122 protein-coding genes (2 of these 122 running past the window's edge) are annotated in these 107,004 nt (G+C 66.7%); 68 read left to right on the forward strand and 54 right to left on the reverse strand.

All coding sequences use genetic code 11. The features are described 5' to 3' along the window. The 12 genes from AC1RP5_RS03765 to AC1RP5_RS03820 all read left to right on the forward strand — a co-directional run. Window positions 1-757, forward strand: partial view of an argininosuccinate synthase gene (locus tag AC1RP5_RS03765; RefSeq protein WP_493109240.1) — the 3' portion only. It extends 500 nt beyond the left edge of the window; only the last 757 of its 1,257 coding nucleotides appear in the window; the start codon falls outside the window, past its left edge; the stop codon is at window positions 755-757. A gap of 41 nt (window positions 758-798) precedes the next feature. Beyond that, entirely contained in the window at window positions 799-1,461 is a 663-nt protein-coding gene (locus AC1RP5_RS03770) for a rhomboid family intramembrane serine protease (RefSeq protein ID WP_493109241.1), read from the forward strand. Window positions 1,462-1,478: 17 nt separating this feature from the next. Further along, window positions 1,479-2,873 (forward strand): ATP-binding protein, encoded by a 1,395-nt coding sequence (locus tag AC1RP5_RS03775; RefSeq protein WP_493109242.1) that lies wholly within the window; start codon window positions 1,479-1,481, stop codon window positions 2,871-2,873. A 109-nt stretch (window positions 2,874-2,982) separates the two neighbouring features. Beyond that, entirely contained in the window at window positions 2,983-3,201 is a 219-nt protein-coding gene (locus tag AC1RP5_RS03780) for a hypothetical protein (RefSeq protein ID WP_493109243.1), read from the forward strand. A gap of 92 nt (window positions 3,202-3,293) precedes the next feature. Beyond that, the gene (locus AC1RP5_RS03785; protein WP_493109244.1) at window positions 3,294-3,566 is read left to right on the forward strand and encodes a hypothetical protein; all 273 of its coding nucleotides are present in this window, start codon (window positions 3,294-3,296) and stop codon (window positions 3,564-3,566) included. A 26-nt stretch (window positions 3,567-3,592) separates the two neighbouring features. Continuing rightward, window positions 3,593-4,315, forward strand: a complete 723-nt coding sequence (locus AC1RP5_RS03790) for a response regulator (protein ID WP_493109245.1) — start codon at window positions 3,593-3,595, stop codon at window positions 4,313-4,315. A gap of 81 nt (window positions 4,316-4,396) precedes the next feature. Next, entirely contained in the window at window positions 4,397-4,723 is a 327-nt protein-coding gene (locus AC1RP5_RS03795; RefSeq protein WP_493109246.1) for a hypothetical protein, read from the forward strand. A gap of 113 nt (window positions 4,724-4,836) precedes the next feature. Further along, window positions 4,837-5,655: a phosphonate ABC transporter ATP-binding protein gene (gene phnC, locus AC1RP5_RS03800; protein ID WP_493109247.1), complete on the forward strand. Its 819-nt coding sequence runs from the start codon at window positions 4,837-4,839 to the stop codon at window positions 5,653-5,655. Window positions 5,656-5,692: 37 nt separating this feature from the next. Beyond that, window positions 5,693-6,607: a phosphonate ABC transporter substrate-binding protein gene (gene phnD / locus AC1RP5_RS03805; protein ID WP_493109248.1), complete on the forward strand. Its 915-nt coding sequence runs from the start codon at window positions 5,693-5,695 to the stop codon at window positions 6,605-6,607. Between the two features lie 37 nt (window positions 6,608-6,644). Beyond that, on the forward strand, window positions 6,645-7,529 hold the full coding sequence (gene phnE / locus AC1RP5_RS03810) for a phosphonate ABC transporter, permease protein PhnE (RefSeq protein ID WP_493109249.1): 885 nt from the start codon (window positions 6,645-6,647) through the stop codon (window positions 7,527-7,529). Next, entirely contained in the window at window positions 7,529-8,365 is an 837-nt protein-coding gene (phnE, locus tag AC1RP5_RS03815) for a phosphonate ABC transporter, permease protein PhnE (protein ID WP_493109250.1), read from the forward strand. The genes phnE (AC1RP5_RS03810) and phnE (AC1RP5_RS03815) overlap by 1 nt, the downstream gene beginning before the upstream one ends. Next, complete coding sequence (locus tag AC1RP5_RS03820) at window positions 8,362-9,111, forward strand: DUF1045 domain-containing protein (RefSeq protein ID WP_493109251.1); 750 nt, start codon at window positions 8,362-8,364, stop codon at window positions 9,109-9,111. The genes phnE (AC1RP5_RS03815) and AC1RP5_RS03820 overlap by 4 nt, the downstream gene beginning before the upstream one ends. Here the strand turns inward: AC1RP5_RS03820 and phnN are convergent. Genes phnN through phnG form a run of 8 tightly spaced genes read right to left on the reverse strand, consistent with a single transcriptional unit; the run spans window position 9,059 to window position 15,303 of the window. Beyond that, window positions 9,059-9,634 carry a phosphonate metabolism protein/1,5-bisphosphokinase (PRPP-forming) PhnN gene (gene phnN / locus AC1RP5_RS03825; protein WP_493109252.1) on the reverse strand — a complete coding sequence of 192 codons (576 nt, stop codon included), beginning with the start codon at window positions 9,632-9,634 and terminating at the stop codon, window positions 9,059-9,061. The two genes, AC1RP5_RS03820 and phnN, sit on opposite strands and share 53 nt — an antisense overlap. Window positions 9,635-9,648: 14 nt before the next feature. Then, complete coding sequence (locus AC1RP5_RS03830; protein ID WP_493109253.1) at window positions 9,649-10,794, reverse strand: alpha-D-ribose 1-methylphosphonate 5-triphosphate diphosphatase; 1,146 nt, start codon at window positions 10,792-10,794, stop codon at window positions 9,649-9,651. Continuing rightward, complete coding sequence (gene phnL / locus AC1RP5_RS03835) at window positions 10,791-11,510, reverse strand: phosphonate C-P lyase system protein PhnL (protein ID WP_493109254.1); 720 nt, start codon at window positions 11,508-11,510, stop codon at window positions 10,791-10,793. The genes AC1RP5_RS03830 and phnL overlap by 4 nt, the downstream gene beginning before the upstream one ends. Window positions 11,511-11,514: 4 nt before the next feature. Then, window positions 11,515-12,288, reverse strand: a complete 774-nt coding sequence (gene phnK / locus AC1RP5_RS03840; protein WP_493109255.1) for a phosphonate C-P lyase system protein PhnK — start codon at window positions 12,286-12,288, stop codon at window positions 11,515-11,517. Beyond that, window positions 12,285-13,127, reverse strand: coding sequence for an alpha-D-ribose 1-methylphosphonate 5-phosphate C-P-lyase PhnJ (locus AC1RP5_RS03845; RefSeq protein ID WP_493109256.1), 843 nt, complete (start codon window positions 13,125-13,127; stop codon window positions 12,285-12,287). Before AC1RP5_RS03845 ends, phnK begins: the two co-directional genes overlap by 4 nt. 3 nt (window positions 13,128-13,130) lie before the next feature. Beyond that, window positions 13,131-14,234, reverse strand: a complete 1,104-nt coding sequence (locus tag AC1RP5_RS03850) for a carbon-phosphorus lyase complex subunit (RefSeq protein ID WP_493109257.1) — start codon at window positions 14,232-14,234, stop codon at window positions 13,131-13,133. A gap of 2 nt (window positions 14,235-14,236) precedes the next feature. Further along, window positions 14,237-14,848 carry a phosphonate C-P lyase system protein PhnH gene (gene phnH, locus AC1RP5_RS03855; protein ID WP_493109258.1) on the reverse strand — a complete coding sequence of 204 codons (612 nt, stop codon included), beginning with the start codon at window positions 14,846-14,848 and terminating at the stop codon, window positions 14,237-14,239. Then, on the reverse strand, window positions 14,845-15,303 hold the full coding sequence (gene phnG / locus AC1RP5_RS03860) for a phosphonate C-P lyase system protein PhnG (RefSeq protein ID WP_493109259.1): 459 nt from the start codon (window positions 15,301-15,303) through the stop codon (window positions 14,845-14,847). The genes phnH and phnG overlap by 4 nt, the downstream gene beginning before the upstream one ends. A 257-nt stretch (window positions 15,304-15,560) precedes the next feature. Here phnG and pstS point away from each other — a divergent pair, with 257 nt between their 5' ends. From pstS to phoB, 6 genes are read left to right on the forward strand one after another with little or no spacing between them, the layout of a single operon-like run. Then, on the forward strand, window positions 15,561-16,604 hold the full coding sequence (pstS, locus tag AC1RP5_RS03865) for a phosphate ABC transporter substrate-binding protein PstS (protein ID WP_493109260.1): 1,044 nt from the start codon (window positions 15,561-15,563) through the stop codon (window positions 16,602-16,604). 50 nt (window positions 16,605-16,654) lie between these two features. Then, on the forward strand, window positions 16,655-17,668 hold the full coding sequence (gene pstC / locus AC1RP5_RS03870; protein WP_493109261.1) for a phosphate ABC transporter permease subunit PstC: 1,014 nt from the start codon (window positions 16,655-16,657) through the stop codon (window positions 17,666-17,668). 4 nt (window positions 17,669-17,672) lie between these two features. Beyond that, window positions 17,673-18,557, forward strand: a complete 885-nt coding sequence (gene pstA, locus AC1RP5_RS03875) for a phosphate ABC transporter permease PstA (RefSeq protein ID WP_493109262.1) — start codon at window positions 17,673-17,675, stop codon at window positions 18,555-18,557. Continuing rightward, window positions 18,557-19,387: a phosphate ABC transporter ATP-binding protein PstB gene (gene pstB, locus AC1RP5_RS03880; RefSeq protein WP_493109263.1), complete on the forward strand. Its 831-nt coding sequence runs from the start codon at window positions 18,557-18,559 to the stop codon at window positions 19,385-19,387. Before pstA ends, pstB begins: the two co-directional genes overlap by 1 nt. A gap of 32 nt (window positions 19,388-19,419) precedes the next feature. Next, the gene (phoU, locus tag AC1RP5_RS03885) at window positions 19,420-20,145 is read left to right on the forward strand and encodes a phosphate signaling complex protein PhoU (protein ID WP_493109264.1); all 726 of its coding nucleotides are present in this window, start codon (window positions 19,420-19,422) and stop codon (window positions 20,143-20,145) included. Between the two features lie 47 nt (window positions 20,146-20,192). Beyond that, window positions 20,193-20,885 carry a phosphate regulon transcriptional regulator PhoB gene (phoB, locus tag AC1RP5_RS03890; RefSeq protein ID WP_493113291.1) on the forward strand — a complete coding sequence of 231 codons (693 nt, stop codon included), beginning with the start codon at window positions 20,193-20,195 and terminating at the stop codon, window positions 20,883-20,885. Between the two features lie 192 nt (window positions 20,886-21,077). On the opposite strand, the gene AC1RP5_RS03895 is transcribed toward phoB, so the two are convergent. The 4 genes from AC1RP5_RS03895 to AC1RP5_RS03910 are packed head-to-tail and all read right to left on the reverse strand — an operon-like array spanning window position 21,078 to window position 24,634. Next, entirely contained in the window at window positions 21,078-22,469 is a 1,392-nt protein-coding gene (locus AC1RP5_RS03895; protein ID WP_493109265.1) for an AmpG family muropeptide MFS transporter, read from the reverse strand. Next, window positions 22,466-23,443, reverse strand: coding sequence for an adenosine kinase (locus tag AC1RP5_RS03900; RefSeq protein ID WP_493109266.1), 978 nt, complete (start codon window positions 23,441-23,443; stop codon window positions 22,466-22,468). The genes AC1RP5_RS03895 and AC1RP5_RS03900 overlap by 4 nt, the downstream gene beginning before the upstream one ends. Window positions 23,444-23,459: 16 nt before the next feature. After that, window positions 23,460-23,849, reverse strand: coding sequence for a DsrE family protein (locus AC1RP5_RS03905; RefSeq protein ID WP_493109267.1), 390 nt, complete (start codon window positions 23,847-23,849; stop codon window positions 23,460-23,462). Beyond that, a complete protein-coding gene (locus AC1RP5_RS03910) occupies window positions 23,846-24,634 on the reverse strand; it encodes a HesA/MoeB/ThiF family protein (protein ID WP_493109268.1) in 789 nt (262 codons plus the stop codon). The genes AC1RP5_RS03905 and AC1RP5_RS03910 overlap by 4 nt, the downstream gene beginning before the upstream one ends. Window positions 24,635-24,665: 31 nt before the next feature. Here AC1RP5_RS03910 and AC1RP5_RS03915 point away from each other — a divergent pair, with 31 nt between their 5' ends. Further along, window positions 24,666-25,898, forward strand: a complete 1,233-nt coding sequence (locus AC1RP5_RS03915) for a Bcr/CflA family multidrug efflux MFS transporter (RefSeq protein ID WP_493109269.1) — start codon at window positions 24,666-24,668, stop codon at window positions 25,896-25,898. Between the two features lies 1 nt (window position 25,899). On the opposite strand, the gene AC1RP5_RS03920 is transcribed toward AC1RP5_RS03915, so the two are convergent. From AC1RP5_RS03920 to AC1RP5_RS03935, 4 genes are all read right to left on the reverse strand, one after another. Then, window positions 25,900-26,943 carry a WD40 repeat domain-containing protein gene (locus AC1RP5_RS03920; RefSeq protein ID WP_493109270.1) on the reverse strand — a complete coding sequence of 348 codons (1,044 nt, stop codon included), beginning with the start codon at window positions 26,941-26,943 and terminating at the stop codon, window positions 25,900-25,902. Window positions 26,944-26,947: 4 nt separating this feature from the next. Then, window positions 26,948-27,913 (reverse strand): CobW family GTP-binding protein, encoded by a 966-nt coding sequence (locus AC1RP5_RS03925; protein ID WP_493109271.1) that lies wholly within the window; start codon window positions 27,911-27,913, stop codon window positions 26,948-26,950. Window positions 27,914-28,481: 568 nt separating this feature from the next. Beyond that, window positions 28,482-29,756 (reverse strand): UbiH/UbiF/VisC/COQ6 family ubiquinone biosynthesis hydroxylase, encoded by a 1,275-nt coding sequence (locus AC1RP5_RS03930; RefSeq protein ID WP_493109272.1) that lies wholly within the window; start codon window positions 29,754-29,756, stop codon window positions 28,482-28,484. A gap of 62 nt (window positions 29,757-29,818) precedes the next feature. Beyond that, window positions 29,819-30,664: a TorF family putative porin gene (locus tag AC1RP5_RS03935; protein WP_493109273.1), complete on the reverse strand. Its 846-nt coding sequence runs from the start codon at window positions 30,662-30,664 to the stop codon at window positions 29,819-29,821. A 212-nt stretch (window positions 30,665-30,876) separates the two neighbouring features. Here AC1RP5_RS03935 and AC1RP5_RS03940 point away from each other — a divergent pair, with 212 nt between their 5' ends. The 9 genes from AC1RP5_RS03940 to AC1RP5_RS03980 all read left to right on the forward strand — a co-directional run bounded on the left by AC1RP5_RS03940 (window position 30,877) and on the right by AC1RP5_RS03980 (window position 42,519). Next, entirely contained in the window at window positions 30,877-31,215 is a 339-nt protein-coding gene (locus tag AC1RP5_RS03940) for a P-II family nitrogen regulator (protein ID WP_493109274.1), read from the forward strand. Window positions 31,216-31,255: 40 nt separating this feature from the next. Next, entirely contained in the window at window positions 31,256-32,605 is a 1,350-nt protein-coding gene (locus AC1RP5_RS03945; protein ID WP_493109275.1) for an ammonium transporter, read from the forward strand. A gap of 186 nt (window positions 32,606-32,791) precedes the next feature. Next, window positions 32,792-33,130 (forward strand): P-II family nitrogen regulator, encoded by a 339-nt coding sequence (locus tag AC1RP5_RS03950; RefSeq protein WP_493109276.1) that lies wholly within the window; start codon window positions 32,792-32,794, stop codon window positions 33,128-33,130. Window positions 33,131-33,242: 112 nt separating this feature from the next. Continuing rightward, complete coding sequence (locus tag AC1RP5_RS03955) at window positions 33,243-34,514, forward strand: ammonium transporter (protein ID WP_493113292.1); 1,272 nt, start codon at window positions 33,243-33,245, stop codon at window positions 34,512-34,514. Between the two features lie 193 nt (window positions 34,515-34,707). Then, window positions 34,708-35,913 carry an aminotransferase class I/II-fold pyridoxal phosphate-dependent enzyme gene (locus AC1RP5_RS03960; protein ID WP_493109277.1) on the forward strand — a complete coding sequence of 402 codons (1,206 nt, stop codon included), beginning with the start codon at window positions 34,708-34,710 and terminating at the stop codon, window positions 35,911-35,913. A gap of 15 nt (window positions 35,914-35,928) precedes the next feature. Next, complete coding sequence (locus AC1RP5_RS03965) at window positions 35,929-38,799, forward strand: DNA translocase FtsK (protein ID WP_493109278.1); 2,871 nt, start codon at window positions 35,929-35,931, stop codon at window positions 38,797-38,799. 30 nt (window positions 38,800-38,829) lie between these two features. Further along, window positions 38,830-40,551, forward strand: coding sequence for a PqiB family protein (locus AC1RP5_RS03970; RefSeq protein ID WP_493109279.1), 1,722 nt, complete (start codon window positions 38,830-38,832; stop codon window positions 40,549-40,551). Then, window positions 40,548-41,147: a PqiC family protein gene (locus tag AC1RP5_RS03975; protein WP_493109280.1), complete on the forward strand. Its 600-nt coding sequence runs from the start codon at window positions 40,548-40,550 to the stop codon at window positions 41,145-41,147. Before AC1RP5_RS03970 ends, AC1RP5_RS03975 begins: the two co-directional genes overlap by 4 nt. Before the next feature lie 4 nt (window positions 41,148-41,151). Then, window positions 41,152-42,519, forward strand: a complete 1,368-nt coding sequence (locus tag AC1RP5_RS03980) for a paraquat-inducible protein A (protein WP_493109281.1) — start codon at window positions 41,152-41,154, stop codon at window positions 42,517-42,519. Here AC1RP5_RS03980 and AC1RP5_RS03985 read toward each other — a convergent pair. Next, a complete protein-coding gene (locus tag AC1RP5_RS03985; protein ID WP_493109282.1) occupies window positions 42,506-43,216 on the reverse strand; it encodes a DUF2490 domain-containing protein in 711 nt (236 codons plus the stop codon). The genes AC1RP5_RS03980 and AC1RP5_RS03985 overlap by 14 nt on opposite strands. A 93-nt stretch (window positions 43,217-43,309) precedes the next feature. On the opposite strand from AC1RP5_RS03985, the gene AC1RP5_RS03990 reads away from it, so the two are divergent. From AC1RP5_RS03990 to leuD (AC1RP5_RS04040), 11 genes are all read left to right on the forward strand, one after another. Further along, window positions 43,310-44,191, forward strand: a complete 882-nt coding sequence (locus tag AC1RP5_RS03990) for a polysaccharide deacetylase family protein (RefSeq protein WP_493109283.1) — start codon at window positions 43,310-43,312, stop codon at window positions 44,189-44,191. A 2-nt stretch (window positions 44,192-44,193) separates the two neighbouring features. After that, the gene (locus AC1RP5_RS03995) at window positions 44,194-44,517 is read left to right on the forward strand and encodes a hypothetical protein (protein ID WP_493109284.1); all 324 of its coding nucleotides are present in this window, start codon (window positions 44,194-44,196) and stop codon (window positions 44,515-44,517) included. Beyond that, complete coding sequence (locus tag AC1RP5_RS04000) at window positions 44,510-45,505, forward strand: CobW family GTP-binding protein (RefSeq protein WP_493109285.1); 996 nt, start codon at window positions 44,510-44,512, stop codon at window positions 45,503-45,505. Before AC1RP5_RS03995 ends, AC1RP5_RS04000 begins: the two co-directional genes overlap by 8 nt. 108 nt (window positions 45,506-45,613) lie before the next feature. Continuing rightward, a complete protein-coding gene (locus tag AC1RP5_RS04005) occupies window positions 45,614-46,600 on the forward strand; it encodes an ABC transporter substrate-binding protein (protein WP_493109286.1) in 987 nt (328 codons plus the stop codon). Further along, the gene (locus AC1RP5_RS04010; RefSeq protein WP_493109287.1) at window positions 46,600-47,448 is read left to right on the forward strand and encodes an ABC transporter ATP-binding protein; all 849 of its coding nucleotides are present in this window, start codon (window positions 46,600-46,602) and stop codon (window positions 47,446-47,448) included. The genes AC1RP5_RS04005 and AC1RP5_RS04010 overlap by 1 nt, the downstream gene beginning before the upstream one ends. Next, complete coding sequence (locus AC1RP5_RS04015) at window positions 47,445-48,194, forward strand: ABC transporter permease (RefSeq protein ID WP_493109288.1); 750 nt, start codon at window positions 47,445-47,447, stop codon at window positions 48,192-48,194. The genes AC1RP5_RS04010 and AC1RP5_RS04015 overlap by 4 nt, the downstream gene beginning before the upstream one ends. Beyond that, on the forward strand, window positions 48,191-48,970 hold the full coding sequence (locus AC1RP5_RS04020; RefSeq protein ID WP_493109289.1) for an ABC transporter permease: 780 nt from the start codon (window positions 48,191-48,193) through the stop codon (window positions 48,968-48,970). The genes AC1RP5_RS04015 and AC1RP5_RS04020 overlap by 4 nt, the downstream gene beginning before the upstream one ends. After that, window positions 48,967-49,755 carry a GntR family transcriptional regulator gene (locus AC1RP5_RS04025; protein WP_493109290.1) on the forward strand — a complete coding sequence of 263 codons (789 nt, stop codon included), beginning with the start codon at window positions 48,967-48,969 and terminating at the stop codon, window positions 49,753-49,755. The genes AC1RP5_RS04020 and AC1RP5_RS04025 overlap by 4 nt, the downstream gene beginning before the upstream one ends. A 14-nt stretch (window positions 49,756-49,769) precedes the next feature. After that, entirely contained in the window at window positions 49,770-50,639 is an 870-nt protein-coding gene (locus AC1RP5_RS04030) for an isocitrate lyase/PEP mutase family protein (protein ID WP_493109291.1), read from the forward strand. An 84-nt stretch (window positions 50,640-50,723) separates the two neighbouring features. Further along, window positions 50,724-52,124: a 3-isopropylmalate dehydratase large subunit gene (leuC, locus tag AC1RP5_RS04035; RefSeq protein WP_493109292.1), complete on the forward strand. Its 1,401-nt coding sequence runs from the start codon at window positions 50,724-50,726 to the stop codon at window positions 52,122-52,124. A gap of 13 nt (window positions 52,125-52,137) precedes the next feature. Further along, window positions 52,138-52,740 (forward strand): 3-isopropylmalate dehydratase small subunit, encoded by a 603-nt coding sequence (leuD, locus tag AC1RP5_RS04040; RefSeq protein WP_493109293.1) that lies wholly within the window; start codon window positions 52,138-52,140, stop codon window positions 52,738-52,740. On the opposite strand, the gene AC1RP5_RS04045 is transcribed toward leuD (AC1RP5_RS04040), so the two are convergent. From AC1RP5_RS04045 to AC1RP5_RS04070, 6 genes are all read right to left on the reverse strand, one after another. Next, the gene (locus AC1RP5_RS04045; protein ID WP_493109294.1) at window positions 52,741-53,565 is read right to left on the reverse strand and encodes a bestrophin-like domain; all 825 of its coding nucleotides are present in this window, start codon (window positions 53,563-53,565) and stop codon (window positions 52,741-52,743) included. A gap of 67 nt (window positions 53,566-53,632) precedes the next feature. Continuing rightward, window positions 53,633-54,043 carry a four-helix bundle copper-binding protein gene (locus AC1RP5_RS04050; RefSeq protein ID WP_493109295.1) on the reverse strand — a complete coding sequence of 137 codons (411 nt, stop codon included), beginning with the start codon at window positions 54,041-54,043 and terminating at the stop codon, window positions 53,633-53,635. A 59-nt stretch (window positions 54,044-54,102) separates the two neighbouring features. Continuing rightward, window positions 54,103-54,744, reverse strand: coding sequence for an imidazole glycerol phosphate synthase subunit HisH (hisH, locus tag AC1RP5_RS04055; RefSeq protein WP_493109296.1), 642 nt, complete (start codon window positions 54,742-54,744; stop codon window positions 54,103-54,105). A gap of 10 nt (window positions 54,745-54,754) precedes the next feature. Continuing rightward, window positions 54,755-55,384, reverse strand: a complete 630-nt coding sequence (hisB, locus tag AC1RP5_RS04060) for an imidazoleglycerol-phosphate dehydratase HisB (protein WP_493109297.1) — start codon at window positions 55,382-55,384, stop codon at window positions 54,755-54,757. Window positions 55,385-55,392: 8 nt separating this feature from the next. Then, window positions 55,393-56,301: a DMT family transporter gene (locus AC1RP5_RS04065; RefSeq protein ID WP_493109298.1), complete on the reverse strand. Its 909-nt coding sequence runs from the start codon at window positions 56,299-56,301 to the stop codon at window positions 55,393-55,395. Window positions 56,302-56,520: 219 nt separating this feature from the next. After that, the gene (locus AC1RP5_RS04070; protein WP_493109299.1) at window positions 56,521-57,792 is read right to left on the reverse strand and encodes an acyl-CoA dehydrogenase family protein; all 1,272 of its coding nucleotides are present in this window, start codon (window positions 57,790-57,792) and stop codon (window positions 56,521-56,523) included. Between the two features lie 375 nt (window positions 57,793-58,167). Here AC1RP5_RS04070 and AC1RP5_RS04075 point away from each other — a divergent pair, with 375 nt between their 5' ends. The 3 genes from AC1RP5_RS04075 to AC1RP5_RS04085 are packed head-to-tail and all read left to right on the forward strand — an operon-like array spanning window position 58,168 to window position 59,653. Next, window positions 58,168-58,605 (forward strand): hypothetical protein, encoded by a 438-nt coding sequence (locus tag AC1RP5_RS04075; RefSeq protein WP_493109300.1) that lies wholly within the window; start codon window positions 58,168-58,170, stop codon window positions 58,603-58,605. Further along, window positions 58,596-59,024: a hypothetical protein gene (locus tag AC1RP5_RS04080; RefSeq protein WP_493109301.1), complete on the forward strand. Its 429-nt coding sequence runs from the start codon at window positions 58,596-58,598 to the stop codon at window positions 59,022-59,024. The genes AC1RP5_RS04075 and AC1RP5_RS04080 overlap by 10 nt, the downstream gene beginning before the upstream one ends. Continuing rightward, on the forward strand, window positions 59,021-59,653 hold the full coding sequence (locus AC1RP5_RS04085) for a hypothetical protein (RefSeq protein ID WP_493109302.1): 633 nt from the start codon (window positions 59,021-59,023) through the stop codon (window positions 59,651-59,653). The genes AC1RP5_RS04080 and AC1RP5_RS04085 overlap by 4 nt, the downstream gene beginning before the upstream one ends. 209 nt (window positions 59,654-59,862) lie before the next feature. On the opposite strand, the gene AC1RP5_RS04090 is transcribed toward AC1RP5_RS04085, so the two are convergent. The 3 genes from AC1RP5_RS04090 to AC1RP5_RS04100 are packed head-to-tail and all read right to left on the reverse strand — an operon-like array spanning window position 59,863 to window position 62,337. After that, window positions 59,863-61,131: a sensor histidine kinase gene (locus tag AC1RP5_RS04090; RefSeq protein WP_493109303.1), complete on the reverse strand. Its 1,269-nt coding sequence runs from the start codon at window positions 61,129-61,131 to the stop codon at window positions 59,863-59,865. A 3-nt stretch (window positions 61,132-61,134) separates the two neighbouring features. Continuing rightward, a complete protein-coding gene (locus AC1RP5_RS04095) occupies window positions 61,135-61,827 on the reverse strand; it encodes a response regulator (protein ID WP_493109304.1) in 693 nt (230 codons plus the stop codon). Window positions 61,828-61,869: 42 nt separating this feature from the next. After that, window positions 61,870-62,337, reverse strand: coding sequence for a Spy/CpxP family protein refolding chaperone (locus AC1RP5_RS04100; protein WP_493109305.1), 468 nt, complete (start codon window positions 62,335-62,337; stop codon window positions 61,870-61,872). A 105-nt stretch (window positions 62,338-62,442) separates the two neighbouring features. On the opposite strand from AC1RP5_RS04100, the gene AC1RP5_RS04105 reads away from it, so the two are divergent. Then, window positions 62,443-62,991 (forward strand): GNAT family N-acetyltransferase, encoded by a 549-nt coding sequence (locus AC1RP5_RS04105; protein WP_493109306.1) that lies wholly within the window; start codon window positions 62,443-62,445, stop codon window positions 62,989-62,991. Here the strand turns inward: AC1RP5_RS04105 and hisN are convergent. Together hisN and AC1RP5_RS04115 are read right to left on the reverse strand one after the other, a co-directional pair. Then, the gene (gene hisN, locus AC1RP5_RS04110) at window positions 62,958-63,704 is read right to left on the reverse strand and encodes a histidinol-phosphatase (RefSeq protein WP_493109307.1); all 747 of its coding nucleotides are present in this window, start codon (window positions 63,702-63,704) and stop codon (window positions 62,958-62,960) included. The two genes, AC1RP5_RS04105 and hisN, sit on opposite strands and share 34 nt — an antisense overlap. 24 nt (window positions 63,705-63,728) lie before the next feature. Then, window positions 63,729-64,259, reverse strand: a complete 531-nt coding sequence (locus AC1RP5_RS04115) for a c-type cytochrome (RefSeq protein WP_493109308.1) — start codon at window positions 64,257-64,259, stop codon at window positions 63,729-63,731. Window positions 64,260-64,434: 175 nt separating this feature from the next. On the opposite strand from AC1RP5_RS04115, the gene AC1RP5_RS04120 reads away from it, so the two are divergent. From AC1RP5_RS04120 to AC1RP5_RS04130, 3 genes are read left to right on the forward strand one after another with little or no spacing between them, the layout of a single operon-like run. Then, window positions 64,435-65,331, forward strand: coding sequence for a prephenate dehydratase (locus AC1RP5_RS04120; RefSeq protein WP_493109309.1), 897 nt, complete (start codon window positions 64,435-64,437; stop codon window positions 65,329-65,331). A gap of 20 nt (window positions 65,332-65,351) precedes the next feature. Next, a complete protein-coding gene (gene rpe, locus AC1RP5_RS04125) occupies window positions 65,352-66,014 on the forward strand; it encodes a ribulose-phosphate 3-epimerase (protein ID WP_493109310.1) in 663 nt (220 codons plus the stop codon). Further along, entirely contained in the window at window positions 66,011-66,934 is a 924-nt protein-coding gene (locus tag AC1RP5_RS04130; RefSeq protein WP_493109311.1) for a glutathione S-transferase family protein, read from the forward strand. Before rpe ends, AC1RP5_RS04130 begins: the two co-directional genes overlap by 4 nt. A gap of 101 nt (window positions 66,935-67,035) precedes the next feature. On the opposite strand, the gene AC1RP5_RS04135 is transcribed toward AC1RP5_RS04130, so the two are convergent. Then, window positions 67,036-67,932, reverse strand: a complete 897-nt coding sequence (locus AC1RP5_RS04135; protein WP_493109312.1) for a sugar phosphate isomerase/epimerase family protein — start codon at window positions 67,930-67,932, stop codon at window positions 67,036-67,038. A gap of 63 nt (window positions 67,933-67,995) precedes the next feature. Between AC1RP5_RS04135 and AC1RP5_RS04140 the strand changes: the two genes are divergently transcribed. Continuing rightward, complete coding sequence (locus AC1RP5_RS04140; RefSeq protein WP_493109313.1) at window positions 67,996-69,687, forward strand: helicase HerA-like domain-containing protein; 1,692 nt, start codon at window positions 67,996-67,998, stop codon at window positions 69,685-69,687. Between the two features lie 145 nt (window positions 69,688-69,832). Here AC1RP5_RS04140 and AC1RP5_RS04145 read toward each other — a convergent pair whose 3' ends face one another. Together AC1RP5_RS04145 and AC1RP5_RS04150 are read right to left on the reverse strand one after the other, a co-directional pair. Next, the gene (locus tag AC1RP5_RS04145; protein ID WP_493109314.1) at window positions 69,833-70,177 is read right to left on the reverse strand and encodes a cupredoxin domain-containing protein; all 345 of its coding nucleotides are present in this window, start codon (window positions 70,175-70,177) and stop codon (window positions 69,833-69,835) included. A gap of 4 nt (window positions 70,178-70,181) precedes the next feature. After that, window positions 70,182-71,054 carry a metallophosphoesterase family protein gene (locus AC1RP5_RS04150; protein WP_493109315.1) on the reverse strand — a complete coding sequence of 291 codons (873 nt, stop codon included), beginning with the start codon at window positions 71,052-71,054 and terminating at the stop codon, window positions 70,182-70,184. Between the two features lie 126 nt (window positions 71,055-71,180). Here AC1RP5_RS04150 and AC1RP5_RS04155 point away from each other — a divergent pair, with 126 nt between their 5' ends. Together AC1RP5_RS04155 and AC1RP5_RS04160 are read left to right on the forward strand one after the other, a co-directional pair. Next, on the forward strand, window positions 71,181-71,732 hold the full coding sequence (locus tag AC1RP5_RS04155; RefSeq protein WP_493109316.1) for a sigma-70 family RNA polymerase sigma factor: 552 nt from the start codon (window positions 71,181-71,183) through the stop codon (window positions 71,730-71,732). After that, window positions 71,713-72,480 carry an anti-sigma factor family protein gene (locus AC1RP5_RS04160; protein WP_493109317.1) on the forward strand — a complete coding sequence of 256 codons (768 nt, stop codon included), beginning with the start codon at window positions 71,713-71,715 and terminating at the stop codon, window positions 72,478-72,480. The genes AC1RP5_RS04155 and AC1RP5_RS04160 overlap by 20 nt, the downstream gene beginning before the upstream one ends. A gap of 19 nt (window positions 72,481-72,499) precedes the next feature. Here AC1RP5_RS04160 and leuB read toward each other — a convergent pair whose 3' ends face one another. From leuB to ffh, 9 genes are all read right to left on the reverse strand, one after another. Continuing rightward, the gene (gene leuB / locus AC1RP5_RS04165; protein WP_493109318.1) at window positions 72,500-73,618 is read right to left on the reverse strand and encodes a 3-isopropylmalate dehydrogenase; all 1,119 of its coding nucleotides are present in this window, start codon (window positions 73,616-73,618) and stop codon (window positions 72,500-72,502) included. 34 nt (window positions 73,619-73,652) lie between these two features. Further along, window positions 73,653-74,267, reverse strand: a complete 615-nt coding sequence (gene leuD, locus AC1RP5_RS04170) for a 3-isopropylmalate dehydratase small subunit (protein ID WP_493109319.1) — start codon at window positions 74,265-74,267, stop codon at window positions 73,653-73,655. A 59-nt stretch (window positions 74,268-74,326) separates the two neighbouring features. Further along, a complete protein-coding gene (locus AC1RP5_RS04175; protein ID WP_493109320.1) occupies window positions 74,327-74,824 on the reverse strand; it encodes an RDD family protein in 498 nt (165 codons plus the stop codon). 122 nt (window positions 74,825-74,946) lie between these two features. After that, on the reverse strand, window positions 74,947-76,392 hold the full coding sequence (gene leuC / locus AC1RP5_RS04180) for a 3-isopropylmalate dehydratase large subunit (RefSeq protein WP_493109321.1): 1,446 nt from the start codon (window positions 76,390-76,392) through the stop codon (window positions 74,947-74,949). A 7-nt stretch (window positions 76,393-76,399) separates the two neighbouring features. After that, complete coding sequence (gene rplS, locus AC1RP5_RS04185) at window positions 76,400-76,885, reverse strand: 50S ribosomal protein L19 (RefSeq protein WP_493109322.1); 486 nt, start codon at window positions 76,883-76,885, stop codon at window positions 76,400-76,402. A 16-nt stretch (window positions 76,886-76,901) separates the two neighbouring features. After that, window positions 76,902-77,621: a tRNA (guanosine(37)-N1)-methyltransferase TrmD gene (trmD, locus tag AC1RP5_RS04190; RefSeq protein WP_493109323.1), complete on the reverse strand. Its 720-nt coding sequence runs from the start codon at window positions 77,619-77,621 to the stop codon at window positions 76,902-76,904. A gap of 6 nt (window positions 77,622-77,627) precedes the next feature. After that, the gene (rimM, locus tag AC1RP5_RS04195; RefSeq protein WP_493109324.1) at window positions 77,628-78,161 is read right to left on the reverse strand and encodes a ribosome maturation factor RimM; all 534 of its coding nucleotides are present in this window, start codon (window positions 78,159-78,161) and stop codon (window positions 77,628-77,630) included. 16 nt (window positions 78,162-78,177) lie between these two features. Then, window positions 78,178-78,552: a 30S ribosomal protein S16 gene (gene rpsP, locus AC1RP5_RS04200; RefSeq protein WP_493109325.1), complete on the reverse strand. Its 375-nt coding sequence runs from the start codon at window positions 78,550-78,552 to the stop codon at window positions 78,178-78,180. Window positions 78,553-78,617: 65 nt separating this feature from the next. Continuing rightward, window positions 78,618-80,021: a signal recognition particle protein gene (gene ffh / locus AC1RP5_RS04205; RefSeq protein WP_493109326.1), complete on the reverse strand. Its 1,404-nt coding sequence runs from the start codon at window positions 80,019-80,021 to the stop codon at window positions 78,618-78,620. 146 nt (window positions 80,022-80,167) lie between these two features. On the opposite strand from ffh, the gene AC1RP5_RS04210 reads away from it, so the two are divergent. Next, window positions 80,168-80,827 (forward strand): CPBP family intramembrane glutamic endopeptidase, encoded by a 660-nt coding sequence (locus AC1RP5_RS04210; protein WP_493109327.1) that lies wholly within the window; start codon window positions 80,168-80,170, stop codon window positions 80,825-80,827. A 19-nt stretch (window positions 80,828-80,846) separates the two neighbouring features. Here the strand turns inward: AC1RP5_RS04210 and AC1RP5_RS04215 are convergent, their stop codons facing one another. After that, window positions 80,847-81,449 (reverse strand): 2-hydroxychromene-2-carboxylate isomerase, encoded by a 603-nt coding sequence (locus AC1RP5_RS04215; protein ID WP_493109328.1) that lies wholly within the window; start codon window positions 81,447-81,449, stop codon window positions 80,847-80,849. Between the two features lie 37 nt (window positions 81,450-81,486). Between AC1RP5_RS04215 and AC1RP5_RS04220 the strand changes: the two genes are divergently transcribed. The 4 genes from AC1RP5_RS04220 to AC1RP5_RS04235 are packed head-to-tail and all read left to right on the forward strand — an operon-like array spanning window position 81,487 to window position 85,055. Next, window positions 81,487-82,428: a hypothetical protein gene (locus AC1RP5_RS04220; RefSeq protein ID WP_493109329.1), complete on the forward strand. Its 942-nt coding sequence runs from the start codon at window positions 81,487-81,489 to the stop codon at window positions 82,426-82,428. Window positions 82,429-82,434: 6 nt separating this feature from the next. Then, window positions 82,435-83,283, forward strand: coding sequence for a diaminopimelate epimerase (dapF, locus tag AC1RP5_RS04225; RefSeq protein WP_493109330.1), 849 nt, complete (start codon window positions 82,435-82,437; stop codon window positions 83,281-83,283). Between the two features lie 9 nt (window positions 83,284-83,292). After that, window positions 83,293-84,462 carry a signal recognition particle-docking protein FtsY gene (gene ftsY / locus AC1RP5_RS04230; RefSeq protein ID WP_493109331.1) on the forward strand — a complete coding sequence of 390 codons (1,170 nt, stop codon included), beginning with the start codon at window positions 83,293-83,295 and terminating at the stop codon, window positions 84,460-84,462. Further along, window positions 84,459-85,055 (forward strand): septation protein A, encoded by a 597-nt coding sequence (locus tag AC1RP5_RS04235; RefSeq protein WP_493109332.1) that lies wholly within the window; start codon window positions 84,459-84,461, stop codon window positions 85,053-85,055. The genes ftsY and AC1RP5_RS04235 overlap by 4 nt, the downstream gene beginning before the upstream one ends. Before the next feature lie 3 nt (window positions 85,056-85,058). Here AC1RP5_RS04235 and AC1RP5_RS04240 read toward each other — a convergent pair whose 3' ends face one another. Genes AC1RP5_RS04240 through AC1RP5_RS04255 form a run of 4 tightly spaced genes read right to left on the reverse strand, consistent with a single transcriptional unit; the run spans window position 85,059 to window position 87,956 of the window. Continuing rightward, complete coding sequence (locus AC1RP5_RS04240) at window positions 85,059-85,658, reverse strand: NUDIX hydrolase (RefSeq protein WP_493109333.1); 600 nt, start codon at window positions 85,656-85,658, stop codon at window positions 85,059-85,061. A 10-nt stretch (window positions 85,659-85,668) separates the two neighbouring features. Beyond that, a complete protein-coding gene (locus AC1RP5_RS04245; RefSeq protein WP_493109334.1) occupies window positions 85,669-86,874 on the reverse strand; it encodes a phosphoglycerate kinase in 1,206 nt (401 codons plus the stop codon). 45 nt (window positions 86,875-86,919) lie between these two features. Next, entirely contained in the window at window positions 86,920-87,147 is a 228-nt protein-coding gene (locus tag AC1RP5_RS04250) for a sulfurtransferase TusA family protein (protein ID WP_493109335.1), read from the reverse strand. After that, window positions 87,144-87,956 (reverse strand): M48 family metallopeptidase, encoded by an 813-nt coding sequence (locus tag AC1RP5_RS04255; protein ID WP_493109336.1) that lies wholly within the window; start codon window positions 87,954-87,956, stop codon window positions 87,144-87,146. The genes AC1RP5_RS04250 and AC1RP5_RS04255 overlap by 4 nt, the downstream gene beginning before the upstream one ends. 89 nt (window positions 87,957-88,045) lie before the next feature. On the opposite strand from AC1RP5_RS04255, the gene AC1RP5_RS04260 reads away from it, so the two are divergent. After that, on the forward strand, window positions 88,046-89,542 hold the full coding sequence (locus AC1RP5_RS04260; RefSeq protein WP_493109337.1) for a methyltransferase domain-containing protein: 1,497 nt from the start codon (window positions 88,046-88,048) through the stop codon (window positions 89,540-89,542). A gap of 192 nt (window positions 89,543-89,734) precedes the next feature. On the opposite strand, the gene hemC is transcribed toward AC1RP5_RS04260, so the two are convergent. After that, a complete protein-coding gene (gene hemC / locus AC1RP5_RS04265; protein ID WP_493109338.1) occupies window positions 89,735-90,661 on the reverse strand; it encodes a hydroxymethylbilane synthase in 927 nt (308 codons plus the stop codon). 119 nt (window positions 90,662-90,780) lie between these two features. On the opposite strand from hemC, the gene AC1RP5_RS04270 reads away from it, so the two are divergent. The 6 genes from AC1RP5_RS04270 to AC1RP5_RS04295 are packed head-to-tail and all read left to right on the forward strand — an operon-like array spanning window position 90,781 to window position 95,431. Beyond that, complete coding sequence (locus AC1RP5_RS04270; RefSeq protein WP_493109339.1) at window positions 90,781-91,431, forward strand: TIGR02466 family protein; 651 nt, start codon at window positions 90,781-90,783, stop codon at window positions 91,429-91,431. Between the two features lie 9 nt (window positions 91,432-91,440). Beyond that, window positions 91,441-92,478 (forward strand): tRNA (adenosine(37)-N6)-threonylcarbamoyltransferase complex transferase subunit TsaD, encoded by a 1,038-nt coding sequence (tsaD, locus tag AC1RP5_RS04275; protein ID WP_493109340.1) that lies wholly within the window; start codon window positions 91,441-91,443, stop codon window positions 92,476-92,478. A gap of 9 nt (window positions 92,479-92,487) precedes the next feature. Continuing rightward, window positions 92,488-93,123, forward strand: coding sequence for a TIGR02466 family protein (locus AC1RP5_RS04280; RefSeq protein WP_493109341.1), 636 nt, complete (start codon window positions 92,488-92,490; stop codon window positions 93,121-93,123). Next, window positions 93,120-94,109 carry an NAD(P)H-dependent glycerol-3-phosphate dehydrogenase gene (locus tag AC1RP5_RS04285; protein WP_493109342.1) on the forward strand — a complete coding sequence of 330 codons (990 nt, stop codon included), beginning with the start codon at window positions 93,120-93,122 and terminating at the stop codon, window positions 94,107-94,109. Before AC1RP5_RS04280 ends, AC1RP5_RS04285 begins: the two co-directional genes overlap by 4 nt. A gap of 14 nt (window positions 94,110-94,123) precedes the next feature. Then, window positions 94,124-94,528: an EVE domain-containing protein gene (locus AC1RP5_RS04290; protein WP_493109343.1), complete on the forward strand. Its 405-nt coding sequence runs from the start codon at window positions 94,124-94,126 to the stop codon at window positions 94,526-94,528. 42 nt (window positions 94,529-94,570) lie between these two features. Continuing rightward, complete coding sequence (locus tag AC1RP5_RS04295; RefSeq protein ID WP_493109344.1) at window positions 94,571-95,431, forward strand: DMT family transporter; 861 nt, start codon at window positions 94,571-94,573, stop codon at window positions 95,429-95,431. Window positions 95,432-95,444: 13 nt separating this feature from the next. On the opposite strand, the gene AC1RP5_RS04300 is transcribed toward AC1RP5_RS04295, so the two are convergent. From AC1RP5_RS04300 to AC1RP5_RS04310, 3 genes are all read right to left on the reverse strand, one after another. After that, window positions 95,445-96,188: a creatininase family protein gene (locus AC1RP5_RS04300; protein WP_493109345.1), complete on the reverse strand. Its 744-nt coding sequence runs from the start codon at window positions 96,186-96,188 to the stop codon at window positions 95,445-95,447. A 70-nt stretch (window positions 96,189-96,258) separates the two neighbouring features. Further along, the gene (locus tag AC1RP5_RS04305; RefSeq protein ID WP_493109346.1) at window positions 96,259-96,879 is read right to left on the reverse strand and encodes a hypothetical protein; all 621 of its coding nucleotides are present in this window, start codon (window positions 96,877-96,879) and stop codon (window positions 96,259-96,261) included. A 91-nt stretch (window positions 96,880-96,970) separates the two neighbouring features. Further along, window positions 96,971-97,762, reverse strand: coding sequence for a citrate/2-methylcitrate synthase (locus AC1RP5_RS04310; RefSeq protein WP_493109347.1), 792 nt, complete (start codon window positions 97,760-97,762; stop codon window positions 96,971-96,973). 76 nt (window positions 97,763-97,838) lie between these two features. Here AC1RP5_RS04310 and AC1RP5_RS04315 point away from each other — a divergent pair, with 76 nt between their 5' ends. Both AC1RP5_RS04315 and AC1RP5_RS04320 read left to right on the forward strand, forming a co-directional pair. Then, on the forward strand, window positions 97,839-98,612 hold the full coding sequence (locus AC1RP5_RS04315; protein ID WP_493109348.1) for an IclR family transcriptional regulator: 774 nt from the start codon (window positions 97,839-97,841) through the stop codon (window positions 98,610-98,612). Further along, on the forward strand, window positions 98,609-99,586 hold the full coding sequence (locus AC1RP5_RS04320) for a Bug family tripartite tricarboxylate transporter substrate binding protein (protein ID WP_493109349.1): 978 nt from the start codon (window positions 98,609-98,611) through the stop codon (window positions 99,584-99,586). The genes AC1RP5_RS04315 and AC1RP5_RS04320 overlap by 4 nt, the downstream gene beginning before the upstream one ends. Before the next feature lie 7 nt (window positions 99,587-99,593). Here AC1RP5_RS04320 and AC1RP5_RS04325 read toward each other — a convergent pair whose 3' ends face one another. Further along, entirely contained in the window at window positions 99,594-100,757 is a 1,164-nt protein-coding gene (locus AC1RP5_RS04325; RefSeq protein ID WP_493109350.1) for a diaminopropionate ammonia-lyase, read from the reverse strand. 43 nt (window positions 100,758-100,800) lie between these two features. Here AC1RP5_RS04325 and AC1RP5_RS04330 point away from each other — a divergent pair, with 43 nt between their 5' ends. Then, window positions 100,801-101,067, forward strand: a complete 267-nt coding sequence (locus tag AC1RP5_RS04330) for a DUF6489 family protein (RefSeq protein WP_493109351.1) — start codon at window positions 100,801-100,803, stop codon at window positions 101,065-101,067. A 9-nt stretch (window positions 101,068-101,076) separates the two neighbouring features. Further along, the gene (locus AC1RP5_RS04335; RefSeq protein ID WP_493109352.1) at window positions 101,077-101,424 is read left to right on the forward strand and encodes a (2Fe-2S) ferredoxin domain-containing protein; all 348 of its coding nucleotides are present in this window, start codon (window positions 101,077-101,079) and stop codon (window positions 101,422-101,424) included. A 176-nt stretch (window positions 101,425-101,600) separates the two neighbouring features. On the opposite strand, the gene AC1RP5_RS04340 is transcribed toward AC1RP5_RS04335, so the two are convergent. Together AC1RP5_RS04340 and AC1RP5_RS04345 are read right to left on the reverse strand one after the other, a co-directional pair. Then, window positions 101,601-101,903, reverse strand: coding sequence for a hypothetical protein (locus tag AC1RP5_RS04340; protein ID WP_493109354.1), 303 nt, complete (start codon window positions 101,901-101,903; stop codon window positions 101,601-101,603). 8 nt (window positions 101,904-101,911) lie between these two features. After that, complete coding sequence (locus AC1RP5_RS04345) at window positions 101,912-102,802, reverse strand: class I SAM-dependent methyltransferase (RefSeq protein ID WP_493109355.1); 891 nt, start codon at window positions 102,800-102,802, stop codon at window positions 101,912-101,914. 194 nt (window positions 102,803-102,996) lie between these two features. Here AC1RP5_RS04345 and AC1RP5_RS04350 point away from each other — a divergent pair, with 194 nt between their 5' ends. Then, entirely contained in the window at window positions 102,997-103,806 is an 810-nt protein-coding gene (locus AC1RP5_RS04350) for an aspartyl/asparaginyl beta-hydroxylase domain-containing protein (protein WP_493109356.1), read from the forward strand. 15 nt (window positions 103,807-103,821) lie between these two features. Here the strand turns inward: AC1RP5_RS04350 and AC1RP5_RS04355 are convergent, their stop codons facing one another. Together AC1RP5_RS04355 and AC1RP5_RS04360 are read right to left on the reverse strand one after the other, a co-directional pair. Further along, window positions 103,822-104,544 carry an HAD family hydrolase gene (locus AC1RP5_RS04355; RefSeq protein ID WP_493109357.1) on the reverse strand — a complete coding sequence of 241 codons (723 nt, stop codon included), beginning with the start codon at window positions 104,542-104,544 and terminating at the stop codon, window positions 103,822-103,824. A 1-nt stretch (window position 104,545) separates the two neighbouring features. Beyond that, window positions 104,546-105,721: a penicillin-binding protein activator gene (locus tag AC1RP5_RS04360; RefSeq protein WP_493109358.1), complete on the reverse strand. Its 1,176-nt coding sequence runs from the start codon at window positions 105,719-105,721 to the stop codon at window positions 104,546-104,548. A 29-nt stretch (window positions 105,722-105,750) separates the two neighbouring features. Between AC1RP5_RS04360 and rsmI the strand changes: the two genes are divergently transcribed. Both rsmI and AC1RP5_RS04370 read left to right on the forward strand, forming a co-directional pair. Beyond that, entirely contained in the window at window positions 105,751-106,647 is an 897-nt protein-coding gene (gene rsmI / locus AC1RP5_RS04365) for a 16S rRNA (cytidine(1402)-2'-O)-methyltransferase (protein ID WP_493109359.1), read from the forward strand. After that, window positions 106,644-107,004, forward strand: partial view of a YraN family protein gene (locus AC1RP5_RS04370; protein ID WP_493109360.1) — the 5' portion only. The gene runs 5 nt beyond the window's last position; only the first 361 of its 366 coding nucleotides appear in the window; the start codon lies at window positions 106,644-106,646; the stop codon falls past the right edge of the window. The genes rsmI and AC1RP5_RS04370 overlap by 4 nt, the downstream gene beginning before the upstream one ends.

The raw sequence follows: 107,004 nt of genomic DNA on the forward strand, positions 1-107,004 counted from the left end.
CAAGCTGCTCGAGTTCGCCGAGACACATCAGATTCCGATCGCCAAGGACAAGCGTGGCGAAGCGCCGTTCTCGGTCGACGCCAACCTCCTGCACTCCTCCAGCGAGGGCAAGATCCTCGAAGATCCGTGGGAAGAGGCCGATGAGTCGGTGTACCAACGCACCATCTCGCCGGAGAGCGCGCCGGACAAGGCGACGTACATCGAGATCGAATTCGAGCGTGGCGACGCGATCGCCATCGACGGTGTGAAGATGTCGCCCGCGACCCTGCTCACCAAGCTGAACGAGCTGGGCAAGGCCAACGGCATCGGCCGCCTCGACCTGGTCGAGAACCGCTTCGTCGGCATGAAGAGCCGCGGCATCTACGAGACGCCCGGCGGCACGATCCTCTACGCCGCCCATCGCGGCATCGAATCGATCACGCTCGACCGCGGCGCCGGCCATCTCAAGGACGAGGTGATGCCGAAGTACGCCGAGCTGATCTACTACGGCTTCTGGTACTCGCCCGAGCGCGAGATGCTGCAGGCGCTGATCGACAAGAGCCAGGAGAACGTCTCCGGCACGGTGCGGCTCAAGCTCTACAAGGGCAACACGACCGTCGTCGGCCGCAAGTCGCCCAAGTCGCTCTACTCGATGCAGCACGTCACCTTCGAGGACGACCAGGGCACCTATAACCAGCGCGACGCCGAGGGCTTCATCAAGCTGAACGCGCTCAGGCTGCGCCTGCGGGCTCTGGGGCAAGGCGGCCCCAAGAGCTGAACCAGGAGCCCGTCGGGCACCTGAGCTGACCGGAGAGGCGCATGCCTTTTGACGACGACGACCAGCGCCGCCTCCCCGGCGGGCGCGGAACGGGCGAGCGGGCCATCAACCTGCCGCCCGCCGTGCTGTGGCTGATCGGGATCAACGTCGCCGTCCATCTCCTGCGCCAGCTTCTGGGCGAACAGACCGACCAGGACATCATCCTGCAGTTCGGCCTGGTGCCCGCCGCCTACACGACCGACAGCGGGCGCGATCTTTTTTCGCTGCTGGTGGCGCCTGTCACCTATCAGTTCCTTCATGGCGGCTGGATGCATCTCGGCGTCAACATGCTGACCCTGGCGGCGTTCGGTGCACCGGTCGAACGGCTGCTGGGCGTGCGCCGGTTCGTGCTGTTCTATCTGCTGTGTGGCGTCGTTGCGGGCCTCGTCCATATTCTGGTCTATCCCGATTCGATCGATCCGGTGGTCGGCGCCTCGGGCGCGATCAGCGGCATCTTCGGCGCGGTGCTGATGCTGATGCGCTATGTCGGCAGCCTGAACTCGCTGCTGCCGGTCGCCGGCATCTGGATCGCGCTCAATGTCTTCTTCGGCCTCTTCGGCGGCATGCCGGGCGCGGGCGGCGAATCAGTCGCGTGGGTGGCGCATATCGCGGGCTTCCTGTTCGGCCTCGCCACCATTCGCTTCTTCGCACCGCGACCAAGTTAAGCCGCTATAGTCGGCCGATGGCCGATAACGGAATCCCGCTTCGTCGCACGCTCGTCGCCAACGCCGTTGCGCTGGCGCCGTCGTGGGGCGCGCTGGCCATCCTCTACGGTCTGCACGAACTGTCGGGCCGGACCACGCTGATCGCCATGGGCGGCATCGCGGTGGTCACGGTGTTCCTGGTCCAGCGCTATCTCAGCTCCCTGGCGAGCTTCGCCCGGTTCGTGGGCGAGCTTTCCGACGAGCGCGAGCCGGTGATGCCGCGCCTCTCCTTCGCGCCCGCCACCGAGGAACTGGCGACGGCGGCGGCGACGCTGTCGACGGGCTGGCGGCGCCAGCGCGCGTCGATCGACAATCTGGCGGCATCCGCGCAGGCCATCGTCGACGGCCTGCCCGATGCCCTGCTCGCGGTCGATCGCCAGCGCCGAATCGTGCGTACCAACCTGGCCGCGGCTTTGCTGCTGGGCAGTTCCGGCGGCACCGAGCGCGACATCTCGACGGTGCTGCGCCAACCCCAGCTCCTGGCGGCCATCGACGCGCTGCTCGAGACCGGCCCGGACGGGAATTTCGCGCGGCCCGACCAGAGCGTCGTCGAGCTGGTGCTGGCGGGACCGCCGGAACTCGACGTCGTGGCGCATCTGCGTCGCCTGCCGCGCGCGGCCGCCGACGGCTCGCTGGCGCTGATCGTCCTGCACGACACCACGGCGTTGCGCCGCGCCGAGCGCATGCGGGCCGATTTCGTGGCCAATGCCAGTCACGAACTGAAGACGCCCATCGCAGGGCTGGCGGGCTTCATCGAGACCCTGCGTGGTCCGGCCCGCGAGGACACCGCCGCGCGCGAGCGTTTCCTCGGCATCATGGCCGAGCAGGCCGACCGCATGCGCCGCCTGGTCGACGATCTCCTGATGCTGTCCCGCATCGAGCAGCACGAGCATGCTCGGCCGGCCGCCGCGGTCGATCTTGGACGCGTCCTGCGCTCGGTGCTCGACCTGCTGCAGCTCAAGGCCTCGTCGCGCAAAGTCAAAATCGAGATCGATCTTGCGCCGGACCTGCCGCGCGCGGTGGGAGATCACGACGAGCTGATCATCGTGTTCCAGAACCTGATCGACAACGCGGTGAAGTACGCGCGGCCGGCCACCGTCGTGCGCGTCGAGGCGCGGCCTCTGGGCAAGGACCGCGTCGTGATCGTGGTCAGGGACGAGGGCGACGGCATCCCGGCCTCGCACCTGCCACGGCTCACCGAGCGCTTCTACCGGGTCGACAATGCGCGCTCGCGGCAGCTCGGCGGCACCGGCCTCGGGCTCGCCATCGTGAAGCATGTGGTCAACCGCCATCGTGGCCGGCTCGACATTCAGAGCACCCAGGGCAAGGGCTCGACCTTCTCGGTGACCTTGCCGGCCTCCACCGGGCCCTGAGAACTCGCACACGCCCTGCCGATACGAGCCGGCAGGCCTAGTCCCCCGAAAGCGCGTTGTAAGTTTGTTACGGCATATTCTGCGGAGACAGCGCGTGGGTATGTGCCGCATGACAATTAAGGCTAGCGAACCGAGCGAAATCGTCGTGACGCCCCGAATGATCCGGGCCGGCCTCGACGTGGTGAAATCATGGCCCTCGCTCGCCGACGGCGAAGCGCTGGCGACGGCCTATCGGGCCATGGCGGCGGCGGCGCCGCCCGACAGCCTGTCGACCGGTACGCCGACGCCGACGATGCTGCAGGCGCTTCGAATGCTGGGTCACAAGTAGCGGCCTGTAAGGCCAGCGAAATCCGGTCGCCGCAATCGAGCCTCCGTCCGGGCGCCCACTGGCGCCGCTCTTCGAGAGCTCTGGAGGATCAAATGACGAAGATGACGTTGCTCTCTACCGCGATCGTGGCGGCCATGCTGTTGCCGGTCGTCGCCTCGGCCCAGTCGGCCGATGCGAGCTATTGCGGGCCGCTGGTCGAGAAGTACGAGCGGTATCTCGACATGAGTTCGAAGCGCGGCCAGCAGCCGCAGAATCTGGATACCCGCGCCGCCGTCGAGAAATGCAAGGCGGGCGACGCAAGCGGCATTCCCACGATCGAGAAGGCGCTCAGGAACGCCAAGATCGACCTGCCGCCCCACGGATAGGCTTTTCGGCCAAGGGAGATCCTGTCATGCGCGTACTCATCATCGAGGACAGTCCGGAGCTGGCGCGGCTGATCGGCGGCGCCCTCAAGCGCGCAGGCATGGATGTGGACATCGTGGGTCTGGTGGACGACGCCAGACTCGCCCTGCAGGCGGTGCAGTATTCCGCCATCATCCTCGATCTCGGCCTGCCCGATGACGACGGGCTGGCCGTGCTCGATCAGTTGCGAAAGAAGCACGATCAGACGCCGGTCCTGATCCTGTCGGCCCGCAGTGCGCTCGACGACCGGCTGACCGGCCTGGGCCGCGGCGCGAGCGATTACATGGTGAAGCCCTTCGCCATGGCCGAGCTCGTGGCCCGCCTCCGTACGCTCATGCAGCGGCAGCCGCCGCTTCAGCCCCACGTCCTCACGATGGGCAATGTATCGCTCGATGCCGACAGCCGCCGGGCTGTCGTCGAAGGCAAGACGGTGGCGGTTCCGGCGCGCGAAGCCGAGCTGCTCGAGGTCTTCCTGAAGCGCGGCGAGCGCGTCCTCGTTCATGAAGTGCTCGATGCGCTGGTGTTCGGCGGTGCGCACGACAAGTCGTCCAATGCCGTCGAAGTCTATGTGCATCGCCTGCGACGCCTGCTCGTCGATGCCGGTTCCGACGTCGAAATCCACACGATCCGCGGCGTCGGTTACCTGATGAAGCCTAGGGTAGCGGCAGGTGTGCCCGCGGCGATGGCTACAAGGGCCGCCGCGGCGATGTGATCCCGCGCGCCGCGGGGGAACAACCTGCAAAGCCTGTGCGTTTCACAGGTGATGAGCATTATCGATGCCTTGGGGTGGGCGATGGCCACCCAGTTCCAGCCACACCGGCCGGGTTATCTCTATCGACAGGACCGCAAGGGGCGCCCGATCCTCGTGACGGCGGCCGAACGCGATGGTTTCGTACGGGCTTTCGGCCGGAAGTTCCTGGCGCACGTCGCCGGCTTCATGATCGCGGTGATCGCGGCCGCCATGTTCACCGCGCGCTTCTACCCCAGGGGTGACGAGGCCGGGGGCTTCGTCCTGATGGGCGGCCTGCTGCTCGCCATCGCCGTCGGCCTCTATATGTCGGTGACATGGGCGATGCATGCACCCAGCCGGGCGCTGGCTGACCGCCCGACCTTCGCCTGACGCCGACCGCCGCGCCGGGCGCTTCTCCACCGCTGTCTTTAGTCTGTAACCCAAGTGTCGCGTAGGCGAAGCCTACGGCCGGTACCGAGCCTCCGGTGGGAACCGGAGGCCGGATGCTTCGACTGGAAGGCGTTACCAAGAGCTTTGGCGGCAAGCATGCCGTCAGCAGCGTCTCGCTCGTCGTGCCCGCCGGCCAGCTCGTCGGCGTGATCGGCCGGTCCGGCGCCGGTAAATCGACCCTTCTGCGCATGATCAACCGCCTGGGTGACCCGACCTCGGGCCGCATCCTGTTCGGCGATACCGACGTGACGGCGCTGCGCGGCCGTCCGCTGCGCGCCTGGCGCGCGCGCTGCGCCATGATCTTCCAGCAGTTCAACCTCGCCGGCCGCCTCGACGTGCTGACCAACGTCATGATGGGCCGCGCCTTTCACACGCCGCCGACGCGGGCGCTCCTGAAGATGTGGAGCGACGACGAGAAGGCGCAGGCTTTGTCCGCGCTCGAAAGCCTCGACATGGCCCGCATGGCCGGCCAGCGCGCCGAGACCCTGTCCGGGGGTCAGCAGCAGAGGGTCGCCATCGCCCGCGCGCTTGTCCAGGAACCCGACATCGTGCTGGCCGACGAACCGATCGCCTCGCTCGATCCGCGCAACACCAAGGTGGTGATGGACGCGCTGCAGCACATCAATCGCCATCTCGGCATCACCGTGATGTGCAATCTCCACAGTCTCGATCTCGCACGCACCTATTGCGACCGGCTGGTCGGCATGGCCGGCGGTCGCGTCGTGTTCGACGACGTGCCGGCCGCTCTCACCGAGGCGACGGCGCGCGAACTCTACGGACTCGAAGCCGGCGACGTCATGGGCCACGGCGCCCCGTCGCCCGCGACCCTGCCGGTTGGCCTGCAGCCGGGCTTCGCCGCTGCCGGCTCCTGATTTTCCGATAATCGACCCTCATCCAAGGAGAACAACCATGCTCACCCGTCGTCTCGCGCTGGGCGCCGCCCTCGCTGCCTCGTCCGTCGCTCTTGCCGGCGCCGCCCATGCCCAGTCGTGGAAGAGCGCCTATCCGGAACTCGTCTTCGCCGTCATCCCGGCCGAGAATGCGTCCGGCGTCACCGAGCGCTACGGCCCGTTCATGGAGTATCTCTCCCAGCAGCTCGGCACCAAGGTGACCCTGCGCGTCGCCAACGACTATGCCGCGGTTATCGAGGGCCAGCGCAACGGCAGCATCCACATCGCGGGCTACGGCCCGGCTTCCTACGCCCGCGCCGTCGTCACCGGCGTGAAGGTCGAGCCGTTCGCCACCACCGTGAACAACGACGGCACGATCGGCTACTACTCGGTCTTCTACGTGCGCGCCGACAGCCCTTACAAGACGATCGACGATCTCAAGGGCAAGAACCTCGGCCTCGTCGATCCGAACTCGACCTCGGGCAACAACGTCCCGCGCTTCGCGCTGAACAAGCTGAAGCTCAATCCCGAGACTTTCTTCGCCCGCGTGACCTATACCGGCAGCCATGAGAACGCGGTGATCGCGCTGCAGCAGAAGACGGTCGACGTCGCCGCCAACTGGTGGAACGCCGAGAACGACTCGAACCTGACGCGCATGGCCTCGAAGGGCCTGGCCAAGACCGAGGACTTCCGCATCATCTATAAGTCGGACCTGATCCCGAACTCGCCGTTCGCCTATCTCGCCAGCCTGCCGCCCGACCTCAAGGCCGCCATCTGGAAGGCCTTCGACGAGGCCCCGACCAAGGCCAAGGTCGCGTTCGACAAGCTCTCCGACGGCAAGGATCGTTCCTTCACCAAGGTCGATGCCGCTGCCTACGAGCCGGTCGTCGAACTGATCAAGTTCATCGACGCGCTGCGCAAGCAGAAGAGCTGATCGGACGCCCTGGGCCTCCTATAAAGGTCCGCGTGTCTTGAGTACACACGTCGTCCGGCTGCCCGAGGCGCAGTTGAGGCCGCTCATGGCGGCCTACGACGCCTCGGTGCGGTCGCGCCGCTGGAACACGCTGCTGATGGCAGCGTGTGTCGCGGCGGCGATGCTTCTCGCTTCGATCTCGGCCGAGGTGTCGCCGGTCAAGCTGCTCGAGAACATCCATCGTTTTCCGAGCTACATCATCCGCCTGTTCCATCTCGAGAACGGCCAGCCTGTCTGGACCGATTTCGGCGAATGGTTCTGGGGCCTCGGCCGCTGGCTGCGGCTGCTCGGCGAGACCCTGCTGATGGCCTATGTCGGCACGGTGCTGGGCGCCGCCGCGGCCTTCGGCCTCGCTTTCCTTGCGGCGGCCAACGTGGCGCCGGGACGCTGGGTGCGCATCGTCGTGCGCCGCTTCTGCGAACTCTGCCGCACCGTGCCTGAGCTGGTCTTCGCGCTGCTGTTCGTGATCGCCTTCGGGCTCGGTCCCATGGCGGGCGTTCTCGCAGTGGTCATCCATACGCTGGGGGCGCTCGGCAAGCTGTTCGCCGAGGTCGTCGAGAATATCGACATGAAGCCGGTCGAGGGTGTGTCGTCGACCGGTGCGCCCTGGCATGTCGCGATGCGCTTCGGGGCGATGCCGCAGGTCCTGTCGAACTTCACGAGCTACGCGCTGCTGCGCTTCGAGATCAATGTTCGTGGCGCGGCAGTCATGGGCTTCGTCGGCGCCGGTGGCATTGGCCAGGACCTGATCGAGGCGATCCGCAAGTTCTACTACTCCGATGTCTCGGCGATCCTGGTGCTGATCCTGCTCACCGTGGCGATCATCGACAGCCTGACCTCGTTGGTGCGGCATCGGCTGATCGGCGCCGAAGGGAAGAACTGATGGACGCCGTGCGCGAGCGCTATCCCGAGCATTTCCGGCGCTGGAGCCAACAGCGGTTCGTGATGATCGGCGTCGGATGTACGATGTTCGCGCTGCTCCTGTTCGGCATGGGCGAGCTGGGCTTCCTCGACGGCACCCTGCTGTCGGGCATGGGCCGGCTGTTCGAGATCGCCGGCCTGATGCTGCCGCCCGATCCTGGATCGTGGGCGCATGCGCGGGCCTATGGCATGGCGCTGATCGAGACGGTGGCCATTGCATTGCTCGGGACCATGGCAGCGGCGGTCCTCGCGTTGCCGGTCGGCCTGCTGGCAGCACGCAACGTCACGGCGCAACGCATCGTGCGCTTCTTCGCGCGGCGCTCGCTCGACACGATCCGCAGCGTCGACATCCTCGTCTGGGCGCTGATCTGGATCAACGTCGTGGGGCTTGGGCCCTTCGCCGGCGCACTCGCCATCATGACCTCCGACATCGGCAGCTTCGGCAAGCTCTTCTCCGAGGCGATCGAAGCGGCCGATCGCAAGCCGGTCGAGGGCATCACGTCGACCGGCGGCAGCCACTTCATGGGCATTCGCTTCGGCATCCTGCCCGAGGTCTTCCCGGTGCTGGTGAGTCAGATCCTCTACTACTTCGAATCCAACACCCGCTCGGCCACCATCATCGGCATCGTCGGTGCCGGCGGCATCGGCTTGCATCTCGCTGAAGCAATCCGCACCCTCGAACTGCAACAGACTTCGTTCATCATCCTGATGATCCTGATCACCGTGGCGGCGATCGACCTCGTGTCCAGTCGGCTCCGCTTCGCCATGATCGGCCGTCGTGCAGGAGTGAGTGCTTGAGCGTTTCGCCCCCGGAGCTACCCCGTTACGCCCTTTACTACGCACCTCGCGCCGAGGAGCCGCTGGCGCTGGCCGCCAGCCGCTGGCTTGGCCGCAACGCCGATACCGGTGAAACGCGCGACATCCTCCCGGTCGCCGGTGTTTCCTATGAGCGGCTGTCCGAGATCGTGGCCGATCCGCGGCTCTATGGCTTTCACGGCACGCTGAAGCCGCCGATCGTCCTGATCGACGGCGCCACCGAACGCGATTTCCTGGCGGCGGTCGGCACGCTCGCCGCGGCGGAACGCCAGATCGACGTCCCGTCGCTCCTGCTGACGGAGCTGCAGGATTTCCTGGCTCTCGTGCCGTCGGACCGCTGCACGGCGCTTCAGGATCTGTCCGATCGCTGCGTCGTCGAATTTGACGAGTTTCGCCGGCCGGCCGATGAGATGGAGCTGGCGCGCCGCCGTGCGCCGGGCCTGACGCAGCGGCAGGACGACCTGCTGGTGCGCTGGGGCTATCCCTATGTGCTGGAGCATGGGCGCTTCCACCTGACCCTGACCGGGCGCGTGAAGAGCCAGGCGGAACGCGACGTCATCCTGCAAGAGCTGCGGCGTCGATTCTCGCGGTTCATCGAGCAGCCGCTGGCGGTCCGTGACCTTTGCGTCTTCCGTCAGCCGGCCCCGGGCCGGCCCTTCACGGTCCTGGCGCGGTTCAGGCTCGGCGGAGGGCGGCGTCTGTCCACTCAAGTCTGGAGAGCAGCCTGACGAAGGCACCGGCGGCCTCGTCGAGGGCGCCATCGTTGACGATCGTCACCAGGCGCGGATCGTCGATCTCGTAGGCTTCGGCCCGTTGCAGGCGCTTGGCCGCTTCGGTGGAATTCTCGCGGCCGCGCCTGGCGAGACGCTGTTGAAGGCGATCGGCCGGCGCGGTGATCAGCACGGGCCGAGCCTGTGAATCGAGGCCGCCGGTCCGCAGGAAATGATCGCGCGAGCCGCTCACCACCACGGTCAGGCCGGCGGCCCGCCAGTCGTGGATCTCGCGGCCGACGCCATAGTCGTTGCCGTGGGCGCCCCAGTGATAGGCGAACAGCCCGTGGGCGCGGCGCATGGCGAACTCCGCGCGCGTCACCGCCACATGGTTCTCGCCACCGCTGTCGGCCGGCCGGGTGATGTAGCGATGCGCGAACACGACGGGCGCGTCGGGCGCGAGCAGCGCGCGCGCGCGGCCGAGGACGGAATCCTTGCCGGCGCCCGAGGGGCCCATGACGTAGATCAGTGCACCCTCCATCGTCGCCGCCCGCCTCAGACGACGCGTTCGCCTTCGCGCCACACGGCGCGGACGATGGCGGCGCCATCGACGGTGCGTACTCTCACCAGGTCGGCACGGCGCTCGGGCGCGATCTCGCCGCGATCGTCCATGCCGACGGCGCGCGCCGGATTGAGCGAGGCAAGCCTGACCGCCTGCGGCAGGGAGACGCCGATGCCGGACGAGGGCAGCTTGAACACGCTCTCCATCAGGCTGGCCGGCACATAGTCCGACGACAGGATGTCGACATGGCCGGCGCGCAGCAGGTCGATGGCGGCGATGTTGCCGGAGTGCGAGCCGCCCAGCACGAGATTGGGCGCGCCCATCAGGATGGCGAGGCCGGCGTCGCGCGAAGCCTTGGCCGCTTCGTGCGTGGTCGGAAACTCGGCGATGGTCATGCCGTTCGCGACGGCTTCCTGGACGTGGTCGTGCGTTGCGTCGTCGTGGCTGGCGATCGGCAGGGCGCGGGCCTGGGCGCGGCCGACGATCTCGCTGCGATGCTTGTTGGCGTTGCGATGATGGAGCTCGGTGACGCGGATCGAGAATTCCTCGAACTGCGCATCGGTCATCGCGTACTTGCCCTTGTAATACTGCTTCAGCTTCTCAGGGTCGAGGAACTGGCGCTGGCCGGGCGTGTGGTCGTTGATCGACACCAGGCCGACCAGCGGCAGGTCGATCCACTTGTCGACCGCCTCGACCGCGTCGTCGGCCGTGATCTCGCAACGCAGGTGGATGCGATGCTCGGCGCGCGTCATGCGCCGGTCGGTGGCGGCGCATACCGCCTCGATCATGCGCTCGCGGTTCTGCACGCGGTCCGACTTGCCGTGGACGTCGCCCAGCGCCAGCGAGTCGAACACCGTGGTGATGCCGGCGGCGCTGATCTGCGTGTCGTGCGCCATGACGGCCGACACGCTGGGCCATTTCACGCCGGGACGCGGCGCGAAGTGCTTTTCCATGTTGTCGGTATGCAACTCGACCAGGCCGGGCACGAGATAGTCGCCCTCGAGGTCGATGGCACCCGGGGTGCAGGACCGCTCCGATGCGATCTCGGCGATGCGGCCATTCCGGACCACGACGGTCCCGTCGAACTCGGCATCGGCGGTGACGACGCGGGTGTTGGTGAGGACGATCTCGAGGCTCATGACGAAACTCCGGCCGGCTGGGCAGGGGGAAGGACCTCATGGACGCGGGTCGCCACGGCGTCGCGCACGTCGGTGTCGTGGAAGATGCCGACGATGGCGGCGCCGGCGTCGCGGCGCTGGCTGATGAGCTCGACCACGCCGTCGCGATTGGCGATGTCGAGCGAGGCCGTCGGCTCGTCGAGAAGGAGGATCGGATAGTCGACGATCAGCGATCGGGCGATGTTGACCCGCTGCTGCTCGCCGCCGGAGAAGGTCGCGGGCGGTAGCGTCCACAGGCGGGCGGGAATGCCCAGCATGCCCAGCAGGAACTCGGCGCGCTGCCGTGCCTCGGCCGGATCGATGCCACGCTTTCTCAAGGGCTCGGCCACGACATCGACGGCGGAGACGCGGGGGATGACGCGCAGGAACTGGCTGACGAAGCCCATGGTGCGGTGACGCACGTCGAGCACGGTGCGCGGCTCGGCGCCGACCAACTCGGTCCAGGTCTCGTCCTGGCGCACCCGGATCGAGCCGCTGTCGGCGCGGTAGTTGCCGTAGAGCGAGCGCAGCAAGGTGCTCTTGCCGGCGCCCGAGGGGCCGACCAGCGCCAGGCATTCGCCGGGCGACACGCAAAGCGCTACGTCGCGCAGCACGGGCAGCGCCAGGTCGCCCTGGGCATGGACGACGAAGGACTTGGTGAGGCCGGAGACGCGAAGGGCGGGCTGGGAGGAGGTCATGCGCTCACACCGGCAGGATCGAGGCGACGAGCATTTGCGTGTAGGCGTGCTGCGGATCGTCGAGCACCTGGTCGGTGAGACCGTGTTCCACGACCGTGCCGCCCTGCATGACCATCAGCCGGTGCGTCAGCAGACGCGCGACGCCGAGATCGTGGGTCACCAGCACCGCCGACAGATGCAGCCCTTCGACGAGGCCGCGCAGCAGGTCGAGGATGCGCGCCTGCACCGAGACGTCGAGGCCGCCGGTCGGCTCGTCCATGAAGACCAGCCGAGGCTTGCTCACGAGATTGCGCGCAATCTGCAGGCGCTGGCGCATGCCGCCGGAATAGGTGCCCGGCCGGTCGTCGAGCCGCGCGGCATCGATCTCGACCCGTGCCATCCACTCGGTGGCCTCGCGACGGATCTCGCCATAGTGGCGGGCGCCCACGGCCATCAGCCGCTCGCCGATGTTGGCGCCGGCGCTGACGCCCATGCGCAGGCCCTCGCGCGCGTCCTGGTTCACGAAGCCCCATTCGGTGCGCGCCAACAGACGGCGTCGCGCCTCCGAGAGGCGATGCACGTCGACGCTGCCGGCGGACTGCGCTTCGTAGGTGACGGCGCCGCCGTCGGGCACGAGGCGGCCGGCCAGGCAATTGAGCAGGGTCGTCTTGCCCGAGCCCGATTCGCCCACGATGCCCAGCACCTCGCCGGGCCACAGATCGAAGCTCACGTCGCGACAGGCGATGCGGCCGCCGAAGTGCTTGGTGACGCCGCTGGCGGAGAGGAGCGGTCCGCTCATCGCCGGCTCTCGCAATAGTCGGTGTCGGAGCAGACGAACAGGCGCTTGCCCGCATCGTCGACGATCATCTCGTCGAGGAAGCTTTCCTTCGAGCCGCACAGTGCGCAGCACTCGCTCCAGGTCTCGATCTCGAATGGATGGTCGTCGAAGTCGAGGCTCTTCACCGGTGTGTGCGGCGGCACGGCATAGATGCGCTTCTCGCGGCCGGCGCCATAGAGCTGCAGCGCGGGGCTGCGGTCGAGCTTGGGATTGTCGAACTTCGGGATCGGCGAGGGGCTCATGATGTAGCGCCCGTTCACCATCACCGGATAGTTGTAGGTCTTGGCGATGCGGCCATGGCGGGCGATGCTTTCGTACAGGCTCACCTGCATCACGCCGTATTCCGACAGCGCATGCAGCGTCCTTGTCTCGGTCTCGCGCGGTTCGAGCATGCGCAGCGGCTCGGGAATCGGCACCTGGAAGACCAGGATCTGGCCGTCCTCGAGCGGCGTCTCCGGCACGCGATGCCGAGTCTGGATGATGGTGGCTTCCTCGGTGTGCGTCGTCGTGGCGACGTCGGCCACCTTGGCGAAGAAGCGGCGGATCGAGACGGCGTTGGTCGTGTCGTCGGCGCCCTGGTCGATCACCTTCAGCGTGTCGTCTCGGCCGATGATGGCGGCCGTCACCTGGATGCCGCCGGTACCCCAGCCATAAGGCAACGGCATCTCGCGGCCGCCGAACGGCACCTGATAGCCGGGTACCGCCACCGCCTTCAGAATGGCGCGGCGGATCATCCGCTTCGTCTGTTCGTCGAGGTAGGCGTAGTTGTAAGAGCCGTCGTGGATCGTCGTGTCGGGCATGGCTCACTCCGCCGCCTGGCTAAGGACGGACTGCTCGCGGCGCTTCTCGACCTCGGCGCGCAGCGTGCGCACCACCACCAGTTCGGACTGGAAATCGACGTAGTGCGGCAGCTTGAGGTGCTGCACGAAGCCCGAGCCCTCGACATTGTCGCTGTGCGCCAGCACGAATTCCTCGTCCTGCGCCGGCGACGTCGCGGCCTCGCCCAACTCATCGGCGCGCAGGGCGCGGTCAACCAGGGCCATGGCCATCGCCTTGCGCTCGGCGTGGCCGAACGTGAGACCGTAGCCGCGCGTGAACTGCGGCGGCACGTCGTGCGAGCCGGCGAACTGGTTGACCATGTCGCACTCGGTCACTTCGATCTCGCCGATCTCTATGGCGAAGCCGAGCTCCTCCGGCACGAACGAGACCGGCACGTGGCCGTAGCGGATCTCGCCGACGAAGGGATGGTTGTTGCCGTAGCCGCGCTGCGTCGAATAGCCGAGTGCCAGCAGGAAGCCCTCGTCGCCGCGCGCCAGGTTCTGCAGACGCAGCGGACGATTGGCCGGCAGCACCAGCGGCTGGCGCGTCAGGTCGTCGGCTTCAGCTTCCTTCTGTGCCGGCGGCGGCTCGAGCAGGCCGTCGCGCTGCAGGATGTCGCCGACCCTCGGCAGGTCGTTGGTCGTGTCCGCTGGCGCCGTGGCGGCGTCCGGGCGCTTGCCCGAGGCGGCCAGCGAGAAGTCGAGCAGGCGGTGCGTATAGTCGTAGGTCGGACCCAGCACCTGGCCGCCCGGCACGTCCTTGAAGGTCGAGGAGATGCGGCGCTCCGCCACCATGCGGCTGGTGTCGAGCGGCTCCGACGCACCGAAGCGCGGCAGGGTCGTGCGATAGGCGCGCAGCAGGAAGATCGCTTCGATCAGATCGCCGCGCGCCTGCTTGATGGCGAGCGCCGCGAGGCCGCGGTCGTAGCATGAGCCCTCGGTCATCACGCGATCGACGGCGAGGCCGAGCTGCTGGTCGATCTGTGTCAGCGAAAGTTCGGTGATGTCGCGATCGCCGCGGCGCTTGTCGGCAACGAGGTCCAGCGAATGGGCGATGGCGGTCTCGCCACCCTTGACCGCTACATACATGGTCAGGCCTCCACGGCGATGCTGCGCGGCAGCGCGAGAAGTCGGGTGCCCGCGGTGAAGACGAGGTCGACGCCGCAGGGGAACAGCGCGTGGTTGGCGGCCCAGGCCGACCAGAAGTCGGCGCCGAGTCCTGCGATCGAGAGGCGCGCCTCGCCGTCGATGCCGGGGCCACGGCACAGATGGGTGGGGCCCGCGTCGAGCGACGGCACTTCGACGATCAGCGTCGCGGCGCGATCGGGATAGGTATCGGTGCCGATCGGGAAGCCCGCGAAAGGATCGGCGTCGCTGGTCGCGATGACGGCAAAGGCGGCGGCTTCGCGCTCGTCGACGATCGGCACGCCGGCGTGGAAGCGCAGGAAATCGCGCACGGCCTGGGTGTCGAACTCGGCGTCGAGCCAGAGCGGCGTCTCGCGATCGGCCAGGGTCAGCAGGAAGGCGGTGGCCGCCTGGCTCAGCGTGCCAGGTCCCTCGGGGGCATCGCGCAATTCGACGATGCGGCCGGGATGGGAGAAGGCGTCGAGCACATCGCGGAACAGGCGCTGCGCGTCATGCGAAGGATCGGCGAGACCCGGGGCAAGCAGGATGGGCGTGTTGATGTCGGAGGTGATGCTCATGATCCGGCCTCGCGGGCCACGGTGAAGAAATCGACCTTGGTGGCGGCGGCGCGTGCGGCGATCAGGCGATGACGCGCCTCGGCTTCGTCGGCGAGCGGCGTCACGATTTCAGTGTCGAGCCTCTCGACCCACTCGGCGCGCTGGCCCAGCGCATCGATCGCGGCGGCGGTCTCGGCATGGCGGGCGTCACGGCCGCCGACATAGCCGAAGCCCATCTCGCCGCTGTCGAGGCGGACCGCGGCGCGCGTGACCGTCATCTCGCCGGCACAGAAAGGTGCGCCGGTACCCGAGATGCGGCCCTGCACCATGACCAGCCCGATCTCGGGCCGGCGCAGGACGATGTAGGTGGGAGTGGGGCCGAGGGCCTGCCAAAGCGCCTGCAGGCGCGCGCTGGGCGCTTTCGCGAGGACGGAAAGCCACCGGCGACGGCGCTCGATCGACGGGTTCGGAGACATGGGGCGCTCTTGAAAGAGGCGCACCATCTATTCGCTGCGTTACCGTTCGAAGGGCGCGGCGTTAAGTTCGTGTGACAGTGGGTAGTCTTATCCTCGGATATCTAACCCATTGATCAGAAAAGATAATTTTTTACATACGGAGTGACATTCACTGCGACAGGTCGTCTTTGTAACCGGATTGTCACATATTCGTCATAGGAGAGAGACGTACGGCTCCTAGATGACGGGCGCTTCGAAATTCAACGAAGGAGAACCCCGTGAACCTTACCAAGATCGTCCTCGCGGCAGCCCTGGCGATGTCGCCGGCTGCGGCCTACGCCATCGACATTTCCGGCGCCGGCGCGACCTTCCCGTATCCGATCTATGCCAAGTGGGCCGACAGCTACAAGAAGGAGACCGGCAACGGTCTCAACTACCAGTCGATCGGCTCGGGCGGCGGCATCAAGCAGATCAAGGCCAAGACCGTGACCTTCGGCGCCACCGACGCGCCGCTGACCGGCAAGGAGCTCGACGAGTCGGGCCTCGCGCAGTTCCCGATGGTGATGGGCGCGATCGTCCCCGTCGTGAACCTCGACGGCATCAAGCCGGGCGAGCTGACCCTCGACGGCCCGACCGTCGCCAAGATCTACCTCGGCGAGATCAAGAGCTGGGATGATGCCGCGATCGCCAAGCTGAACCCCAACGCCAAGCTGCCGAAGCAGGCGATCGTGCCGGTCCGTCGTTCGGACGGTTCGGGCACGACCTACAACTTCGCCTACTACCTGGCCGACGTGAGCCCGGACTGGAAGTCGAAGGTCGGCGTGAGCACTGCTCTGCAGTGGCCGGTGGGCATCGGCGCCAAGGGTAACGAAGGCGTTGCCGGCAACGTCGCACAGACCAAGGGCTCGATCGGTTACGTCGAGTACGCCTACGCCAAGCAGAACAAGCTGATCCACACCAAGATGGTGAACAAGGCCGGCAAGACGGTCGAGCCGACCTCGGCCACCTTCCAGGCTGCCGCCGCAAACGCCGACTGGAAGTCCCAGCCCGGCTACGGCGTGATCCTCGCCAACCAGCCCGGCGACCAGTCCTGGCCGATGACGGCCGCGACCTGGATCCTGCTCTACAAGAAGCCGGAGAAGCCCGCCGAGACCGCCGAAGCGCTGAAGTTCTTCGCCTGGTCCTACGCCAAGGGTGGCAAGGCTGCTGAAGAGCTCGACTACGTGCCGATGCCGGCCAACGTGATCGGCGACATCCAGAAGATGTGGCAGGCCGAGATCAAGAGCGCCGACGGCAAGCCGCTCTACTCGCCGACCAACTAAATGACGACAGGGCGGGTGGCGACACCCGCCCTTCATTCTTGGGGAGGCCAATGGCTTCGGGGGAACGGGACGTGAGTGAAGTTGCATTGAAGGGCGCAAGCGCGCCGGCGGCGGTGTCGGCCTCACGGGCCGCCGTATTGAGAAAACTGAGGCTGACCGATTCGATCTTCCATGGGCTGACGCGCGGCGCATCGCTGGCCGTGCTCGCCCTGCTGAGCGGCGTCATCATCGCCCTCATCGTCGGCGCCGCGCCGGCGCTCGGCACCTTCGGCTTCGGCTTCCTGTTCGACGAATCTTGGAACCCGGTCACCGAGCGGTTCGGTGCGCTGGCGCCGATCTTCGGCACGCTGGTCACCTCGTTCATCGCCATGCTGATCGCGGTGCCGGTCGGCCTGATGGTGGCGTTCTTCCTGACCGAACTCTGCCCGAAGATGCTGCGCCGCCCGATCGGTATCGCCATCGAGCTGCTGGCCGGCATTCCAAGCATCATCTACGGCATCTGGGGCCTGTTCGTGTTCGCGCCCTTCCTGCAGCAGTACGTGCAGCCGCTGTTCATCGACACGTTCCAGAACGTGCCGGTGCTCTCCACGCTGTTCGCGGGCCCGCCGTACGGCATCGGCATGTTCACCGCCGGTCTCATCCTGGCGATCATGGTGCTGCCCTTCGTGACCTCGATCTCGCGCGACGTGTTCGACGCGGTGCCGCCGGTCCTCAAGGAAGCCGCCTACGGCGTCGGCTGCACTACCTGGGAAGTGTTCCGCAACGTCGTCCTGCCGTTCACGCGCGTGGGCGTCATCGGCGGCTTCATGCTGGGCCTCGGCCGCGCGCTCGGCGAGACGATGGCCGTCACCTTCGTGATCGGTAACGCCCATCACGTGTCGGCCTCGCTGTTCGCACCGGGCACCACGATCTCGGCCTCGATCGCCAACGAATTCACCGAGGCGGTCGGCGATCTCTACACCTCGTCGCTGATCGCGCTCGGCCTCATCCTCTTCTTCATCACCTTCATCGTGCTGGCCATTGCCCGCTACATGCTGCTGCGCCTGCAGCAGCAGGGGAAGTAACGTCATGGCCACCACTGCAAATCCGACCGCCGGCAAATCGGCCGCGATGAACAGCCCGCTCTATGCCGGCCGCCGTCGCCGCAATGCGATCGCCAAGGGTCTGGCGTGGGCCGCCACGGCCTTCGGCCTGGGCTGGCTGGTCCTCATTCTCGGCGTGCTGCTCTACCAGGGCATCGGCGGGCTTTCGCTGGCCGTGTTCACCGAGAATACGCCGCCGCCGGGCGCCGCGGGCGGCCTGCTCAACGCGATCGTCGGCAGCATCGTGATGACGGTGCTGGCGGTGATCATCGGCACGCCGATCGGCATCCTGGCCGGCACCTACCTCGCCGAGTACGGCCGTCACGACAAGCTCTCGAGCGTCGTGCGCTTCATCAACGACATCCTGCTCAGCGCCCCGTCGATCGTGATCGGCCTGTTCGTCTACGAGATCCTGGTGGCGCCGATGGGCCACTTCTCGGGATGGGCCGGCGCTGTCGCCCTGGCCGTCATCGTGATCCCCGTCGTCGTGCGTACGACCGAGGACATGTTGACCCTGGTGCCGGACACGCTGCGCGAGGCGGCCGCCTCGATCGGATTGCCGCGCGCCCACATGATCGTCCGCATCGCCTATCGCGCGGCGCAGGCGGGCATCGTCACCGGTATCCTGCTGGCCATCGCCCGCATCAGCGGCGAGACCGCGCCGCTTCTGTTCACCGCGCTGAACAACCAGTTCTTCAGCATGAACATGGGCGCGCCGATGCCCAGCCTGCCGGTGGTCATCTTCCAGTTCGCCCTTTCACCCTATGCCGAATGGCAGAAGCTCGCCTGGACCGGCGCGCTCCTGATCACCGTCACTGTGCTGGGACTCAGCATCCTGGCCCGTTCGCTCACCTCCGCGAGGAAGTCCTAATGTCTATGCAATCCACGGACGGGCCCAACGTCGCCGTTCCTGTCGCCAGCCACGCCAAGCTCGACGTCTCGAAGCTCACCGCCAAGATCTCGCTGAAGAACCTCGAGTTCTTCTATGGCGACAGCCGGGCGCTCAAGGGCATCAACATGTCGCTCTACGCCAACAAGGCGACGGCCTTCATCGGACCGTCGGGCTGTGGCAAGTCGACCCTGCTGCGCATCCTGAACCGGATGTACGACCTCTATCCGGGCCAGAAGGCCACGGGCGAGGTTATGTTCGATGGCGACAACCTCTTGCGCGACGGCCAGGACATCAACCTGCTGCGCGCGCGCATCGGCATGGTGTTCCAGAAGCCGACGCCGTTTCCGATGTCGATCTACGAGAACATCGCCTTCGGCATTCGTCTCTACGAAAACCTCCCGAAGTCGGAAATCGACGGCCGGGTCGAGCACGCGCTGCGTCGCGGCGCCCTGTGGGACGAGGTCAAGGACAAGCTCAACGCCAGCGGCCTCAGCCTGTCGGGCGGCCAGCAGCAGCGCCTCTGCATCGCGCGCACTGTGGCGGTGAAGCCGGAAGTCATCCTGTTCGACGAGCCGTGCTCGGCGCTCGATCCGATCTCGACGGCCAAGATCGAGGAACTGATCGACGAGCTGAAGCAGGACTACACGATCGTCATCGTGACCCACAACATGCAGCAGGCCGCCCGCGTCTCCGACTTCACCGCCTTCATGTACCTGGGCGAGCTGGTCGAGTTCGGCCCGACGGCCACGCTGTTCACCACCCCGACCGACAAGCGGACGCAGGCCTACATCACCGGCCGCTTCGGCTGATCCGGCACGACAAAGAGAAGAAGGGACAGACCATGCCCGAACATACATTGAAGCGGTTCGACGAAGAGCTGGAGCGGCTGAGCGCCACGATCAGCGAGATGGGCGGCCTGGCCGAAAGCCAGCTCGCCCAGTCACTGGTGGCGCTTCGCGAGCGCGACACGGAAGTCGCCGAGAAGGTGATCGCCGAGGATCCCCGCGTCGACGCGCTCGACGAGGCGGTGCAGGAACAGACCGTGCGGTTGCTGGCGCTCCGCCAACCGATGGCGGTTGACCTGCGCGTCATCCTGTCGTCGATCAAGATCGCCGCGGCGCTCGAGCGCATCGCCGACTACGCCAAGAACACCGCCAAGCGCAGCATCGTGCTGAGCCATTCGACGCCTCCGGTCTCGGCGATCAACGGCATCGACCGGCTGGGCCGGCTGGTGCGCACCGCCCTCAAGGACGTGCTCGACGCCTTCGCCCATGGCGACGTGGTCAAGGCCCACGATGTGTGGGAGCGCGACGAGGAGATCGACCAGGTCTACACCGCCCTGTTCCGCGAGCTGCTGACCTACATGATGGAGGATCCGCGCACGATCACCGCGTGCACGCACCTCATGTTCATGGCCAAGAACATCGAGCGCGCCGGCGATCACGTCACCAACATCGCCGAACTGGTGAGCTTCCGCTCGACCGGCCATGGCTTCGACGAGGCCCGGCGCAAGGGCAGCGCGGCGATCTACGCGCCGACCAACAGCAACACGGGCGCCACGCCGTGAGCATGGCAGCCACCAGCCCCACGCGTCGCGACGCGCAAACCTCGTCGATGAAGCCGCACGTGCTCATCGTCGAGGACGAGACGGCGTTGGTCGAGCTGCTGCGCTACAATCTCGAACAGTCGGGCTTCAAGGTCGCCGTCGCCTATGACGGCGAGGAGGCTCTGCGCTCCGTCCAGGAAGACGTGCCCGACCTCATCCTGCTCGACTGGATGCTGCCGCTGATGTCGGGCATCGAGGTCTGCCGCCAGCTTCGCCGGCAGACGTCGACCGCCAACGTGCCGATCATCATGCTGACGGCGCGCGGCGAGGAGGGCGATCGCGTGCGCGGCCTCGACGCCGGCGCCGACGACTACGTCCCCAAGCCTTTCTCGCCGACCGAGCTGGTGGCGCGTATCCGCGCCGTGCTGCGGCGCATCCGTCCGGCATTGGCCGACGAGGCGCTGTCCTACGCCGACATCGTGATGGACCTGGTGGCGCATCGCGTGACCCGCGGCGGCAAGCCGCTGCATCTCGGTCCCACCGAATTCCGTCTGCTGCGCCATTTCATGGAGCATCCCGGTCGCGTCTTCTCGCGCGAGCAGCTCCTCGACTCGGTGTGGGGCAAGGACGTCTACGTCGAGGCTCGCACCGTCGACGTTCATATCCGCCGCCTGCGCATCGCGCTGAACGGCGAGAGCCATGTCGACGTGATCCGCACCGTCCGCGCCGCCGGCTACGCCCTGGACTCGACGCCCGGCTGATTTGGACCGCGGGCCCGGAGGCCCGCGGTCCAGAAAAGGGTTTTCCACACGGTCAGTAACGGTTTTGTAGCGTCCCCCGCCTAGACAGGGCGTGCCCGTTCCTCGCAGGCATCCCACGCCCCGCTCCCGGAACGGGCCGGTTCCCCCGGCTCGGACACGACACCGCAGCCGAATTACTGACCCCTCCTTCCCTCAGGAAGGAGGGGTTTCTTTTTCGAAATGACGCCGGACGATCACCGCCAGCACCAGTGCCGGCAGGCCGAGCAGGGCTGTGTAGACGAAGAATATCGCGTAGCCGCCGAACTTGTGGGTGGCGGAGAACTCTTCCTGCAGCCTGTCGACGACCCATCCCGAGGAGCCGCCGAGCAGCTTGCCGGGCAGGGTCATGATCGAGGTGAACAGCGCGTACTGCGTCGCCGTGTAGGCCGTGTTGGTGAGGCCCGACAGGAAGGCGATGAAGATCGAGCCCGACATGCCGCCGACCAGATTGTCGACGCTGATGGCGATGGTGAGGATCATCAGGTCGGGCTGGCCGACCCAGGCGAGCCACGAGAAGGTGAGATTGCTCGCCGCGATCAGGAACACCGCCGGCGCCAGGAGGCGCGCCGCGCCCATGCGGAACACCATCGCACCGCCCAGCAGCGCGCCCAGGATCGTCATGACGAAGCCGAAGATCTTGGAGACGTCGGCGATCTGGTCCTTGCTGAAACCCATGTCGATGTAGAACGGGTTTGCCATCACGCCCATGGCAATGTCCGACAGCCTGAACAGGCCGATGAACAGCAGCAGCAGGACGGCCATCCAGCCGTAGCGCGCGAAGAAGTCGACGAACGGGCAGACGATGGCGCCATAGACGAAGATCAACGCCTTGCGTGCCCAGTCCGGCATCGATCCGAGACTCGCGGCGAAAGTGGCGACCTTGCCTTCGAGTTCGGTCGTGCCGGTCGACGCGCGCCGTTCAGGTTCCGAGATCAGGAGCGTCGTGGCGATGCCCACGAGGCCCAGCGCCGCCATCGTCTGATAGGCCGCCGTCCAGGAGACGAACTGCGCCACGTAGAGCGCGCCCGCGCCGGCCGCGAGGACGGCGATGCGATAGCCGAGCTGGTAAGTCGCGGCCGTCGCGCCCTGCAGGCTCGCATCCGTCGCCTCGATGCGCAGGGCGTCGAGGGCGATGTCCTGCGTGGCCGACGAGAAGGCGACGACCAGCGCGAACACGACCATCCACCAGAGGTCGGTGCGCGGATCGCAGAACGCCATCGCGAGCAGGCCACCGGCGATGCCGCTCTGCGCCAGTAGCATCCAGGAGCGGCGACGTCCCAGCCAGCGCGTCAGCAGGGGAAGCCGCACTCGGTCGACGACCGGCGACCACACGAACTTGAAGGAGTAGGTGATGCCGATCCAGCTGATGAAGCCGATCGCGGTACGGCTGATGCCGTATTCGCGCAGCCAGGCCGAGAGGGTCGAGAAGACCAGCAGGAACGGCAGCCCGGCCGAGAAGCCGAGGAACAGGAACTGGACGACGCGCGGGTGGCGGTAAGTCGCAAGCGACTCCCGCCAGCCCCGCGCCTGTGCGTCAGCGCTCAAATCAGGCCCTTGAGCGGCTGCTCGGGCCGCGCGCCGACATGGGAGATCACTTCGGCCGCGGCGATGCCGCCCAGCCGCGCGCATTCGGCCAGCGGCTTGCCGTGGGTGAAGCCGAACAGGAAGCCCGCGGCATAGAGATCGCCGGCGCCGGTCGTGTCGACGACCTTGGCGACGGGGGCCGCCGGGACCTCATAGGTCTCGCTGCCCTTGATCACGACCGAGCCCTTCGAGCTGCGCGTGAGGGCGGCGATCTTGGCCTCCTTGCGGGCGGCCTCGAGGGCCTGCTCGAAGGTCTCGACCTCGTAGAGCGCTTTGATCTCGTCCTCGTTGCCGAACAGGATGTCGACCTTGTCGCGGATCAGGTTGCGGAACTCCTCGCGATAGCGATGGACGCAGAAGGAATCCGACAGGGTGATCGAGACCTTGCGGCCGGCGGCGCGCGCGGCGTCGAAGGCCTTGAGCACGGCCTGCTTGGCGGCCGGCGCATCCCACAGATAGCCCTCGACATAGGTGACCTGGGCCGAGGCAACGCGCTTGGCGTCGATGTCGGCCGGTCCGAGGCCGGTGCAGGCGCCGAGATAGGTGTTCATGGTCCGCTGCGCGTCGGGCGTCACCAGGATCAGGCAGCGCGCCGTCGCCGGACCCTCGGTCGCGGCCGGTGTCTCGAAGGACACGCCGGTCGCCTTGAGGTCGTGGCCGAACACCTTGCCGAGCTGGTCGTTGCGCACCTTGCCGATATAGGCGCCCTTGCCGCCGAACGAGGCGATGCCGGCCATGGTGTTGCCGCACGACCCGCCGGACACTTCGACACCGGGACCCATGCCGTCGTAGAGCTGCTCGGCGCGGGCCTCGTCGATCAGCATCATGCTGCCCTTCACCAGGCCGTGCTTGCCGAGGAAGGCTTCATCGGAACGCGAGATGACGTCGACGATGGCGTTGCCGATTCCCAGCACGTCGAAGGTAGCGGATGTCATGAGGTCTCCCACAGCGTCACAGTGATACCAGGTGCATGCCCGGCTTGGTCTCTTCCAGCAAGGTCACGATGCCGGCGACCGAGAAGGGTACGTCGGCCCGCAGGCTCGCGCGATCGATGTCGAGGGACCGCAGGCCCATTTCGCATACGATCAGGCGTCCGCCAAGTTCGATGCAAGCCTGCAGCAGCGTCTCGAAGTCGCCGACGCCGCGGGCGCGATTGCGGGCGTCGCTTTCCCAGTCGCGCAGCGCCGGGGGCGAGCCCTGCAGGGCGCGGATGCCGCCCATGGTAAAGAACAGCACGGCCGGCTTGTTCACGGCCAGCGCCGCCGCGGCGAGCGCAAGCCCGTAGTGGACGCTCTCGTAATCGTCGGAGCGCAGGATGACCGAGAGACCGCCTTCACTCATGACGTCGCTCCCGCAGGACTGCCGCAGGTCGGGCAATCCGGCCGCTTGGTGACCGCCAGCGTCTCGAAGGAGGCGTTGAGCGCGTCGTACATCAGCAGCGAGCCGGAGAGCGAGCGCCCGACGCCCAGGATCTCCTTCACAACCTCGGTGGCCTGCAGCGTTCCCAGGGTGCCGGCCAGCGCGCCCAGCACGCCGGCCTGCGCGCAGCTCGGCACGGCATCCTCCGAAGGCGCCGCGGGGAAGAGGCATCGCAGGCAGGGATGCCCCGCGCCCTGCCAGGCCTTGTAGGTCGAGATCTGGCCGTCGAAGCGCAGGATCGCCGCCGAGACCAGCGTCTTGCGCAGCCTGTAGCAGACGTCGTTCAGCAGATAGCGCGTGGCGAAGTTGTCGCTGCCGTCCGCCACGATGTCGTAGCCGGCGACGATGCGCTCGGCATTGTCCTCGGTGAGGCGCTCGTCATGCGCCTGCACGCGCACTTCAGGATTGATCTCTTCCAGCGCGCGGCGTGCGCTTTCGACCTTGGAGACACCCACGTCCGACGTACGGTGAATCACCTGCCGCTGCAGGTTCGAGAGGTCGACCGTGTCATGGTCGATCACGCCGAGCGTGCCGATGCCGGCCGCGGCGAGATACTGCAGGAGGGGTGCGCCGAGCCCGCCGGCGCCGACGACCAGGACTTTGGTCGCAATCAGCTTCGACTGGCCGATGCCGCCGATCTCCGCCAGCACAATATGTCGCGCGTAGCGGCGGATCTGCGTTTCCGACAGGGCAGGTAGCGACGTCATGGTCCGCTTATAGCATGGGACCCGTCATCCAATGGCTGTATCAGCGAGCCCGATGACCTCGACCTCAACACGTCCGTCCCTCACGCCAGCGCTTCTCTTCCTGCTCGCCCTGCTTTCGGCCTTCACGCCGCTGTCGATCGACATGTACCTGCCGGCGCTGCCGGTGATCGCCGTCGACCTGCACGGCAGCGCCGGCGACATCCAGCTCACGCTGTCGTCGTTCATGATCGCCTTCGGTGTCGGCCAGATCTTCTACGGGCCGGCGGGCGACCGCTTTGGCCGCAGGCCGGTCATCCTGGGCGGTCTCGCCATCTATGTCGTGACCAGCGTCGGCTGCGCCTTCGCCATGGAAGCGGGCCATCTCGTGGGCCTGCGCTTCCTGCAGGGGCTGGCGGCGTGCGGCGGCGTGGTGCTGGCGCGCACGATGGTGCGCGACCTCGCCGAGAAGGACCAGGCCGCGCGCGCGATGTCGCTGATGATGGCCTGCACCTCGATCGCGCCGATGCTGGCGCCGCTGATCGGCGGGCAGATCCTGTGGTTCCTGGGCTGGAGGGCGATCTTCTGGGTGCTGGCCTGCATCGGCTTCATCGCACTGACCCTGGCCTATATCCGCCTGCCCGAGACCTTGCGGCCGGAGTATCGCCAGCCGCTGGTGCTGTCGGCGATCATCAAGCGCTTCGGTGAGCTGATCCGGCATCGCGCGTTCATGGGTTACGCCTTCACCAGCTCGTTCATGTTCTCGGCACTGCTCTCGTTCATCTCGGGCTCGCCATTCGTGTTCATCGAACGCTACGGCGTGGCGCCGCGCAGCTACGGGCTGATCTTCGGCAGCATGATCATCTTCATGACGGTCGGCAGCCTGCTGAACGCCAAATTCGCGCCGGTTTTCGGAGCGGACAAAATCCTGCGCTACGCCGTCATCGTGCCGGGCGTCACCGGCCCGATCGCGCTGGTGCTTGGCTGGATCGAGGCGCGCTACGGCACGATCGGCATGTGGCCGTTCTTCCTGTGCTTCGGGCCGCAGATCGCGACCATCAGCCTGATTGGCCCCAACTCGATGGCGATGGCCTTGCAGCGCTATCCGCACATGGCGGGTACGGCATCGTCGTTGATGGGCGTCATGCAGTTCGGCCTGGGCGCGGTGTTCGGCGCCGTCGTCGGCCAGACCTTCGACGGCACCATCGCGCCCATGACGACCGCGATGGGCATCGCGGGCGCCCTCTGCCTGATCTCGCACCGCGCGCTGGTGCGGCGCGGCTACTAGGTCAGCGGCGCAGGTCGATCGTCAGCAGATCGCCGCGGTCGTTGCCGACCGCCAGCCTGAAGCCGTCGGATGACCAGGCGAGGCAGGTGATGGCCGAGCCGTCGGCCATCTTCAGGACGACCGAGCGCTTGGTCTTGATGTCGCCGAGCTGCAGCTCGCCGGAGTCGTAGCCGCCCGCCACGAACTCGGCGGCGGGATGGGCCGCGACAACGGTCATCAGGCCCGCGCCCTCGTCGCCGAACTGCAGCGGTGGCTTGCCTTCGGGACCCTTGCCCGCGAAGGGCCAGGCGGTGAAGACCGGCTGCGAGGAGGTGTAGAGGAAGCGCGCGTCGGCGGTCCAAGACAGCGACTTCACCTTGGCGGGATAGCCCTGCATGCGCATGTCGGTGGCCTGCGCCACGCGCCAGACATGGATGTCGTTTTCCTGCGTGCCGGTGGCGATGAACTTGCCGTCGGTGCTCCAGCGCAACGCGACGTGGCTGCCCTGCCAGGCGAAGCGGCGCGGCGGCAGAACGACTTCCTTGCTGAGACTCCATACGGTGATGCCGCCGTAATGCGCGCAGGCGACCCGGCTGCCGTCCTTGCTGAAGTCGAGGCCCGCCACCGTGCTGGGATGCGGACCGAACTCGCGGACCTCGCCATCGCGGATCAGGAACATGCTCCTGCCAGCCGAGGCGGCGACCGCACCCGTCTTGTGGGCGACGAGATGCTCGATCCACTTGCCCTTCTGCGCCAGCAGTTCCGTCGCCGTGCCGTCGGCTGCGACGCGCAGCACGCGACCGTCGTCGCCGCCGCTCACGAAGCCGTCGCCCGTTGGGTCGCCGGCGAGCGACAGCACGACCCCAGCGTGCAGCGGCGTTGCCGCGTCGGGCACCGGGGCCTTGATGTCGGCGGGCAGGATCCGCACGCAGCCATCGCCCAGGGCGAAAGCCACGAGCGTGCCGTCGCGGTTGAAGGCACAGGCCGCGGCGGGAGCGTCGGTCGCGAGGGAGCGGGCCGGGGGCAGCGTCTGCTGCCAGGCCGGATTGGCGAGATCGATCTTCACGGGATTACTTCAGGCACTCTTCGAAGCCGCGCTGGAGATTGTCGCCGTCGAGGTTGCGGCCGATGAAGACCAGCTTGCTCGAGCGCTTGTCGCCGTCCTTCCAGAGCGTACCCCAGGCGCTGTCCATCATCATATGGACGCCCTGGTAGACGTAGCGGCGCGGCGCGCCGTCGATCGACAGGATGCCTTTGCTGCGGAAGATGTCGCCGCCCTTGATCTGCAGCAGCGCGCCCATCCACTTCTGGAACTTGTCGGGATCGACCGGCCGGTCGGCGGTGATCGACAGGCTCCGGACCTCGTCCTCGTGATGATGGTCGTGGCCGTTGTGCAGGAAGTCAGGTTCGAACTCGAGGATGCGGGCGAGGTCGAACGCGCCCTTGTCGAGGATGGCGTCGAGCTCGATCTGGCTCTTCTGGGTGTGGAAGATGCGGGCGTAGCGGTTGATGCCGCGGATCTTGTCCTCGACCTTCTTGAGCTCGTCGGCGCTCACCAGGTCGGTCTTGTTGAGCAGGATCACGTCGGCGAAAGCGACCTGCTGCTCGGCCTCGGTGCCCTGGTCGAGCTGGCCGAAGAAGTGCTTGGCGTCGATGACGGTGACGATGGCGTCGAGCCGCGTCTTTGCCTTCACATCGTCGTCGGTGAAGAAGGTCTGCGCGACGGGGCCGGGATCGGCCAGGCCGGTCGTCTCGACCAGGATACCGTCGAACTTGTCCTTGCGCTTCATCAGCCCTTCGATGATGCGGATCAGGTCGCCGCGCACGGTGCAGCAGATGCAGCCGTTGTTCATCTCGAACACTTCCTCGTCGGCGTTCACCACGAGGTCGTTGTCGACGCCCAGCTCGCCGAATTCGTTCACGATGACGGCGTATTTCTTGCCGTGCTGCTCGCTCAGGATGCGGTTGAGAAGGGTGGTCTTGCCGGCACCGAGATAGCCGGTGAGCACGGTGACGGGCACTTGCGCTTGAGCCATTGAAGAACCTCGAAAAATGGCCCTTGAGATAGGGTGTTCAGCGGGGCTGCGCAACTGCGGCTCCGGCGCTAGCATGCACCTGTTCACGGAGGTTGTCGGCTTGCCGGGCAGGGGTCCTTACAGCGGCCTTCCCAACTATGATCCTGACTACTGCCGCGCGGTCGTACGGCGGACGGCGGACGGCTGTCGGTTGCCTTGCCGTGCTCGTTGTCGAGGTCCTGGTTCTCCTGTTCGTCGATCCGAGTACCAGCCGCTGCCCGGGATGGATCGTGCCGTCTCAGGGCTCGGCGGATTCGCTGTGGGCGATGGTGGGGCTAATCACAGGGCTGCCCACCGCATGGATATGCTACGTGGCGTTCCGCTGGGATCAGAAATTCTCCGCGCAGATCTACGATCGCATTCTCCGTCCGCGACCCTCGATGTTTGGTTTCGGCAATGTGGTAGAGCCGCGACTAATCGATTTCGACCATCTGTTTCTGATGGTTTGTATTTCCTGGTGTCTTACGTCAGCCGTACCGTTGGGCATGATGCTTTTCGGGTGTACGAGCCTGCCAAGGTATCTTGGATACTAAGGCCGCTCGCCCCGGATCAGCTTGGGCAGGTCGCCGACCAGGCCCATCGCGTGGCGGACGAAGAACTTACGCAGCGCCGGCACCCGGTTCACCGCGGCGAGGCCCGCGTCGCGCACCAGCCGGAGCGGCTTGATGTCGTTGGAGAACAGCCGGTTCAGCAGATCGGTGGCCGCGACCATGGTGAGATTGTCCGCCCGGCGCCATTGCGCGTAGCGCTCCAGCGTGTCGGCGCCGCCGACATCGAGGCCCAGCCGCTTGGCGTCGACCATCACTTCGACGAGCGCCGCGATGTCCCGCACGCCGAGATTGTAGCCCTGGCCCGCGATCGGATGGATGCCGTGTGCGGCATCGCCCACCAGTACCAGCCGCGTGTCGATGTAACGCTCGGCATGGACGAGACGCAGCGGATAGGACCAGCGCGGCCCCGCCGATGCGACCGGCCCGAGATGGTCGCCGAACCGCCGCGCGAACTCCGCCTGGAAGGCCGGTGCATCGAGTTCGAGCAAACGGCGCGCGAGATCGGCACGTTCGGTCCAGACGATCGACGAGCGATGTTCGCCTGCCGGACCGTCGGTCATCGGCAGGATGGCGAAGGGGCCGCCGGGCAGGAATTTTTCCTGGGCGACGCCGCGATGCGGCTCGCTGTGGTGAGCGACGAGGACGATCGCGATCTGGTCGTAGGACCAGCTCCGCGCGCCGATGCCGGCATCCTCGCGCATCGAGCCGAAGCGGCCCTCGGCCGAGGCGATCAGGCGTGCCGCGATGCGCCGTCCGCTCTTCAGCCCGAGGCTGGCGCGATCGGGCCCGCGCTCGCTGTCGACGACTTCGTCGGGCGAGACCAGTTCGACCTTGGCGCAGGCGCCGAGCCGGCGCAGCAGCGCCGCGCGCAGGAAGCGGTTCTCGACGATCCAGCCCATCGGCGCGGCCGTGTCCGGATCCTCGGCGGCTTCACGATGGTCGAAATGCAGGAAGAGCGGACTGGCGCGGCCGTCATGGCCGGCGTCGGAAATCCGGATGTCGCGGATCGGTTCGGCGACGGCTGCCAACTCGTCCCAGATGCCGAGCGCCGCGAACAGTCGCTGGCTGGTGTAGGCGATGGCGGTGGTGCGGCCGTCGAAGCCTGCTTCGGTGAGCGAGGCGAGCGGTACGCGGTCGATGAGGGCGGTCGAGAGCCCCGATTCGCCGGCAGCGAGGGCCAGAAGGCTGCCGTTGAGGCCTGCGCCTACGACGGCGAGGTCGAAAGAGGCGAGGTCGAGAGGACGACTATCCATGGACCATAGATGGCAGCCGCCCCGCGGGGCGGCAACCCTCTACGGTCGCATGGATCGGTCGATCAGAACGCCTTCGAGATGCCGAGGATGACGCGGCTGGCGCAGTTCTGGGTGCCGAGGCAGTCCTGAACGCTGAGGTTCGTTCCGGTGTAGGCGGCGGAGATGTCGAAGCCGTAGACGGAGACGACGACGCCGGCCTGCCAGTCCCAATAATTGTCGTTGGGAATACCGTAGTTGATGTTCCGCTCGACATACTGGTTGCCGATGGTGCCGAACACCTTGAAGGCGACGTTCTCGTTCACATACAGGAACGGCAGCGGCACGGTGAGCGAGGCCCACTTGTACCAGGCGTTGCCCGAGTTGGCGAAGAAGTTGGGGCTGTAGCGGATCGCGGCGCTGAGCTGGGCGACGCCGAAATCGTATCCGGCGACGAGGCCGAATTCGCTGAAGTCGTAGAACAGGTTCGAGGGCGCGCTGAGGTAGTTGTAGCGGATGTAGCCCAGGTCGAAGGTGAGCTTGTCATCCATCAGCTTCAGCCGGAGACCGGTGAGCAGGTCGATCTCGGCGGTGGTGCCCGTGCCGGGGAAGTTCACGTTGGAGCCCCAGGCGCCGACATAGGCGGTCAGCGGGATCTTCTCGCTGACGGGCGCGGTCTCGTAGCCGAAGGCGGCCTGGACGGCGACCTGGCGCTGGGTCTGCGAGATACCGCGATAGGAGTAATCGTTGAGGACGGCGAAGCCGGCGGTGAAGGTGCCGCCGAACGGAGCCTTCCAGGTCTCCTTCTCGGGCGCGGCCGGAGCGGCCGGATCCGGCGTGCCCTGGGCCACTTGCTGCGGCGCGGGCTGAGCAGCCGGCGTCACCTCGACGGTCTGCGGGTCTGGCGTTCCCTGTGCATAGGCAGCGCTCATTGCACACATTGTGATCAGCGCGGATGCCAGAACTGCGGATTTTTTAAGCAACACAACCACCCCCAAAGACTTATGACTTGTTTCCGCCCCAATCCCTGCAAGCCGTGTGCCAACCCGTCAAAGGGAAATTTCACAGCGCGTTGGCACGGCCCTTGCTCTCGACAAGTTGAACTTTGGGGGCGGGCGTGCCGCCCGTTGGAGGATAGGCGCAAATGAAAATGATCGTGGCAATCTTCAAGCCCTTCAAGCTGGACGAAGTCAGGGATGCACTGACATCGCTCGGCATCCAGGGACTGACTGTAAGTGAAGTGAAGGGATTCGGTCGCCAGAAGGGCCAGACCGAAATCTACCGCGGCGCCGAGTACGCCGTGAGTTTCCTGCCGAAGGTGAAGATCGAAGTCGTGATCGACGACACCATGGTCGAGCGCGCGGTCGAGACCATCCGCAAGGCGGCCGGCACCGGCAAGATCGGCGACGGCAAGGTCTTCGTCATGCCGGTCGAGCAGGCGATCCGCATCCGCACCGGCGAGTCCGGCGTCGAAGCGCTCTGATCCAACACCACGCAATCAACTCAAGAACCAGGGGACAACGATGAAGTTCAAGACCAATTCGGTGCTTGCGGGTGCGGGGGCCGCCGCGGTGCTGCTCCTGCCGGCGCTTGCGCTGGCCCAGGCCGCTGCGCCGGCCGCCGCTCCGGCGGCCGCGGCCGCCGCCGCCGCGCCCAAGCTCGATACCGGCGACACGGCGTGGATGCTGACCTCGACCGCGCTCGTGCTGATGATGACCATCCCGGGCCTCGCGCTGTTCTATGGCGGCATGGTCCGCAAGAAGAACGTGCTGTCGACGGTGATGCAGAGCTTCGCCATCACCTGCATGATCTCGGTGCTCTGGCTGATCGTGGGCTACAGCCTGGCCTTCACGCCCGGCAGCTCGGTCCTGGGTGGCCTCAGCCGCATCTTCATGGCGGGCCTGACGCTCGACGGCGTCCATGACCTCGCCAAGACGATCCCCGAGACCGTCTTCATGACCTTCCAGATGACCTTCGCCATCATCACGCCGGCCCTGATCGCCGGCGCCTTCGCCGAGCGCATGAAGTTCTCGGCCATGATGTGGTTCATGGCGCTGTGGTCGCTGATCGTCTACGCGCCGATCGCCCACTGGGTGTGGGGCGGCGGCTTCCTCGGCGACTGGGGCGTCCTCGACTACGCGGGCGGCACGGTCGTTCACATCAACGCCGGCGTCGCGGGCCTCGTCTGCGCGCTCGTGCTCGGCAAGCGCAAGGGCTTCGGCACCGAGAACATGGCGCCGTTCAACCTGGTCTACTCGGTGATCGGCGCTGCCCTCCTGTGGGTCGGCTGGTTCGGCTTCAACGCCGGCTCCGCGGTCGGTGCCAGCCCCAACGCCGGCATGGCGATGGCGGTGACGCAGTTCGCCACGGCCGCGGCGGCTCTGGCCTGGATGTTCGCGGAGTGGGTGACGCGCGGCAAGCCGTCGGTCCTCGGCATCATCTCGGGTGCGGTCGCCGGCCTCGTCGCGATCACCCCGGCCTCCGGCTTCGTCAACCCGATGGGCGCTCTGGCCATCGGAATCGTCGCCGGCCTGATCTGCTTCTGGGGCGCTACCGGCCTCAAGAAGGCGATGGGCTACGACGACTCGCTCGACGCGTTCGGCGTGCACGGCATCGGCGGCTTCGTCGGCGCCATCCTGACCGGCGTGTTCGCCATCGAAGTGATCGGCGGCGAGGGCAAGAAGGGTCTGATCGACGGCAACGCCGGCCAGGTCCTGACGCAGCTCTGGGGTTCGCTGGTCTGCATCGCCTGGTGCGCGGTCGCCACGTTCATCATCCTCAAGGTCGTCGATGCCCTGATCGGGCTGCGCGTGACCACTGAGGAAGAGATCGAGGGTCTCGACATCAACCTGCACGGCGAGACGATCCACTAGGACCGTCTCTCCCTCGAGATCGGGAACCCCTCTCCTCCTGGTTCCCTCTCATCCGCCGCACCGTGTCGCGGCGGACCCTCGGGCCCGGCGAGTTCCTCGCCGGGCCCTTTTTCTGCCTGTAATTTGACGCCGCGAACCTGAGACGCCAGTCTGTATGCGAACGCCGAAAGGCAGAGGGGAAATCAGATGAAGCTCGTGTCCGCCATCATCAAGCCGTTCAAGCTCGACGAGGTGCGCGATGCACTGACTGGCGTCGGCGTGTCGGGTCTGACGGTGAGCGAGGTCAAGGGTTTCGGCCGCCAGAAGGGCCAGACCGAGATCTATCGCGGCGCCGAATATCTCGTGAGCTTCCTGCCCAAGGTGAAGATCGAGATCGTGGTCGACGACACCCAGGTCGAGCGCGCCGTCGAGGCCATCCAGAAGGCCGCCCACACCGGCAAGATCGGCGACGGCAAGATCTTCGTCACGCCGGTCGAGCAGGCCGTGCGCATCCGCACCGGCGAATCCGGTTCCAACGCGCTCTAGGACAAACCGCGCTTCAGAACGACAAGACCAAGACAGCAAACGAATAAGACAAGGCACGGGAGAGAAAATGAACAAGACGGCCCTGCGCTTCGGCGCGCTTTTGGCGTGCCCGATGGCGTTCGTCCCGGCGGCGTGGGCCGCGGACAAGCCGCAGATCGATACCGGCGACACCGCGTGGCTGCTGATGGCCACGGTGCTGGTGTTGATGATGAACATCCCGGGCCTGGCGCTCTTCTACGCCGGCATGGTGCGCAAGAAGAACGTGCTGGCGACCTCGGTGCAGGCCTTCGCGGTGGCCGCGCTGGTGACCGTTCTCTGGTTCGCGATCGGCTATTCGCTGGCCTTCACCGACGGCGGCGCGCTGAACGGGGCGATCGGCTCGCTGTCCCGCGCGTTCGGCAAGGGGCTGCTGGGCAGTACGCATGAACTCGCCAAGACGGTGCCCGAGAACGTCTTCCTGATGTACCAGGCGACCTTCGCAATCATCACGCCCGCCATCATCGCCGGCGCTTTTGCCGAGCGCATGAAGTTCTCGGCGATGATGTGGTTCATGGGGCTGTGGCTGCTGTTCGTCTATGTCCCGGTGGCGCACTGGGTATGGGGCGGCGGCTTCCTGGCGGCGGCCGGCGTGCTCGATTTCGCCGGCGGCCTCGTCGTCCATCTCAATGCCGGCGTCGCCGCGCTCGTCTGCTGCGTGGTGATCGGCAAGCGGCACGGCTACGGCCAGGAATACATGGCGCCGCACAATCTAGTGCTCACCCTGATCGGTACGTCGCTGCTCTGGGTCGGCTGGTTCGGCTTCAATGCCGGCTCGGCGCTGGCGTCGGGCGAACTGGCGGGCAGCGCGATGCTGAACACGCACATCGCGGCTTCCGTCGCGGCCCTGGTCTGGATGCTCATAGAATGGGCAACTCGCGGCAAGCCGTCGGTCCTCGGCATCCTGACCGGCGCCGTCGCGGGCCTAGGCATGATCACACCTGCTGCGGGCTACGTGGAGCCGTGGGCAGCGATGGTGATCGGCGTCATCGCCGGCGCGGTCTGCTACTGGGCCTCGATCGTGCTGAAGAACAAGCTGGGCTACGACGATTCGCTCGATGCGTTCGGCGTCCATGGCGTCGGCGGCATCGTGGGCTCGATCCTGGTCGGCGTCTTCGCCACCCGCGCGATCAATGACGTGGCCAAGGGCCAGCCGGTCGGCCTGGTCGACGGTCATGGCGGCCAGATCCTGACCCAGCTCTACGGCGTGCTGGTCATCGGCGCGTTCTGCGCCGTGGTCACCTGGATCATCCTCAAGATCCTCGATGCGGCGATCGGGCTCAGGGTCACCCAGGATGAGGAAGTCGAGGGCTTGGACACCGCCCTCCACGGCGAACGCGTCCAATAACGCACCCGGGCGGGCCGACTAGCGCTTGTGGCTCGGCAGGGAAGGGGTCCCAACCCCTTCTGTTGTGTGAAGAAACAAGCCTATTCCCTTGTTGTGATTGGCTAATTTGTTCCATAGAATATGGCGATAGGCTGGCCATCTTGGGTCGGCACCGTTGCTTTATTTGGGCCGGTTTGGCTCATTGGATACGAGAATGTTCAATCCGCGCCTGACCGAGACGCTGACCGACTTCCCATTCGCGCGGCTGAACTCCCTGATCGCTCCGATCACGCCGCCGGCGCACCTGTCGATGATCAACATGTCGGTGGGCGAGCCGCAGGGCGCGATGCCCGCCTTCGCGCGCCAGATCGTGATCGACGAGGTCGATGGCTGGAACCGCTATCCGCCGAATCAGGGCCTGCCCGATCTCAATCTCGCGATCTGCGAATGGCTGACGCGGCGCTACAAGTTGCCCAAGGGCCTGCTCGATCCGAACGTGCACGTCCATCCGACGGCCGGCAGCAAGGAAGGCGTCTACATCATCTCGACGGTGGCGACACCGCAGGAGAAGGGCGGCGCCAAGCCGATCGTCGCTCTGCCCAACCCGTTCTATCAAGCCTATCTCGGTGGCGCGGTCCTGTCGGGCGGCGAGCCGCTGCTGGTCAACGCCGAGGCCTCCAACGGCTTCCTGCCGGACTATGAGAGCCTCGACGAAGCGACCTGGAAGCGCATGTCGGTCGTCTATCTCTGCTCGCCGGCCAATCCGCAGGGCGCGATCGCCAGCAAGGAGTATCTGCAGAAGCTGCTGAAGCTCTGCCGCAAGTACGACACCGTGCTGGCGGTCGACGAGTGCTACGCCGAGATCTACACCGGCGCCGCTCCTCCGGGCGCGCTCGAAGCGGCGCTCGAGATCGACGAGACCGGATTGAAGGATCCGTTCCGCAATCTCGTGGTCTTTCACTCGCTGTCGAAGCGTTCGAACGCGGCCGGCCTGCGCTCGGGCTTCATGGCAGGCGATCCCAAGGTCGTGGCGATGGTGTTGCGCTGGCGCACTTACGGTGGCCCGCAGATCCCGTTCGCCGTCCAGAAGGCGTCGGCCGCGCTGTGGCGCGAGGAGACTCATCCGATCCAGACGCGCGAATGGTACGCGAAGAATTTCCGCGTCGCCGAACAGATCCTGCACAATCGCTTCGCCTACTACACGCCGGGCGGCGGCTTCTTCCTGTGGCTCGACGTCGGCGACGGCGAGGAAGCCACCCGCAAGCTGTGGGGCGAGGCGCACGTGAAGGTGCTGCCGGGCGCCTATGCCTGCCGCGAGACCAACGGGATCAACACTTCCCACCGCTACATCCGCGTGGCGCTGGTGCACGACGAGAAGACCACACGCGAGGGGCTCCAGCGCCTCGCGGCCGTTCTGTAGGGAGCGCAACCGCGCATGGCCATGCTGAGCGTCTCTTCAGCGTTGCAACCCAAGACCTCCATCCTGCCGGAGGGCGGGCGCGATTTCCTGCGCCGCCGCATGATGGAGATCGTGGGCGTCGCGACGGCAGGCTTCGGCCTGATGCTGATGATGGCGCTGTTCACCTACAGCCCCGGCGATCCCTCGCTCAATCACGCGACGGCACGCGCGCCCAACAACCTGCTCGGCCTGCCCGGCGCCTATATCTCCGACCTGCTGCTGCAGACCTTCGGCCTCGCCATCATCCTGGCGCCCGTCGCCTTCATCACCTGGGGCGTCCGCATGGTGCGCACGCACCATCTCGGCTTCTTCGGGCTCAGGCTCTCGTTGCTGCTGCTCGCGCTGCTGATGATGAGCGTGGCCTGCGTCGGTCTCGGCGATGTCGGTGGCGCTGCCACCCATGCCGGTCCGGGCGGGCTGGTCGGCCTCGCTCTGGTCGGTCGCTTCCGTGAGCTGGTGCTGACCCATTCGAGTGGCGGCGCGCTCACCCTGATCGAACCGGTCTCCGCGGCGCTGGCCTTCATTGCGATGGCCCCGGCGCTCGGCATGAACCGTACGGACCTGCCGCTGATCTTCCGCATCCTGCGCGCGCCCTTCCTCTGGATGATGTGGGGCTTCCGCGCGGCCGTCGGCCTGTGGCGCGGCAAGCCGCAGACGCTGGACGAGGAGAGCGAGCCGCCGGCGCCGCACATCGGTTATGCCGAGATCCCCGGCGAGATCGACGCCAGCCAGTACGATCCGACCCACTTCCAGAATCGCTACGAGCAGATCCCCGAGGACGGCACGGCGATGCCGGCGCGCGACTCCCTGATGGTCGACGCGCCCTATGCACCGATCGAGCGCGAAGCCGACGATATCCCGGCGGCTCCCGGCGGCCTGCATCTGCATGCGCCGGTGCTCGACGAGGCTGCACCCTCGGCGGTCAAGGAGCGGACATTCCTCAGCCGGCTGTCCGGCGGCCTGCGCATCGAGCCCTTCATGCGCCGTTCGGCGCCGGCCTCCGCGCCCGCGTCGGCACGCATCGAGCCCGGGTTCGAATCCGCGCCGCCCGCGCATCGGGCCGCCGTTGCCGAAGACGAGTTCGAGGCGCCACAGGCGGTCGTCGAGCGGCCGATGCCCGAGCCGGTGGCGCCCGAGTTCGAAGCCGACGCCCCGGCCGACGATGAGGTCGATGAAAATCCGTTCACGCCCGACAATGCGCTGGACGTGGAGCAGCCCGTGGTCGCGGCGGCCCAGCCGGCGGTGAAGATCGTGCCGCGCAAGTCGGCCGCGGCACAGGGCAAGCGCGCCGCCAAGGCGGGCCAGCGCGAACTCGACCTCGCCATCAACGAATATAAGCTACCGCCGCTCGACATCCTGTCGCTGCCGTCTCGCGTCAACGCCCAGCCGAAGATCGACGAGGAAGCGCTGGAGCAGAACGCCCGCCTGCTCGAGACGGTGCTCGACGATTTCGGCGTCAAGGGACAGATCGTGAAGGTGCGGCCGGGTCCGGTCGTCACGCTCTACGAACTCGAGCCGGCGCCGGGCACCAAGTCGAGCCGGGTCATCGGCCTCGCCGACGACATCGCCCGCTCGATGAGCGCGGTGTCGGCGCGCGTCGCCACCGTGCCCGGCCGCAACGTCATCGGCATCGAGCTTCCCAACGCCAAGCGCGAGACGGTGTTCCTGCGCGAGCTGCTGTCGACCCGTCACTATGAGGACACTCGCCTCGGCCTGCCGCTGGCGCTGGGCAAGGATATCGGCGGCGATCCCGTCATCGCCGATCTGGCGCGCATGCCGCATCTGCTGATCGGCGGCACCACCGGCTCGGGCAAGTCGGTGGCGGTCAACACGATGATCCTGTCGCTGCTCTACCGGCTGACGCCGCAGCAGTGCCGTTTCATCATGATCGATCCGAAGATGCTGGAACTCAGCGTCTATCAGGACATCCCGCACCTGCTGACGCCCGTCGTCACCGAGCCGCGCAAGGCGATCGTGGCCCTGAAGTGGGTCGTGCGCGAGATGGAAGACCGCTATCGCGCGATGAGCGCGGTCTCCGTGCGCAACATCGCAGGCTACAACGAGAAGCTCGCCGAAACGGCGCGCAAAGGCGGCGTGCTGACGCGCAAGGTGCAGACCGGCATCGATCCCGACACGCGCAAGCCGACCTTCGAAGACGAGGAGATGGACCTCACGCCGCTGCCGTTCATCGTCGTCATCATCGACGAGATGGCCGACCTGATGCTGGTCGCGGGCAAGGAGATCGAGGCCACCGTGCAGCGCCTCGCCCAGATGGCGCGCGCCGCCGGCATCCACGTCGTGATGGCGACGCAGCGGCCGTCAGTCGACGTCATCACCGGCACCATCAAGGCCAACTTCCCGACCCGCATCTCCTTCCAGGTGACGTCCAAGATCGACAGCCGCACCATCCTGGGCGAGCAGGGCGGCGAGCAGCTGCTGGGCCAGGGCGACATGCTGTACATGGCCGGCGGCGGCAAGATCGCCCGCGTGCACGGCCCGTTCGTGAGCGACGGCGAGGTCGAGGAGGTGGTCCGCCACCTGCGCGCCCAAGGCGCTCCGGCCTATATCGAATCGGTCACCGACGATCCCGACGGCGAGGGCCAGGGCGCGGGGATGCCGGGCGAGGGCGAGGAGGTCGAGAGCGACCAGCTCTACGACCAGGCCATCGCCCTGGTCGCCCGCGAGCGCAAGTGCAGCACTTCTTTCATCCAGCGCTACCTGCAGATCGGCTATAACAGGGCCGCCCGCATCGTCGAGCGCATGGAGCGCGAGGGCGTGGTCAGCTCGGCCAACCATGTCGGCAAGCGCGAGGTCCTGGCCCGCGACATCGACGACCGCGAGCGCTGAGGCCCCGTTTTCCGGGGCGAACGAGGAACGATGAGCGAGCAAGCCCCGCCTGGATCTGCTTCGAGGCCGCCGGCCGCGGGGAATCCTGTCGCTTCGGCGTCGGTGCGGCACCGCCGCCGCATTCCGCTGATCTGGATCGTGCCCATCCTGACGGCCCTGATCGCCGGCTGGCTGGCCTGGGATACGTTCTCCAAGCGCGGCCCCACCATCACCGTCGCTTTCGACACGGCCGCGGGCCTCACGGCGGGCCAGTCGCAGCTCAAGTATCGCAACGTCGTCATGGGCACGGTGAAGACCATCACCATCCCGCCCGACCTGTCCAAGGTGCTGGTGACGATCGAGACGGTGAAGGAGGCCGAGCCGCTTCTCACCGACAAGACGATCTTCTGGGTGGTGAAGCCGCAGCTCTTCGCCGGCAACATCTCCGGCCTCGAGACCATCCTGTCCGGCTCCTACATCGGCATGCGCCCGTCGACCGACAAGGGCGTGGCGACCCGCAGCTTCGTGGGCCAGGAGGATCCGCCGATCCTGCAGGCCTCGGTCAAGGGCACCGTCTTCCGGCTCGACACCAACCGGCTGGGTTCGATCAGCCTCGGCGCACCGGTCTTCTTCCGCGACATCGAGGTCGGCACGGTGCTGGGCTGGGACCTGCACGATCTCGCCAGCCGCGTCGCCATCCATGCCTTCGTACGTGCGCCGTTCGATCGCTATGTGCGCGACGACACGAATTTCTGGAACGCGTCGGGCCTGTCGGTCTCGCTGGGCGCCAACGGCATCAACATCCAGATGGAGTCGCTGCGCGCCATCCTGCTGGGAGGTATCGCCTTCGACACGGCGCACGATTCGACGGCCCCGATCAGCCAGGCCGATCATCGCTTCAAGCTCTACGCCAATATCGAGGAAGCCAAGTCGGCGGGCTTCGGCCAGCAGATCAAGCTGATCTCCTATTTCCCCGGTTCAGTGGCGGGCGTCACCGAGGGCGCAGAGGTCACGTTCCATGGCCTCAAGATCGGCGAGGTCACCCGCGTCGGCCTGGTCTACGATCCCAAGGAAGATCGCGTCGTCGCGCCCATCCACTATCGCGTCGAGGCGGGCCGCATCAGCAACCTTGCGAAGGCGCAGGGCATGGAGCCGATCAACATCGCCGAGGAGATGATCAAGCGCGGCCTGCGCGCGACGCTGCAGGCACCGAGCCTGATCAGCAACTCGAAGGTCATCTCGCTGCAGGTCGTGCCCGATGCCAAGATGGCGGAGCTGGAGAAGATCGGCGATCACTATGTCATTCCCGCTGCCGAGATCGGCGGCTTCGACAGCATCACCGCTTCGGCCAGCGAGCTTTTGAGCAAGATCAACCGCATCGACTTCGACAAGATCGGCAACAGTCTGGTCAATGCCGCCACCGGCATCGACCAGACGATCAACGGTCCGCAGATCAAGGCGACCCTGGCGGCGCTCGAAAAGGCGATGATCGACGTGCAGGATATCGCCAAGAAGCTCGACACCGACGCCACGCCGGCGCTGAAGCGCTTGCCCGAGATCGCCGCGCAGCTTCAGGATGCCGTCGCCAAGGCCAACCGGCTGATCGGCTCCGTCGACAAGGGCTATGGCGATTCGTCGAAGTTCCATCGCGACATCGACCGTCTGCTGCCGCAGATCACCGATGCCGCGCGCTCGATCCGGGCGCTGGCCGATCTGCTGTCGCGTCACCCCGAGGCCCTGATCAAGGGTCGCACCAACACGGGCAAGGAATGACCTCCACTCGCTTTGGCACTCGCCTCGGCCGCCGCCAGTTCGGCCTCCTAGCTCTCCCGGTTCTCGCGGCGCCGGTGCTGCAGGCTTGCGGCGCCTCGCCCGAACCCGTCCTCTACACGCTGGCGGTACGTCCCGGCCCGGTGCTGGCGCGCGGACCGCGCATCGTGCAGGTCCGCGACATCGGCCTGTCGGGCTATCTCGATCGCAAGGAGATTGTCCGCTCGACGGAGGATCTCAAGCTCGACGTCCGTTCCAACGCCTGGTGGGGCGAGCCGGTCGGAGGAATGATCGGGCGGACCATCGTGCTCGAACTCTCGCAGCGCCTGCCCAACAGTCAGGTCTATAGCGAAGCCGGCTCGATCACGATGGACCCCAACGCCGCCGTCGGCATCGACATCCAGCGCTTCGACGCCGACAGAGCGGGCGTCGTCCTGCTGGCGCAGGTCGCCATCCAGTTCAACCGGCCGACCCGGTCGGCGGCGCGAAACTTCTCGATCACGAAGCCCGTGGCGACGCCGGATACGCCGGGCCATGTCGCCGCGATGAGCGACGCGCTCGGCGAGCTGTCGGACGGCATCGCCGCGCTGCTGCAGTAGCGCCATGTTGCGGGCCTTCGCCGCGCGGCGCGATCCGGGTCCGATGGTGACGCCGCCGCAGCTTCGCGAATGCCATGGCTGCGGCCTGTTCCAGGTCGTGCCGGCGATGGCCGCCAACATGCGGTCCGATTGCCAGCGCTGCGGCACGCCGCTGCGCGCCACGCGCGCCGACCCGACCGGCCATTGCCTGGCGCTCACCTTCGCCTCGCTGGTGCTGTTCGCCGTGCTCTGGCTCTCCATGCTGATGAAGGTGTCGACGGCCGGCATCGTGCACGAGACGACGATCCTCTCGGGCCCCGCGGAGCTGGTGCGCCACGGCCTGTGGCCGCTCGCCATCGCCGTCTCCTTCACCACGGCCCTGGCACCGCTCATCAAGTTCGCCGGGACGATCTACGTGCTGGTCGGCCTGCGCATGAAAACCCTGCCGCCGAACCTGCGCGGCATCTTCCTGATCTCCCGCTGGGTGGGCACCTGGGCAATGCTCGAGGTGCTGCTGCTGGGCGTGTTCGTCGCCTACACCAAGCTCGGCGACCTGGTGACGATCGAGCTGGGGCCGGCCGTCTATGCGCTGGGCCTCCTCACGGTGGTGATCGTGTGGGCTGAACTGGCGCTCGACCCGCAGGCGGTGTGGGAGGAGATCGAGCGGCGTGGGCAGACCCATGCGCCGATGCCGCCGGTCGCGCCGCTGGAGTACCGGCCGGGTGCCGCCGGCTGCGAGGGATGCAGACTCGTCTGCGTACCGGCGGAGCATGACGGGCGGTGCCCGCGCTGCGGCGCGCGCGTGCATGAACGCAAGCCCGACGCCATCGGCCGGACGTTGGCGCTCGCGCTCGCCGGCGCCGTTCTCTACATCCCGGCCAACATCTATCCGGTGCTGACGGTGATCCAGCTCGGCTCGGGCGCACCCAGCACCATCATGGGCGGCGTCGAGGAGCTGGTTTCGTCCAAGATGTATCCGCTGGCGCTGCTGGTCTTCTTTGCCAGCGTGCTGGTGCCCTTGTTCAAGCTGATCGGTCTCATCGGCATGATCTCGGTGACCTCGCTGCCAGGCACGGCCGAGACTGCCGGCGTGTTCCTGAGGAAGCGGACGCAGCTCTATTTCATCGTCGCCTGGATCGGCCGCTGGTCGATGGTCGACATCTTCATGGAATCGCTGCTGGGCGCCCTCGTCCAGTTCGGACGCGCCGTGACCATCGATCCCGGCATCGGGGCGCTCGCCTTCTGCGCCGTGGTCATCGTCACCATCTTCGCGGCCGAAGCCTTCGATCCGCGCCTGATGTGGGACGCCGCCGCACGCAATCCGCATCGCCGGGGGCTGCCTTTCGCCGCCGAGCGCGGTGACGGCCGGATGGCGGCGGTCAGTTCAGGCTGAAGGCGAGGTTCAGCTTGATGTTGTGCTCGTTGCGGAAGTCGTTGGTGTTACGGAACGTGACGAGCTCGTAGCCCAGCGAGCCCTTGGCAAAGGACGTGAGCTGGCGGCCGATGCCCGCGAAGGCGCGGTTCTGGGCGAAGCCTGAGGTTCTGCTCGGCCGGTCGGTGCTGAGGTTGATGAAGACCTCGTCGGACAAGGCCAGTTCCCACGGCGATTGCCAGAGCGGGATACGCACGCCGGCCAGGGCGCGCGTGCGCACCAGCAGCCTGTTGTCGTCGAAGAACAGCTCCTCCCAGCGCAGCCGGCCGGCAACCGGAAGTCCCTCGATGCGCGTGCGGTAGAGGATGTCCTGGAAGGGACCGCGCGACTGCCGCGAGCCCGGAAGATAGCGGGTGAACTGCACATAACCCGCTGCGAGCGCCCAGTTGGGCGACAGGGCATATTCGAAACCGGGCCGCACCTGCAGGGTACGCAGGCGGCTCATCCCCTGGTCGAAGCCGAGCTGGGCGTCGAGATGAAACGACCATGTCTTGTCGATCCGGTATTCCAGTCCGACGGCGGGTGTCTCCCACAGGTCGCCGTTCTGTGCTTGCGTTGCCTGTGCAGCCTGCCGAGTGCGCTGCTGCGCGTGTGCAGAGTTCGCCACGAGACAGAAGGCTGCGAACAGGATTGCGATGCGAATGACGGGTTTCGACACCTGACCGACGATATCGGCGGTGAGAGGGAGCGGCAATCGAGGCGCGCTTTTTGCTGAGATCTGGGCGTTCGAGAAAAACAGGAGGATCCGACCATGGCCAAGGAAATTCTGTGTGGTTTCGGCATCGACGTGGATGCGGTGGCGGGCTGGCTGGGCAGCTACGGCGGTGAGGATTCACCCGACGACATCTCGCGCGGCCTGTTCGCGGGCGAGGTCGGCAGCCCGCGCCTGCTCAGGATGTTCGAACGGCTGGGCATAAAGACGACCTGGTTCATCCCCGGCCATTCGATCGAGACCTTCCCGAAGGAGATGAAGGCGGTGGCCGATGCCGGTCACGAGATCGGCATCCATGGCTACAGCCACGAGAACCCGATCGCCATGACGCGCGAGCAGGAGACCGAGATCCTCGACAAGTGCATCGAACTGGTGACGCAGCTCTCGGGCAAGCGGCCGACCGGCTATGTCGCGCCGTGGTGGGAGTTCTCGCCCGTCACCAACGAGCTCCTGCTGGAGCGCGGCATCAAGTACGACCATTCGCTGATGCATCACGACCACCAGCCCTATTATGTGCGCGTGGGCGATGCCTGGACCAAGATCGACTATTCGAAGAAGCCGCGCGAATGGATGGTGCCCCTGCAGCGCGGCCAGGAGACCGACTTGATCGAGATTCCCGCGAGCTGGTATCTCGACGACCTGCCTCCGATGATGTTCATCAAGAAGTCACCCAACAGCCATGGCTTCGTGAACCCGCGCGACATCGAGCAGATGTGGCGCGACCAGTTCGACTGGGTCTATCGCGAATATGAATATGCGGTGTTCCCCATGACCATCCATCCCGACGTCTCGGGCCGGCCGCACGTGCTGATGATGCTGGAGCGGCTCTATCATTACATGGCCAGCCATCCCGGCGTGAAGTTCGTCACCATGAACGAGATGGCTGACGACTTCGCCAAGCGTTCACCGCGCAAGAAGTAACGATGTGCGCGCTCTGCGGCGTGCTGGACGGCGACGGTCACTGGACCGATGCCGCCCCGCGCCTCGGCGTGTTCACGCGCAACACCGATAGTCTCGCGCGGCGGCGCGAGCGAATGGCCAGGGTCGCGGCAGCAAACCGCATCCTCAAGTTATACGGCCTATCGCTGTCCGACTGGCAGGGCGCGTCGTTCCTGCTGTCGACGGCAACCGGCAAGACCGAACTGGTCGACAACCTGACCCACCTTTGGGCCGCGGCCGAGAAGCTTACGGGCCGGCCCTGCGATCCGCTCGATCCCGCAGTGATCGCGCGTATCGGCCGTGGCTGAAACTCCCGCCTTCACGCCGGTCAACCTGATCACGGGCTTCCTGGGATCGGGCAAGACGACCTTGCTGCAACGCTTGCTGACCGACGCCGCGCTCGCTGACACCGCCGTGCTGATCAACGAATTCGGCGAGGTCGGTCTCGACCATCATCTGCTCGACCGGATCGACGACACCATGGTGCTGCTGCCATCAGGGTGTCTGTGCTGCACGATCCGCGGCGAGCTGTCGGCGGCGATCCGCGATTTGCACGGACGGCGCGAACGCGGCGAAGTGCCGGCCTTCCGGCGGCTGGCGGTCGAGAGCACCGGCTTGGCCGATCCGTTCCCCATCCTGTCGACGGTGCAGGCCGATCCGGTGCTGCGTCACCATTTCCGCTTGGGCAACGTGGTCACTACGGTCGATGCGGTGAACGGTGCATCGCAGCTCGACCGCCGGACCGAGAGCGTCAAGCAGGTCGCCGTGGCGGACCGGCTCGTTTTCACCAAGACCGATCTCGTGGATGTCGAAACGGCCACCGCCCTCGTGGCTCGTCTGCGGGAGATCAATCCTTCGGCGCCCTTGGTGCGCGCAGCGGAGGAGGCGATCGATGCCGATGCCTTGCTGGCACACGACATTTTCGCCACCGCGACACGCGGCGAGGCGGCGCGACGCTGGTTCGCCGTCGAGCCGGGTGCGGAAGCGCATGGCGCGGGTGTCCATGCCTTTGCGTTCACACTCGACGATGCTGTCGACTGGACCCGCTTCGGCCTGTGGCTGACCATGCTGCTCAACCGGCACGGCGACAAAGTATTGCGGGTGAAGGGCATGCTGAAGGTCGAGGGCAGCGAGACGCCGGTGGCGATCCACGGCGTGCAGCATCTCGTGCATCCGCCCGTTCATATGGCCGCCTGGCCCAATGAGGAGCGCCACTCGCGACTGGTTTTCATCGTCGACGGTCTCGATCGCGTCGCCGTCGAAACCTCGCTGCGGGTGTTTTTGCGCAGCGAATAGAACCGGCCATGCCGGATTGACTCGCTCCGGTTCGAATGTCCTAATGTCATAACAATAGAAGAGCCTGCGCCATAAGGCGCCGGCCGCCATAGTCCCCGGGAGGGAATGATGAAGGCTTTCAAGGCCGCCGTTCGTGCGTTCGCGTTTGCCAGTCTGGGCCTGCTGTCCGTCACGGCAGCGCGCGCCGAGGACATCGTCGTCACCCATTACGGTTCGCTGCTCTATGGCGTGCCCTACGCCATTGCGATGGAGAAGGGCTACTTCAAGGAAGCCGGCGTCGACGTCACCGGCATCCTGACCTCCAAGGGCGGTGGCACTTCGGTGCGCAACATGATGGCGGGCGACACGCTGTTCGCCGAAGTGGCCCTGCCGGCGGCGCTGAGCGCCATCAAGGAAGGCTTCAACATCAAGATCATCAGCGGCGGCACCAACGGCCGCAGCTCCTTCTGGGTCACGCGAGTGGGCGAGGCGATCGACAAGCCGGCCGACCTCAAGGGCAAGCGCTTCGTCTATTCGCGGCCGAAGTCGGTCAGCGAGGCGATCACGCTGTCCGCCCTGAAGTCCTGGGATGTCAACGCGGCTGACGTGAAGATGATCGCCATCGGCGATTTCGGCGCCGGTCTCACGGCGCTCGAACACAACAAGGTCGACGTCGCCATCATTCCCGAGCCGATCTACTCCCAGAAAGAGAAGGCCGGCACCAAGTACAAGACCCTGGGCTGGCTCGACGAGAAGCTGCCGGCCTATGCCCAGACGGTCGGCATCGCGACCGACGAGACGATCGCCAAGCACGGCGCGAAGCTGAAGGCGGTGATCGAGGCGCGGCGCAAGGGGGTCGAGTTCCTCCAGGCCAACCCGAAGGAAGCCGCGCAGATCGTCGCCAAGGCCTACAACCTGCCGCTCGACGTCGTGACCAACGCCATGAACAACATCGTGAAGATGAACCCGACCTGGTGGAGCCAAGGCGAACTCGCGATGCCGCTGATGCAGTCGATGGCCGATGCGCTGGGCTCGGTCGGCGCGCTGCAGCTCCCCGTGGACTGGAAGGCCGCAACGGATTCGCAGTTCGCGCCGACCGCGGCGAAGACCCAGTGATGGCCGGCGCGCCGCGTCTGGCGGCGGTCGAGGACGCGGCCGCCCACAAGATCCATGCGCGTCTCGAAGGCGTGACGCGTGTCTACCCGCCGCGCGCAGGCCATGGCGAAGTGCATGCGCTGGGTCCCATCTCCTTCGACCTCAGGGCCGGTGAGTTCTTCAGCGTCGTAGGACCGTCCGGTTGCGGCAAGTCGACCCTGCTGGACGTCCTCGCAGGTCTTGCCGTGCCGTCGGCCGGCACAGTCGAGTTCGAGGGCAAGCCGGTGCGCGGCGAGGTGCCCGACGGCGTCGGCGTCGTGTTCCAGGAGGATGCCAGCTTCCCGTGGCTGACGGTCGAGGACAACGTCTCCTTCGGCCTGCGGCGGGCCGGCGTCGATGCGGCGGAAAGCAAGCGGCGCGTCGACTTCGCGATCGGCTTCATGGGCCTGCGCGACTTCCGCCGCGCCTATCCCAGCCAGCTTTCCGGCGGCATGCGCCAGCGCGTCTGCATCGCGCGCACCCTGGTGATGCAGCCGCGCCTGATCCTGCTCGACGAGCCGTTCGGCGCGCTCGACCAGCAGACGCGCCTGCTGATGGGCGACGAATTGCTGCGCCTGTGGCGCGAAACCTCGGCCACCGTACTGCTGATCACCCACGCGCTCGACGAAGCCAATCTTTTGTCCGACCGCATCGGCGTGATGTCCGCCCGGCCCGGACGCTTCATCGACATCGTCGAGACCGGCTGGCCGCGCGAGCGCGATTCGCGGCTGGCCGAACGTCCCGATTTCGGCGCGGTCACGGCGCGCCTCTGGTCCTATCTGCGCGGTGAATCGCTGCGGGCGATGGGGCAGGGGACGGCGGCGCGATGAGCAAGGCGGGCTGGATCCGTACCCTTGTGCTGGTTGGCGCCGTCGGTGCGCTCGAACTGGCCTGCCGGACCGGCGCGATCGCGCCCACCATGGTGATCGCGCCGTCGCAGATGGTGATGGCGCTGATCAAGACGCTGCAGTCCGACGAGATCGGCATGCACCTGCAGCACACGCTGTCGGCTGTGGCGATCGCCATGAGCATCGCCATCGTCGGCGGCTTCGTGATCGGCTTCATCCTGAACTGGGTGCCGTTCCTGCGCCGCGCCTTCAGCCCGTTCCTCGCGGCCTATTACGCGATCCCGCACTTCGCCTTCTATCCGCTGCTGATCGTCATCTTTGGCCTCGGCCCGGTGCCACTGATCGTACTGGCGACCCTGTTCGCCATGGTCGCGATGATCCTCGCCACCATGGCGGGCCTCGACAGGGTGCCGCGCGTGTTGCTGAAGACGGCGCGCATCCATCGCCTGTCGCTGATCGAGGAGATCTGGCGGGTTCGCCTGCCGGCGGCGGCGCCGCACATCCTGTCCGGCCTCAAGCTCGCCGTGGCCTATTCCTTCATCGGCGTGATCGCGGGCGAATTCATCCTGTCGACCAGCGGCATCGGCCACGAGATCGCCTTCGCCTACGACAATTTCGACAATCCGCGCATGTACGCGCTGATCCTGTTCGTGCTGGGCATCGTCACCCTGTTCAACATGGCGGTCTTCGCCTGGGAGCGTCGCATGCTGCGCCGGCGCGGCGCATGAGTGGCGGCCTCCTGAATCTGCGCGCCTGGCGCGATCCCATCCTCGTCGCGATCTCGCTGGTGGCACTGTGGCAGGTTCTGCACGAGATCGCGGGCGATTCGGCGGTCACGGCGCCGGCGCCGACCCTCGCCCATCTCTGGGAGATGATCGGACAGGCGCGCTTCCTGCCACACCTGCGCGAGACTGGGCTGGCGTTCCTGCAGGCATTGGCGATTGCCTGCGGCGGCGGCGTGCTGATCGGCCTCGTGCTGGGCGGGCACAAGCTCACCGGAGAGGTCGCCGAGCCGATCCTCGTCGCGCTCTATTCGGTGCCGAAGATCACGCTCTACCCGGTGATTCTGCTGCTGTTCGGCCTCGGCATGCCGGCCAAGGTCGCCTTCGGCGCCCTGCACGGGATCATTCCCGTCGTGCTGTTCACCATGAACGCGGTGCGCAACGTCAACCGCACCTATCTCAGGGCCGGCCGCGCCCTGCGCCTCACCCCGATGCAGACCGGCTGGTTCGTGCTGGTGCCCGCGACCCTGCCGGAAATCTTCTCCGGTCTGCGCATCGGCTTTTCGCTCACTCTGCTTGGCACGATGCTGGGTGAACTTTTCGCCTCGCAGCGTGGCCTGGGCTTCCTGCTGATGACGGCGATCGACCTGCACGACGTGAAGACGATCCTGGCGATCGCGGTGCTGATCTCGATCTTTGCCATCGCTTCCAATGCGGCCTTGCTGGCCATCGATAAACACCTGCATCGCGGCGCGGCGCCGGAGGCGCACGAGAAATCATGAACAGGATCGCCGTTGCCCGCGAGATGGGCTCGCCGCTGCATCACCAGATTTATCTGGTGCTGGCCGACGGAATTTCGACCGGCCGCTACGCCGAGGGCGAGGCGCTGCCGACCGAGGAGCAACTTACGCGGATGTTCAGCGTCTCGCGGATCACGGTCCGGCGCGCCATGACCAGCCTGCACGATGCCGGCCTGGTCGAGCGCGGCGCCGGACGACGCACCGTCGTGCGGCCGCAGATCGGCCGGCCGATGCAGCTGGCGATGAACTCCGTGATCGAGAACATCGTGGCCTACGGCACCGAGACCGACGCTAAGGTCATCGAGTTCGGCTACGTCGAGGCGCGCGGCGTCGTGCGCGAACAATTGTGGCAGGCCACGGAAAAACTGGTGCAGCGGGCGGTGCGCGTGCGCTCGCACGAAGGCGTGCCGATCATGCACCTCACCAGCTATGTGCCGGAGGTGCTGGGCGAGACCTTTACCGCCGATGATCTCGGCCGCGTCTCGCTGTTCCAGTTGCTGGCGCGGGCCGATGCTCACCTGGCGCGTGGCGAGCAGGTCGTCTCGGCGACCCTGGCCGATCCTACAGTCGCATCGCGCCTTGGCATCAAGGTCGGTGCGGCACTGATCGACATGCGCCGCCTGATGTTCGACCAGAAGGGCCGCGCCGTCGAATATCTCGAGATGCTGGCCATCCCCGACCGCATGACCATGCGCATGGAGCTCGGCTCCCGGCAGCTCGCCCCTGCAAGGACCAAACGGAAACCGTTACCGAACAACCGCAAGTGAGAGAGGAAACTCCGATGTCCAATGCTGCCAACTTCCGCAAGCTGCTGTCGTCCAAGACGATGATCGTCGCCCCGGGCGCGATCGACTGCATCACCGGCCGCGCCATCGCGCAGGCGGGTTTCTCCGCCGTCTACATGACCGGCGCCGGCACCTCGGCGACGCTCGGCTATCCCGATTATGGCCTGATCACCATGAGCGAGATGGTGGGCAATGCCGGCCGCATCGTGAACTCGATCGACATCCCGCTGATCAGCGATAGCGACACGGGCTTCGGCAACGAGCTGAATGTCTATCGCACGGTGCAGGAGTTCGAGCGCGCTGGCGTTGCCGCGATCCACATCGAGGATCAGGTGTTCCCCAAGAAGTGCGGCCATCTCGACAACAAGGAACTGGTGAGCCGCGAGGACTTCATCGCCAAGATCCGCGCCGCCGCCGCGGCCCGCAAGTCGAAGGACTTCTGCATCATCGCCCGCACAGACTCGCGCGCCGTCATCGGTCTCGAAGAGGCGATCGAGCGTGCCAATGCAGCGCTCGCCAACGGCGCCGACGTGGCCTTCGTCGAAGCGCCGCAGACCATGGCCGAGATCGAATCCGTGCCGAAGAGGGTCAACGGTCCCTGCTTGCTGAACATCGTGCGCGGCGGCAAGACGCCGGAGATCGAGCTCGATGTCGCCGAACGCATGGGATACGCCATCTCGATCGTCCCCGGCCTGCTGCTGGGCGGCATCATCCAGACCTGCGACCGCCTGCTGGGCGACCTGAAGCAGGGCAAGTTCCCGCCGGTCAGCGGCTCCCCGGGCAAGACCTTCGCCCGCTTCGGCGCCGCCGAATGGGACGAGCGCCGCACCGCCTTCCGCGACCAGGTCAAGGCCGCCGCGGAGTAGTCAAACCGGACCGCGGGCCTCCAGGCCCGCCTCATGAAGAAGAGCGGGCCGGGAGGCCCGCGGTCCCATCAAAGGAGGAAGTGCATGGCCGCCGCACGCACGATGTTCGAGAAGATCTGGCAGCGTCACGTCGTCGTCGATCGCGACGATGGCTACACGCTGCTCTATATCGACCGCCACCTGATGCATGACGGTTCGGCCGCGGGCTTCGCCAAGCTCCGCGAGCGCGGCATGAAGCTGCGCCGGCCCGATCGCGGCTTCGCGACACCCGACCACTATGTGCGCAGTGACAGCCGCCAGGTGTCCGACATCGTCGATCCGCACCACCGCAAGCTGGTCGAGCAGATCCGCACCAACACCGCCGAGAGCGGCGTCACCCTGTTCGACTTGGGTGACGAGCGGCAGGGCATCGCCCATGTCGTCGGCCCGGAGCAGGGCGTCACCCAGCCCGGCCTCACTCTGGTTTGCGGCGATTCGCACACCTCCACACACGGTGCGCTGGGCGCGCTCGCCTTCGGCATCGGCTCCTCTGAAGTGGCGCATGTCATGGCCACGCAATGCCTGTGGCAGCGCAAACCCAAAGCCATGCGGGTCAGCGTCGACGGCACGCTGGGCGAGGGCATCACCGGCAAGGACGTGATCCTGGCCATCATCGCCCGGATCGGCACTGCCGGCGCGGTCGGCCATGTCATCGAATATGCCGGCAGCGCGATCCGCGGCCTGTCGATCGAGGGTCGCCTCACCGTCTGCAACATGTCCATCGAGGCCGGCGGCAAGGCCGGCATGGTGGCGCCTGACGATACGACCATTGCCTATCTGAAGGGCCGGCCCTTCTCGCCGAAGGAGTCCGAGTGGGACAAGGCGGTCGCCTTCTGGCGCACCGTGCCGAGCGACGAGGGCGCCGTCTTCGATCGCGACGTCAGCCTCGACGCGGCCTCGATCACGCCGATGGTCACCTGGGGCACCAGCCCCGAGGACGCGCTGTCGATCACCGGCCGCATCCCCGAGCCTTCGACGGCGCCGGATACAGCCAAGAAGGACAGCATGAAGCGGGCGCTCGACTATATGGGCCTCGTCCCGGGCACGCCGCTCGAGCAGGTGCCGGTCGATCGCGTCTTTATCGGCTCCTGCACCAACAGCCGCATCGAGGACCTGCGCGCCGCCGCCAAGGTCGCCAAGGGCCGCAAGGTCGTGATCCCCTCTTGGGTTGTCGCGGGATCGGGCCTGGTGAAGAAGCAAGCCGAGGCCGAAGGGCTCGACAAGATCTTCGTCGAGGCCGGCTTCGAATGGCGCGAGCCCGGCTGCTCGATGTGTGTCGGCATGAACGGCGACACCGGCAAGCCGCAGCAGCGCATCGCCTCCACCTCGAACCGCAACTTCATCGGCCGCCAGGGTCCGGGCGTGCGTACGCATCTTCTGAGCCCGGCGATGGCGGTGGCTGCCGCCGTCTCCGGCCATTTCGCCGACGTCCGCAAGCTGGCCTAAGGGAGGCATCGCCATGGAAGCTTTCACCACGCTCGACGCGGTCGCGATCCCGATCGACCAGCCGAACCTCGACACCGACCAGATCATCCCGGCGCGGTTCCTCGGCAAGCCGCGCGATACCCAGGTCAGCGCGCTGTTCCACGACCTGCGCTACACGCCCGACAAGGTGCCGCGGCCGGAGTTCGTCACCAACATGTCGGCCTATGCCGGCGCGAAGATCGTGGTGGCGGAACGCAACTTCGCCTGCGGCTCCTCGCGCGAGAATGCCGTCACGGTGATGGTCGACAACGGCCTGCGCGCCTTCATCGCGCCGAGCTTCGGCGACATCTTCTTCAACAACTGCTTCCAGAACGGTGCCCTGCCGATCCGCATCGATGCAGCGCGGGCGGCGGAGCTGCGGGGAATGCTGCGGACCTCACCGGGTGCGAAGATCAGCATCGACCTTGCGGCGCAGACCGTGACCGGCCCGGACGGCAAGACCGACCGGTTCGACATCGATTCCTTCCGCAAGGATTGCCTGCTGAAGGGCGCCGACGAGGTCACGCTCACGCTGGGCTACGACAAGGACATCAAGGCTTTCGAGGCCAAGCAGCGCCAGGAGATGAGCTGGCTCTAGCTATTTGGCCGGCCCGAATCCCTGCAATGTCCAGACGAGCGGGTCCGCGCCGACGCGGACCTGGCCGCTCTGGGGCCGGTCGATGTCGATGATCAGAACGATGGCCAGCGTCCAGGCGCCGAGCAGCAGGATGGACAGGCCGGGCTGCCGGCTGCCGACCAGGCCGAACCCGTAGCCCACCGCGCCGACCGCGAAGATCGACACGGTCAGCAGCAGTCGCAGGATGTAGGGCGGCACGTGGCTGGCGAAGTTGCGGCGGTTGGTCAGCGACAGGTCGATCATGTCGTTCAGCGACGAGATCAGCAGGCCCGAAATCGGTGTCGGCGAGCGCTCGGCGATGCCGCGCGCGATGGCCCAGATTTCGTTTTGCAGGGTGTTGGTGCGCTGGTTCAGGCGCTCGGTCTCCGCCGGATCGGAGCTGCCGACCACCACCGCGATGCGCGTTTCGGTGTACTGGCGCAACAGCCGCTGCATCGCCTCGCCCTCGGCGCCGGTCGCCACGTTCGCGCGCAGCCAGACCGTGCCGATGGCATTGGCCTCGGCGAGGACCGAGTCGCGGCGCTGCTGATAGCGGTCCGAGGCCATGGACAGCGAGACGCCCAGCAGGAAGGCCAGCAGGCCCATCATGCCCGCCGTGGCGAAGTTGACCGAGGATTTCTCGCCCTCAGTGGGCGTGCGTCGCCGGCTGACGAACTTGCCGAGCTGGACGCCGATTTCCAGCGCCAGCAGCAGGAGCAGCAGGACGAAGAGGCCGGCGAGGTGGAGGTTCCCGTTGGTCAGACCATGCAGGAAGGCGAACAACGTATCGAAAGGGCCGAGAGACATGCAGCCCGAACATCGACGATCCGCCCGCGCAGGACAAGCCTAGGGGCCAATCTCTAGAGGCTAGTCCCTAGGGCCCCGTCGCGCCCAGCGACATCGCCGCTTCCCGGCACGCGTTCTCGCAGGCCCGGCAGGCCTCGGCGCACAGGCGGCAATGCTCGTGCTCGATGGCGTGACGGTCGCATTCGGCGGCGCACGCCTGGCACAGCTCCGCGCAGGTTTCGGCCATCTGCCTCAGCAGGGCTGTATTGGCCACCGTGTGTCGTGCCAGCGCCGGGCCGGTGGTCGAGCAGGCTTCCGCGCAATCGAGTGCCAGCCTGATGCAGCGGGCGAGACTGACCGCGGCATCGTCGAGGCTGACGTCTGCACAGGTGATGCAGGCCTCGGCGCAGGCATGGCAGGCCTCGATGGCACGCTGGAGGGGCGCGTCGAGGGCGCTGCGGCCCGACGGGACGCGGGACGGCGTTGGGTGCGCGTGCATGGCGTTTCCTCTGTTCATGAACAGCGGAGCAACGCGCCCGTCGATCGTTGGTTACGGCCTCAGGGCTTCCAGCGCAGGAAGTTGGCGATCAGCCGCAGGCCCGTGGCCTGGCTCTTCTCGGGATGGAACTGCGTGCCGGCGAGATTGTCGCGGCCGACGATCGCGGTGACCGGGCCGCCATAGTCGGTCCGCCCCAGCACCGTCTCCGGCTTGCTGGCCGCAAGCTGGAAGGAATGCACGAAGTAGGCATGGTCGCGCGGCGCGATGCCGTCGAGCAGCGCGTGCGGCCGCAGATCGGTCAGCTCGTTCCAGCCCATGTGCGGGATCTTGAGATGATCCTTGCCGGGTTCGATGCGCACCACGTCGCCCGCGATCCAGTCGAGGCCGGCATGGATGCCGTATTCGACGCCGCGCGTGGCCATGAGCTGCATGCCGACGCAGATGCCGAGGAACGGCTTGCCGCGCTCGATCACCTCGCGCTGCAGGGTGTCGACCATGCCCGGTACGCCGTAGAGGCCGGCGCGGCAGTCGGCGAAAGCGCCGACGCCCGGCAGCACGATGCGGTCGGCCGCCGCGACTTCGGCCGGCTGCGAGGTCACCAGCACGCGCTCGTCCGTGCCCGCCTCGCGCGCGGCGCGCTCGAAGGCCTTGGCGGCGGACCGCAGGTTGCCCGAGCCGTAATCGACAATGGCGACGGTCATGATGGGATGCCTAGAGCACGCCCTTGGTGCTGGGCACCGCCGTCGTCTGCCGCGGGTCGATCTCGACCGCGACGCGCAGCGCCCGGGCAATGCCCTTGAAGCAGCTCTCGACGATGTGGTGGTTGTTCTCGCCGTAGTGGTTCCACACATGCAGCGTCAGGCCGCCGAGCTGGGCAAAGGCCTGGAACCATTCCTTGAACAGTTCGGTGTCCATGGTGCCGAGCTTGGGCTTGGTGAACTCGACCTTCCAGATCAGGTACGGCCGGTTCGACGCATCGAGTGCCACCTCGGTCAGCGTCTCGTCCATCGGGATGGTCGCGCTACCATAACGGCGGATGCCCTTGCGGTCGCCCAGCGCCTTGGTCAGGCATTCGCCCAGCACGATGCCGGCATCTTCGGTCGTGTGATGGTAGTCGATGTGCAGGTCGCCCTCGGCGCGCAGCGTGATGTCGATCAGGCTGTGGCGGGAGAGCTGTTCCAGCATGTGGTCCAGGAAGCCGATGCCGGTCTTGATGTCGTAGACACCGGTACCGTCCAGATTGATGGCGGCGGAGATGCTGGTTTCCTTGGTCGCCCGCTGCACGGACGCGCGTCGTCCGCCGGTGCCGGGCGTGGTCAGGAGGGGCTGGGTCGTGGCCATGGGGAGGTTCATACAGGAACGCGGGCGGCACGGTCGAGCGCCACACGCGTCAGAATGACGCCGGCCAGCACGATCAGCCCGCCCAGCACGCGGGCTGCAGTCAGCGGGTCGCCGAAGAAGGCGGCCGACAGGCCCACCCCGGCCACTGGGATCAGGTACATGTAGACCATGACCCGGCTGACCCCGAGCCGCTCCAGCCCGGCGGTCAGGCCGAGGAAGGCGACGCCCACGGGGAAGATGGCGGTGTAGAGCCAGAAGCCCAGCAGCCGGTCGTCGAGCTTCGAGAATTCCCCCAGCGAATCGAAGGCGAGCGAGATCGGCACCAGCACCAGCGAGCCGAACAGCGTCGTCCAGGCCATGACCCGGAGCGCCCCCAGTCGCTGGTTATAGGGCGCGCAGCGCTCGACATAGAGCGCCCAGGCGAAGGCCGAGAGCATCCAGAGCAGCGTGCCGTCGAGGCTGCCGAACGACAGGGTGACGGCGCTGAGGCTGTTGTTCACCACCAGCACGACGCCCGCGAAAGCGAGCACGATGCCGCCCCAGCCCAGCGCCGGCAGCCGCCTTCCGCCGAACCAGGCAAGGATCGCGGAGAAGGCGGTGGTGGTGGTCATCACGATCGAGCCGAGGCTCGGCGCCGTGCGCGTCATGGCGAGGCCCCAGCAGGCCTGGAAGAGCGTGACGCCAACCAGCGAGAGCAGGAACAGCGGCAGCCAGTCGCGCCTGGGAAGGCCGAGCGGCCGGCGCATCAACGCCATGACACCGAACAGGAAGGCGCTGGCGACCAGGTAGCGCGAGCCGCTGTAGAGCAGCGGGCTCATGACCTGCAGCACGTCCTTGGCGAAGGGATAGCTCGATCCCATCAGCATGGCCGTGCCGAACATGATGAGGTCGCCGGTGTAGCGGCGAGGCGACGACACCGAACTCACGTCCTGCCTCTAACGTCCTCTCCACCCGCAAAGCGGGGGGAGAGGAAGGGGACCCGCGCAAAGCGCGGGGGAGGTGAGGTGGGTCTTCGTCTTTCCAGCACGCACATCTCGTTCGCATTGAACACCACCTCACCTGCCCATTGCTGCGCAATGGGTCCCTTCCTGTCCCCCACTTCGTGGCGGAGAGGACGCTTGAGGTGGCGTCTCAACCTACGACTTCGGCGCCGTGGACGCCTTCTGTGCACCCCAGAAGCCGAACAGCGTGCCGGCGACACGGCGGATCTGGATCTCCTCCGAGCCTTCGGTGATGCGGTAGCGGCGGTGATGGCGATAGATGTGCTCGAACGGCGTGTGGCGCGAATAGCCGATGCCGCCATGGACCTGCATCGCACGGTCGGCGGCGTCGCAGACCAGCCGGTTGGCGCGGTAGTTCGACATCGCCACCCATTCGCTCACCTGCATGTGGTGCTGATGGTCGAGATGCCAGGCAGTCTTGCGCACCAGGCCGCGCGTCATCTCGGCCTCGGTGTGCAGCTCGGCCAGCGGGAACTGGATGGCCTGGTTGGTCGCCAGCGCCTTGCCGAACACCTTGCGGTTCTTGGCATAGGCCACCGACATGTCGATGCAGTACTGCGCGGCGCCGAGGCTCGAGGCGGCCTGGCGGATGCGGTTCTCGTGCACGAAGGTCTGCGCCACGTCGAGGCCGCGGCCTTCCTCGCCCAGCATGGTCGAGCCCGGCACGGTGACGTTGGTCAGCGAGACCTCGGCATGGTCGGACGGCATGTTGAACGTCCACCACATGTATTCGATCTTGAAGCCCGGGGTCTTCACCGGCACCAGGAACGCGGAGATGCCGCGCGCGTCTCCCACCTTGCCCGAGGTGCGGGCGAAGACGAGATCGGCGGTGGCGGTGTGCATGCCGGTGTTGAACCGCTTCATGCCGTTGATCACCCAGTCCGAGCCCTGCTTGACCGCGGTGGTCTCCATGAAGGTCGCGTCGGAGCCGTGCAGCGGCTCGGTGAGTCCGAAGCCGATGCGCTCGGTGCCGCGGAACATGCCCTCTATGTAGCGGTCCTTCTGCTCCTGCGTGCCGAAGCGATGCAGCAGCAGCGCGACCGGGAAGTTGCCGACGATCGAGCTCTCGTTCTGCAGGTCGTTGTGCAGGCCGAGCCCCTTGTGTGCGAGATGCTCGCGGATCAGCGCCATGGCGAGGTTGGAGCCGTCCTTGCCGCCCAGTGCCTTGGGCAGGCCGAAGCGCAGATGGCCCGCCTTGTCGGCGCGGCGCTTCATCTCCGCCAGCAGCTCTTCCCATTCGTGTCGCGGCTGGCCGTCATTGTCCCAATCCGTGCGGGCATGCTCACGGCGATGGTCGAAGAAGCGGATATTGTCGTTCTCGCGCTCCAGCGGCCGGATCTCGCGCTCGATGAAGGCGTCGAGCTCAGCGATATAGGCTGCGATTTCCGCGGGAATGTTGAAATCCATGCCGCATTTCCTCTTATAAACGGTCGTTCACCGCACTTTAGACTCCCCTCGGGCCGGCGGCCATCGCGAGACATTGGCTGTCGCCGGTTTGCGAAAGAGGGGGCCGACAAGGTCTCAGGGTTGGGCGAGAGGTCAAATTCGCATGAATCATGCGCGTGTATTTGACTACCGTGCACAATCAAAACATAGTGCAACCATCGATACTTGAGCTTCGGGGGAGGCTTCATGTCGGCAAGCACGATCATGCGATTTCGGTCGCCTACCTTTTTGGGCCCTCAGGTTTCCTGAGTGCGGTCCAGTCGGCATCCGGAAGAACCGAAGAATGGGAGCCTTGTTATCTGGCCTGCTCTCGCCCGAACGATCCTCATCGGAACTATGCTGATGGTGTCGGCATGTTCGATCAACGGGATGGGTTTCGCCTCGGCGGAAGTGATCGAAGCGAAGGGTGCTCGCGTCATTCGTACGGAAACCTACGGCGTCGCGCTGCGTGGTGAGGGCGATGCCGGCGTCACGATCGGATATTCCTGGACGCTGGCATTGGTTCCTGACTGTGCCGCCGCACCGTCCGTTGGAAAGTATCGCTTCGGTGTGTCCATGACAGGCCTTCGCCCCATCGCCGTCGTGCGCAGGACGGGCGGCCTTACACTGGACCTCAATCGCCGTGCGATCGGCGTCATGCTTGGCTTTTCCGAGGACGCTCTTCTCAGCGAAATCTCCAGAAACGAATCCATCAACCGGCGTCTCGTTCTGACGCCGGACGAACCGTCCCAAATCGAATTCAGCCAAACCCCGGAGCCGAGCCCATGCGGCTGACGTTTTGCACGGTCGTTCTGTCAGCGGGTGCCATTACGGCGCTCACGGGATGCGAGCCGAACCAGCTCTACATGGGAAGCCGTACCGTCGTCGGTATCAATGCCGCGGTAAATCCTGAGCAGACCAGTGGATCACTGGTCATAGGTTACGATCGCAATTTCGCGACTGTTATCCCTCGCAGCGTCCCTGATGGTCAGAAGCATGATGCGATGACCGCTATCGCTTGCTCGAGTGTCGCGGTGAGCGGAGTGACAATCAAACACTACAAAGAATCGATCGCTACCGGCGAGGCAGCGGAGCTGTTCGCGAAGGCGCTGGCGAACGATCCAAAGCCGGTGAAGGACTTCTTTAGTTGCTTCAAGGAGAAGGGTGGAAATCCCACCAATAGCCGCGCGGCTAATCAGGGTGACGGCCAATGATCGAGCATGGCTCAAGACTCTACCGGATGCCAGTTCTTTTCGCAGCATTCGTGGCGGCGGCTTCTGTCGCCGGATGCGGAAAGACCCTCGTGTTCGCCGAACGCGACGGGGTCAATCTTGCGATTCGCTCCAATGCTTCCTCCACGCCGCCGCTTGAGGTGAACTTTGGCCTCAACCGAACGATCGTGACCGTCGTTCCGCCGGCTGGTGAGGCCAACGGGAAGGCCGATGGTGAAGCCGTCAATATGTTTGCCGGCTTCCAGATCGACAACACTCTGGACGTGACCAAGCCGCTCAACGCCGATCTTCAGATCGACACTCAATTCGCCTCCGGTAAAGCCGCCAAGGCCGTGGCCAGCCAGCCGCAGGTCGTTGCGCAAATAGTCAATGCACGCACCTTGACGTTCTCCACTTCGGAGAGCGCCAAGCGGCTCACTGCCTGGCTGGCGCCCGATGGCAAGCGGTCTCCGACTCGTTATGCCAGCCTTCGAGCGTGGCTCGTTAAGCGCTTCCCCGGGAAGGATATCCTGCCTGGTCATATCATCGGCGACGAGGAAGGTGCCAACTACGAGGCGGTCCGGAAGGCGGCTCTCGATGATTCAGTTCTGATGGCTACGCCAGCAAAATAGTGAGAACCGAAGAATGGCCATATTACCAGCGCCACCGCCAGACATCGTGAACAAAGTGCCCAACGAGGAGGTTGGCACAACAGTTTCGATTTGGATGGCCGAGAATCCAACGAAGATCGTTATCGTTCCAGATGGGAAAGACACCTACAAGATAACGATACAGCGCCCTCCGCCGGCACCGTAGATACGGCCTAAGCGCTGCTTCGTGCCTACATGGCCGCCGGCAGATCCACCCTGAACCGGCTGCCCCCACCTTCCGCTTCTAGACACACCGCGTCGCCGCCGTGGCGGCGGGCGATGTCGAGGACCAGGGCGAGGCCGAGACCGCTTCCGCGGCCGCTCTCTGCGGCGCCGGCCATTCGGTAGAAAGGTTCGAAGATGCGCTGGCGTTCGGCTTCGGGGACGCCGGGGCCCTTGTCGGTGACTTCGAGCACGGCGCAGTTGGCCTCGCGCGTGACCGACACGGCGACCGACTCGTCACCGTCCTTGGCCGCGCCGTAACGCTGAGCGTTCTCGACGAGGTTGCGCACCAGGCGGCGCAGCAGGGTGCGGTCGCCGTTGACGGTGACCGATTCGCCGCTCACCTCGACGTCGTAGTGCGAGGCTTCCTCGGCGGCGAGCGCCAGCAGGTCGACGGGCTCGCGCTGTTCCAGGGTGGGCAGCGCTTCCAGTCGGCTCGCCAATAGAATCTGCTCGATGAGCTGGTCGAGTTCGGCCACGTCGCGCTTCAGCGATTCGCGCGTCCGGGCGTCGGCGGCATCGCCGAGGAGCGAGGCGGCGACGGAGATGCGGGTGAGCGGCGTGCGCAGCTCGTGGCTGGCATTGGCCAGCAACAGACGATGGGCGGCCACCAGCTCCTCGATGCGCTGGGCCGAGCGGTTGAAGCTGGCGGCAAGGGCTGCCAGCTCGTCGCGACCCTCGACTTTCACGCGGGCGCCGAGGTCGCCGTGGCCCAGCCGGTCGACGCCGGCCTTGAGGCGTTCCAGCCGTCGGCCGAGGCCGCGCACGACGGGGAAGGAGCCGACCGCGACGGCGACGGCGACGAGGCACAAAGCGGCGGCGATCCAGTAGATCGGATTGGGCCGCTCGCGCACCTGGCGCGCCACCAGCCAGCGGCCGTCGGGTAGCTGCAGGACGAAGTTCGGTCCGCCCGGTCCGCGCCGCCAGCCGGTGCGCGCGCGGTTGGGCTCGAAGCGCGGGGGCGGCTTGCCGGCCATGGCGATCATGTCGCCATCGGGCTCGTAGAGCGCGATGTCGAAGCGCAGCTTGCGCTGCAGCCCCTCGATCGCGCGCTGTTGGTCTGGCCGCGGCGCATTGGCTTCCGGCAGGAGCGCGCCGGTGAGCTCGGCGGCGACGTCGAGATATTGCGGCGTGCGATTGTCGTCGTCGGCCACGCGCCACAGCAGCACCGCCGCGCCGACGAACACCGCCAGCACGATCAGGATCGTGACGTAGAATTGCAGGTAGAGGCGCTGCATGCGCTAGCGGTCCTGGTCCTTGGCGAAGACGTAGCCGGTGCCGCGCAACGTCAGGATGCGGCGCGGCTTCTTCGGATCGTCCTCGATGGCGGCGCGGATGCGGCTGATATGGACGTCGACCGACCGGTCGAAGGCTTCGAGCTTCTCGCCCTTCAGCACATCCATCAGCGCGTCGCGCGAGAGCACGCGGCCGGCGCGTTCGGCGAGCGCCAGCAGCAGCGCGAACTGATAGGAGGTGATGGCACGTTCCTCGCCGTCGACCCGCACGACGCGCGCGCCCTTGTCGATTTCGAGGCGGCCGAAGCGCAGCACGTCGGCCTGGGGCGCCGTGGCGCCCTTGCGACGCAGGATGGCGCGCAGGCGGGCCTGCAATTCGCGCGGCTCGAAAGGCTTGGAGAGATAGTCGTCGGCGCCCAGTTCGAGGCCGACCACACGGTCCATCGGCTCGCCGCGTGCCGTCAGCATCAGGATCGGCACGTCGCTGGTGCCGCGCAGGCGGCGGCACAGGTCGAGCCCGTCGGCGTCGGGCAGCATGAGGTCTAGGATGACCGCGTCGAAGGTCTCGCGCTTGAGGTGGGCCTCGCCGTCGCGGCCGGTGCCGGCGACAGTCACGCGAAAGCCCGCCCCGCCGAGATAGTCTGAAACCATCCCGGCGAGGCGGTCGTCGTCGTCGATCATCAGGATGCGCTCGGCCATCTGGTCAGTATCGGACCGGTGCGACCCCGATGTCATCCGCCGTTAGCCCTTCTTGGGGCCGTGGTGGCGTTCGCTCCAGGTCTTGAAGAAGGCCTGGCGCTGGTTGGCGTTCAGCACGTTGCCGGCGTCGGTCAGCGCCTTGGTGAAGCGCTTGGAGCTCGCATCCGCGATCTTCATCTGGTCGACGCGGATCTGCTCGATCTTCGCCGGGTCGATGGTCGGGGCTTCGAGCGCCGCGCGCATCGCCTTGCGGTTCTCGACGCGCTGGGCGTGCAGCGGCTTCAGGTCGGTGAACGCGGCCTGCAGGATGCCGACGATCTGCTTCTTCTGGTCCTGCGACGCGTCGGTGCCGTTCAGGGCCTTGTCCACGCGCTTCTCGATGCGCTGCTGGAACTTGGCCGGATCGACCGACCCGCCGTCCGCCTTGGCAAAGGCCGGCATGCCGGCCGTCGCCGCGAGGCTGCCCGCGAGGAGGGCGGCCATTACCGTCTTGATGCTGAGGTTCGTCATGTCTGTCTCCATCTGTTTCGGGTTGCTGTCCCCGTGAAGCCAAGATGGAGGGTCCCGGTTTCGCGCCCATCTCGCGGCGGTAAAGTTGTGTAAAGTGCCCCGACAATGACGATCGTGACGACCGAGCGCCTGTCGCTCCGACCCTTGCTGCCCGCCGATGCCGAAGATTACGCAGCCATGCGCTTCCACCCCGAGGTGGCGAAGTGGCTGCCACCGGCGCCGGGCAAGGTGCAGGAAGGCGATTTCGTGGCATTGGCCCATGCCGCCATCGAGCGCTTCGCCGTTTCCTGGCAGGAACGCCGCTACGCGCCCTGGGGCGTCTTCCTCGACGGCAGGCTGATCGGCCATGCCGGACTGAATTTCATAGAACAGTTCGACGGCGTCGAAGTCCTGTGGTCACTGCATCCGGAGGCCCAGGGCAAGGGCTATGCGACGGAAGTGGCGCGAGCCGCGCTCGCCTACGGCTTCGACACGCTGGACCTCGACATGATCTTCGCGATCACGCTGGAGGAGAACCGCGCCTCGCGCGCGGTGATGGAGCGGATCGGCCTCACCTACCGCAAGCGGGTCGATTACAAGGGCTTCACCGATATCGTCTGGTACGACATCGATCGCGCGGGCTACGCCGAGAGGACGTCCAGCGCGGCGCGGTGAACGGCCGGATCGCCGGCCGCGACGACAGCACCTTCGGAATGCATGTCGAGCGCGCGGCCCTTCCAGTCGGTGATCAGGCCGCCGGCGCCCGTGATGACGGGAATGAGCGCGGCATAGTCGTAGAGCTTGAGGTCGGCCTCGACGACCAGGTCGACATGACCCGAGGCCAGCAGGCCATAGGCGTAGCAGTCACCGCCCCAGCGGAAGAGCTTCACCTTCTCGGTGAGCGTCTGGTGCGGTTTGACGTAGCTGCCGGCAAACATGCCGGGCGCGGTCGAATACATGTAGGCGTTAGCGAGGCTCGCGCAGGCGCGGACTGTGATCGGCTTGTCGTTCAGCGTCGAGCGCTGGCCTTCGACGCCCAGCCAGCGTTCGCGCAGGATCGGCTGGTCGATGATGCCCAGCACCGGCTTGCCGCGATGGAACAGGCCGATCAGCGTGCCGAACAGCGGTAGACCGGTAATGAAGGCCTTGGTGCCGTCGATCGGATCTAGCACCCAGACATACTCGGCGTCGGTCCGGACCGCGCCATGCTCCTCGCCGAACACGCCGTGCTCGGGCACGTGGCGCGTCAGCAACTCGCGCATCGCCGTTTCGGCTTCGCGATCGGCGATGGTGACAGGGCTCTGGTCGGACTTGTCGTCGACCGTGACGCCAGTGCGGAAGTAGCGGGCCGCGATCGGCCGTGCGGCGTCGGCCAGCTGGTGGGCCAACGCGACGAGATCGGACGGAACCACCTAGGGGAGCGGCGCGGGCGTGTCGGCCATCGTGCGCAGGTAGGCGATCACGTCGGCGCGATCCTGCTCCTTGGGGAGGCCGGCAAACGCCATCTTCGTGCCGCGGATGTAAGCGGTCGGCTTGAAGATCATGTGGTCGATGTCTTCGTAGCTCCAGTCGCCGCCCTTGGCCGTCATCGCCGAGGAATAGCCGAAGCCCGCATGGCTGCCCTTCGGACGGTTGACCACGCCCCACAGGTTCGGTCCGACCTTGTTGGCGCCGCCCTTGTCGATCGTGTGGCAGGTGAAGCACTGCTTCTGGAACATCGCTTTGCCGGCCTCGACATTGGCGCCGGCCAGCTTGGGGCCGATCGGCGGAATCTCGATGGCGGCGGGCGCAGCGGCGGTCGCCGCGGGCGCGTCGTCGGTGACGGCGAGCGCCGGCTTGTCCAGCTTGTGCGGATGCACGACGGCATTGGATACCTTGCCGACCACCATCGCGAAGAGGGCGGAAGCCAAAACGCAGCCTGCGATCGTGTTGAAACTGGCCATAGTCAGATCCCGGAACGGCAAATTCTACGGACGCTGCTGTAGCATGCCCGCACGGCCGCCAGTAGTATTCCATCGCGTCTGGCGGATCGCGCGGCGGAACGTCGCAAGTGCCGGATATTACGAGGTTTTTCGCCTATCGGTGGGCGTCAAAAAGCGACGCGGGGAGTCAGGTAAAATGGCCAAGGGACGGGGCGGCAAAGCCGCCGCCAGCAACATCATCGCCTTCCAGGGCGAGCCCGGTGCCAATTCCGACATGGCCTGCCGCGCGGCCTTTCCCTACATGACGACCCTGCCGTGCCCGACCTTCGACGCCGCCATGGGCGCGGTCCAGGCCGGCAAGGCGGAACTGGCGATCATCCCGGTCGAGAACTCGATCGCCGGCCGGGTCGCCGACCTGCACAGCCTGCTGCCGCACACCCGTCTCAAGATCGTGGCCGAGCACTTCCAGCGGGTCGAGCACTGCCTGGTGGCTCTGCCGGGAGCGTCGCTGAAGTCCATTCGCACGGTGAAGAGCCACGTCCAGGCACTGGCCCAGTGCCGCAACTTTTTGAAGAAGAACCGGCTGCAGCCGGTGGTCCACGCCGACACGGCCGGCGCGGCGCGCGAAATCGCGGAGATTGGCGACGCCAGCGTCGGCGCCATCGCCTCGTCGCTGGCCGCCCGCATCTACGAGCTGAAGGTCCTGGCCAAGAACATCGAGGACGCCGACCACAACACTACCCGCATGCTGGTCTTCTCGCGCGAGGAAGCTCATCCGGACTGGCGTACCGTGCAGTGCATGACCGCCTTCCTGTTCCGGGTCAGGAGCCGGCCGGCCGCGCTCTACAAGGCGCTGGGCGGCTTCGCGACCAATGGCGTCAACATCGTGAAGCTGGAGAGCTACCTCTCCGGCGCGCGCTTCGAGCAAGCGCTGTTCTACGCCGAGGTCGAAGGCCATCCCGAGCAGCCCAACGTCATGCTGGCGCTGGAAGAGCTGGGCTTCTTCTCCGACGAACTGAAGCTGCTGGGATCGTTCCCGGCCAATCCCTTCCGGCGCAAAGGCTGGGAAGCCCCGACCCGTCCCGGCACCTGAGCCCCCCTTAAAGGTAATTCATGCCGCAACAGCCCGTCCGCATCGCACCGTCCATCCTGGCGGCGGACTTCGCCGCCCTCGGCCAGGAGATCGAGGCGGTCACCAAAGCCGGCGCCGACTGGATCCATGTCGATGTGATGGACGGGCATTTCGTGCCCAACCTCACGATCGGCCCGATGGTGGTGAAGGCGCTGCGCAAGCACAGCAAGCAGACCTTCGACGTCCATCTCATGATCTCGCCGGTCGATCCGCTGGTGCCGGCCTATGTCGATGCCGGCGCCGACGTGATCTCGTTCCATCCCGAGGCCGGCCCGCACGTCCATCGCACGATCCAGCTCATCAAGAGCCTCGGCCGCAAGGCGGGCATCGTGCTCAATCCCGCGACGCCGCTCTCCACCATCGAGCATGTGCTGGGCGATCTCGACTTGGTGCTGGTGATGAGCGTCAATCCAGGCTTCGGCGGCCAGGCCTTCATCGAAAGCCAGCTCCCCAAGATCGCGGCGCTGCGCAAGGCGATCGACGCACTGGGCAAGCCGATCGACCTCGAGGTCGATGGCGGCGTCAACGTCGAGACCGCGAAGCGCTGCATCAAGGCCGGCGCCGACGTCCTCGTCGCCGGTACTGCCGTGTTCACCGGCGGACCCGAACGCTATGCGGCCAACATAGAGGCACTGCGCTCATGACCGACATGATCTTGCACCACTATCCGAACTCGCCCTTCTCCGAGAAGGTGCGGATCGCCTTTGGCGTCAAGAAGGCCGCGTGGAAGTCGGTCGTGATCCCGAACATGCTGCCCAAGCCCGACCTGATGCCGCTGACCGGCGGCTATCGCAAGACGCCGGTGATGCAGGTCGGCGCCGACATCTACTGCGACACGCAGCTCATCATGCTGGAGATCGAGAAGCGCGCGTCGGCGATGCCGCTCCTGCCGAAAGGCAAGGAAGGCGAGGCGCGGGCGCTCGCGATGTGGATCGACCGCAACATCTTCTGGGCGGCGGTCGGCGTCGTCATGGGCGCGCTGGGCGACAAGCTGCCGGAAGCCTTCCTGAAGGATCGCGCCGCTTTCTCCGGTCGCTCCTTCGATCCGGCCGCGCTGAAGGCCGCCGCGCCGATGGCGCTGCAGCAGACTCATGCGCAGCTCGTGATGGCCGAGCAGATGCTGGCGGACGGGCGAGCCTATCTGCTGGGCGCGGAACCGTGCCTGGCCGACTGCGCGCTCTACAATCCGGTGTGGTTCATCAAGGAGCGGCTGGGCGGCGGAAAGACGGTGCCGCCGTTCGACCGGTTGCCGCTCCTCACGGCCTGGTCCGAGCGCATGAAGGCGGCCGGCAGCGGCAGCCCGACCGAGATCAGCGCCGCCGACGCGATCGCCATCGCGAAGGCCGCGACGCCCGAAGCGACCACTGTCGATGCCGGCGATCCCAGCGGCCTGAAGGCCGGTCAGACGATCAGCGTCACACCCGACGATACCGGCAAGGTGCCGGTGAGCGGTGTGCTGGTCGGATTGACCAGCGACCGGGTCTCGATCAAGCGCCATGACGAACAGGTCGGCGACGTGGTGGTCCACTTCCCCCGCGCCGGCTTCATCGTCACGCCGGCTTAGCTAATTGTCGTCCTGAGCGAAGCGAAGGACCTGGCGGAGCGACCAGACGATTCTGTAGCTGGCGTGAGATCCTTCGCTGCGCTCAGGATGACACCGTCTATTTAGACGACCGCGACGCCGATCTCGTTCGCGATCCGGCGCAGGGCGGCGACGGAGCGGGCGGTCGCGTTGCGGCCGTCCTGCGGGCAATGCGTCTCGATGCTGGCGAGGATTTCCCGGACCGGGTGCGCAGCCCTGGTGGTCTCGGTGAGCAGGCGCGTGAGTTCGGCGGCCCACGGGATGTCGCCGTCGCCGAGCGGCACGGTGCGCCGGGCCGTCGTGTCGCGATCCTTGAGATGGATGAGGTCCACCAGCGGCGCCAGTTGGGCGATCTCCGCATCGGTCGGCAGCTTGCCCATGGACCAGGCGTTGCCGATATCGACCAGCGGTCGTAGCCGGTCGGCGGCCGCTGGGTTGGCCTCGGTGACATCCGACAGGGCGGTGAAGAACTCGGCCAGCTCGGTGATGGAGCCGATGTTGCAGACCGGCTCGTTCTCGATCTCGACGGTCACCGAGTAGGTGAGGCCGAGATCGGCCAGCCGCTCGAACCGGCCGAGCAGGTCGGTCGGCTTGTAGCCGGGATAGCGGAGATGGCTGAACACACGGATCCGCTCGGCGCCCAGCACGGTCGCCATGTCGAAGGCATGGACCAGCGGATCGTCGGCCGGGCAGTCGGACGGATCGAAGGCGAAGTCGACCTTGCCGCCCGCGGTTCCCTTGTCGGGCGCGGCCCATTTCAGCAGCGGTGACACGAGCGTCGGCACGCTGAGCCCGGCCGCCTCGATCCTGCGGGCAATCGCGCCGGCCTCGTCGAGCGACATGCCGAGCAGGTTCCTGCCCTCCACCGTGCGCATGTCGAGGCGGCGCACCTCGTGCTCGTGGCAGAACGAGATCATGTCGTCGAGGGAGGGGCCGATTTCGTCGCCGATGACGGCGAGGGCGAGACGGGGAAGCGACATGCCGCTAACCTACTATGGACGGGTCCTTTTGGCTAAAGTCGGGGCCGGCGCAGAGGAGACGGCATGAGCGACGACGCGATCTTCGTGGGAGCGAGCACCGCCGACCAGTATCTGCTCCTGAAATATGCCAATCGCCATGGCTTGGTCGCCGGCGCGACGGGTACGGGCAAGACGGTCACCTTGCAGACGATAGCCGAGGGCTTCTCCGCCTACGGCGTGCCGGTGTTCATGGCCGACGTGAAGGGTGACCTGTCCGGCGTGAGCCAAGCCGGCGGCAACAATCCGCGGGCGCTGGAGCGCGCCAAGCAGCTCGGCATCGAGGGCTATGCCGGCCGTGCTTTCCCGACGATCTTCTGGGACCTGTTCGGCGAGAAGGGCCACCCGATCCGCACGACGGTCAGCGAGGTCGGGCCGGTGCTGCTGGCCCGCCTGCTGCAGCTCAACGAGACGCAGGAAGGCGTGCTCAACATCGTCTTCAAGATCGCCGACCAGCAAGGCCTGCTGCTGCTCGACTTCAAGGACCTGCAGGCGCTGCTGCAATGGGTCGCCGAGAATGCCGGCACGCTGACGACCGAGTTCGGCAATGTCAGCAAGCAATCCGTCGGCACGATCCAGCGCCAGCTCCTGACGCTCAGCCAGCAGGGCGGCGAGCGGTTCTTCGGCGAGCCGGCGCTGGCGCTCGGCGACATGATCCGCTGCGATCCCTCGGGCCTCGGCGCCATCAACATCCTGGCGGCCGACCGGCTGATGCAGAGCCCGCGCCTCTACGCGACTTTCCTGTTGTGGCTGCTGTCGGAACTGTTCGAAACGCTGCCCGAGGTGGGCGATCTCGAGAAGCCGAAGTTCGTCTTCTTCTTCGACGAGGCGCATCTCCTGTTCGACGATGCGCCCAAGGCACTGCTGTCGCGCATCGAGCAGGTCGTGCGGCTGATCCGCTCCAAGGGCGTCGGCATCTACTTCATCACCCAGAACCCGCTCGACGTGCCGGAGTCGGTGCTGGGCCAGCTCGGCAATCGCGTGCAGCACGCGCTGCGGGCTTTTACGCCGCGTGACCAGAAGGCCGTGAAGGTGGCGGCCGAGACGTTTCGTCCGAACAAGGCGTTCGATGCCGCGCAGGTCATCACCGAACTGGGTGTGGGCGAGGCGCTGCTGTCGTTCCTCGACGACAAGGGCGTGCCGTTCCCGGTCGAACGCTGCTTCATCGCGCCACCGCAAGGCCGCATCGGACCGTCGACGGCAGAGGAGCGCGCTGCCGTCATCGCGGCGAGCCCGCTGGCCGGCAGATACGACAAGGTCGTCGATCGCCAGTCGGCCTACGAGGTGCTGACCGGTCGCGTCGCCGCGACGCCGGCTCCCACGGCGCCTGCATCGGACGGCGCGGCACCGCGCCGTCGCGGCCAGTATGGATCGGTGCCGCCCACGGTGCCCGCGACGACGGGCCCGTGGGGACCGCGCACGGAAGAGCCCGCGCCGCAGGTCGAGCAGCCGGTCCCACCCGAGCCGCGCCCTCAACCGCGCCTCAAGACGGCGCAGCCCCAGCCGCAGGCACCCACGCCGGAGCCGAAGAAGGCGCCGGCTGGCCGCCAGCGCGATTCGGTGGGCATTACCGTCGCCAAGGCGGCAGGCCGCTCCATGGCCACCATCGCCGCGCGCGAGGCGGCGAAGGCGATGTTCGGCAAGGGCAAGGCCGGCAGCATCGGCGCCAGTATCGGCGGCGCCGTGCTGCGCGGCGTGCTGGGGTCGATTCTCCGTTAAAAAGAATCCGTCATCTCGACCGGAGCCTCGCGCAGCGAGGCGAAGTGGAGAGATCTCTTTTCTGCGATTTGCCGGCTCTTGGCGGGAAAAAGGTCTCTCCACTCCGCGCTTACGCGCTGCGGTCGAGACGACGGGGTTTTCTGACTCAAGCCTCGACGATCAGGGTGCCGTCCATGTCTTCATGGCCATCGCCGCAGAAGACGTCGCAGAAGAACGTGAAGCTGCCGGCCTTCTGAGGCGTCAGCGTCACGCGGGTTTCCTGTCCCGGCACGATGTCGCTGCGGATGCCGAGCTCAGGCATCTTGAAACCGTGGATGCGGTCTTCCGACGTGAGCACGAACACGACAGGTTGGCCGAGCTTCACCGTCACCTTGTTCGGATGAAATTCGAACTTCCTGGCGCCGATGCGCACCTCGGGCGGCGTCTCGGCCGCCAGGCGTGCCGCCGCGAGGACGAGCGGCACGCCCAGCATCAGCATTCTGCGCTTCATGGTTTCAGCTCCGGCTCACCGGCAGTTCGACCAGGCTCACCTTGGCCCCCAGGGTGACGTCGCGGGTGCCCATGTCGGGTTGCGCCGGATCGTAGGGCTTGGGCGCGCGCCGGGGCTGCGAACCTGGCGCCACCAGCGGGAAGATCAGCGACTTCGCGGCATGATGGGCGATGTGCCCTGTCATGTGATGATGCTCCTGGTGGATGTGTCCGTAGAACACCACGACGTTGCTGTAGGGCATCAGAAGATCGATCGCCTTGTCGCCGTCGGCGGTCGTCCAGTCCCAGTCGGGCTGCAGCGCGAACAGCGGACGATGCGTCAGCACGACGATGCGGTCGTCGGCCTTGCGCTGCTTCAGGTCGGCCGCCAGCCACGCAAGTTGTGCATCACCCAACTTGGCGCCGGGATCGGAGACATTGTCGAGCACGATGAAGTGCACGCCCTTGTGGTCGAACGTGTAGTTGGGCGCGCCGAAGAATTCCTTGTAGGCTTCGCCCGCATCGAGTGACGCATCGTGTTCGCCGGGCATGAAGCGCACGTCTTTCACGCGCAGGCCCGAGACGATCTCGCGGAAGCGCTGCATGCGGGCGCGACGCTCCTTCGGATCGTCGGTGGTGTGCGTGAGATCGCCGGTGAAGACGATGAAGTCCGGCGGATTGGCGAGACCGTTCACCGTCGCCACCGCCTTGGCCAGCGTGTTCTCGGCGTCGGGATTGGCCGCGCCCTTGAAGCCCCAATGCGTGTCCGAGAACTGTACGAAGTGGAACTCGTTACCGGCCTGCGCCGAGGCCCGCTCGCCCGGGAACAAACCTGCAGTGAAGGTGACGCCAGCCAATCCGGCGAGCTTGAGAAAATCGCGACGATGCCGTTGCAGCATGATGTGCTCCCATCGTTCCGGAGTCGGAACTACCGGAGACTACCGGGGCGGAGCGGCGTCTATTCCCCCGATTCGGGCCTTGGAATAAAATCGACCCTCGAACGGTATTGCTGTCCTATGGGGTGCATGTCCGACGCGCCAAAGCCCGATAGCCGCACGCTCGAGCGCTTTCGTACCGTCGTGCTGCCGCATCTCGATTCGGCCTACGGCTTCGCCCGCTGGCTGACGCGCGATCCCGTGGCGGCGCAGGATCTCGCGCAGGAATCGATGTTGCGGGCGTTGCGCTACTTCCACGCCTTTCGTGGCGAGGAGGCGCGGCCGTGGCTGTTGCGCATCGTGCGCAACACATGGACCGACACGCGAAGCGGCAGGGGTGCCGACTCCCTGCCGCTGGAAGCCGCCGACGAACGGGCAGCCGACGCGCCCGACCCGGAACAGAGCGCGCTGGCCGGCGACCGGCGGCGTCATGTGGCAGCGGCGCTGGCGGCGCTGCCGATGGAGGTGCGGGAGGTCCTCGTCCTGCGCGAAATCGAGGACCTTTCCTACAAGCAGATCGCTTCAGTGCTCGATCTGCCCATCGGCACCGTCATGTCCCGCCTGGCGCGGGCGCGCGAGAAACTGGCGGTCGAACTGCGCGATCGCCTCGGAAGGAGTGAGCATGGACTGTCCGACCTGTGAGGCCACGGTCGACGCCTATGTCGACGGCGAACTGTCCGCGCGTGAGAGCGCCGAGTTCGAACAGGCCCTGACCTCGTGCCCGGACTGTCGCCGGCGGCTGCAGACGGCGAAGACGATCTCCGGGATGCTGCGCGACCTGCCGTCCGAGCGGACGCCCGACCTGTTGCGCGCGCGCATCGAGCGTGAGCTGCGGGCGAGCGTCGTCGATCCGCGTCCCGCACCGCGCCAGGTGCGGCCAAGGATGCAGTGGGCCGCCATGGCGGCCAGCCTGATCGTGGCAGTCAGTGCCGGCTGGCTGGGCGGGACGCTGACCAGCCAGGGCGGGCGTCAGTCGGACGAGATGATCGCAAGCTATCTGCGGGTGGCGATGGCCGAGGCGCCGGTCGAGGTCGCCTCGTCGGATCGTCACACGGTGAAGCCGTGGTTCGCCGGCCGCATCGACTATTCGCCGCCGGTCCACGACCTGACGGCGGAGGGATTTCCATTGGTGGGTGGGCGACTCGACGTCGTGGCCGGCCGCAAGGTCGCGGTGCTGGTCTATCGCCGCAACCAGCATCGCGTGGTGCTGAGCCTGTGGCCCGCAAGCACGAGCGGCAACAGTGTGCCGGCCGTCACGCAGCGCGATGGATTTGCCCTGGCTGAATGGCGCCATGCCGGCTTCGACATGCGCGCCGTGTCCGACATCTCGATGGCCGAGATGTCGTCGTTTGCGACGGCGGTGGATCAGGCCGTCGGAGCGGATCGCTGATAAGGGTCGCTGATCGCGATCAGGCGAGGCGGTCGAGTTCCTTGACGATGGCGTCGCCCATTTCCTGAGTGCCGACCTTCTTCACGCCGTCGGTGTTGCCAACCATCAAGTCGCCGGTGCGGTAGCCCGCCTTCAGCACGTTCTCGACGGCCAGCTCGACCATGTCGGCATCCTTGCCGAGGTCGAACGAGTAGCGAAGCATCATCGCGTAGGAGAGCGTCTGCGCGATCGGATTGGCCAGGCCCTTGCCCGCGATGTCGGGCGCGCTGCCATGGATCGGCTCGTACAGCGCCTTGCGGCGGCCGGTCGCGTCGGGCGCGCCGAGCGAGGCCGACGGCAGCAGGCCGAGCGATCCCGTCAGCATCGAGGCTTCGTCGGACAGGATGTCGCCGAACAGGTTGTCGGTGACGATCACGTCGAACTCGCGGGGCTGGCGCAGCAGCTGCATGGCGAGCGCGTCGGCATACATGTGCTCGAGCTTCACGTCTGAGTACTTCTCCTTGTGCAGCTTGGTCGCCTCTTCGCGCCACAGCACGCCGGTGTGCATCACGTTGGCCTTCTCCGAGGAGAGGACCTTGTTCTTGCGCTTGCGGGCCAGCTCGAAGGCGACGGCGCAGACGCGGCGGATTTCCGGCGCCGTGTAGCGCTGCGTGTCGAAGGCCTCGACCTCGCCGGCGGCGTTGGTGTGGCGGCCGCGCGGCTCACCGAAGTAGACGCCGCTGGTCAGCTCGCGGATGATCATGATGTCGAGACCCTTGACGATCTCGGGCTTCAGCGACGAGGCGTCGACCAGCGCGTCGAACACCTTGGCCGGACGCAGGTTGGCGAAGAGGTCCATCTCCTTGCGCAGGCGCAGCAGGCCACGCTCGGGCTTCTTGGTGAAGTCGGCGGTGTCCCACTTCGGGCCGCCGACCGAGCCGAACAGCACGGCATCGGCTTCCAGCGCGGTCTTCATGGCGTCGTCGCTCAGCGGCACGCCGTGCTTGTCGAGAGCGGCGCCGCCGACGAGGTCTTCCTTGATGTCGAAGCCGACCGCGCGCTTCTTGCCCATCCAGGCAATGATCTTGCGGACTTCGTTCATCACCTCGGGGCCGATGCCGTCGCCGGGCAGCACGAGCAGATTGCGATTTGACGCCATTGTCTTGCTTCTCTTCAGGTCGTTGTCGGTGTGATCAGGAGGCGCCGTGCAGCCAGGGCTGCGCTTCGCTCTGGCGGCGCTCGAAGTCGTCGATCTCCGACCGCTTCTCCATGGTCAGGCCGATATCGTCGAGGCCTTCGAGCAGGCACTTCTTGCGGAAGGGATCGAGTTCGAAATGGACGGTGCCGCCGTCCGGACCCTTGATCTCCTGCTTCTCGAGGTCGATCTCGAGGATGGCGTTGGAGCCGCGGCTCGCATCGTCCATCAGCTTGTCGATGATCTCCTTCGGCATCTTGATCGGCAGGATGCCGTTCTTGAAGCAGTTGTTGTAGAAGATGTCCGCGAAGTCCTCGGAGATGATGCAGCGGATGCCGAAGTCGAGCAGCGCCCAGGGCGCGTGCTCGCGGCTTGAGCCGCAGCCGAAATTGGGACCCGCCACGATGATCTTGGCGTTCTGGTAGGCCGGCTGGTCGAGGACGAAGTCCTTCTTCTGGCCGTCCGCCGTCCAGCGCATCTCGTAGAACAGGCCGTCCTTGAGGCCCGTGCGCTTGATGGTCTTCAGGAACTGCTTCGGGATGATCATGTCGGTGTCGACATTGACCATCGGCAGCGGCGCAGCAACGCCGCTCAGCGTCGTGAACTTCTCCATGAGACCTCCCGGAAAGGCCGGAATAAACGGGCTTTCCGGGCCGGGGTCAAGCCGCCCGATCAGCGGGTCTTGATGACCAGGGTGCTGGCGATCATGTCGTGCAGGCCGCGCTTGCGCTCGGTGAAGCCGATCATGATGAAGCCAATGCAGAAGATGAGGGCCGAGAGTATCTTGGCGAAATATCGCCCTGTGGCATTCATGAAGCTGAGGCGCTGGCCGTCGTTGGTCACCACCCGCAGCCCCATCGCCATCTTGCCGACGGTGGCGCCCCGTTCCGAGCTTTCCATGAGGGCGAAATAGAGCCAGGCGACGGCCAGGGAGAGCAGGTTCGCCGTCGGATCGATCTGGCTCACGTCCTTCACGTTCAAGTAGCTGATACCGAAGATCGCCGTCACGACGCCCAGGACGAGGCTGATCAGGATGCCATCGATGAGGTAGGCCACGAGGCGGATCCAGAAGCCGCCATAGGCCACCTGGGCGGCGGCTCCCGTCGGCTGGGCATCCCAGACGGGCGGCGGAGGCGGGGCGGCGGGACCTGAGTTCGGAACGCTGGCCATATGTGTCTCCCACGAGGTCGGGCGTACGATCCTACCACATTGGCCATGCACGTTCCTGACTGCAAATAGAAACGGGCGGTGCATTGCTGCACCGCCCGTCGGTATCCGTTGGAAAACGGCGACTACTGGAAGTCGCGAACATCCGCGAGCGTGCCCCGGATGGCCGCCGCGGCCGCCATGGCCGGGCTCACCAGGTGGGTGCGGCCACCGCGGCCCTGACGGCCCTCGAAGTTGCGGTTCGAGGTCGAGGCGCAGCGCTGGCCGGGTTCGATGCGGTCGGCGTTCATCGCCAGGCACATCGAGCAGCCCTGCAGGCGCCATTCGAAGCCGGCCTCGATGAAGATCTTGTCCAGACCTTCACGCTCGGCCTCGGCCTTCACCAGGCCGGAGCCCGGCACGACCATCGCCGACACGTTCGAAGCGACCTTGCGACCCTTGGCGATCTCAGCGGCGGCGCGGAGGTCCTCGATGCGGCCGTTGGTGCACGAACCGATGAACACGCGGTCGATCGGCACGTCGACGAGGCGCGTGCCCGGCGTCAGGCCCATATAGGCCAGCGACCGGGTCCAGGCCTCGCGAAGATTCTCGTCCGGCGCGTTGGCCGGATCGGGAATGACGTCGGTGATCGGCAGCGCGTCCTGCGGGCTGGTGCCCCAGGTCACCATCGGCGGAATGTCCGCGGCGTTGAGGTCGAGCTGTACGTCGAAGTGCGCGCCCTTGTCCGACGGCAGGCGGCGCCACTGGCTGAGCGCCAGATCCCAGGCTCCGCCCTTCGGCGAGAACGGACGGCCAGCAAGATACTGGAAGGTGGTCTCGTCGGGCGCGATCAGGCCGGCGCGGGCGCCCGCCTCGATCGACATGTTGCAGACCGTCATGCGGCCTTCCATCGTGAGCTCACGGATGGCGCGGCCGGCATACTCGATCACGTAGCCGGTGCCACCGGCCGTGCCGAGCTTGCCGATGATGGCCAGGATCACGTCCTTGGCGGTGACGCCGAGTGGCAGGCTGCCCTCGACCGAGACGCGCATGTTCTTCGCCGGCTTCTGGATCAGCGTCTGCGTGGCGAGCACGTGCTCGACCTCGGAGGTGCCGATGCCGAAGGCCAGCGCGCCGAACGCGCCATGCGTCGAGGTGTGGCTGTCGCCGCACACGATCGTCATGCCGGGCAGGGTCAGGCCCTGCTCGGGGCCGATCACGTGCACGATGCCGCGACGCGGATCGTTCAGGTCGAAGTACGGCACCTTGAACTCGGCGACGTTCTTCTCGAGCGTCTCGACCTGGACGCGCGACTCCTCGTCCTCGATGCCCTGGCTGAAGTCGGTGGTCGGCGTGTTGTGGTCGGCGACCGCGATGGTGGCGTCGGGGCGGCGCACCGGCCGTCCCGCCATACGCAGGCCCTCGAAGGCCTGCGGGCTCGTCACTTCGTGAACGAGATGACGGTCGATGTAGATGACACAGGTCCCGTCGTCCTGACGATGGACGACGTGGCTGTCCCAGATCTTCTCGAACAGGGTCCGCGGAGGCGGCGGCGGCGCCGGCGGGGTGGCCGACTTCTTGCGGAACGCCATGGTGGACCTACTTCTTTCCGCCGCCCTTGGCGTTGCGGACACCCTTTTCTTCCTTGGGCTTTTCCTTCTTGAGCTTCTCGCGGCGCGGACGCTTGAGAGCCTCCTCGGCCTGCGTGGCGAGCAGTTCGCGCTGGGCCTCGGTGTCCTCGGCGATGCGGCTCGCCTTACCGCGCAGGTCGCGCAGGTAGTAGAGCTTGGCGCGGCGCACGACGCCCTTACGGACGACTTCGATTTCCCAGATGTTCGGGCTGTACAGCGGGAACACGCGCTCCACGCCTTCGCCGAAGCTGATCTTGCGCACGGTGAACGACGAGTTCACGCCGGCGTTCTTGCGGCCGATGCACAGGCCTTCGTAGACCTGAATGCGCTCGCGATTACCTTCCTGCACCTTCACGTGCACCTTGAGGGTATCGCCCGATTCGAAATACGGCACCGGACGCTCGTCCTGCACCTTGTCGATCGTCGTCTGGCCGATCGCGTCGAGAATGTTCATCGCCTGTATCCTTTCGTCACTTCTTATCGTTTCCCGCCGCGGTCCGGCGACGGGCCCAAAGATCGGGTCGCCGCCTCCGCGTGATCTCTTCCCGCTGCTTCATCCGCCATTCGGCGACCTTGCCGTGGTGACCCGAGACCAGAACCTCCGGCACGCGCCGTTCGATTCCGTCGGGCCCCGCCCAGGTCGCGGGCCGGGTGTAGTGCGGGTACTCCAACAATCCGTCCTCGAAACTCTCCTCACTCGCCGACTCGGCCGCGCCCATCACACCGGGCAGCAGCCGCACGCAACAATCCATCATCGCCATGGCCGCGATCTCGCCGCCCGAAAGCACGAAATCACCGACCGAAATCTCTTCCAGCGCCTGGGCCTCGATGACCCTCTCGTCGACGCCCTCGAACCGCCCGCACACCAGCAACACGCCCGGTCCCGCCGCCAGCTCCCGCCCGCGCGCCTGACTGAACGGCGCGCCCCTTGGCGAGAGCAGAACCTTCGGCACCCCCGGCTGCGCGACCGACTCGATCGCCGCCGACAGTACGTCGGGCTTCATCACCATGCCGGCGCCGCCCCCGAAGGGCGCATCGTCCACCGTGCCATGGCGATCCTTGGCAAACCGCCTGATGTCGACGGCCTCCAGCGACCACACACCCTCCCGTAGCGCCCGGCCAGCCAGGCTCTCACCCAGCGGGCCCGGAAACATCTCCGGGAAGAGCGTCAGCGCTGTCGCGCGCCACACCGTCTCCTACTCCTCCTTCGCCGGCCCACCCGTCAGCAGACCTGCCGGCGGATTGACCGTAACCTTGCCGCCCTCGACGTCGATCTCGGGCACCGCGTCGTCGGTGAAGGGCAGCATCACCGAATGCCTCGATGTGTTACCGCCCGACACTTCCATCGTCCGCCCGGCGCCGAAATCGTGGAAGGCCATGACCTTCCCCCAATCCCGGCCTTCCCGGTCGACCGCGGCGAGCCCGATCAGGTCCGCCTCGTACCACTCCCGCTCGCCCGTCTCCGGCAGGCGCTCGCGCTCCACATAGAGCCGCAAACCCCGTACTGCCTCGGCCGCCGTGCGATCGGCTACGCCCTCGATCCGGGCCAGCACCGCGCCCTTTACGGAGCTCAGCGCCTCGACCCGGTACTCTTTCGTCCCTTTCTCGTCCGACAGCGCGCCGTAGGAGGCAATCGCCATCGGGTCCTCGGTGTAACTCCTGATGCGCACCAGACCGCGGACCCCGTGAGGTGCCGCAACGACGCCCAGCAGGACGCGACCCTTGCTCATCAGACCAACCACCCGATCAGGTGGCCGGGGTCTCCTCGGCGGCCGGCGCGGCGGCAGCGGCCGCGGCAGCCTCGGCCTTCATACGCTCCTGCGCCTTGGCGCGCGGCGCGGACTTCTTGGTCTGCTCGCGGCGCTCGCGCGGCTTCATCAGCTCGGCCTGCGACAGGAACTTCGCGACGCGGTCGGACGGCTGCGCGCCGACCTTCAGCCAGTGGGCGATGCGCTCCTTGTCGAGCGTCAGGCGCTGGGCATGGTCACGCGGCAGAAGCGGGTTGTAGGTGCCGAGCTTCTCGATGAAGCGGCCATCGCGCGGGCTGCGCGAGTCGGCCACGACGATGTGGAAGAACGGACGCTTCTTGGCGCCGTGCCGGGTCATGCGGATTGCGATCATTCTCTCAAGTCCTCTCTTCGATTTCGATTCGTCTAACTTTTGATCTGTCTAACTTCGTCGAACCTTCAGCGCGGAAAACCCGGCGGCCCACCCATGCCACCGAGACTGCGCATGAATCCCTTTTCGCCGAGCTTGTTCACACGCTTCATCATCTTCAGCATGTCGGCGTGCTGCTTGAGCAGCTTGTTGACGTCCTGCACCTCGACGCCCGAGCCCCTGGCGATGCGCTTCTTGCGCGACGCGTGGATCAGGTCGGGATTGCGCCGTTCCTTCGGCGTCATCGCGAGGATGACGGCCTCCTGGCGCTTGAGTTGCTTCTCGTCGATCTTGGCCTTGGACATCGCGGCCTTGGCCTGCATCGCGCCCGGCAGCATGCCCATCAAACCCTGCAGGCCGCCCATCTTGCGCAACTGGCGCAGCTGGTTGAGCAGGTCGTCCATGTCGAACTGGCCCTTGCGGACCTTGGCCGCCAGCTTCTCGGCGTCTTCCTTGTCGATCGTCTCGGCGGCGCGCTCGACCAGCGAGACGATGTCGCCCATGCCGAGGATGCGCGACGCGATACGGTCGGGATGGAACGGCTCCAGCGCGTCGAACTTCTCGCCGACGCCGATCAGCTTGACCGGGCGACCGGTGACGGCGCGCATCGAGAGCGCGGCGCCACCGCGCGAGTCGCCGTCGACGCGGGTCAGCACGATGCCGGTGACGGCCAGCCGGTCGTTGAACGCCTTGGCCACGTTCACGGCGTCCTGGCCGGTCATGGCGTCGGCGACGAGCAGCGTCTCCTTCGGCTTGGCGAGGTCGCTGATGTCGGCGACCTCCTTCATCAGCTCTTCGTCGATCGACAGGCGGCCCGCCGTGTCGAGGATCAGGACGTCGAAGCCTTCGCGCTTGGCCGTCTCGAGCGCGCGCCGGGTGATGGCGAGCGGCATTTCGAGCGGGACGATCGGCAGGGTCGGAACGTTGGTCTGCTCGCCCAGTACCTTGAGCTGGTGCTGCGCGGCGGGGCGACGCGTGTCGAGCGAGGCCATCATGACCTTGCGCCGCGTCGAGAAGGTGCCGCCGAACATCTCGGCCGCCATGCCCTGCGGGCCCTGGCTCAGGCGATAGGCGATCTTGGCGGAAGAGGTGGTCTTGCCGGAGCCCTGCAGGCCGACCATCAGGATGACGACCGGCGGGATGGCGCCGAGGTCGAGATCGGCGACGGTGCCGCCCAGCATCTCGACCAGATGGTCGTTGACGATCTTGATGACCATCTGGCCCGGCGTGACCGAGCGGATGACATCGGCGCCGATCGCCTTGGGGCGTACTTCGTCGACGAACTGGCGGACGACCGACAAAGCGACGTCGGCCTCGAGCAGGGCGGTCCGGACCTCGCGCAGGGCCGCGTCGACATCGGCCTCGGAAAGCGCACCACGCCCCCTCAGCTTGTCGAATACGTCGCCCAGACGCTTGCTAAGACCCTCGAACATCGCGCTCCCGTTCGCTCAAAGACGTATCGCGCCGATGCGCGAACCTTCGCGGATCAGCGGAGCTCCCCGAAGGGGGAACCTAGTAAATCGGCACGACCGATTGAGCCGGCGGGGTATAAAGCCTGCCGCGTCAGGAGTCAAAACGCTTGGACGGCTTGCCTAACCCATTGATCTACAAGGATTCCCGGCGTCTTCCGGGCTGGTGCCTGCTGGCCTTCCTGGTCGTCGCGCCCCTGATCGCGGTGACGATTTTCTGGCTTTTGCCGATCCGGACCAATCTGGTGGCGCTGACCGTCTTCTTCGGCAGCGGCCTGCTGGCCCTCCTGATCGCGGTCCTGCCGCTGGGCTGGGCGGCGCCCGCCGCCCTGGGGCTGCGCCCGGTCGGCTGGCGGCCGATCGTGCTCGGCGTGCTGGGTACCACGGTGCTCTCCTTCGCGGTCAGCCAGCTCGGCCTCCAGCCGGAGGGCGTGAAGCAGGTTACCGAAGGTCTCCAGGGCACCACGCTGATACTGCAGACCCTCGGCATCCTGGCCCTGCTGGCCCCCCTCACGGAAGAACTCGTCTTCCGTGGCCTGTTCTATGGCTGGCTGGCGGGCCGCTGGAGCAACCTGGTCGCCTTCCTTCTCAGCTCACTGGCCTTCGCGGCGGCCCACGCAGAGCCCGTGCATATTCTGTTGGTGCTGCCGCTCGGCTTCTGGTTCGGCTTCCTGCGCTGGCGCACCAATTCGCTGGTGCCGACGATCGTGGCGCACATCGTCAACAACTCGATCGCCGTCGCAGGAGCCGCCCTTCTTAGCGGCTCCTGAGCGGCCCCGATCGGAGAGATCAGGAGGCGAGCTTGCGCTCGACGAACTCCAATCGGTCCTGGCCCCAGAAGATCTCGCCGTCGATGACGAACGAGGGAGCGCCGAACACGCCCTGCTCGATGGCGTGCTTGGTGTAGGCCTCGCGCTTTTCGGCAATCCCGGGCGCTTCGCTGGCCTTCATCACCGCCGCCCCGTCGAGGCCGCAGCCGTCGATGATCGCCTTCAAGGTCGCGGGATCGCCGCTGTTCTTCTCCTCGGCCCACAGGCCGGTCAGCACGGCATGCGCGACCTTGATGGCATCCGCCATACGACCCTCTTCACGAAGCGCGATCACGCACTTGGCGGCCGGGACCTCATTGGCGGGGAAGAACTTGGGCTCCAGCGTCGTCTTCACGCCCAGAACATCGCGCCAGCGCTTCAGCTCCATCATGCGATAGGCCTGGCGTTGCGGCGAGCGCTTGGGCAGCGGCAGGCCGCCCGAGACGGCGAAGACCGAGCCGAAATCGACCGGCCAGATCGTGACCGTCGCGCCGTGCTTCTTGACCATCGCATCGAAGCGCGCCGAACCGAGATAGGTCCACGGCGAGTTCAGCGAGACGTAGTAGTCGACATGCTTGCCCATATGTTCCCCCAGAGAGGTGGTTGGTGTGAGGTGTTGGTTGGCGCGGACTGTGGCGCAAAGCCTGTCGATACGCCATCTTCGCGACGTGACCGCCTCTCCCGAAAAAGCCATCGCCATCACCGGCGGCGACGCCCCGTACTTCGACCTGATGCGCGACTGCATTGCCTCGCTGCGGGCGACGGAGGCGGGACAGAGGGTGGCGCTCGGCGTGCTCGATTGCGGGCTGACCGAGGAGCAGCGCGACTGGTGTCGCAAGCACGGCGCCCTCCTGGTGGAGCCGGAATGGGACTTCGACTTCCCCGGCCGCGAGGACTTGCCGGAAGGCTACAAGGCGATGACGGCGCGCCCGTTCCTGCGGCGCTATTTTCCGGGGTTCGATCTCTATCTCTGGATCGACGGCGATTGCTGGGTGCAGCAAGGCGACGCGATCGATCTGTTCCTCGCCGCTGCGCGGACGCGTGCGCTGGCCGTGGCGCCCGAGATCCACCGCTCGATGCGCCACTATCGCCATGCGTGGAAGGAATTCTCGACGATCAACGGTGCGGCGTTCGAGGTCTGCTTTGGCAAGGAGATTGCGGAGCGGCTGGTCCGTTACCCGCTGATCAATGCCGGCGTCTTCGCCCTGGCGGCCGACGCCCCTCATTGGGAGGGCTGGGCCGGCTTGTTGGCCGGTGCCCTGCAGCGGACCGCCGACCTGACCGACCAGGTGGCGCTCAACGTGCTGGTCTATGACCGGGGGTATGCCTGCGAGCCGCTGCCCAGCCGCTGCAATTGGCCGGTCCACCATGCGACCCCGGCCTGGGACGCCACGCGCGGCCTGTTCGTCGAACCGGCCATGCCCTACGAGGCGCTCGGCATCCTGCACCTCACGATCTACACCAAGCGGATGGCGACCTTGGATGTGCGCGAAATCGGCGGGCCCCACGCCGGGCAGGTCCGGGCGCGCTCGTTGCGCTGGCCCGGCCGAACCGCCATATAGCGCCGCATGGCCGGAACGCCTTTTCTCAAGATGCACGGGCTGGGCAACGATTTTGTCGTGCTCGATGCGCGGAGCAGCAAGCTCGACCTGACGCCGCCGCGCCGGCGCGCCATCGCCGATCGCCGCCTGGGCGTGGGATGCGACCAGCTCATCGTGCTGGAGCCGCCGACCGAGGGCGAGGCCGACGTCTTCATGCGCATCTACAATCCCGACGGCACGGAAGCCGGGGCCTGCGGCAACGCCACGCGCTGCATTGCCTCGGTGGTGATGGACGAACTCAAGGCCGAGGAAGCGACCATCCAGACGATCTCGGGCCTGCTCGAATCGCAGAAGGTCGGCCGCGGGGCCAACGGCCTGCCGGTGATCTCGGTCGACATGGGCCTGGTGCGCATGGACTGGCGCGAGATCCCGGTCGCCAGGGCGTGCGACACCAATCACATGCCGGTCGGCATCGGCCCATTGCAGGATCCGGTCGGCACCAATGTCGGCAATCCGCACGCGACCTTCTTCGTCGACGATCTCGCTGCGATCCCGATCACGGAACTCGGGCCGAAGCTGGAGCATGATCCGTTCTTTCCGGAGCGCGTGAATGTCGGCGTGGCCCAGCTCATCGGTAAGAACAAGGTGAAGCTCAGTGTCTGGGAACGCGGCGCGGGTCTCACTCTCGCTTGCGGCTCGGGCGCCTGTGCGGCCGGCGTCGCTGCCGCGCGACGCGGCTTGACCGACCGCAAGGTCGATGTCGTCGTCGAGCACGGCACGCTCACCATCGAATGGCTGCGCGACGATCATGTGTCGATGACCGGCGGGATCGCGCTCGCCTACCGGGGTGAGCTCGACCGCTCGCTGCTTTCCTGAGGTGACGCGGTGAGCGAGACGGAACCCGAGAAGAAGGGCTGGTTCGCGCGGTTTCGCTCGCGCGGAACTCCGGCCGTCGAGACTCCCAAGCCGGTCGAGCCCGAGGTCGAGAAGGTTGAACCTGTAGAGCCGACCATCGCGGTCGAGCCGGAGGTACAGGTCGCTCCGCCGCCGGAGCCCGAGACGGTTCTTGTCCAATCGGCGCCCGTCGAAGTGGTGGCCGAGAAGGAACCCGAGGTCGAGAAGCCCGAGGTCGAGAAGAAGGGCTGGCTGTCGCGTCTGCGCGAGGGCCTGTCGAAGTCGACCAAGAAGGTCGCCGAGAGCATCACCGGCCTCTTCACCAAGAAGAAGCTCGACCAGCAGACGCTCGACGATCTCGAGGACGCACTGATCCAGGCCGACCTCGGCGTCGCCGTCGCCAGCCGGCTCGTGGCCAAGCTCGGCAAGGAGCGCTTCGGCAAGGAAGTCACCGACGAGGAAGTGCGCGCGGCCTTTGCCGACGACATCGCCGAGATCCTGCAGCCCGTCGCCGTGCCGCTCACCATCGACCCCGCGCGCAAGCCGCATGTCGTGCTGGTGATCGGCGTCAACGGCAGCGGCAAGACCACGACCATCGCCAAGCTCGCCGGACTTTATAAGGGCGAGGGTCGCTCGGTGATGCTGGCCGCGGGCGACACGTTCCGCGCCGCCGCCGTGGAACAGCTCAAGGTCTGGGGCGATCGCGCCGGCGTGCCGGTCGTGTCGAAGCAGACCGGCGCCGATGCCGCGGGCCTCGCCTACGAGGCGCTGGAGCGGGCGCGTAACGAGAAGACCGACGTGCTGCTGATCGACACGGCCGGCCGCCTGCACAACAAGACCAACCTGATGGAAGAGCTCGCCAAGATCGTGCGCGTGATCCGCAAGCTCGATCCCGAGGCGCCGCATTCCTGCCTGCTGGTGCTCGACGCCACCACAGGACAGAACGCGCATGCCCAGGTCGAGACCTTCAAGAGCATGTCGCCCGTCGACGCACTGGTGCTGACCAAGCTCGACGGCAGCGCCAAGGGTGGCGTGCTGGTGGCGCTCGCCGAGAAGTTCAAGCTGCCGGTGGTTGCCATCGGCGTCGGCGAGGGGATCGACGATCTCCGGCCGTTCGACGCCCGCGCCTTCGCGCGCGGATTGATGGGATTGCCGGCATGAGCGAGAAGAGCGGCGACGACAACGGCATGCGCAAGCTCTACGCGACGGCGCTCGAGCTGGCGCCGCTGGTCCTGTTCTTTGCCGCCAACAGCCGCTGGGGCATCTACTGGGGCACCGGTGTGTTCATCGTCGCGACCGCGATCGCGTTGCCCTGCTATCGCTTGCTGGAGAAGCGCTGGCCGATCATGCCGCTGGTCGGCGGCTTCTTCGTGCTGGTGTTCGGTGGCCTCACCATCTGGCTGCAGGACGACACGTTCATCAAGCTGAAGCCGACCATCGTGAACTGCCTGTTCGGCGTCATCCTGGGCGGCGGTCTCGTGCTGTTCAAGAAGCCGCTGCTGAAGCCGCTGTTCGGTGCAGCCTTCAAGCTGAACGACGAGGGCTGGTATCAGCTCACCATGCGCTGGACGGTGTTCTTCTTCGTGCTGGCGATCGTGAACGAGGTGATGTGGCGGAACTTTCCGACCGAGACGTGGATCGCCAGCAAGATGTTCCTGAGCTTCCCGCTGACGCTCGTCTTCGCCTTCCTGCAGATCCCGCTGCTCAAGCGCTACTGGGACGGCGACGACAATCCTTTCGCACGCGGTAGCTGACCGCTAGACGCCCTCGGGCTTGCGCGGCGGCCACATGCGGGCGAGGTCGTCGGTCGGATTGGAGTAGGTCGAGAAGTCGGCCTTGTCGCGCGACTCGTGGAAGTGGGCCAGTGCCCAGACCACCGTCGGGAAAGCAAGCTGGTCCCACGGGATGTCGGCCCAGTCGACCAGCGCCACTTCCTCGCTCTCGATGCCACAGGCGATGTCCGGCGAGATCAGCTTCGCGCGATACATGATCTGCACCTGGCCGATGCGCGCCACGCTGTACATGGCGAGCAGCCGGTCGATCTCGATGGTGGCGCAGGCCTCTTCGAGCGCCTCGCGCTGGGCGGCCTGCTCGGTCGTCTCGCCGAGCTCCATGTAGCCCGCGGGCAGGGTCCAGAAGCCCTTGCGCGGTTCGATGGCGCGCTTGGCCAGGAGGATCTTGTCCTCCCAGGTGCACACTGCGCCCGCGACGACCTTGGGGTTCTGGTAGTGGATGAACTCGCAGCGCCCGCAGACCAGCCGCTCGCGATTGTCGCCTTCGGGAACCCGCTTCTCGAAATGCTCGGGCGGATCCCACGGCAGGCGCGGGCGGTCGGGTTGTGTCGGCGGGGCGCTCATGGCGCCGACGCTACGCCGCCCGTATCAGGGCTGCAACGCCGGGCAGGGTCTTGCCTTCCATCCATTCGAGGAAGGCGCCGCCTGCCGTCGAGACGTAGGAGAACTTCTCCTCGACGCCAGCCGCGGCCAGCGCCGCCACCGTATCGCCGCCGCCGGCCACCGACAGGAGCTTGCCCGTCGCGGTGAGCCGCGCCACGTCCTGCGCCAGCGCGACCGTGCCGGTGTCGAACGGCTTGATCTCGAAGGCGCCGAGCGGGCCGTTCCACACCACGGTGGAGCAGTCGGCCAGCTCCTTCTGGTACAGCGCGATCGTCTTCGGGCCGACGTCGAGGATCATCTTGTCGTCGGGGCAGGCATCGGCATCGACCACGACATGCGGGGCATTGGCTTTGAATTCGTCTGCCGCCATCACGTCGACCGGCAGCAGCACGGCGCACTTGGCGGCCTTGGCCTTCTCCAGGATCTCGAGCGCGGTGGGCGCCAGGTCCTTCTCGCACAGCGACTTGCCGACCTTGATCCCCTGCGCATGCATGAACGTGTTGGCCATGCCGCCGCCAATGATCAGCTTGTCGACCTTGCCGACCAGATTGCCCAGCAGCTCCAGTTTCGTGGAAACCTTGGCGCCGCCGACGATGGCGCAGACAGGTCGCTTCGGATTGCCCAGCGCCTTGTCGAGTGCTTCGAGTTCGCCCTGCATCAGGCGGCCGGCGACCGCCGGCAGGCGATGGGCGAGGCCCTCGGTCGAGGCGTGCGCGCGGTGCGCCGTCGAGAAGGCGTCGTTCACATAGACGTCGCCCAGCAGCGAGAGCTTGTCGATGAAGGCCGCGTCGTTCTTCTCTTCTTCCTTGTGGAACCGCAGGTTCTCCAGCAGCAGCACGTCGCCGGCCTTCATGTTGCGCACCGAATCCTCGGCGAGCGGGCCGACGCAATCCTCGGCGAAGGCGACGGGCTTGCCGAGCGCCTTTTCAAGCGGCTCGATGAGAGGACGTAGCGTCATCTCCGGCACACGCTTGCCGTCGGGCCGGCCGAAATGGCTGAGCACGATCACCTTCGCGCCCTTGGCCGCCAGCTCCTTGATCGTGGGGGCCGCCCGCTCGATGCGCGTGGCATCGGTCACCTTGCCGTTCTTCATCGGCACGTTGAGATCGACGCGCACCAGCACGCGCTTGCCCGACATGTCGGTGGAATCGATCGTCTTGAAGGTCGTCTGCGGCATGAACTCTCTCTTGTCTGTCGAACGGCCGTCTGGCGTTTCCGCCGTCTAGCGTTTCCTAATAACGAATACCAGCACCTCGCCCTCGCGGGTCGAGGAGACCAGCTCGTGACCGGTCTGGCGGCAGAAGGCCGGGAAGTCGGCCTCGGCGGCCGGATCGGTGGCGCGCACGGTGAGCAGGCCGCCGATCGAAAGTTCGCGCAGCTTGCGGTTGGCCCGCAGCACGGGGAGGGGGCAGAGCAGCCCGGTGGCGTCGTACTCGATCGCGTCGGTCATCGCGGCTTGTAGTATTGCATGGCCTCGGGCAGCCAGCGCCTTATGTCGGCGATGCGGGTCGTATCGGCGGGATGGGTGCTGAGCCATTCCGCCTGCCGCTTGCCGGAACTGGCGGCGCGCATGCGCTCCCACAGGCCGATCGCCTCGCGCGGGTCGTAGCCCGCCAGCGCCATCAGCACGAGGCCGATGCGGTCAGCTTCGGATTCCTGCGCCCGCGACATCGGCAGGATGTAGCCCACGGTCGCGCCGGCGCCGAGGGCCGCCATCATCGCCGGCAGATAGGTGCGGCTGCGGCCGCTCACCGTTGCCGACAGGGCCACGGCCGCGGCAGCAGTGCCGACCGACGCTACCATCTGATCGCTCATGCGCTCCGCGCCGTGGCGCGCCAGGGCATGCGCCACCTCGTGGGCGATCACGACGGCCATGCCGGCCTCGTTCCGGGTGATCGGCAGCAGGCCGGTGTAGACCACGACCTTGCCGCCCGGCAGGCAGAAGGCGTTCGGCTCGTTCTTCTCGACGGTCTTGAATTCCCAGCGGAAGCGCGGTGCGCGCCAGAGTTCCTGCGGCGGACGTTCGGCGGCGGCGGCGATGCGGCGGCCGACCCGCTCGACCATCGCATTGGTCTGCTGGTCGTGCGACAGCGGTTCCTTGTTCAGCACTTCGCGATAGGCCTGCAGGCCCATCTCGCGTTCCTCGTTCTCGCTCACCAGCATCATCTGCGAACGGCCGGAGACCGGTGCCGTCTCGCATGCAGCGAGCAGGGACGCGAGGCCGCACAGGATCAGCAGGAAGCGCAGGGCGGGGTGCATGGGGCGAAGTCTAGGGGCCGGCCCGGTTGCGGTCGAGTACGCCGCGGGAGGGCGTGCTATAGGGATCGGCCACCGAACGAAGACCAGCTTTGACCTCCAATCGTTACTCCACGATCGGCGACGAGATGTTCGCCGCCGGCCGCTTCGACGAAGCCATGTCGGCCTATCGCCAGGCGCTCGCGGCCTCGCCGCGCGACGCGCAGGCGCGCATGGGCCTCGACGCCATCCTCGAACGCGCGCGCACGACACAGCCCAACGCGCAGCTTCGGACATTGTTGCTGGAAGCCTATGCCGACGAGGGCGCGAACTGGGATGCGGTCGGTTGGGGCGCCGCCAACCAGCTCGTCGTGGGCTGGCCGGCCAACGGCGATCCGCAAAGTCTCGCCGACGATCGCCTGCTGCACGAATTCCTGCGCAAGTCGCTCAATCGCGACGCCGATCTCGAACGCAAGCTGCTGGCGCTGCGCAAGGCGCTGGCCGCCGCCGATCCTTCGCCGAAGACGGACGAACTGATCGCATCGCTCGCCGAACAGGCCTGGCTCAACGAATATGTCTGGCCCGACGATCCTGCGATCGCGGAGGGTCCGGCGGCTGCGATGTTCCGGCCGCCCTCGACGCCGCGCGCCGAAGTCGTCGAGGAAGAGCGGCTGAAGGCAGAGATTCCCGAAATCTCGCCAATTACCGACTCGGTCTCGCTCTCGGTCCAGGCCATGTACGAGGCCAATCCCTATCCGCGGTGGACGCATCTCGCGCGCCGGCCCGAGGTCGACGTACGCGCCGCCTTGATGCGTGATTTTCCGCACGCGACTCCGGTCGAATTGGAGGGAGAAGCGCTCGAGGTTCTGATGCCCGGCGCCGGCACGGGCCAGCATCCGCTCACCGTCGCCTCGTCCTATGCGAAGGCCCGGGTGACCGGCGTCGATCTTTCGCGCGCCAGCCTCGCCTACGGCAAGCGCATGGCGGCGCGCTACGGCATCGACAACATCGAGTTTTTACGCGGCGACATTCTCGACCTGCCGAAGCTCGGTCGGACCTTCGACCATGCCGAATGCGTGGGCGTGCTGCACCACATGGCCGATCCGAAGGCCGGCTTGCTGGCGATCAGTTCGGTGTTGCGGCCGGGCGCATTCTTCCGCGTCGGCCTTTACGGCGAGAGTGCGCGCACGCTCGTGGTGAAGGCGCGGCGCGACATCGAGATGGCGCGACTGCCTCCGACCCTCGACGGCTTGCGTGAGTTTCGGCGCAAGGTGATGAGCGGCGAATGGCGGCGGCTGCGGCCGCTGACCGCCTGGGAGGATTTCTGGAGCGCGAGCCTGCTGCGCGACCTCTGCTTCCACGTGCAGGAGCATCGCTTCACGGTCGCGCGGCTGCGCACGTTCCTCGAAGGCAGCGGGCTTCGTTTCCTCGGTTTCGAATTCAATGTCGGCGCGTCGCAGAGCGCGGCCGCCAATGCCGGCCCCCTCGAACTCTATCGTGCGCGCTTTCCCACCGAACGGACGATGTCGGACCTTTTCCGCTGGGAACAGCTCGAACGCGAGAAGTCGAACCTGTTCCCCGGCTACGCCTTCGTCTGCCAAAAAGTTTAGTACCCCTTCCCCATTCAGATGGGGAAGTGCCCCGTCATACGGGGCGATGGGGTCATGGCCGAGCAAAGCTCGGCCGCTGAACGGCAGGGCATTGCGCAGCAATGTCCGGGAGCGCCGAAGATCGGCCCTTCATGACCCCTCCGTCGTCGTAGGACGACGACACCTCCCCATCTGAATAGGGAGGCAGAAGAATCACTCCGCGAAGAAGCCCGGGCCGCCGCGGCGCTTCAGTTCCTCGCCGGCGTCGCGGCCCATCGCGGCCGCGTCGGCGATACCGCCGCGGCGCTCGGTCTCGATCACTTCCGATCCGTCGGGGCGGGCGATCAGGCCGCGCAGGTGCAGGTCGCCGCCGGTCAGGATCGCGTGACCGGCGATCGGCGTGCGGCAGGAACCGTCGAGCACGACCAGCATCGCGTGCTCCGCACGCACGCAGACGGCGGTCGGTTCGTGATCGATGGCGGCGAGCCAGCCACGGGTCCGGGCATCGTCGGTGCGGGCTTCGATGCACACCGCGCCCTGGCCGACCGCGGGGAGCATCTCGGCCTCGGGAATCGGCGTGCCGATGTCGCCCTTGCCCAGCCGCTTCAGCCCGGCCAGCGCCAGGATGGTCGCGTGAACGGTGCCGGCGGCGCGCTTGGCCAGCCGCGTCTCGACGTTGCCGCGGAAGGTGACGATCTGGAGGTCGGGCCGCCGGTGCAGCAGCAGCGCCTTGCGGCGGAGGGCAGAGGTGCCGACGACGGCGCCCTGCGGCAGCGCGTCGATGCGTTCGAGGTCGCCCGCGATCAGCACGTCGCGTGCATCCTCGCGCGGCAGGAAGGCCGAAATGGCGAGGCCCGGCGGCTGTGCCGTCGGCATGTCCTTCATGCTGTGGACGGCCGCGTCGATGCGACGCTGCAGCAGCGCCTCCTCGATTTCCTTGACGAACAGGCCCTTGCCGCCGGCTTCGGAGAGCGGGCGGTCCTGGATCACGTCGCCGGTGGTCTTGATCGCCACGATCTCGATCGCACCGGGCGCCGAAAGGGCCGGGACGGCCTTGGCCAGCGCATCGCGCACCAGGCCGGTCTGGGTGAGGGCGAGAGGGCTGCCGCGTGTGCCGAGCCGAAGAAGGGGGACGGTCATGGGCGCTGCTCTAGCGTAGGTCGCTCCGCCACGCCAGAAGACCCGGCACCCCTGTCGTTTCGCCGCGCAGTTGCGAGTCCGGGTGCCGGCGGGCAAGAAGTCGGCGTATAGAGCCGAACATGAGCCAGGATTTCGAGATCGTCCCGCTGTTCGCCACGCCGCTCGTCGTCCACGACGTGCCGGACGCGGCGGCGCTCAATGCCGACCTGCGGCGCGTCATCGAGGAGCGCGCCAAGTCCCACCCCGGGACCCAGGCGTCCAACGAGGGTGGCTGGCAGTCGACCTGGGACATGGACCGCTGGGGCGGCGTGCCGGCGCTGAAGCTACTGGCGATTGGCCGCAACATCGCCAACCGGGCGACCACCGACCGCTCTGGCACGGCCAATACCGGGCCGCATCCCGGCATGTTCGCCGTGACCTGGCGCGCCAACATGTGGGCGAACATCAACCGCAGCGGCCACGGCAACCTGCCGCATACGCATCCCGGCGCCTTCTGGTCGGGCGTCTACTATGTCGACGATGGCGGCATCTCGGCCGATCCGTCGCTGGGCGGCGCGCTCGAATTCATGGATCCGCGCGGGGCGGGACCGACCATGTACGCGCCGCATCTCGGCTTCGCGATGCAGGGCGGCCTGTCGGGCGGCGTCAACGAGGCGCTGCTGCCGAAGTCGGGCCGGCTGGTGCTGTTCCCGTCCTGGCTGCTCCATCAGGTACGCTACTATCGCGGCACGGCCGAACGCATCTCCATCGCGTTCAATCTCAGCCTGTAGGCGGCAGCCATGCGCGTGATGGGCATCGAAACGAGCTGCGACGAGACCGCCGTTTCCGTGATCGAAGCACCGGCCGGGACGCAGCCGGTCGGCCGCATCCTCTCCAACACGGTCTACAGCCAGCTCACCGAGCATCGCCGCTTCGGCGGAGTCGTGCCAGAGATCGCGGCGCGCGCGCATCTCGAACGCATCGACGGGCTGGTCGCGCAGGCGCTCGACGAGGCGGGAATCGGCCTGGCCGATCTCGACGGCATCGCCGCGACCGGCGGGCCGGGCCTGATCGGTGGCGTGATGGTGGGCGTCATGACTGCCAAGGCGCTGGCCTTCGCGCACGACAAGCCCTTCATTGCGGTCAATCATCTCGAAGGTCATGCGCTGTCGGTGCGCCTGACCGAGCCCGTCGACTTTCCCTATCTGCTGCTGCTGGTGTCGGGCGGCCATTGCCAGCTCCTCACCGTGCGTGGGCCGGGCGACTTCACGCGGCTGGGCACGACCATCGACGACGCCGCGGGTGAATGTTTCGACAAGACCGCCAAGCTGCTGGGCCTCGGCTTTCCCGGCGGACCGGCGGTGGAGAAGGCGGCGGTCGGCGGCGATCCGAAGCGCTTCGCGCTGCCGCGGCCGATGTGGCGCAAGCCCGGCTGCGACTTTTCTTTCTCGGGTCTCAAGACCGCAGTGCGCCAGACCGTCGAGAAATTGCCGGCTGACGATCCGTGCGCCATTGCCGATCTCTGCGCCTCCTTCCAGCGCACGGTGGGCGACGTCTTCGCCGATCGCTGCGCCAATGCGCTGACGCTAGCGCCGTCATCCACGCTGGTCGTGGCGGGCGGTGTCGCGGCCAACGTCTACCTGCGCGGCCGGCTCGAAGAGGTGGCGGCATCGCACGGTGCCAAGCTGGTCGCGCCGCCGGTCAAACTCTGCACCGACAATGGCGCCATGATCGCCTGGGCCGGCGCCGAGCGGCTGCGCCTCGGCCAGGTCGATGCGCTCGATTTCCGTCCCCGGCCGCGCTGGCCGCTCGATCCCGTCGCCGCCAATCGGGTGTAGACTGTTCCCATGAGCAACGCGCCGCTCGCCTTCGACACCGTCGCCGCCTTTCCGACGCCGATCCTCGTCATCGATCTTCCCGATGGCGCGCAGCTCAATGCCGCCCTGATTCCGGCACTGCTGAAGCGCGAGGCCGAGCAGCCCAGCAAGTCGCACAGCACCCTGGGCGGCTGGCAGTCGACCTGGGACGTCGACAAGTGGGCGGGCGTGCCGGCCATCAAGCTGCTGGCGATCGCCCGCAACATCGCCAACCGCAGCACTGTCGATCGTGCCGGCAATCCGGTCTCGATCGCGTGGCAGGCCAACATGTGGGCGAACATCAACCGCAGCGGCCACGGCAACGAGTTCCATTCCCATCCCGGCAGCTACTGGTCGGGCGTCTACTATGTCGACGACGGCGGCATCTCGGCCGATCCGTCTCTGGGCGGCGAGCTCGAGTTCATGGACCCGCGTGGGCCGGCGCCGGCGATGTACGCGCCGCATCTCGCCTTCGCGCTTCCCGGCGGCCTGTCGGTCGGCACCAACCAGACGATCGTGCCGAAGGCCGGACGCCTTGTGATGTTCCCGGCCTGGGTGCTGCATCAGGTGCGGCCCTATCGCGGCACCGCGCAGCGCATCTCCGTCGCCTTCAATCTCAGCCTGTGAGCGCGATCGCCCATATCGGTGTCGTGGGCGGCGGCGCCTGGGGCACCGCGCTTGCCTGTCTCGGCCGCCGCGCCGGCCGCAAGGTGACCCTGTGGTCGCGCGATCGCAGCGTTTCCGCCGCCATCGCGCGCCAGCAGCGCAACGAGATCTACCTGCCCGGCCAATCGCTCGATGCCGGCATCGAGGCCGCGGCCGATCTCGCGGAGCTTGCCGCCTGCGACGCCATCCTGCTGGTCTGCCCCGCCCAGGCCGTGCGGGTCGTGGTGCGCGATCTGCCGGGCGCCGCGCCGGTGGTGATCTGCGCCAAGGGCATCGAGGCCGCGAGCGGGCTGCTGATGCCGGAGGTGCTGGCCGAAGTCCTGCCGAGCCGGTCGATCGCCATGCTGTCGGGGCCGAGCTTTGCGGAAGAGGCGGTGCAAGGCCTGCCGACGGCGGTCAGCATCGCCACCAGCGATGCCGCGCTCGGTCGTGAACTCGCGGCCGCGCTCGCTGCCGGCATGTTCCGCCCCTACTGGACCGACGATGTCGTCGGCGTGTCGCTGGGCGGCGCGGTGAAGAACGTGCTGGCGATCGCGGCCGGCATCGTCGAGGGCCGTGGCCTCGGCCACAACGCCGCCGCCGCACTCATCACGCGCGGCTTCGCCGAGATGGCGCGGCTCGGCCTCGCCATGGGGGCCAACCTGGAAACGCTGACCGGGTTGAGCGGTCTCGGCGATCTGGTGCTGACCTGTCACGGGCCGCTGTCGCGCAATCGCTCGCTGGGTGCCGCGCTCGGCAAAGGCACGTCGCTGGCGCGCTATATGGAAGGCCGGCGGCAGGTCGTCGAGGGCGCAGCTACGGCGCCGGCCGTCCTCGAACGCGCCGCAAAGCTCGGCATCGAGATGCCGATATGCACCGCCGTCGATGCTATCCTGCATCGGGGCGCGGACCTCGACGAGGCGATCCGCGCGCTGCTGGCGCGACCGTTGCGCCGCGAAGGCGAATGAGTGGGGGGAATGAAATGGCTTATTGGCTCATCAAGTCCGAGCCGTCGGCATATTCGTGGGAGCAGTTCGTCAAGGACAAGAAGACGTCCTGGACCGGCGTGCGCAATGCCCAGGCCGCGATGAACCTCAAGGCGATGAAGCCCGGCGACCATTGCTTCTTCTACCATTCGAACGAGGGCAAGGAGATCGTCGGCATCGCCGAGGTCGTGAAGGCGGCCTACCCCGATCCGACCGACGAGGCCGGCAAGGCCGTCACCGTCGACGTGAAGGCGCTGGGGCCGGTGAAGACGCCGGTGACGCTGGCGGCTATCAAGGCCGATCCGAAGCTCAAGGATTTTGGCCTGGTGCGCCAGTCGCGGCTCTCCGTCGTGCCGGTCTCCGCCGAGCAGTGGAAGCTCATCGAAAAGATGGCCAAGTAACGGGCGTCTCAGCCGACTCATCAGCCGAAAGGCAACCTGGTCATGGTCGACAACACCCGCGGCATCGTGGCGATGCTGGCGTCGGTCGTCGTCTTCATCTTCAACGATGCGCTGATCAAGCTTGCCGCCGAGAACATGCCGTCGGTCCAGGCGATCGGCGTGCGCGGCCTGTTTGCCACGCTCTGGTGTACGCTGGCGCTGCTGGCGACCGGGGACTGGCGCAAGATCTCCTACGCGGTGCATCCGAAGGTCATGCTGCGCAGCGGTCTGGAGGCAGCCGCGGCGATCATCTACCTGATCGCGCTGTTCCAGATCCCTTTCGCCATCGCTACGGCCGTCAACCTCTCGATGCCGCTCATCCTGACGGTGCTCGCGGTCCTGTTCCTGAAAGAGGATGTGCGCTGGCGGCGCTGGACGGCGGTCGGACTGGGCTTCGTGGGCGTTCTGCTGGTGATCCAGCCTCGGCCCGGCGACATCAACGGCTGGACCTGGGTAGCGCTCACCGGCACCTGCCTCAGCGCCTGCCGCGACGTCATCGCCCGCCATCTGCCGCCGGCCGTGCCAACCCTCGTCGTGTCCTTCTCGACGGCAATCACCGTCGCGGTCGTGGGCTGCATCTGGGCCTTGATCGAGGGCTGGCGACCGATCGATGCGCACGCCTGGGGCTATCTCATCGCGTCCTCGCTTTTGCTCGCCATGGGCTACCAGTTCCTCGTGATCGCGCTCCGCTCGGGCGGCGAGATCTCGGTGATGGTGCCGTTCCGCTATTCGTCGATCCTGTGGGCGCTCGCCATCGGCTACGTGGTGTGGGGCGAGGTCCCCAACACCCTGGCGCTTGCCGGTATTGCCGTGATTGTCGGCTCAGGCCTCTACATCCTGCACCGCGAGAGGGTCAGGAGCTGAGCGGGCGCGTCGCTTACCTGGCGATCCACGCCTCGTAGTCGCGCGCCACCTCCTCGACGGCTGTGTCGTAGAAGCGCTTGCCGTGCTCGGGCGTCGCCTGGCTCGGGTCGGAGCCGATGCGGCCGTCCGGGAAGGCGCGGCGATAGTCCTCGGAGTCGGCAAAGGATCCGTTCGGCGCGATGCGCGGCTCGAGCACGCGGCGGTCCATCGTCTCGGGATATTTGTACCAGGTCAGCGCCACTTCCGAGGCCGTGGCATGGCTGCCTTCGCCGGTCGGATAGAGTTCGGAGCTGAGGCGCTTGATGCCCGGGCTGTCCCACCAGTTGCGAAGGGCGCACTTGATCGACGGCTGGTTGCTCATGCGCTCCATCGAGCGCTCGGCATAGATCTCGGAGAAGGCCGCGGTCACCGTGGCGATGTTGCCGCCGTGGCCATTCACGAAGAAGAAGCGCGTGAAGCCGTGCTTGGCCAGCGACAGCACGTTGTCGCGCACGACGGCGATCAGGGTCGTGGGCTTGAGCGTGATCGAGCCCGCGAAGTCGAGATGGTGCTGGGCCATGCCGACGGAGATCGTCGGCGCCACCAGCGCGCCCACCTTCTCGCCGACGCCGCGGCCCACCATCTCGGCGGTGAGCGCATCGGTGCCGATCAGGCCGGTCGGCCCGTGTTGCTCGGTCGAGCCGATCGGAATGATGATGCCGGTCTTGGTCTTGAGATAGTCCTCGACGAACTGCCAGGTCTTGAGTTGAAGCTGCACGAACGAACTCCTGCGGGGGATTACCTTGCTCCCCGCAGGATGCGTCGCTTCGTGCAGCGAGACAAGGATATCAGGCTGGCACAACCTTCGCGGCCAGCCGGCGCTTGTCGAGATCGGCCAGCGCCTTGTCGCGGGCGTCGGAAATCTGCTTGGCCTCGATGGTGCAGAGCTCGCGATTGGTCGAGCTGCAGCGCGTGTTGATCAGGTCGATCTCGGCCTTGGCGCCGGCCTCGATGCGCTGGCGGATGCCGGCATAGTGGGCGTCGCGCGCCTCGTCGTTCGGGAAGCTCGCGGGCGTCAGGATGACCATCACGCGGTCGGGATACTTGTTGTTGGCGCCCGAGGCGGCATCGATGGCGACGCCGACCAGGCCACCCAGCAGGATGTTGCCCACCGTGGCGCCGGTGAAGCTTGCGACCAGCACCTCGTTCGACTGTTCGTAGCCCGTGAGGTCGCAGCTCAGGGTGACGGTCTGGCTGGAGCGCGGAAGGTTCGTCTTGCCGGGCGTCGCCTTGATGAAGCCGATGGCGGCGCCCTGGCGGTTGGCCGTACAGGTGGCGCCCTTGGGTTCGGTGTCGACGTAGACGTCCTGTGTGGTGCCGCCGACCACGGTTGCGCAGGCTGCCGTCGTTGCCAGCAAGGCGACAGCCATCATCAGGCGGCCAATGGCCGCCAGTTTACCAACGTTCATTCTCGCGTTTCTCCCCCTGCCGGTTGACCCGGCGAGGGAAGTGCTACCACGGCGCGTTACTGAAGGGGAAGTGCAACTATCTCTGGTTATGTCAATCGCGCGAGTAGTGAATCTGTTCTTCGCGCAGATGGCGCCACTGCGTGTCCTGCGCATTTTCCTCGAGGTAATGCGCGGTCATGCTCACCGTGCGCGGCATGATGATGAACAGGCGCGCCGCGCGCCAGGGAATGTCCATGTCGAGGATCAGCGCCGCCGCGACGCCGTCGAGATTGAGGGGAACCGGCGCGCCGTCCTTCGTGCGGATCTTGCCTTCCAGGATCGTGGCGAGCTTGCAATAGGTGCCGAAGACGCCTTCCTTGCGGGCGATGTCGAGCAGCATGGGCGAGCGCGGGTCGCGGGCGTGCAGCGGGATGCCGAAGCCGGGGAGGCGGGCGCCGCGCGCGCGGGTCTCGGCGATCATGTCGTCGGCGATCTTCTCCAGCAGCGTGTCGTCGACGGCCTGCGACTTTGCCGCCGTCGTGACGCGCTCGAACATATGCTGGGCCAGCCACTCGCCGGCGCCGCCCATCTTCTCGCCGAAGCTGATGACGCCGCCGCCGATCGCGGCCTGCAGCGAGGTTCCGTAGGAAGCGAAGCAGCGTGCGATCATCGAGGGCGGTGAGAGGCCGTGCTCCATCGAGGCGACGAGCAGTGCGTCGAGCACCTTGCCCTGTCCCGGTTCGGGCAACCGCCCCATCAGCAGCAGGTAGGTCATCTCGGCGAAGCTGGCGCGCCCGACGAGGTCCGAGAGGGAGCGGCCGCGGACCTCGATCTCCTCCTCGCGCTCGTTGCTGCGGATCTCGGAGATCTGCGTCTCCCATTGCGACATGTCACGCGCCGCCATGACTCACTCCCTTGTTCATCAAATACTGTTCAGGTATACGCATGAGTGTTCATATATGTAAACTTGCAGGAAGCCGGTGACCGTCAAGAGCGCACAGCGCGTCCTCGATATCCTGCAGATGTTCGCGGCCGATCCGACGCCTGCATCGCTGGGCGAGATCGCGCGCATCCTGAAGCTGCCGAAGTCGAGCTGCCTCGCGCTGCTGCAGACACTCGAGGGCGCCGGCTATCTCTACCAATTGCGCGGCGGCAACTATTATCCGACGACCCGCTGGCTGGCCGATGCGACGCGGATCAGCAGCCGCGACCAGGTGCTGCGGCGCGTGCGCCCCGTGCTCGAGGCGCTGCGCGACGAAACCGGCGAGACGATCCTGTTCGCCAAGCGTGTCGGCGCTCAGGCGCTCTATCTCGACATCGTCGAGTCGCGACAGATCACGCGCTACACCGCCGAGGTTGGCCAGACCAAGCCACTGCATTGCAGTGCCTCGGGCCACGCGCTGCTGGGCGGGATGGACATCGCGGCGCGCGAGGCGCTGATCGCCAAGCTGCCGCTGCCGAAGTTGACGGATCAGACCGTCACCGAGCGTGCGGCGCTCTCGGCGCGCATCGCGGCCTCGGCGGCGCGCGGCTGGTACCATTCGCTGCGGGAATATCATCCGGAGACCGCGGCCGTCGGCGTGCCGGTGCGGATCGACGGCGATCTCTATGCGGTCCTGATGGCCGCGCCGCATCAACGCCTAAGCAAGTCGATGGCGCAGGCCGGTGCGAAGCTGATCGAGGCGATCCGGCCTCTGGACGACGACGTCATTGCGACGGTCGCAAGCAATGAAAAGCGGAGGACGAGAAAATGAAGAACTTCCTGGGACGCCGTGCCTTCACGGCCGGCCTCGCCGCCACGCTGCCGCTCGCGGCCGCGCCCGCATCGGCGCAGGCTTATCCCAACCAGCTCATCAAGCTGGTCGTTCCCTTCGGCGCCGGCAGCGCTTCGGACAATATCGCGCGCATCATGGCCGACGAGATGCGGCTGGCGCTGAACCAGACGGTGCTGATCGACAATCGTCCCGGCGCTTCGGGCTTCATCGGCACGACGATCGTCACCAAGGCGCCGGCCGACGGCTACACCCTGCTGGTCGACGCCAGCGCCACGCACTCGGCCAATCCGTGGCTGTTCAAGAGCGTGCCCTACGATCCGATCAAGGACTTCACCCATATCTCGCGCTGGGTCGAACTCCCGCAGGTGGTCGTCGCCTCGCCCGGCGTGCCGGCGAAGACGCTGGGCGAACTGGTCGCCCATGGCCGCGCCAATCCCGGCAAGCTCACCTTCGGCTACGGCACGCCAACGGCTCTGGTCGGCGCCTCGACTCTGGTCACCTTGGGCAAGTTCGAGGGGCTGGCTGTGCCCTACAAGACGCCCGCTGCCGCGCTGCAGGCGGTGATGAGCGACGAGGTGTCGTTCATGGTCGCCGATCTCTCGACCGCGCTGCCGCAGATCCGCGCGGGCAAGGTGAAGGGCCTGGGCATCTCGACGGCCAAGCGCATCGATGCGCTGTCCGAAGTCCCGACCTTGACGGAAGCGGGCTACAGCGGCTTCGACACGGTGCTGTGGATCGGCCTCTCCGGGCTGGCTGGTCTGCCCAAGGACGTCGTCGATCGCCTGTCCGCCGCCGTCACCGAGATCCTCGCCAAGCCCGACGTGCAGGCCCGCATCGTCGCCATCGGCATGCAGCCCGCGCCGTCGACACCGGCCGAGTTCACGGCCTTCGTGGCCTCGCAGCTCGAGGTCTGGGGCAAGCGCATCAAGGCCGCGGGTATCCAGCCCGAGTGACGGTTCTTTACGAGGGCAGCGGCTCGCCGAGATTGCCCTCGCTGTTGATCAGCAGCACGCGCGAGGTGGGGCCGAGGCCCAGCGCCTTGAAGGCTTCGGCGTCGGTGCAGACGCGCATCAGGCCAGCGAGGCCCGCGCAGCCAGACGGGCCGGAGATGATCGCGGGATCGTTGCCCAGCGGGCCGGCATAGAGGCGGCGCGTCGGCAGCACCGCATCTTCCTTGATGGTCATGAACCAGTCGGCCGCCTCGCCGATGACCGGCCAGGTCACGGGCGAGATTTCGCGGCAGGCGAGACCGCCCATCACCGTGTCGGCGTCGCCGCTCGCCAGCGTCGGCTTGCCGGCAAGGTTGCTCTGGAACCAGCAGTCGGCGCTTTCGGGCTCGACCACGATCGAGATCGGGCGCTCGTCGCACACCGCCCAGAGATAGCCGATCACGGCGGCAGCAAGTCCGCCGACGCCCGCCTGCACGAAGACATGCGTGGGTGCCGCGCCCCATTGCTGGACGGCGGCCTCATGCACCAGCACGCAATAGCCGCGCATGACGCTGCGCGGCACCGAGTCGTAACCTTCCCACGACGTATCGGAGATGATCGTCCAGTCGTTGGCTTCGGCCTGCCGGCGGCATTCGGCGACCGCGGTGTCGTAGTCGCCGTCGACGCGGATCACCTCGGCGCCACGTGCGCGGATCGCGGCTTCCTTTTCCGCGCTGGTGAACTTCGGCAGGAAGATCACGCAGCGATTGCCGAACAACTTGGCGCCGGCCGCGACCGAGCGGCCGTGATTGCCCGAGCTGGCGGCGGTGAAAACGAACTTGCCGGTGATCTCCTTGTGCTCGCCCTTCATCACGCTCTCCAAGGAAGGCGTCGTGTGATAGGCGTCGCCGACCGCGCTGCTCAGCACGTTGGCGACGGCGATCACGCCGCCCAGCGCCTTGAAGGCGCCGAAGCCGAAACGCTGGCTCTCGTCCTTGACCCGGATCTCGCCCACGCCCAGCCGGGCGGCCAGCGCCGGCAGCTCGTACAGCGGCGTCGGCTTGTGGGCTGGGCAGGCCTTGAGCTCCTCGCACAGTTCGGGGATGCCGTTGGGGTTGATCACGAACTGCTGTTCGCGACCGAATTCGCGGGGGCGCTTGGCGCGCGGATTCTTGGCCAGCCAGGGGGTCGTCATGCCCCGGTCATAGCATGCTAAGCTCCTCAAAACGGAGTGGCCCATGAAGGTGAATGTCGAAGTGAACTGCACCCCCGAGGAGGCCCGCGCCTTCATGGGACTGCCGGACATCAAGCCCATGCAGGATCGCATCATGGGCGAAATCGAGGAGCGCCTGCGCAACAGCCTCGGCGCCATGAACCCCGAGACCATCTTCAAGACCTGGCTGCCGGCTTCCATGCAGGGCATGGACCAGATGCAGCAGATGCAACAGGTCTTCTGGTCCCAGCTCGCCAACATCGCCACCGGCGGATCGACCAAGAAGGAATAGGCCAAGATCATGAGCCAGCGTGACAAGCCAGCCGATCCCAAGCCCTACTACGAAGCCCACGTTTTCTGCTGCACCAACCGGCGCCCGGCCGGCCATCCGCGCGGCTGCTGTGCCGAGCGTGGCGGCGAGGCGCTCCGCGATCACATGAAGAGCAAGGCCAAGGCGCTGGGGCTGAAGAACGTCCGGATCAACAATGCCGGATGTCTCGACCGCTGCGAGCTTGGGCCGACCATCGTCATCTATCCCGAGGGCATCTGGTACAAGGTGCCGACCAAGGAAGACATCGACGAGGTCTTGGACACACACCTGGTCAAGGGTGGTCGCGTCGAGCGGCTGATGTTGAAGCCGGAAGACTGATCGTCAAAACCCCGAGGTCAGATGCCGCGCGTGTCGCGGTGTCCGACCCATTGGGATCCGGCGAAGATGATCAGGACGACGATGACGCCCAGCATGGCATGGCCTCCTCAAAGGCCTAACGCCGAAGCCTGAAGGGCTGTTGCCGGTGTCGATGTGACTTTTTCGCGACCGCGCGGTTACGAGCCAGTGCCCAGCATCTCGGTCGCCAGCGCGGTCCATTCCTCCTCGAGCGACAGAGCGGGCACCGGCCGGCCCGCGCGCCGGTACCAGTAGCCGGCGTTGGACAGGTCGCCTTCCTGGCGATGGAGATGGGCGTGGACGCTGTCGCAGTCCCGCTCCCCCTCGTGTGCCTGGACGCATTCGTGAGCCTGTCCCCAATCGCCCCGACGCGCCCACCACAGGGCCTGCAGGGCAGGCCCGGCCCCGGCCGGCGGCTCAGCCGCCGAGACACTGCTGGTGAAGGCGTCGAGGGTGGTCATGGCAATTCCTAGCGGCGCTTCAGCCGGAAGCGCAGCAGGTGCAGGCGGTGCGAGAAGAAGCCCCAGGCGGAGAACTTCAGGTAGCGCTCGTACCGCCGCGTCTGGTCCTTGCCGACCATGGCGATCGCCTCGGGCCGCTTTTCCTTGAGGGTGGCGGCCCAGATCTCACAGGTCCGGCCATAGTCGTTTCGGTCGTTCCGGAACCGCTCGATCTCGAAGAGATTGTTCGACGCGGCGATGATCTCGGGCAGGCGCGGCAGCTCCGATTCAGGGAAAATGTCCTCGACCAGCGGGCCGATCGGCACCTTATCGTCGGGATCGCCATAAGCGATGGTTTGCAGGGTCATCCGGCCGTTCTCCGCCAGCATGTCCCGGCACCGGGTGAAGAAATGGCGGTAGATCTCGATCTTGGTGGCCGAATCGTCCTTAGGCTTGGTGAAATGCTCGAAGGCGCCGACCGAGATGATGGCGCCATAGGGTTCGGCCGGCTGGTGATCGGCCCAGCTCTCGACGCGGATTTCCACCGGCGGGGAACCGGCGGCGCGGATCGCCGCGCGGGCCAGTTCGGCCTGGGCGTCGCTCAGGGTCAGCCCGACCCCGCGCGCCAGCGGCGGCGCCCCGAGAGCGCGATTGGCGACGGCGGCGCGCAGCATGCCGCCCCAACCGCAGCCGATATCGAGCACGCTCGTGGCGCGATCGGCGCCCGAGCTACGCAGGTGCCAGTTGATCTTGTTGCGCTGGGCGTCGGCGAGAGGCGCGGTGTCGTTCTCGTCTTCCCACATGGCGGACGAATAGGTCATCGTCTCGTCGAGCCACAGCCGGTAGAATTCGTTTCCGACGTCGTAATGGGCGCGAATGGCTTCCGGCGACGCGCCGGCGGGCTCAGCTTGCTCAGTCATCGATCCGTCCTGATTTCCATGATCCCACCATAATCCATTCTTACATGCCGCCGAAGCCGTGGTGGGCTTTTGGTCGCCTTGCATCGGGGCGGTGTTTGTCTCAGAAATGCCGCCACGATGCGATGAGGAAGGCGCATTGAAGTTGCGCCATCCGTGCAAATGGGTTTCTGAAAGCAGGTAGGATCGCTCCCGCCATGACGACGATGGATCAGTCACACGACGCTGAACAGCCGCAAGGCGTTGGACAGAAGGGCCGCTTCTACTTCACCAAGCACTTTTGGGTCCCGCAGGAGCCGCTCGAGAAGCTCAACCTCAAGATGGCGGACATCATCCTCGACAACATGCCCAAGCTGCCGCTGGCGGCCGAGGATGCGCTGAGGGTCTTTCCGGTACTGGGCGAGCTGAAGAAGAGCCACGACAAGATCAAGGCTGACCTGCAGTACCTGCTCAGCCACCATGAAGAAATCCCGGCGCTCCACGAGGTCCACCCGCGCGATCTCTACGTCCCCGGCCGCGCCTGGCGCACCTTCCTGCTGAAGATCTACGGCCACGAGATCAGCGAGAACACCGCGGCGGTGCCCGACACGATCGCCGCCATCAACCGCATCCCGGGCGTCCATACCGCGCTGTTCAGCATCCTGGCCGGCCGCGCCGAGATCGAGCCGCACCGGGGCTCTGCCGCCGGCGTGATCCGCTTTCACTATCCGCTGATCGTGCCGAGCGAGCCGGAGAAGTGCTGGATCGAGATCGGTGGCCACCACTTCCATTGGGAAGAGGGTGTGCCGCTCGTGTTCGACGACACGCGCGAGCATTGGGTGAAGAACCAGACCGACGAGACGCGCGTCGTGCTGATCATCGACTTCAACGCCAACATGCCGTTCCCGGTGAACGTCTATACCGGCTTGCGCTACGAGATCGGTCGCCGCAGCGCCGAGGTGAAGGCGGTCTATGACCGCGCCGCCATCGGCGTGCCGCCGCGCCCCGCCAGCAACGGCGCGACCTAGCGCTTCTCGCGCTTTCTATTCCACCAGTTCGGCAAGCCGCCTGATGATACGGGTCGGCTTGGCGGTGGCATGGGCCGGCACGCCGGCCTCGAACGGGTCGTACCAGATGCCGCACATGCCGAGCGCCTGCGGTGCCACGACTTCCCACTCGTAATTGTCGCCGACCATCCAGGCCTCTTCCGGCGCGACGCCCAGCCGCTCCAGCGCGTGCCGATAGACGCCGAGCTCGGGCTTGCCCTGTCCGAACTCGCCCTCGATCTGGATGTGGTGGAAACGATGCGCGAGGTCGAAACGCTCGATCTTGGCGCGCTGCGTCTCGGCCGCGCCATTGGTGACGAGGGCCAGACGAACGCCGGCGTCGCGCAGCGCGTCGACGGTGGCATGGGCATCGGGATAGAGCCGGTATTCCTTGCGCCGCAACTCGGTGAACGAGTCGGCGATGCGATCGGCCAGCGCGTCGTCTTCACGGCCGAGCTTCGCAAGGCCGCGGCGCACCGACAGGCGGCGGGCGCCGGGAATGTTCAGCCGCCATTTCGCGGCTTCCGCCCGGTCGTTCCAGAAGGCGCGCGCTTCCTCCATGACGGCGACGCGCACGCGCGCGATGGCCGCTTCGTCGTGGGCGTCGAGATGGGCGGCGAAGACATGGAGCAGGCGCGTCCACGCCTCCTCCGGCTGGGCGTAAGCGCGGATCAGCGTGTCGTCGAGGTCGAACAGGATAGCGCGAGGGAGATTGGCCATCTCAGTTGGTCGGCTGGCCGGCGAAGGTCGTCGGTGCGGGGCTGATAACCACGCCGCGCTCGCCCTGGATCTCGATCACGGCCAATGCCCGCTCGGAGCGGCCGTCGGGCAGGAAGCGGAAGATGCCGTCGACGCCGGACCAGCCGTTGGGATTGGTGATCGCCTCGGCCGAGAAGTCGCCGCCCGGCCGCGACCGCGCCAGGTTGCCGGCAAGGCCCACGCCGTCATAGGCGAGCGTCGCCAGCCGATGCGGCGGCCGACCATAGGTCGAGACGAAACGGCGTTCGAAATCGGCGCGCTTCGCGGGATCGGGCGCGGCATACCAGGCACCGCGCAGCATCGTTTCGGCGCCGACGCCGGGGAAATCCCAGGAACCCGTGCCCATGAACTGGACCGCGCGGCCGTCGAGACCGTTCGTCGCGAGGGAGGCAAGCGCCGTCGAAAGGAGGGGCGGCGCCACGGGCACCAGGACCGCGACCTTGCCGCCGTCACCCTTGGCCGACGCGGCGAGCTGGCGTGCCTGGGCCGGGATGTCCGAGCCGTTGGTGTCGAAGAACTCGCTGCCGACCACGGTGCCTCCGCGCGTCGTCACATAGGTCTCGAGCGTGCGGGCCATCTGCTGGCCATAGGTGGTCTGCGGCGCGAAGGTCGCGAAGCGGCGGATGCCGGACTGGAGCGCATGGTCGACGACGCGACGGACCTGCGGCGGGGCGGCGATGCCCATGATCCAGACGCCGCGCTGGGCGACCTGCTCGTCGTTGGAGAAGGCGATGACGTTCATGCCGCCCTGGTTCACCAGCGGGGCCAGCGCGCTTGCCGACGTGCCGTAGAGCGGTCCCAGCACGAGGGCTGCGCCGTCGAGGCTGGCCTTGCGATAGGCCTCGACGGCGGTTTCGGCGCTCTCGCCGCTGTCATAGGCCGACAGCGCCAGCTCCTTGGCGCCGCTGTCGAACAGGGCCATTTCGGCGGCCTGCTGCATGGCCTGCCCGATCGGCGCGGCGCGGCCGCTGAGCGGCAGCAGCAGGGCAATGCGCACCTTGCCCGATGCCGTGAGGGGCGAACCGGGCTTGGCGGCAACAGTCACCGATTGCTTGGCCGGCGTGCTAGTCTTGGGCGGCTCGCTGCAGGCACCCAGGAGAAGGGCGGCAGTGGCAAGCGCAATGAATGACCTACGCATCGGCGCGAAACTCCGGCGATCGAAAGCAGATGAACTTGGACGAACGGCCCCAAGCTACCGACGGGCAGCCCCCGCGTAAACCGCCGCCGCTCGCCCCGGGGCTGCATATTGTTGCCACACCGATCGGCAACATGCGCGACATCACCCTGCGTGCACTGGACGTGCTGCAGGCGGCCGACCTGATCGCCTGCGAGGACACACGGGTGTTCGCCAAACTCGCGACCCATTACGGCATCGATGTTCCGACCGTCTCCTACAGCGACGCCACGCAGGAGAAGTCCGAGCCGCGGCTCGTCCGGGCCCTCGCCGACGGCAAGCGGGTCGCCCTGGTCTCGGACGCCGGCATGCCGCTGATCTCCGATCCCGGCTACCGGCTGGTCCGCGCCGCCGTCGAGGCGGGCCATCCCGTCACCTCGGCGCCGGGCGCCTCGGCCGTGCCGATGGCGCTGGCCCTCTCGGGGCTGCCGACCGACCGCTTCTTCTTCGCGGGTTTCCTGCCGGCCAAGCAGACCGAGCGGCGCCGGGCCATCGGCGAGGTGGCGGCGATCCCCTCGACCCTGGTGTTCTTCGAGGCGCCACACCGGCTGCCCGAGGCGCTGGCCGACCTGGCGGAACTGCTGGGCGACCGTCCGGCCGCCGTGGCGCGCGAGCTCACCAAGCTGTTCGAAGAGGTCCGCCGCGCTTCGCTCGCCCGGCTCGCCGCTCACTATGCGAAGAACCCCGACGTGAAGGGCGAGATCGTGATCGTGATCGGCGCGCCCTCGGCCGAGACGGAGCGCAGCTCCGACGCGATCGACGAGGCGCTGCGCGAGGCCATGACGGGCGCGTCGGTCAAGGATGCCGCCGCCGAGGTGGCGGCGCGCTACGGGCTGAAGCGGCGCGACGTCTATGCCCGCGCGCTCGAGTTGAAGCGCGGTGCGGCATGACCATCCAGGCCCGCCAGAAGGCCTATCGCATGGGCCATACCGCGGAATGGCGTGCGGTGTGGCGGCTGCGGCTGGGCGGCTATTCGATCCTGATGCGCCGCTACAAGACGCGACTGGGCGAGATCGACATCGTGGCCCGCCGCGGCAACGTGCTTGCCTTCGTCGAGGTGAAGGCGCGCGGCGATTTCATCAAGGCGGCCGATGCGCTGGGCGACCGGCAGTTCGGTCGCGTGTCGCGCGCCGCCAGCCTGTTCATCGCCCACCATCCGCGCTATGCCGCCTGCTCGGTGCGCTTCGATGCGGTGCTGGTCGGTGGCGTGTGGCCACGCCATCTGCCCGACGTCTGGCAAGCGCCGG

The sequence above is a fragment of the Reyranella sp. GW821-FHT12G01 genome (genome assembly GCF_058806575.1).

What these genes read in the sequence shown, in the direction of transcription:
- AC1RP5_RS03950 (WP_493109276.1), top strand. Translation starts at nt 32,792, where the DNA reads ATGAAGCTCGTGTCCGCCATCATCAAGCCGTTCAAGCTCGACGAGGTG.
- AC1RP5_RS04100 (WP_493109305.1), bottom strand. Translation starts at nt 62,337, where the DNA reads ATGACGAACCTCAGCATCAAGACGGTAATGGCCGCCCTCCTCGCGGGC.
- AC1RP5_RS03965 (WP_493109278.1), top strand. Translation starts at nt 35,929, where the DNA reads ATGGCCATGCTGAGCGTCTCTTCAGCGTTGCAACCCAAGACCTCCATC.
- AC1RP5_RS03945 (WP_493109275.1), top strand. Translation starts at nt 31,256, where the DNA reads ATGAAGTTCAAGACCAATTCGGTGCTTGCGGGTGCGGGGGCCGCCGCG.
- AC1RP5_RS04090 (WP_493109303.1), bottom strand. Translation starts at nt 61,131, where the DNA reads ATGCAGCGCCTCTACCTGCAATTCTACGTCACGATCCTGATCGTGCTG.
- AC1RP5_RS03915 (WP_493109269.1), top strand. Translation starts at nt 24,666, where the DNA reads ATGGCTGTATCAGCGAGCCCGATGACCTCGACCTCAACACGTCCGTCC.
- AC1RP5_RS04330 (WP_493109351.1), top strand. Translation starts at nt 100,801, where the DNA reads ATGAAGGTGAATGTCGAAGTGAACTGCACCCCCGAGGAGGCCCGCGCC.
- phoU (WP_493109264.1), top strand. Translation starts at nt 19,420, where the DNA reads ATGCCCGAACATACATTGAAGCGGTTCGACGAAGAGCTGGAGCGGCTG.
- AC1RP5_RS03770 (WP_493109241.1), top strand. Translation starts at nt 799, where the DNA reads ATGCCTTTTGACGACGACGACCAGCGCCGCCTCCCCGGCGGGCGCGGA.
- AC1RP5_RS04020 (WP_493109289.1), top strand. Translation starts at nt 48,191, where the DNA reads ATGAGTGGCGGCCTCCTGAATCTGCGCGCCTGGCGCGATCCCATCCTC.
- leuD (WP_493109293.1), top strand. Translation starts at nt 52,138, where the DNA reads ATGGAAGCTTTCACCACGCTCGACGCGGTCGCGATCCCGATCGACCAG.
- AC1RP5_RS04015 (WP_493109288.1), top strand. Translation starts at nt 47,445, where the DNA reads ATGAGCAAGGCGGGCTGGATCCGTACCCTTGTGCTGGTTGGCGCCGTC.
- AC1RP5_RS03995 (WP_493109284.1), top strand. Translation starts at nt 44,194, where the DNA reads ATGTGCGCGCTCTGCGGCGTGCTGGACGGCGACGGTCACTGGACCGAT.
- hisB (WP_493109297.1), bottom strand. Translation starts at nt 55,384, where the DNA reads ATGGCCACGACCCAGCCCCTCCTGACCACGCCCGGCACCGGCGGACGA.
- pstC (WP_493109261.1), top strand. Translation starts at nt 16,655, where the DNA reads ATGGCTTCGGGGGAACGGGACGTGAGTGAAGTTGCATTGAAGGGCGCA.
- AC1RP5_RS04140 (WP_493109313.1), top strand. Translation starts at nt 67,996, where the DNA reads ATGAGCGACGACGCGATCTTCGTGGGAGCGAGCACCGCCGACCAGTAT.
- AC1RP5_RS04070 (WP_493109299.1), bottom strand. Translation starts at nt 57,792, where the DNA reads ATGGATTTCAACATTCCCGCGGAAATCGCAGCCTATATCGCTGAGCTC.
- AC1RP5_RS03980 (WP_493109281.1), top strand. Translation starts at nt 41,152, where the DNA reads ATGTTGCGGGCCTTCGCCGCGCGGCGCGATCCGGGTCCGATGGTGACG.
- AC1RP5_RS03790 (WP_493109245.1), top strand. Translation starts at nt 3,593, where the DNA reads ATGCGCGTACTCATCATCGAGGACAGTCCGGAGCTGGCGCGGCTGATC.
- pstA (WP_493109262.1), top strand. Translation starts at nt 17,673, where the DNA reads ATGGCCACCACTGCAAATCCGACCGCCGGCAAATCGGCCGCGATGAAC.
- AC1RP5_RS04255 (WP_493109336.1), bottom strand. Translation starts at nt 87,956, where the DNA reads ATGCACCCCGCCCTGCGCTTCCTGCTGATCCTGTGCGGCCTCGCGTCC.
- AC1RP5_RS04075 (WP_493109300.1), top strand. Translation starts at nt 58,168, where the DNA reads ATGCTGATGGTGTCGGCATGTTCGATCAACGGGATGGGTTTCGCCTCG.
- phnD (WP_493109248.1), top strand. Translation starts at nt 5,693, where the DNA reads ATGCTCACCCGTCGTCTCGCGCTGGGCGCCGCCCTCGCTGCCTCGTCC.
- leuC (WP_493109321.1), bottom strand. Translation starts at nt 76,392, where the DNA reads ATGGCGTTCCGCAAGAAGTCGGCCACCCCGCCGGCGCCGCCGCCGCCT.
- phnG (WP_493109259.1), bottom strand. Translation starts at nt 15,303, where the DNA reads ATGTCTCCGAACCCGTCGATCGAGCGCCGTCGCCGGTGGCTTTCCGTC.
- AC1RP5_RS04250 (WP_493109335.1), bottom strand. Translation starts at nt 87,147, where the DNA reads ATGACCGACGCGATCGAGTACGACGCCACCGGGCTGCTCTGCCCCCTC.
- AC1RP5_RS04290 (WP_493109343.1), top strand. Translation starts at nt 94,124, where the DNA reads ATGGCTTATTGGCTCATCAAGTCCGAGCCGTCGGCATATTCGTGGGAG.
- phnE (WP_493109250.1), top strand. Translation starts at nt 7,529, where the DNA reads ATGGACGCCGTGCGCGAGCGCTATCCCGAGCATTTCCGGCGCTGGAGC.
- AC1RP5_RS04080 (WP_493109301.1), top strand. Translation starts at nt 58,596, where the DNA reads ATGCGGCTGACGTTTTGCACGGTCGTTCTGTCAGCGGGTGCCATTACG.
- AC1RP5_RS04235 (WP_493109332.1), top strand. Translation starts at nt 84,459, where the DNA reads ATGAGCGAGAAGAGCGGCGACGACAACGGCATGCGCAAGCTCTACGCG.
- AC1RP5_RS03845 (WP_493109256.1), bottom strand. Translation starts at nt 13,127, where the DNA reads ATGCCCGACACGACGATCCACGACGGCTCTTACAACTACGCCTACCTC.
- AC1RP5_RS03910 (WP_493109268.1), bottom strand. Translation starts at nt 24,634, where the DNA reads ATGACGTCGCTACCTGCCCTGTCGGAAACGCAGATCCGCCGCTACGCG.
- AC1RP5_RS03925 (WP_493109271.1), bottom strand. Translation starts at nt 27,913, where the DNA reads ATGGCTCAAGCGCAAGTGCCCGTCACCGTGCTCACCGGCTATCTCGGT.
- AC1RP5_RS04360 (WP_493109358.1), bottom strand. Translation starts at nt 105,721, where the DNA reads ATGCGTAGGTCATTCATTGCGCTTGCCACTGCCGCCCTTCTCCTGGGT.
- AC1RP5_RS03975 (WP_493109280.1), top strand. Translation starts at nt 40,548, where the DNA reads ATGACCTCCACTCGCTTTGGCACTCGCCTCGGCCGCCGCCAGTTCGGC.
- AC1RP5_RS04270 (WP_493109339.1), top strand. Translation starts at nt 90,781, where the DNA reads ATGAGCCAGGATTTCGAGATCGTCCCGCTGTTCGCCACGCCGCTCGTC.
- AC1RP5_RS04320 (WP_493109349.1), top strand. Translation starts at nt 98,609, where the DNA reads ATGAAGAACTTCCTGGGACGCCGTGCCTTCACGGCCGGCCTCGCCGCC.
- AC1RP5_RS04335 (WP_493109352.1), top strand. Translation starts at nt 101,077, where the DNA reads ATGAGCCAGCGTGACAAGCCAGCCGATCCCAAGCCCTACTACGAAGCC.
- AC1RP5_RS04340 (WP_493109354.1), bottom strand. Translation starts at nt 101,903, where the DNA reads ATGACCACCCTCGACGCCTTCACCAGCAGTGTCTCGGCGGCTGAGCCG.
- AC1RP5_RS04305 (WP_493109346.1), bottom strand. Translation starts at nt 96,879, where the DNA reads ATGAACGTTGGTAAACTGGCGGCCATTGGCCGCCTGATGATGGCTGTC.
- AC1RP5_RS04045 (WP_493109294.1), bottom strand. Translation starts at nt 53,565, where the DNA reads ATGTCTCTCGGCCCTTTCGATACGTTGTTCGCCTTCCTGCATGGTCTG.
- AC1RP5_RS04105 (WP_493109306.1), top strand. Translation starts at nt 62,443, where the DNA reads ATGACGATCGTGACGACCGAGCGCCTGTCGCTCCGACCCTTGCTGCCC.
- AC1RP5_RS03850 (WP_493109257.1), bottom strand. Translation starts at nt 14,234, where the DNA reads ATGTATGTAGCGGTCAAGGGTGGCGAGACCGCCATCGCCCATTCGCTG.
- AC1RP5_RS03935 (WP_493109273.1), bottom strand. Translation starts at nt 30,664, where the DNA reads ATGAGCGCTGCCTATGCACAGGGAACGCCAGACCCGCAGACCGTCGAG.
- phnL (WP_493109254.1), bottom strand. Translation starts at nt 11,510, where the DNA reads ATGACCTCCTCCCAGCCCGCCCTTCGCGTCTCCGGCCTCACCAAGTCC.
- leuB (WP_493109318.1), bottom strand. Translation starts at nt 73,618, where the DNA reads ATGGCGTCAAATCGCAATCTGCTCGTGCTGCCCGGCGACGGCATCGGC.
- AC1RP5_RS03960 (WP_493109277.1), top strand. Translation starts at nt 34,708, where the DNA reads ATGTTCAATCCGCGCCTGACCGAGACGCTGACCGACTTCCCATTCGCG.
- tsaD (WP_493109340.1), top strand. Translation starts at nt 91,441, where the DNA reads ATGCGCGTGATGGGCATCGAAACGAGCTGCGACGAGACCGCCGTTTCC.
- AC1RP5_RS04005 (WP_493109286.1), top strand. Translation starts at nt 45,614, where the DNA reads ATGAAGGCTTTCAAGGCCGCCGTTCGTGCGTTCGCGTTTGCCAGTCTG.
- rsmI (WP_493109359.1), top strand. Translation starts at nt 105,751, where the DNA reads ATGAACTTGGACGAACGGCCCCAAGCTACCGACGGGCAGCCCCCGCGT.
- AC1RP5_RS04120 (WP_493109309.1), top strand. Translation starts at nt 64,435, where the DNA reads ATGGCCAAGGGACGGGGCGGCAAAGCCGCCGCCAGCAACATCATCGCC.
- AC1RP5_RS03780 (WP_493109243.1), top strand. Translation starts at nt 2,983, where the DNA reads ATGACAATTAAGGCTAGCGAACCGAGCGAAATCGTCGTGACGCCCCGA.
- AC1RP5_RS03930 (WP_493109272.1), bottom strand. Translation starts at nt 29,756, where the DNA reads ATGGATAGTCGTCCTCTCGACCTCGCCTCTTTCGACCTCGCCGTCGTA.
- AC1RP5_RS04245 (WP_493109334.1), bottom strand. Translation starts at nt 86,874, where the DNA reads ATGCCGCAGACGACCTTCAAGACGATCGATTCCACCGACATGTCGGGC.
- AC1RP5_RS04095 (WP_493109304.1), bottom strand. Translation starts at nt 61,827, where the DNA reads ATGGCCGAGCGCATCCTGATGATCGACGACGACGACCGCCTCGCCGGG.
- AC1RP5_RS03830 (WP_493109253.1), bottom strand. Translation starts at nt 10,794, where the DNA reads ATGAGCCTCGAGATCGTCCTCACCAACACCCGCGTCGTCACCGCCGAT.
- AC1RP5_RS04325 (WP_493109350.1), bottom strand. Translation starts at nt 100,757, where the DNA reads ATGACGACCCCCTGGCTGGCCAAGAATCCGCGCGCCAAGCGCCCCCGC.
- rimM (WP_493109324.1), bottom strand. Translation starts at nt 78,161, where the DNA reads ATGAGCAAGGGTCGCGTCCTGCTGGGCGTCGTTGCGGCACCTCACGGG.
- AC1RP5_RS03900 (WP_493109266.1), bottom strand. Translation starts at nt 23,443, where the DNA reads ATGACATCCGCTACCTTCGACGTGCTGGGAATCGGCAACGCCATCGTC.
- leuC (WP_493109292.1), top strand. Translation starts at nt 50,724, where the DNA reads ATGGCCGCCGCACGCACGATGTTCGAGAAGATCTGGCAGCGTCACGTC.
- AC1RP5_RS04240 (WP_493109333.1), bottom strand. Translation starts at nt 85,658, where the DNA reads ATGAGCGCCCCGCCGACACAACCCGACCGCCCGCGCCTGCCGTGGGAT.
- hemC (WP_493109338.1), bottom strand. Translation starts at nt 90,661, where the DNA reads ATGACCGTCCCCCTTCTTCGGCTCGGCACACGCGGCAGCCCTCTCGCC.
- leuD (WP_493109319.1), bottom strand. Translation starts at nt 74,267, where the DNA reads ATGGAGAAGTTCACGACGCTGAGCGGCGTTGCTGCGCCGCTGCCGATG.
- AC1RP5_RS04155 (WP_493109316.1), top strand. Translation starts at nt 71,181, where the DNA reads ATGTCCGACGCGCCAAAGCCCGATAGCCGCACGCTCGAGCGCTTTCGT.
- AC1RP5_RS04345 (WP_493109355.1), bottom strand. Translation starts at nt 102,802, where the DNA reads ATGACTGAGCAAGCTGAGCCCGCCGGCGCGTCGCCGGAAGCCATTCGC.
- AC1RP5_RS04115 (WP_493109308.1), bottom strand. Translation starts at nt 64,259, where the DNA reads ATGGCCAGTTTCAACACGATCGCAGGCTGCGTTTTGGCTTCCGCCCTC.
- AC1RP5_RS03990 (WP_493109283.1), top strand. Translation starts at nt 43,310, where the DNA reads ATGGCCAAGGAAATTCTGTGTGGTTTCGGCATCGACGTGGATGCGGTG.
- AC1RP5_RS04295 (WP_493109344.1), top strand. Translation starts at nt 94,571, where the DNA reads ATGGTCGACAACACCCGCGGCATCGTGGCGATGCTGGCGTCGGTCGTC.
- rpe (WP_493109310.1), top strand. Translation starts at nt 65,352, where the DNA reads ATGCCGCAACAGCCCGTCCGCATCGCACCGTCCATCCTGGCGGCGGAC.
- ffh (WP_493109326.1), bottom strand. Translation starts at nt 80,021, where the DNA reads ATGTTCGAGGGTCTTAGCAAGCGTCTGGGCGACGTATTCGACAAGCTG.
- AC1RP5_RS04010 (WP_493109287.1), top strand. Translation starts at nt 46,600, where the DNA reads ATGGCCGGCGCGCCGCGTCTGGCGGCGGTCGAGGACGCGGCCGCCCAC.
- AC1RP5_RS03970 (WP_493109279.1), top strand. Translation starts at nt 38,830, where the DNA reads ATGAGCGAGCAAGCCCCGCCTGGATCTGCTTCGAGGCCGCCGGCCGCG.
- phnN (WP_493109252.1), bottom strand. Translation starts at nt 9,634, where the DNA reads ATGGAGGGTGCACTGATCTACGTCATGGGCCCCTCGGGCGCCGGCAAG.
- AC1RP5_RS03940 (WP_493109274.1), top strand. Translation starts at nt 30,877, where the DNA reads ATGAAAATGATCGTGGCAATCTTCAAGCCCTTCAAGCTGGACGAAGTC.
- phnH (WP_493109258.1), bottom strand. Translation starts at nt 14,848, where the DNA reads ATGAGCATCACCTCCGACATCAACACGCCCATCCTGCTTGCCCCGGGT.
- AC1RP5_RS04215 (WP_493109328.1), bottom strand. Translation starts at nt 81,449, where the DNA reads ATGGGCAAGCATGTCGACTACTACGTCTCGCTGAACTCGCCGTGGACC.
- rpsP (WP_493109325.1), bottom strand. Translation starts at nt 78,552, where the DNA reads ATGATCGCAATCCGCATGACCCGGCACGGCGCCAAGAAGCGTCCGTTC.
- AC1RP5_RS04350 (WP_493109356.1), top strand. Translation starts at nt 102,997, where the DNA reads ATGACGACGATGGATCAGTCACACGACGCTGAACAGCCGCAAGGCGTT.
- AC1RP5_RS04355 (WP_493109357.1), bottom strand. Translation starts at nt 104,544, where the DNA reads ATGGCCAATCTCCCTCGCGCTATCCTGTTCGACCTCGACGACACGCTG.
- AC1RP5_RS04150 (WP_493109315.1), bottom strand. Translation starts at nt 71,054, where the DNA reads ATGCTGCAACGGCATCGTCGCGATTTTCTCAAGCTCGCCGGATTGGCT.
- phnC (WP_493109247.1), top strand. Translation starts at nt 4,837, where the DNA reads ATGCTTCGACTGGAAGGCGTTACCAAGAGCTTTGGCGGCAAGCATGCC.
- AC1RP5_RS03785 (WP_493109244.1), top strand. Translation starts at nt 3,294, where the DNA reads ATGACGAAGATGACGTTGCTCTCTACCGCGATCGTGGCGGCCATGCTG.
- AC1RP5_RS04280 (WP_493109341.1), top strand. Translation starts at nt 92,488, where the DNA reads ATGAGCAACGCGCCGCTCGCCTTCGACACCGTCGCCGCCTTTCCGACG.
- AC1RP5_RS04135 (WP_493109312.1), bottom strand. Translation starts at nt 67,932, where the DNA reads ATGTCGCTTCCCCGTCTCGCCCTCGCCGTCATCGGCGACGAAATCGGC.
- AC1RP5_RS03795 (WP_493109246.1), top strand. Translation starts at nt 4,397, where the DNA reads ATGGCCACCCAGTTCCAGCCACACCGGCCGGGTTATCTCTATCGACAG.
- AC1RP5_RS04030 (WP_493109291.1), top strand. Translation starts at nt 49,770, where the DNA reads ATGTCCAATGCTGCCAACTTCCGCAAGCTGCTGTCGTCCAAGACGATG.
- phoB (WP_493113291.1), top strand. Translation starts at nt 20,193, where the DNA reads ATGAAGCCGCACGTGCTCATCGTCGAGGACGAGACGGCGTTGGTCGAG.
- rplS (WP_493109322.1), bottom strand. Translation starts at nt 76,885, where the DNA reads ATGAACATTCTCGACGCGATCGGCCAGACGACGATCGACAAGGTGCAG.
- AC1RP5_RS04145 (WP_493109314.1), bottom strand. Translation starts at nt 70,177, where the DNA reads ATGAAGCGCAGAATGCTGATGCTGGGCGTGCCGCTCGTCCTCGCGGCG.
- AC1RP5_RS04160 (WP_493109317.1), top strand. Translation starts at nt 71,713, where the DNA reads ATGGACTGTCCGACCTGTGAGGCCACGGTCGACGCCTATGTCGACGGC.
- pstB (WP_493109263.1), top strand. Translation starts at nt 18,557, where the DNA reads ATGTCTATGCAATCCACGGACGGGCCCAACGTCGCCGTTCCTGTCGCC.
- phnK (WP_493109255.1), bottom strand. Translation starts at nt 12,288, where the DNA reads ATGAGCGGACCGCTCCTCTCCGCCAGCGGCGTCACCAAGCACTTCGGC.
- AC1RP5_RS04310 (WP_493109347.1), bottom strand. Translation starts at nt 97,762, where the DNA reads ATGGCGGCGCGTGACATGTCGCAATGGGAGACGCAGATCTCCGAGATC.
- AC1RP5_RS03775 (WP_493109242.1), top strand. Translation starts at nt 1,479, where the DNA reads ATGGCCGATAACGGAATCCCGCTTCGTCGCACGCTCGTCGCCAACGCC.
- AC1RP5_RS03955 (WP_493113292.1), top strand. Translation starts at nt 33,243, where the DNA reads ATGGCGTTCGTCCCGGCGGCGTGGGCCGCGGACAAGCCGCAGATCGAT.
- hisH (WP_493109296.1), bottom strand. Translation starts at nt 54,744, where the DNA reads ATGACCGTCGCCATTGTCGATTACGGCTCGGGCAACCTGCGGTCCGCC.
- AC1RP5_RS04085 (WP_493109302.1), top strand. Translation starts at nt 59,021, where the DNA reads ATGATCGAGCATGGCTCAAGACTCTACCGGATGCCAGTTCTTTTCGCA.
- AC1RP5_RS03905 (WP_493109267.1), bottom strand. Translation starts at nt 23,849, where the DNA reads ATGAGTGAAGGCGGTCTCTCGGTCATCCTGCGCTCCGACGATTACGAG.
- dapF (WP_493109330.1), top strand. Translation starts at nt 82,435, where the DNA reads ATGGCCGGAACGCCTTTTCTCAAGATGCACGGGCTGGGCAACGATTTT.
- AC1RP5_RS04025 (WP_493109290.1), top strand. Translation starts at nt 48,967, where the DNA reads ATGAACAGGATCGCCGTTGCCCGCGAGATGGGCTCGCCGCTGCATCAC.
- AC1RP5_RS04175 (WP_493109320.1), bottom strand. Translation starts at nt 74,824, where the DNA reads ATGGCCAGCGTTCCGAACTCAGGTCCCGCCGCCCCGCCTCCGCCGCCC.
- AC1RP5_RS04130 (WP_493109311.1), top strand. Translation starts at nt 66,011, where the DNA reads ATGACCGACATGATCTTGCACCACTATCCGAACTCGCCCTTCTCCGAG.
- AC1RP5_RS04050 (WP_493109295.1), bottom strand. Translation starts at nt 54,043, where the DNA reads ATGCACGCGCACCCAACGCCGTCCCGCGTCCCGTCGGGCCGCAGCGCC.